Annotated in this window: 113 protein-coding genes, 1 tRNA gene, 1 other RNA gene and 2 pseudogenes (1 of these 117 running past the window's edge); 86 read left to right on the top strand and 31 right to left on the bottom strand. The window is 65.1% G+C overall.

What is annotated here, in order from left to right:
* The 8 genes from tolQ to nagE all read left to right on the top strand — a co-directional run.
* A protein-coding gene (gene tolQ, locus ACZ2IA_RS11615) for a protein TolQ (RefSeq protein WP_470292803.1) crosses the window boundary here: on the top strand, window positions 1-470 show its 3' portion. It extends 190 nt beyond the left edge of the window; only the last 470 of its 660 coding nucleotides appear in the window; its start codon lies off the left edge, out of view; its stop codon occupies window positions 468-470.
* A 293-nt stretch (window positions 471-763) separates the two neighbouring features.
* Window positions 764-1,093 carry a hypothetical protein gene (locus ACZ2IA_RS11610; protein ID WP_470292740.1) on the top strand — a complete coding sequence of 110 codons (330 nt, stop codon included), beginning with the start codon at window positions 764-766 and terminating at the stop codon, window positions 1,091-1,093.
* Window positions 1,094-1,438: 345 nt separating this feature from the next.
* Window positions 1,439-2,320, top strand: a complete 882-nt coding sequence (yedA, locus tag ACZ2IA_RS11605; RefSeq protein WP_470292739.1) for a drug/metabolite exporter YedA — start codon at window positions 1,439-1,441, stop codon at window positions 2,318-2,320.
* 285 nt (window positions 2,321-2,605) lie between these two features.
* Window positions 2,606-3,340, top strand: coding sequence for a GntR family transcriptional regulator (locus tag ACZ2IA_RS11600; protein WP_470292738.1), 735 nt, complete (start codon window positions 2,606-2,608; stop codon window positions 3,338-3,340).
* Window positions 3,337-4,461, top strand: a complete 1,125-nt coding sequence (nagA, locus tag ACZ2IA_RS11595) for an N-acetylglucosamine-6-phosphate deacetylase (RefSeq protein WP_470292737.1) — start codon at window positions 3,337-3,339, stop codon at window positions 4,459-4,461. The genes ACZ2IA_RS11600 and nagA overlap by 4 nt, the downstream gene beginning before the upstream one ends.
* Complete coding sequence (locus ACZ2IA_RS11590; protein WP_470292736.1) at window positions 4,442-5,464, top strand: SIS domain-containing protein; 1,023 nt, start codon at window positions 4,442-4,444, stop codon at window positions 5,462-5,464. The genes nagA and ACZ2IA_RS11590 overlap by 20 nt, the downstream gene beginning before the upstream one ends.
* Window positions 5,465-5,498: 34 nt before the next feature.
* Window positions 5,499-8,012, top strand: coding sequence for a phosphoenolpyruvate--protein phosphotransferase (gene ptsP / locus ACZ2IA_RS11585; protein WP_470292735.1), 2,514 nt, complete (start codon window positions 5,499-5,501; stop codon window positions 8,010-8,012).
* A 30-nt stretch (window positions 8,013-8,042) separates the two neighbouring features.
* Window positions 8,043-9,806 (top strand): N-acetylglucosamine-specific PTS transporter subunit IIBC, encoded by a 1,764-nt coding sequence (gene nagE / locus ACZ2IA_RS11580; protein ID WP_470292734.1) that lies wholly within the window; start codon window positions 8,043-8,045, stop codon window positions 9,804-9,806.
* Window positions 9,807-10,711: 905 nt separating this feature from the next.
* Here nagE and ACZ2IA_RS11575 read toward each other — a convergent pair.
* Complete coding sequence (locus ACZ2IA_RS11575; protein ID WP_470292733.1) at window positions 10,712-11,167, bottom strand: Lrp/AsnC family transcriptional regulator; 456 nt, start codon at window positions 11,165-11,167, stop codon at window positions 10,712-10,714.
* Between the two features lie 402 nt (window positions 11,168-11,569).
* On the opposite strand from ACZ2IA_RS11575, the gene phoB reads away from it, so the two are divergent.
* The 7 genes from phoB to ACZ2IA_RS11540 all read left to right on the top strand — a co-directional run bounded on the left by phoB (window position 11,570) and on the right by ACZ2IA_RS11540 (window position 16,302).
* Window positions 11,570-12,259 carry a phosphate regulon transcriptional regulator PhoB gene (gene phoB / locus ACZ2IA_RS11570; protein WP_470292732.1) on the top strand — a complete coding sequence of 230 codons (690 nt, stop codon included), beginning with the start codon at window positions 11,570-11,572 and terminating at the stop codon, window positions 12,257-12,259.
* A 6-nt stretch (window positions 12,260-12,265) separates the two neighbouring features.
* Window positions 12,266-13,564 carry a phosphate regulon sensor histidine kinase PhoR gene (gene phoR, locus ACZ2IA_RS11565; RefSeq protein ID WP_470292731.1) on the top strand — a complete coding sequence of 433 codons (1,299 nt, stop codon included), beginning with the start codon at window positions 12,266-12,268 and terminating at the stop codon, window positions 13,562-13,564.
* A gap of 126 nt (window positions 13,565-13,690) precedes the next feature.
* Window positions 13,691-14,749 carry a transaldolase gene (gene tal, locus ACZ2IA_RS11560; RefSeq protein ID WP_470292730.1) on the top strand — a complete coding sequence of 353 codons (1,059 nt, stop codon included), beginning with the start codon at window positions 13,691-13,693 and terminating at the stop codon, window positions 14,747-14,749.
* Window positions 14,750-14,898: 149 nt separating this feature from the next.
* On the top strand, window positions 14,899-15,288 hold the full coding sequence (gene crcB / locus ACZ2IA_RS11555; RefSeq protein ID WP_470292729.1) for a fluoride efflux transporter CrcB: 390 nt from the start codon (window positions 14,899-14,901) through the stop codon (window positions 15,286-15,288).
* 166 nt (window positions 15,289-15,454) lie between these two features.
* Entirely contained in the window at window positions 15,455-15,832 is a 378-nt protein-coding gene (locus tag ACZ2IA_RS11550) for an HIT family protein (RefSeq protein ID WP_470292728.1), read from the top strand.
* Window positions 15,833-15,841: 9 nt separating this feature from the next.
* Window positions 15,842-16,165 (top strand): DUF190 domain-containing protein, encoded by a 324-nt coding sequence (locus ACZ2IA_RS11545; RefSeq protein ID WP_470292727.1) that lies wholly within the window; start codon window positions 15,842-15,844, stop codon window positions 16,163-16,165.
* 62 nt (window positions 16,166-16,227) lie between these two features.
* Window positions 16,228-16,302, top strand: a non-coding RNA gene (locus tag ACZ2IA_RS11540) — sX9 sRNA.
* Between the two features lie 10 nt (window positions 16,303-16,312).
* On the opposite strand, the gene ACZ2IA_RS11535 is transcribed toward ACZ2IA_RS11540, so the two are convergent.
* Both ACZ2IA_RS11535 and ACZ2IA_RS11530 read right to left on the bottom strand, forming a co-directional pair.
* Entirely contained in the window at window positions 16,313-17,335 is a 1,023-nt protein-coding gene (locus ACZ2IA_RS11535) for a sodium:calcium antiporter (RefSeq protein ID WP_470292726.1), read from the bottom strand.
* A gap of 107 nt (window positions 17,336-17,442) precedes the next feature.
* Entirely contained in the window at window positions 17,443-17,967 is a 525-nt protein-coding gene (locus ACZ2IA_RS11530) for a hemerythrin domain-containing protein (protein WP_470292725.1), read from the bottom strand.
* Between the two features lie 131 nt (window positions 17,968-18,098).
* On the opposite strand from ACZ2IA_RS11530, the gene ACZ2IA_RS11525 reads away from it, so the two are divergent.
* The 3 genes and pseudogenes from ACZ2IA_RS11525 (at window position 18,099) to ampD (ending at window position 19,521) form a co-directional block, all read left to right on the top strand.
* Window positions 18,099-18,536: a group III truncated hemoglobin gene (locus ACZ2IA_RS11525; RefSeq protein WP_470292724.1), complete on the top strand. Its 438-nt coding sequence runs from the start codon at window positions 18,099-18,101 to the stop codon at window positions 18,534-18,536.
* A pseudogene (locus ACZ2IA_RS11520) lies at window positions 18,529-18,948 on the top strand (GNAT family N-acetyltransferase); the annotation flags it as partial. The gene ACZ2IA_RS11525 and the pseudogene ACZ2IA_RS11520, both read left to right, overlap by 8 nt.
* Window positions 18,949-18,975: 27 nt before the next feature.
* Window positions 18,976-19,521, top strand: a complete 546-nt coding sequence (ampD, locus tag ACZ2IA_RS11515; RefSeq protein ID WP_470292802.1) for a 1,6-anhydro-N-acetylmuramyl-L-alanine amidase AmpD — start codon at window positions 18,976-18,978, stop codon at window positions 19,519-19,521.
* A gap of 79 nt (window positions 19,522-19,600) precedes the next feature.
* Here ampD and kup read toward each other — a convergent pair whose 3' ends face one another.
* On the bottom strand, window positions 19,601-21,472 hold the full coding sequence (gene kup / locus ACZ2IA_RS11510; protein WP_470292723.1) for a low affinity potassium transporter Kup: 1,872 nt from the start codon (window positions 21,470-21,472) through the stop codon (window positions 19,601-19,603).
* A gap of 320 nt (window positions 21,473-21,792) precedes the next feature.
* Between kup and ACZ2IA_RS11505 the strand changes: the two genes are divergently transcribed.
* Both ACZ2IA_RS11505 and ACZ2IA_RS11500 read left to right on the top strand, forming a co-directional pair.
* Window positions 21,793-23,502, top strand: coding sequence for a proline--tRNA ligase (locus tag ACZ2IA_RS11505; protein ID WP_470292722.1), 1,710 nt, complete (start codon window positions 21,793-21,795; stop codon window positions 23,500-23,502).
* Complete coding sequence (locus tag ACZ2IA_RS11500; RefSeq protein WP_470292721.1) at window positions 23,502-24,128, top strand: lytic transglycosylase domain-containing protein; 627 nt, start codon at window positions 23,502-23,504, stop codon at window positions 24,126-24,128. Before ACZ2IA_RS11505 ends, ACZ2IA_RS11500 begins: the two co-directional genes overlap by 1 nt.
* Before the next feature lie 145 nt (window positions 24,129-24,273).
* Here the strand turns inward: ACZ2IA_RS11500 and ACZ2IA_RS11495 are convergent, their stop codons facing one another.
* From ACZ2IA_RS11495 to ACZ2IA_RS11485, 3 genes are all read right to left on the bottom strand, one after another.
* Window positions 24,274-25,260, bottom strand: coding sequence for a hypothetical protein (locus tag ACZ2IA_RS11495; RefSeq protein WP_470292720.1), 987 nt, complete (start codon window positions 25,258-25,260; stop codon window positions 24,274-24,276).
* An 89-nt stretch (window positions 25,261-25,349) separates the two neighbouring features.
* Window positions 25,350-25,889 carry a MarR family winged helix-turn-helix transcriptional regulator gene (locus ACZ2IA_RS11490; RefSeq protein WP_470292719.1) on the bottom strand — a complete coding sequence of 180 codons (540 nt, stop codon included), beginning with the start codon at window positions 25,887-25,889 and terminating at the stop codon, window positions 25,350-25,352.
* Between the two features lie 121 nt (window positions 25,890-26,010).
* On the bottom strand, window positions 26,011-26,508 hold the full coding sequence (locus ACZ2IA_RS11485; RefSeq protein WP_470292718.1) for a MarR family winged helix-turn-helix transcriptional regulator: 498 nt from the start codon (window positions 26,506-26,508) through the stop codon (window positions 26,011-26,013).
* 322 nt (window positions 26,509-26,830) lie between these two features.
* Between ACZ2IA_RS11485 and guaD the strand changes: the two genes are divergently transcribed.
* Window positions 26,831-28,135, top strand: a complete 1,305-nt coding sequence (gene guaD / locus ACZ2IA_RS11480) for a guanine deaminase (protein ID WP_470292717.1) — start codon at window positions 26,831-26,833, stop codon at window positions 28,133-28,135.
* Between the two features lie 103 nt (window positions 28,136-28,238).
* On the opposite strand, the gene ACZ2IA_RS11475 is transcribed toward guaD, so the two are convergent.
* From ACZ2IA_RS11475 to ACZ2IA_RS11455, 5 genes are all read right to left on the bottom strand, one after another.
* A complete protein-coding gene (locus tag ACZ2IA_RS11475; protein WP_470292716.1) occupies window positions 28,239-29,528 on the bottom strand; it encodes an NCS2 family permease in 1,290 nt (429 codons plus the stop codon).
* 170 nt (window positions 29,529-29,698) lie between these two features.
* Window positions 29,699-30,205: an RDD family protein gene (locus ACZ2IA_RS11470; protein ID WP_470292715.1), complete on the bottom strand. Its 507-nt coding sequence runs from the start codon at window positions 30,203-30,205 to the stop codon at window positions 29,699-29,701.
* Between the two features lie 8 nt (window positions 30,206-30,213).
* Window positions 30,214-30,612, bottom strand: coding sequence for a DUF3106 domain-containing protein (locus tag ACZ2IA_RS11465; RefSeq protein ID WP_470292714.1), 399 nt, complete (start codon window positions 30,610-30,612; stop codon window positions 30,214-30,216).
* Window positions 30,578-30,955, bottom strand: coding sequence for a DUF3619 family protein (locus tag ACZ2IA_RS11460; RefSeq protein WP_470292713.1), 378 nt, complete (start codon window positions 30,953-30,955; stop codon window positions 30,578-30,580). Before ACZ2IA_RS11460 ends, ACZ2IA_RS11465 begins: the two co-directional genes overlap by 35 nt.
* A complete protein-coding gene (locus ACZ2IA_RS11455) occupies window positions 30,952-31,518 on the bottom strand; it encodes an RNA polymerase sigma factor (RefSeq protein WP_470292712.1) in 567 nt (188 codons plus the stop codon). Before ACZ2IA_RS11455 ends, ACZ2IA_RS11460 begins: the two co-directional genes overlap by 4 nt.
* 198 nt (window positions 31,519-31,716) lie before the next feature.
* Between ACZ2IA_RS11455 and ilvB the strand changes: the two genes are divergently transcribed.
* The 3 genes from ilvB to ilvC all read left to right on the top strand — a co-directional run bounded on the left by ilvB (window position 31,717) and on the right by ilvC (window position 35,101).
* Complete coding sequence (gene ilvB / locus ACZ2IA_RS11450; RefSeq protein ID WP_470292711.1) at window positions 31,717-33,477, top strand: biosynthetic-type acetolactate synthase large subunit; 1,761 nt, start codon at window positions 31,717-31,719, stop codon at window positions 33,475-33,477.
* Window positions 33,478-33,494: 17 nt separating this feature from the next.
* Window positions 33,495-33,986: an acetolactate synthase small subunit gene (gene ilvN / locus ACZ2IA_RS11445; protein WP_289829260.1), complete on the top strand. Its 492-nt coding sequence runs from the start codon at window positions 33,495-33,497 to the stop codon at window positions 33,984-33,986.
* A gap of 98 nt (window positions 33,987-34,084) precedes the next feature.
* The gene (gene ilvC / locus ACZ2IA_RS11440) at window positions 34,085-35,101 is read left to right on the top strand and encodes a ketol-acid reductoisomerase (RefSeq protein ID WP_470292710.1); all 1,017 of its coding nucleotides are present in this window, start codon (window positions 34,085-34,087) and stop codon (window positions 35,099-35,101) included.
* A gap of 86 nt (window positions 35,102-35,187) precedes the next feature.
* Here the strand turns inward: ilvC and asd are convergent, their stop codons facing one another.
* The gene (gene asd, locus ACZ2IA_RS11435; protein WP_470292709.1) at window positions 35,188-36,027 is read right to left on the bottom strand and encodes an archaetidylserine decarboxylase; all 840 of its coding nucleotides are present in this window, start codon (window positions 36,025-36,027) and stop codon (window positions 35,188-35,190) included.
* A gap of 396 nt (window positions 36,028-36,423) precedes the next feature.
* Here asd and pssA point away from each other — a divergent pair, with 396 nt between their 5' ends.
* The 4 genes from pssA (at window position 36,424) to ACZ2IA_RS11415 (ending at window position 40,670) form a co-directional block, all read left to right on the top strand.
* A complete protein-coding gene (gene pssA, locus ACZ2IA_RS11430) occupies window positions 36,424-37,197 on the top strand; it encodes a CDP-diacylglycerol--serine O-phosphatidyltransferase (RefSeq protein WP_470292708.1) in 774 nt (257 codons plus the stop codon).
* 226 nt (window positions 37,198-37,423) lie between these two features.
* Complete coding sequence (locus tag ACZ2IA_RS11425) at window positions 37,424-39,214, top strand: 2-isopropylmalate synthase (protein ID WP_470292707.1); 1,791 nt, start codon at window positions 37,424-37,426, stop codon at window positions 39,212-39,214.
* A 169-nt stretch (window positions 39,215-39,383) separates the two neighbouring features.
* Window positions 39,384-40,028 carry a dethiobiotin synthase gene (gene bioD / locus ACZ2IA_RS11420; RefSeq protein ID WP_470292706.1) on the top strand — a complete coding sequence of 215 codons (645 nt, stop codon included), beginning with the start codon at window positions 39,384-39,386 and terminating at the stop codon, window positions 40,026-40,028.
* Window positions 40,029-40,097: 69 nt separating this feature from the next.
* Window positions 40,098-40,670 (top strand): xanthine phosphoribosyltransferase, encoded by a 573-nt coding sequence (locus ACZ2IA_RS11415; RefSeq protein ID WP_470292705.1) that lies wholly within the window; start codon window positions 40,098-40,100, stop codon window positions 40,668-40,670.
* Between the two features lie 69 nt (window positions 40,671-40,739).
* Here ACZ2IA_RS11415 and ACZ2IA_RS11410 read toward each other — a convergent pair whose 3' ends face one another.
* Complete coding sequence (locus ACZ2IA_RS11410; protein ID WP_470292704.1) at window positions 40,740-41,060, bottom strand: hypothetical protein; 321 nt, start codon at window positions 41,058-41,060, stop codon at window positions 40,740-40,742.
* A 254-nt stretch (window positions 41,061-41,314) separates the two neighbouring features.
* On the opposite strand from ACZ2IA_RS11410, the gene coxB reads away from it, so the two are divergent.
* The 6 genes from coxB to ACZ2IA_RS11380 all read left to right on the top strand — a co-directional run bounded on the left by coxB (window position 41,315) and on the right by ACZ2IA_RS11380 (window position 46,276).
* The gene (coxB, locus tag ACZ2IA_RS11405; RefSeq protein ID WP_470292703.1) at window positions 41,315-42,433 is read left to right on the top strand and encodes a cytochrome c oxidase subunit II; all 1,119 of its coding nucleotides are present in this window, start codon (window positions 41,315-41,317) and stop codon (window positions 42,431-42,433) included.
* A 17-nt stretch (window positions 42,434-42,450) separates the two neighbouring features.
* Window positions 42,451-44,079 carry a cytochrome c oxidase subunit I gene (gene ctaD / locus ACZ2IA_RS11400; RefSeq protein WP_470292702.1) on the top strand — a complete coding sequence of 543 codons (1,629 nt, stop codon included), beginning with the start codon at window positions 42,451-42,453 and terminating at the stop codon, window positions 44,077-44,079.
* Window positions 44,080-44,089: 10 nt separating this feature from the next.
* Entirely contained in the window at window positions 44,090-44,632 is a 543-nt protein-coding gene (locus tag ACZ2IA_RS11395) for a cytochrome c oxidase assembly protein (RefSeq protein ID WP_470292701.1), read from the top strand.
* Window positions 44,629-44,808, top strand: a complete 180-nt coding sequence (locus ACZ2IA_RS11390) for a DUF2970 domain-containing protein (protein ID WP_470292700.1) — start codon at window positions 44,629-44,631, stop codon at window positions 44,806-44,808. Before ACZ2IA_RS11395 ends, ACZ2IA_RS11390 begins: the two co-directional genes overlap by 4 nt.
* Window positions 44,809-44,863: 55 nt before the next feature.
* Window positions 44,864-45,280: a hemerythrin domain-containing protein gene (locus ACZ2IA_RS11385; protein WP_470292699.1), complete on the top strand. Its 417-nt coding sequence runs from the start codon at window positions 44,864-44,866 to the stop codon at window positions 45,278-45,280.
* 138 nt (window positions 45,281-45,418) lie between these two features.
* A complete protein-coding gene (locus ACZ2IA_RS11380; protein WP_470292698.1) occupies window positions 45,419-46,276 on the top strand; it encodes a cytochrome c oxidase subunit 3 in 858 nt (285 codons plus the stop codon).
* 9 nt (window positions 46,277-46,285) lie between these two features.
* Here ACZ2IA_RS11380 and ACZ2IA_RS11375 read toward each other — a convergent pair whose 3' ends face one another.
* Window positions 46,286-46,483 (bottom strand): DUF2909 family protein, encoded by a 198-nt coding sequence (locus ACZ2IA_RS11375; protein ID WP_470292697.1) that lies wholly within the window; start codon window positions 46,481-46,483, stop codon window positions 46,286-46,288.
* On the opposite strand from ACZ2IA_RS11375, the gene ACZ2IA_RS11370 reads away from it, so the two are divergent.
* From ACZ2IA_RS11370 to ACZ2IA_RS11270, 21 genes are all read left to right on the top strand, one after another.
* Window positions 46,482-47,180 (top strand): SURF1 family protein, encoded by a 699-nt coding sequence (locus ACZ2IA_RS11370; protein ID WP_470292696.1) that lies wholly within the window; start codon window positions 46,482-46,484, stop codon window positions 47,178-47,180. The two genes, ACZ2IA_RS11375 and ACZ2IA_RS11370, sit on opposite strands and share 2 nt — an antisense overlap.
* Window positions 47,173-47,685, top strand: coding sequence for a redox-active disulfide-containing membrane protein (locus ACZ2IA_RS11365; RefSeq protein WP_470292695.1), 513 nt, complete (start codon window positions 47,173-47,175; stop codon window positions 47,683-47,685). The genes ACZ2IA_RS11370 and ACZ2IA_RS11365 overlap by 8 nt, the downstream gene beginning before the upstream one ends.
* 45 nt (window positions 47,686-47,730) lie before the next feature.
* Entirely contained in the window at window positions 47,731-48,783 is a 1,053-nt protein-coding gene (locus ACZ2IA_RS11360; protein WP_470292694.1) for a COX15/CtaA family protein, read from the top strand.
* Window positions 48,783-49,682 (top strand): heme o synthase, encoded by a 900-nt coding sequence (gene cyoE / locus ACZ2IA_RS11355; protein ID WP_470292693.1) that lies wholly within the window; start codon window positions 48,783-48,785, stop codon window positions 49,680-49,682. Before ACZ2IA_RS11360 ends, cyoE begins: the two co-directional genes overlap by 1 nt.
* Window positions 49,683-50,273: an SCO family protein gene (locus tag ACZ2IA_RS11350; RefSeq protein WP_470292692.1), complete on the top strand. Its 591-nt coding sequence runs from the start codon at window positions 49,683-49,685 to the stop codon at window positions 50,271-50,273. It abuts the gene before it with no gap.
* Window positions 50,274-50,305: 32 nt separating this feature from the next.
* Window positions 50,306-51,082 carry a flagellar brake protein gene (locus ACZ2IA_RS11345; RefSeq protein ID WP_470292691.1) on the top strand — a complete coding sequence of 259 codons (777 nt, stop codon included), beginning with the start codon at window positions 50,306-50,308 and terminating at the stop codon, window positions 51,080-51,082.
* 24 nt (window positions 51,083-51,106) lie between these two features.
* Window positions 51,107-51,748 (top strand): ATP phosphoribosyltransferase, encoded by a 642-nt coding sequence (hisG, locus tag ACZ2IA_RS11340; protein ID WP_470292690.1) that lies wholly within the window; start codon window positions 51,107-51,109, stop codon window positions 51,746-51,748.
* Between the two features lie 10 nt (window positions 51,749-51,758).
* Window positions 51,759-53,051: a histidinol dehydrogenase gene (hisD, locus tag ACZ2IA_RS11335; protein ID WP_470292689.1), complete on the top strand. Its 1,293-nt coding sequence runs from the start codon at window positions 51,759-51,761 to the stop codon at window positions 53,049-53,051.
* A 114-nt stretch (window positions 53,052-53,165) separates the two neighbouring features.
* Window positions 53,166-54,239 carry a histidinol-phosphate transaminase gene (hisC, locus tag ACZ2IA_RS11330; protein WP_470292688.1) on the top strand — a complete coding sequence of 358 codons (1,074 nt, stop codon included), beginning with the start codon at window positions 53,166-53,168 and terminating at the stop codon, window positions 54,237-54,239.
* A gap of 1 nt (window position 54,240) precedes the next feature.
* Window positions 54,241-54,834, top strand: coding sequence for an imidazoleglycerol-phosphate dehydratase HisB (hisB, locus tag ACZ2IA_RS11325; protein WP_470292687.1), 594 nt, complete (start codon window positions 54,241-54,243; stop codon window positions 54,832-54,834).
* A gap of 21 nt (window positions 54,835-54,855) precedes the next feature.
* Entirely contained in the window at window positions 54,856-55,176 is a 321-nt protein-coding gene (locus ACZ2IA_RS11320) for a VOC family protein (protein WP_470292686.1), read from the top strand.
* A gap of 7 nt (window positions 55,177-55,183) precedes the next feature.
* Complete coding sequence (gene hisH, locus ACZ2IA_RS11315; protein ID WP_470292685.1) at window positions 55,184-55,825, top strand: imidazole glycerol phosphate synthase subunit HisH; 642 nt, start codon at window positions 55,184-55,186, stop codon at window positions 55,823-55,825.
* 24 nt (window positions 55,826-55,849) lie between these two features.
* Complete coding sequence (gene hisA / locus ACZ2IA_RS11310) at window positions 55,850-56,593, top strand: 1-(5-phosphoribosyl)-5-[(5-phosphoribosylamino)methylideneamino]imidazole-4-carboxamide isomerase (RefSeq protein ID WP_470292684.1); 744 nt, start codon at window positions 55,850-55,852, stop codon at window positions 56,591-56,593.
* A 78-nt stretch (window positions 56,594-56,671) separates the two neighbouring features.
* Window positions 56,672-57,439, top strand: a complete 768-nt coding sequence (gene hisF / locus ACZ2IA_RS11305) for an imidazole glycerol phosphate synthase subunit HisF (RefSeq protein ID WP_470292683.1) — start codon at window positions 56,672-56,674, stop codon at window positions 57,437-57,439.
* A gap of 114 nt (window positions 57,440-57,553) precedes the next feature.
* Window positions 57,554-57,949, top strand: coding sequence for a phosphoribosyl-AMP cyclohydrolase (gene hisI / locus ACZ2IA_RS11300; RefSeq protein WP_470292682.1), 396 nt, complete (start codon window positions 57,554-57,556; stop codon window positions 57,947-57,949).
* A gap of 110 nt (window positions 57,950-58,059) precedes the next feature.
* Window positions 58,060-58,386, top strand: a complete 327-nt coding sequence (locus ACZ2IA_RS11295; protein WP_470292681.1) for a phosphoribosyl-ATP diphosphatase — start codon at window positions 58,060-58,062, stop codon at window positions 58,384-58,386.
* Window positions 58,387-58,400: 14 nt separating this feature from the next.
* A complete protein-coding gene (locus ACZ2IA_RS11290; RefSeq protein WP_470292680.1) occupies window positions 58,401-58,724 on the top strand; it encodes a histidine triad nucleotide-binding protein in 324 nt (107 codons plus the stop codon).
* Between the two features lie 62 nt (window positions 58,725-58,786).
* Window positions 58,787-58,999, top strand: coding sequence for a Sec-independent protein translocase subunit TatA (tatA, locus tag ACZ2IA_RS11285; RefSeq protein ID WP_470292679.1), 213 nt, complete (start codon window positions 58,787-58,789; stop codon window positions 58,997-58,999).
* Window positions 59,000-59,008: 9 nt separating this feature from the next.
* Window positions 59,009-59,596, top strand: coding sequence for a Sec-independent protein translocase protein TatB (tatB, locus tag ACZ2IA_RS11280; protein ID WP_470292678.1), 588 nt, complete (start codon window positions 59,009-59,011; stop codon window positions 59,594-59,596).
* Window positions 59,593-60,336, top strand: coding sequence for a twin-arginine translocase subunit TatC (gene tatC, locus ACZ2IA_RS11275; RefSeq protein WP_470292677.1), 744 nt, complete (start codon window positions 59,593-59,595; stop codon window positions 60,334-60,336). The genes tatB and tatC overlap by 4 nt, the downstream gene beginning before the upstream one ends.
* Complete coding sequence (locus tag ACZ2IA_RS11270) at window positions 60,333-60,689, top strand: DUF2069 domain-containing protein (protein ID WP_470292676.1); 357 nt, start codon at window positions 60,333-60,335, stop codon at window positions 60,687-60,689. Before tatC ends, ACZ2IA_RS11270 begins: the two co-directional genes overlap by 4 nt.
* 77 nt (window positions 60,690-60,766) lie before the next feature.
* Here ACZ2IA_RS11270 and ACZ2IA_RS11265 read toward each other — a convergent pair whose 3' ends face one another.
* The 5 genes from ACZ2IA_RS11265 to rsmI all read right to left on the bottom strand — a co-directional run bounded on the left by ACZ2IA_RS11265 (window position 60,767) and on the right by rsmI (window position 64,926).
* Window positions 60,767-62,398, bottom strand: coding sequence for a methyl-accepting chemotaxis protein (locus ACZ2IA_RS11265; RefSeq protein ID WP_470292675.1), 1,632 nt, complete (start codon window positions 62,396-62,398; stop codon window positions 60,767-60,769).
* A gap of 92 nt (window positions 62,399-62,490) precedes the next feature.
* Complete coding sequence (locus tag ACZ2IA_RS11260) at window positions 62,491-63,309, bottom strand: TatD family hydrolase (protein ID WP_470292674.1); 819 nt, start codon at window positions 63,307-63,309, stop codon at window positions 62,491-62,493.
* A 40-nt stretch (window positions 63,310-63,349) separates the two neighbouring features.
* Complete coding sequence (locus ACZ2IA_RS11255) at window positions 63,350-63,769, bottom strand: ProQ/FINO family protein (RefSeq protein WP_470292673.1); 420 nt, start codon at window positions 63,767-63,769, stop codon at window positions 63,350-63,352.
* A 137-nt stretch (window positions 63,770-63,906) separates the two neighbouring features.
* Window positions 63,907-63,991: transfer RNA gene (locus ACZ2IA_RS11250), tRNA-Leu, on the bottom strand.
* A gap of 47 nt (window positions 63,992-64,038) precedes the next feature.
* Window positions 64,039-64,926: a 16S rRNA (cytidine(1402)-2'-O)-methyltransferase gene (gene rsmI / locus ACZ2IA_RS11245; RefSeq protein ID WP_470292672.1), complete on the bottom strand. Its 888-nt coding sequence runs from the start codon at window positions 64,924-64,926 to the stop codon at window positions 64,039-64,041.
* On the opposite strand from rsmI, the gene ACZ2IA_RS11240 reads away from it, so the two are divergent.
* The 4 genes from ACZ2IA_RS11240 to ACZ2IA_RS11225 are packed head-to-tail and all read left to right on the top strand — an operon-like array spanning window position 64,927 to window position 67,603.
* On the top strand, window positions 64,927-66,060 hold the full coding sequence (locus ACZ2IA_RS11240; protein WP_470292671.1) for a penicillin-binding protein activator: 1,134 nt from the start codon (window positions 64,927-64,929) through the stop codon (window positions 66,058-66,060). It abuts the gene before it with no gap.
* A complete protein-coding gene (locus tag ACZ2IA_RS11235; RefSeq protein ID WP_470292670.1) occupies window positions 66,057-66,392 on the top strand; it encodes a YraN family protein in 336 nt (111 codons plus the stop codon). Before ACZ2IA_RS11240 ends, ACZ2IA_RS11235 begins: the two co-directional genes overlap by 4 nt.
* A 21-nt stretch (window positions 66,393-66,413) precedes the next feature.
* Window positions 66,414-67,004 carry a phosphoheptose isomerase gene (locus ACZ2IA_RS11230; RefSeq protein WP_470292669.1) on the top strand — a complete coding sequence of 197 codons (591 nt, stop codon included), beginning with the start codon at window positions 66,414-66,416 and terminating at the stop codon, window positions 67,002-67,004.
* A 2-nt stretch (window positions 67,005-67,006) separates the two neighbouring features.
* Window positions 67,007-67,603 (top strand): BON domain-containing protein, encoded by a 597-nt coding sequence (locus ACZ2IA_RS11225; protein ID WP_470292668.1) that lies wholly within the window; start codon window positions 67,007-67,009, stop codon window positions 67,601-67,603.
* 78 nt (window positions 67,604-67,681) lie between these two features.
* Here the strand turns inward: ACZ2IA_RS11225 and ACZ2IA_RS11220 are convergent, their stop codons facing one another.
* The 4 genes from ACZ2IA_RS11220 to ACZ2IA_RS11205 form a co-directional block, all read right to left on the bottom strand.
* Window positions 67,682-68,827, bottom strand: coding sequence for an EAL domain-containing protein (locus tag ACZ2IA_RS11220; RefSeq protein ID WP_470292667.1), 1,146 nt, complete (start codon window positions 68,825-68,827; stop codon window positions 67,682-67,684).
* A 143-nt stretch (window positions 68,828-68,970) separates the two neighbouring features.
* On the bottom strand, window positions 68,971-69,915 hold the full coding sequence (locus tag ACZ2IA_RS11215) for a Tim44 domain-containing protein (protein ID WP_470292666.1): 945 nt from the start codon (window positions 69,913-69,915) through the stop codon (window positions 68,971-68,973).
* A 70-nt stretch (window positions 69,916-69,985) separates the two neighbouring features.
* Complete coding sequence (gene tsaA / locus ACZ2IA_RS11210; protein ID WP_470292665.1) at window positions 69,986-70,678, bottom strand: tRNA (N6-threonylcarbamoyladenosine(37)-N6)-methyltransferase TrmO; 693 nt, start codon at window positions 70,676-70,678, stop codon at window positions 69,986-69,988.
* 68 nt (window positions 70,679-70,746) lie between these two features.
* Entirely contained in the window at window positions 70,747-71,496 is a 750-nt protein-coding gene (locus tag ACZ2IA_RS11205; protein ID WP_470292664.1) for a GNAT family N-acetyltransferase, read from the bottom strand.
* Between the two features lie 197 nt (window positions 71,497-71,693).
* On the opposite strand from ACZ2IA_RS11205, the gene mnmG reads away from it, so the two are divergent.
* The 20 genes and pseudogenes from mnmG to ACZ2IA_RS11105 all read left to right on the top strand — a co-directional run.
* The gene (mnmG, locus tag ACZ2IA_RS11200; protein WP_470292663.1) at window positions 71,694-73,589 is read left to right on the top strand and encodes a tRNA uridine-5-carboxymethylaminomethyl(34) synthesis enzyme MnmG; all 1,896 of its coding nucleotides are present in this window, start codon (window positions 71,694-71,696) and stop codon (window positions 73,587-73,589) included.
* Entirely contained in the window at window positions 73,586-74,212 is a 627-nt protein-coding gene (gene rsmG / locus ACZ2IA_RS11195) for a 16S rRNA (guanine(527)-N(7))-methyltransferase RsmG (RefSeq protein ID WP_470292662.1), read from the top strand. The genes mnmG and rsmG overlap by 4 nt, the downstream gene beginning before the upstream one ends.
* Window positions 74,209-75,000, top strand: coding sequence for a ParA family protein (locus tag ACZ2IA_RS11190; RefSeq protein WP_470292661.1), 792 nt, complete (start codon window positions 74,209-74,211; stop codon window positions 74,998-75,000). The genes rsmG and ACZ2IA_RS11190 overlap by 4 nt, the downstream gene beginning before the upstream one ends.
* Before the next feature lie 3 nt (window positions 75,001-75,003).
* Complete coding sequence (locus tag ACZ2IA_RS11185) at window positions 75,004-75,855, top strand: ParB/RepB/Spo0J family partition protein (protein ID WP_470292660.1); 852 nt, start codon at window positions 75,004-75,006, stop codon at window positions 75,853-75,855.
* 93 nt (window positions 75,856-75,948) lie between these two features.
* Window positions 75,949-76,311 carry an ATP synthase subunit I gene (locus tag ACZ2IA_RS11180; protein ID WP_470292659.1) on the top strand — a complete coding sequence of 121 codons (363 nt, stop codon included), beginning with the start codon at window positions 75,949-75,951 and terminating at the stop codon, window positions 76,309-76,311.
* 11 nt (window positions 76,312-76,322) lie between these two features.
* Window positions 76,323-77,138, top strand: a complete 816-nt coding sequence (atpB, locus tag ACZ2IA_RS11175) for a F0F1 ATP synthase subunit A (RefSeq protein ID WP_470292658.1) — start codon at window positions 76,323-76,325, stop codon at window positions 77,136-77,138.
* A 71-nt stretch (window positions 77,139-77,209) separates the two neighbouring features.
* Window positions 77,210-77,503, top strand: a complete 294-nt coding sequence (atpE, locus tag ACZ2IA_RS11170) for a F0F1 ATP synthase subunit C (protein WP_470292657.1) — start codon at window positions 77,210-77,212, stop codon at window positions 77,501-77,503.
* Between the two features lie 52 nt (window positions 77,504-77,555).
* Complete coding sequence (locus ACZ2IA_RS11165; protein WP_470292656.1) at window positions 77,556-78,026, top strand: F0F1 ATP synthase subunit B; 471 nt, start codon at window positions 77,556-77,558, stop codon at window positions 78,024-78,026.
* 7 nt (window positions 78,027-78,033) lie between these two features.
* Window positions 78,034-78,573, top strand: coding sequence for a F0F1 ATP synthase subunit delta (locus tag ACZ2IA_RS11160; protein ID WP_470292655.1), 540 nt, complete (start codon window positions 78,034-78,036; stop codon window positions 78,571-78,573).
* Window positions 78,574-78,581: 8 nt separating this feature from the next.
* A complete protein-coding gene (atpA, locus tag ACZ2IA_RS11155) occupies window positions 78,582-80,126 on the top strand; it encodes a F0F1 ATP synthase subunit alpha (protein WP_470292654.1) in 1,545 nt (514 codons plus the stop codon).
* 53 nt (window positions 80,127-80,179) lie between these two features.
* Complete coding sequence (gene atpG / locus ACZ2IA_RS11150) at window positions 80,180-81,046, top strand: F0F1 ATP synthase subunit gamma (RefSeq protein ID WP_470292653.1); 867 nt, start codon at window positions 80,180-80,182, stop codon at window positions 81,044-81,046.
* A 45-nt stretch (window positions 81,047-81,091) separates the two neighbouring features.
* Entirely contained in the window at window positions 81,092-82,486 is a 1,395-nt protein-coding gene (gene atpD / locus ACZ2IA_RS11145; RefSeq protein WP_470292652.1) for a F0F1 ATP synthase subunit beta, read from the top strand.
* 15 nt (window positions 82,487-82,501) lie between these two features.
* Window positions 82,502-82,924 (top strand): F0F1 ATP synthase subunit epsilon, encoded by a 423-nt coding sequence (locus ACZ2IA_RS11140; protein ID WP_470292651.1) that lies wholly within the window; start codon window positions 82,502-82,504, stop codon window positions 82,922-82,924.
* A gap of 86 nt (window positions 82,925-83,010) precedes the next feature.
* Window positions 83,011-84,372: a bifunctional UDP-N-acetylglucosamine diphosphorylase/glucosamine-1-phosphate N-acetyltransferase GlmU gene (gene glmU, locus ACZ2IA_RS11135; protein ID WP_470292650.1), complete on the top strand. Its 1,362-nt coding sequence runs from the start codon at window positions 83,011-83,013 to the stop codon at window positions 84,370-84,372.
* Between the two features lie 108 nt (window positions 84,373-84,480).
* Window positions 84,481-86,310, top strand: a complete 1,830-nt coding sequence (glmS, locus tag ACZ2IA_RS11130; RefSeq protein WP_470292649.1) for a glutamine--fructose-6-phosphate transaminase (isomerizing) — start codon at window positions 84,481-84,483, stop codon at window positions 86,308-86,310.
* A gap of 145 nt (window positions 86,311-86,455) precedes the next feature.
* Window positions 86,456-87,316, top strand: a complete 861-nt coding sequence (locus ACZ2IA_RS11125; RefSeq protein WP_470292648.1) for a TnsA endonuclease N-terminal domain-containing protein — start codon at window positions 86,456-86,458, stop codon at window positions 87,314-87,316.
* 1 nt (window position 87,317) lies between these two features.
* Window positions 87,318-89,510 carry a TnsB C-terminal domain-containing protein gene (locus ACZ2IA_RS11120; protein WP_470292647.1) on the top strand — a complete coding sequence of 731 codons (2,193 nt, stop codon included), beginning with the start codon at window positions 87,318-87,320 and terminating at the stop codon, window positions 89,508-89,510.
* A gap of 11 nt (window positions 89,511-89,521) precedes the next feature.
* Window positions 89,522-90,994, top strand: a complete 1,473-nt coding sequence (locus tag ACZ2IA_RS11115) for an ATP-binding protein (protein WP_470292646.1) — start codon at window positions 89,522-89,524, stop codon at window positions 90,992-90,994.
* Window positions 90,940-92,880, top strand: coding sequence for a TnsD family Tn7-like transposition protein (locus ACZ2IA_RS11110; protein WP_470292645.1), 1,941 nt, complete (start codon window positions 90,940-90,942; stop codon window positions 92,878-92,880). Before ACZ2IA_RS11115 ends, ACZ2IA_RS11110 begins: the two co-directional genes overlap by 55 nt.
* A 435-nt stretch (window positions 92,881-93,315) precedes the next feature.
* Window positions 93,316-93,642 (top strand): annotated as a pseudogene (locus ACZ2IA_RS11105) (IS5/IS1182 family transposase); the annotation flags it as partial.
* Here ACZ2IA_RS11105 and ACZ2IA_RS11100 read toward each other — a convergent pair.
* From ACZ2IA_RS11100 to ACZ2IA_RS11075, 6 genes are all read right to left on the bottom strand, one after another.
* A complete protein-coding gene (locus tag ACZ2IA_RS11100; RefSeq protein ID WP_470292801.1) occupies window positions 93,612-93,842 on the bottom strand; it encodes a PrpF domain-containing protein in 231 nt (76 codons plus the stop codon). The pseudogene ACZ2IA_RS11105 and the gene ACZ2IA_RS11100 sit on opposite strands and share 31 nt — an antisense overlap.
* Before the next feature lie 202 nt (window positions 93,843-94,044).
* Entirely contained in the window at window positions 94,045-95,337 is a 1,293-nt protein-coding gene (locus ACZ2IA_RS11095; RefSeq protein ID WP_470292644.1) for an MFS transporter, read from the bottom strand.
* Window positions 95,334-96,683: a class-II fumarase/aspartase family protein gene (locus ACZ2IA_RS11090; protein ID WP_470292643.1), complete on the bottom strand. Its 1,350-nt coding sequence runs from the start codon at window positions 96,681-96,683 to the stop codon at window positions 95,334-95,336. Before ACZ2IA_RS11090 ends, ACZ2IA_RS11095 begins: the two co-directional genes overlap by 4 nt.
* Window positions 96,684-96,730: 47 nt before the next feature.
* Window positions 96,731-97,543 carry an HpcH/HpaI aldolase/citrate lyase family protein gene (locus ACZ2IA_RS11085; RefSeq protein ID WP_470292642.1) on the bottom strand — a complete coding sequence of 271 codons (813 nt, stop codon included), beginning with the start codon at window positions 97,541-97,543 and terminating at the stop codon, window positions 96,731-96,733.
* 2 nt (window positions 97,544-97,545) lie between these two features.
* On the bottom strand, window positions 97,546-98,727 hold the full coding sequence (locus tag ACZ2IA_RS11080) for a CaiB/BaiF CoA transferase family protein (RefSeq protein ID WP_470292641.1): 1,182 nt from the start codon (window positions 98,725-98,727) through the stop codon (window positions 97,546-97,548).
* 10 nt (window positions 98,728-98,737) lie between these two features.
* Window positions 98,738-99,586, bottom strand: a complete 849-nt coding sequence (locus tag ACZ2IA_RS11075) for an HTD2 family dehydratase (protein ID WP_470292640.1) — start codon at window positions 99,584-99,586, stop codon at window positions 98,738-98,740.
* Window positions 99,587-99,904: 318 nt separating this feature from the next.
* Here ACZ2IA_RS11075 and ACZ2IA_RS11070 point away from each other — a divergent pair, with 318 nt between their 5' ends.
* Complete coding sequence (locus ACZ2IA_RS11070) at window positions 99,905-100,657, top strand: LysR substrate-binding domain-containing protein (RefSeq protein ID WP_470292800.1); 753 nt, start codon at window positions 99,905-99,907, stop codon at window positions 100,655-100,657.
* 744 nt (window positions 100,658-101,401) lie between these two features.
* Here ACZ2IA_RS11070 and ACZ2IA_RS11065 read toward each other — a convergent pair.
* Window positions 101,402-102,418: a LysR family transcriptional regulator gene (locus ACZ2IA_RS11065; protein WP_470292639.1), complete on the bottom strand. Its 1,017-nt coding sequence runs from the start codon at window positions 102,416-102,418 to the stop codon at window positions 101,402-101,404.
* Here ACZ2IA_RS11065 and ACZ2IA_RS11060 point away from each other — a divergent pair.
* From ACZ2IA_RS11060 to ACZ2IA_RS11035, 6 genes are all read left to right on the top strand, one after another.
* On the top strand, window positions 102,405-103,502 hold the full coding sequence (locus ACZ2IA_RS11060; RefSeq protein WP_470292638.1) for a 4-oxalomesaconate tautomerase: 1,098 nt from the start codon (window positions 102,405-102,407) through the stop codon (window positions 103,500-103,502). The genes ACZ2IA_RS11065 and ACZ2IA_RS11060 overlap by 14 nt on opposite strands.
* A 33-nt stretch (window positions 103,503-103,535) precedes the next feature.
* Complete coding sequence (locus ACZ2IA_RS11055; protein ID WP_470292637.1) at window positions 103,536-104,873, top strand: dicarboxylate/amino acid:cation symporter; 1,338 nt, start codon at window positions 103,536-103,538, stop codon at window positions 104,871-104,873.
* A 184-nt stretch (window positions 104,874-105,057) separates the two neighbouring features.
* A complete protein-coding gene (locus tag ACZ2IA_RS11050; RefSeq protein WP_470292636.1) occupies window positions 105,058-106,197 on the top strand; it encodes a porin in 1,140 nt (379 codons plus the stop codon).
* An 82-nt stretch (window positions 106,198-106,279) separates the two neighbouring features.
* Window positions 106,280-107,908 (top strand): methyl-accepting chemotaxis protein, encoded by a 1,629-nt coding sequence (locus tag ACZ2IA_RS11045; RefSeq protein ID WP_470292635.1) that lies wholly within the window; start codon window positions 106,280-106,282, stop codon window positions 107,906-107,908.
* A gap of 60 nt (window positions 107,909-107,968) precedes the next feature.
* Window positions 107,969-108,811, top strand: a complete 843-nt coding sequence (locus ACZ2IA_RS11040; protein ID WP_470292634.1) for a LysR substrate-binding domain-containing protein — start codon at window positions 107,969-107,971, stop codon at window positions 108,809-108,811.
* Window positions 108,812-109,020: 209 nt separating this feature from the next.
* The coding region (locus ACZ2IA_RS11035) for a transposase (RefSeq protein WP_470292633.1) at window positions 109,021-109,829 on the top strand (809 nt) is incomplete at its 3' end.

Below are 109,829 nucleotides of genomic sequence, written 5' to 3'. Positions count from 1 at the left end.
AGGACGGCAGCCGCCGCCAGGACGGCTCGGCGATGGAGCGGATCTTCCAGTCCGGCTTCGGTGAATTCCTGAAGCTGCGCAGCAAGAGCAGCGGCGAGCTGTCCGACATCATGGACGGTAGCCGCCGCGCGATGCGCGCCGCGGCGCAGCGCGAGCTCGACGTGCTGGAAAACCACAACGCCTTCCTCGCCACGGTCGGTTCGGTCAGCCCCTACGTCGGCCTGTTCGGCACCGTGTGGGGCATCATGCACGCCTTCATCGGCCTGGGTAACGCCACCCAAGCGACGCTGCAGACGGTGGCGCCGGGCATCGCCGAGGCGCTGATCGCCACCGCGATTGGCCTGTTCGCGGCGATCCCGGCGGTGATCGGTTACAACCGCTTCGCCGCCGACGTCGACCGGCTGGCGACCCGTTTCGACACCTTCATGGAAGAGTTCTCGAACATCTTGCAGCGCCAGGCGTCGCGCTGAGAACCTGTTTGCCGCCGCGCCTCGCCGCCAAACCGCTTGGCGCGGCCCCGAGCGGCTCCCTCTCTAGGTCCTAGGGGGTAAACCGCTGCCCCCTTCCTGCGCCGCCCCTTACCCATTCCCAGATTGCTTAGAGCCGCTCACAACGAGGTGAAGCCTCGTTGTGAGCGGCTCTAAGGTGGGATGGATTATTTTCGCAGCTGTATCATGCTCCCCCGGACTGAACCTCCGAAGTGCGGACTTCCAACTGAGCTACCCCGTTCCACCCCCGAGCCAGCCATGCCCTGGTGATCGTGGTGAAAATCATGGTGAAAGTCATGATCGTGGTCGTGGCGAAAGTCATGGTGAAAGTCGTGATCGGGGCGAAAATCATGGCCGCGACCGTGATGGAACTCATGAACGAAGAAACCCGCCCCGTAGAATGGGAAGTCGCATCCGGGACCATAGTAGCCGGTGATCGCGGGGTTGCCGCACCCCAGCTCGCTGGAATAAGCCGGTGTCTCGTCAGGCACCGCACAGCCGCCCAGCACAACGGCCGCGATTACCCCTCCGATCAGGGAGAAAATTATGCGCCGCATAGTGACACCTCGTACAACAAAGCAAAACGCCTCTGCCCACTACTTTGACCGTCGCGCGGCGGGTGCGTCTTGGGGCGGGCACGGTGAATTGTGTTAAGAAAAATTACCGGTCGAAGGCCCCCTCTGAAGCCAAACCGCGACTCTCCCCCGAAAGACCCACTAATCACCGATCGCACACCACTACATCAGCGGCTCATGACCGCCCCTCGCTGACGCCCGCTCGTTACGCTTTGAGAACGGGTTCGCGGTGAGCAAGACAAGGTTGGCCGAACGGCGCCCCGCGGGGCGCCGTTTTCGTTGCTGACTGTACCGGCCGAAACGGCGTGCTTCTGCCCCTTGAGCATTGGCGGGCGCTCAGGCAAAGTCTCGCTTTGCCGATTGGATACTATCCCCATGTCTGCCGCCACCATCCCCGCCCGCACCGTGCTCACCCCGCTGATCCTCGCCGCGTTCTTCGCGGTGTACGTGATCTGGGGCTCGACCTATCTGGGCATCCGCATCGGCGTGGCCAGCTGGCCGCCGTTGATGATGGCCGGGCTGCGCTTCCTGATCGCCGGCGCGATCCTGTTTACCGTGCTGCGGCTGATCGGCTACCCGTGGCCGAGCCGGCGCGAGTGGGGCGGCGCGGCGATCCTCGGCGTGCTGATGCCGGCGCTCGGCAACGGCCTGGTGACGGTGGCCGAGCAGGACGTGTCGTCCGGCGTTGCCGCGCTGGTGATCGCCACCGTGCCGCTGTTCACCGTGCTGTTCTCGCGCGCCTTCGGCCACAGGGTGCGCGGCGTCGAGTGGTTGAGCATCGCGCTGGGCCTTGCCGGCATCGCACTGCTCAATCAGGGCACCAACCTGTCGGCCAGCCCGATCGGCGCGTTGCTGCTGCTGACCGCGGCGGCGAGCTGGGCGTTCGGCTCGGCGTGGAGTCGCCGCCTGCCGCTGCCGGCCGGGCCGATGGCGAGCGCCTGCGAGATGCTGGCCGGCGGCGCGGCCTTGCTGATCGGCAGCCGCGCGATGGGCGAGACCCTCACCGCCGCGCCGAGCCTGTCGGGCTGGCTGGCGCTCGGCTACCTGATCGTGTTCGGCTCGATCATCGCGTACAGCGCCTACCAGTACCTGCTCGACCATGTGCGTCCGGCGGCGGCGACCAGCTACGCCTACGTCAACCCGGCGATCGCGGTCGGCCTCGGCGTGCTGTTCGCCGGCGAGCACATCGGTCAGCCGGAGCTTGCGGCGATGGCGGTGATCATCGCCGCGGTCGCCTTGCTCGGCTTCAAGCGCTGAGCCGACGAACGGTAGCGCTTCGGCCGACCTTCCCGACGACTTGATACCAAGTCGTTCATTCTGCTGAATTTTCTGGCTTTCCCTGCAGACCACTTCCCGACCGGAAAGTGGTCTGTTGTGTTTTGTATTCAGAATGCGGCGCAGCAATGGGCGATTTTTTCTATGCGGAATCGAATTGCCGTCACAAAGCCGGCAAAATGGTCTTAAAGTGGTATTGACACGGCGGAAGCTCGCCCGCTAGTGTCGAGCCGACTGCCCGATCCCGGGCCGAGGAGACCGACGCGAATGGACAACCGCCTGTTAACGCTCAAACCCGATGAGTCGCTGGCCACGCCGCTCTATCTGCAGCTGGCACGCAGCCTGAGCCTCGCGATCAGCGCCGGCTGGTGGCGCCCGAACGAGGCGCTGCCGTCCGAGCGCAACCTGTCCGACGAGATCGGCGTGTCGCGCGTCACCGCGCGCAAGGCGCTCGACCTCTTGTTCGAGCAGGGGCTGATCCGCCGCCGCCAGGGCTCGGGCACCTTCATCTCGCAGCGGATGGAGCAGCCGCTGTCGCGGCTGACCGGCTTCACCGAGACGCTGACCGAGAAAGGCTACACCCCGTCGACCGTCTGGCTGAGCCGCGAGACCGGCGTCGCCAACCACGAGGAGGCGGTGCGGCTCGGCATCGAGCCACTCTCCCCGGTGGCGCGGCTGAAGCGCCAGCGTCTGGCCGACGGCGTGGTGATGGCGATCGAGCACAGCACGATGCCGCTGTCTTGCCTGCCCGAGCCGACCGCGCTCGGCGATTCGCTGTACGCGCACCTCGAGAGCCTCGGCCACCCGGTGGTGCGTGCCCGCCAGCATATCCGCGTGGTCAACGCGCCCGAACACATCGCCCGGCTCGCGCAGGTGCCGGTCGGCGACGCGATGATGCTGGTCACCCGGATCGGCTACACCGCCGACGACCGCGCGATCGAGCTGACCGTCACCTACTGCCGCAACGACTACTACGACTTCGTCGTGGAGCTGACCCGATGACTGATTCTGCAGTGCGCCTCACCGGCCGCATCCTGACCGAACAAGGCTGGCTCGACGGCGAGCTGGAAATCCGGAACGAGCGCATCGCCGCGATCCGCGGCACGCCGGTTGCCGACGACGGCGAAGCCTCCCGCTACATCCTGCCCGGCTTCATCGACACGCATGTGCACGGCGGCGGTGGCGCCGACGTGATGGAAGGCGGCGAGGCGGCGATCACGATCGCGCGCCAGCACGCCCGCTTCGGCACCACCTCGCTGCTCGCCACCACGATGACCGCGCCGCGCGCCGAGATCGAGGCGGCGCTCGCCGCGATCGGTCTTGCCTGCCGCGAGCGCGCCGCCGGCGGCCCACGCCTCCTCGGCGTGCACCTGGAGGGTCCGTACATCAACCCGGGCAAGCTCGGCGCGCAGCCGGACGAGGCGCGCGCCGGCGTGCTCGACGAGGTCGAGCACTTCATGAGCCTGGCACCGTTGAAGCTGATCACCGTCGCGCCGGAAGTGTCCGGTCACCTCGGCCTGATCCGGACCTTGGCCGAACGCGGCATCCGCATCCAGATCGGCCACACGCTCGGCCGCTACGAGGACGGCGTCGCCGCGCTCGAGCACGGCGCGAGCGGCTTCACCCATCTGTTCAACGCGATGACCGGCCTGCACCACCGCGAGCCGGGCATGGTCGGCGCGGCGCTGGCGCACGCCGACTACGCCGAGCTGATCCCCGACCTCTTGCACGTGCACCCCGGCGCGATCCGTACCGCCTTGCGCGCGATCCCGCACCTGTTCTGCGTCACCGACTCGACCGCCGCGGCCGGCATGCCCGACGGCGAGTACAAGCTCGGCTCGCAGCCGGTCACCAAGTGCCTCGGCGGGGTGCGCCTCGTCGACGGGACCTTGGCCGGCAGCACGCTGACGATGAACGTGGCGCTGAAGAACCTGGTGAGCCTGGGCCTCTCCGTCGCCGACGCCTCGAACCGGCTGTCGCGCTACCCGGCCGACTACCTCGGCATCACCGAGCGCGGCCGCCTCGCCGAGGGCGCTTGGGCCGACCTGGTGGTGCTGGATCACGAACTGAACCTGAACGAAGTCTTTGTCGAAGGAGAATGCCTTGGCCTCGCTGATGCTTGAGGAAGCGCTGTCGGCCCCGGAAGCGGTCGCCGCCCAGCACATGTATTCCGATGAACGGCTGTCGGTGCTGGCGCACCAGCTGGCGCAGCGCCCGCCGAAGCTCGCGCTGACCGTGGCGCGCGGCAGCTCCGACCATGCCGCCAGCTATTTCGCCTACCTGACCATGCAGCGCCTCGGCGTGCCGGTGGTGTCGCTGCCGATGTCGCTGATGACGCTGCACCAGGCGCCGCTGGCGGTCGACGGCGCGCTGGCGGTGGCGCTGTCGCAGTCGGGGCAGAGCCCGGACCTGGTCGACACGATGGCGGCGCTCGGCCGCGCCGGCGCGACCACGGTGGCGCTGGTCAACAAGCCGGACAGCCCGCTGTCCGCCGCCTGCGACTGGGCGGTGCCGCTCGCCGCCGGCGCCGAGAAGAGCGTCGCCGCGACCAAGAGCTATATCGCCACGCTGGCCGCGGTCGCGCGGCTGGTCGCGCACTGGGGCCGCGACCGCGAGCTGCTCGCCGCGCTGGAGACGCTGCCGGAACGGCTCGCCGACGCGGCAAGGCAGGACTGGAGCGCCGCGCTGCCGGTGCTGAAGGACGCCGAGCGGATCATGGTGGTCGGCCGCGGCCTCGGCTTCGCGGTGGCGCTCGAGGCGGCGCTCAAATTCAAGGAAACCTGCGCGATCCAGGCCGAGGCGTTTTCCAGCGCCGAGATCAAGCACGGCCCGATGGCGCTGATCGACGAGGGCTACCCCTTGCTGGTGTTCGCGCCGCGCGGCCCGGAGCAGGCCGGCATCCTGGCGCTGGCCGACGAGATGCGCGGCCGCGGCGCGCGGGTGCTGTTGGCGGCGCCGGCCGACGTGGACGGCCGCGACCTGACGCTGGCGACCGCCGACGATCCGGTGCTCGACCCGCTCACCGCGATCCAGAGCTTCTACCCGATGGCGGCCAAGTTGGCCGAAGCACGCGGCCTCAACCCAGACGCGCCGCGCCACCTGCAGAAAGTCACTTGCACCCGCTGATTGATAACGGCGGCCAAGAACATGGAGAGAGAGGATGTCGATGTCCACTGATGCACGCACACTCGTTGCCCCGCTGACCGGCTGGGTGGTTCCGTTGTCCGAGGTGCCCGATCCGGTGTTCGCCGGCGGCATGATGGGCGAGGGCGTCGCGATCGAGCCGGCCGACGGCCGGGTGATCGCGCCCTGTGCCGGCACGGTCAGCCAGCTGGCCAAGACCGGCCACGCGCTGACGCTGACCAGCGACGCCGGCGCCGACATTCTGATCCATGTCGGCATCGACACGGTGCTGCTGGGCGGCACCGGCTTCACCGCGCACGTCGCCGAAGGCCGGCGGGTCGCGGCCGGCGACTTGCTGATCGAGTTCGACGCCGACCGCGTCGCGCAGGGAGCCAAGAGCCTGCAGACCGTGGTGCTGGTGGTGAACGGCGATGCGTTCGCGCCGAGCGGCTTCGCCAGCGGTCGGGTCGAGGCCGGCGTGTCGGCGCTGTTTGCCGTGACCGCGCGCGGCGCTGATGCTGTCGTCAATACGACGTCTGACAACAGCGAGACGCTGCAGGCCCAAGCCACCGTGCGCCACGGCGGCGGCCTGCACGCCCGCCCGTCGGCGCTGGTGCAGGCGGCGGCCAAACGCCATGCCGCGCGGGTCGAGGTGCGCTTCGGCGAGCGTTCGGCCAAGGCGGCGAGCGTGGTCGGGCTGATGCGGCTCGGCACCGATCTGGGCGACACGGTCGAAGTCAGCGCCCGCGGTGCCGACGCGGCGGCGGCGCTGGCGGCGGTGGTCGCGGCGATCGAGACCGAGAGCGTGGCGGCGCACGCGCCGGCAGCGCCGGCCCCGGTCGCGCTCGGCCAGAGCGGCCCGCGCTACGCCGGCGTCTGCGCCGCGCCGGGGCTGGCGGTCGGCACCCTGGTGCGGCTCGACCACGGCCTGCCCGAGTTGGCCGAAACCCCGGCCGGCCCGGACAGCGAACTCACCCGTCTGACCGCCGCGCTCGCCAGCGTGCGCGAACAGATCGACGCGATGGTGCACGGCGCGCGCGCCAAGGGTCTCACCCAGGAAGCGGACATCTACAGCGCGCACCTGGCGCTCTTGGACGACCCGGAGCTGGCGCTGACCGCCGAGGGCAGCGTCGCCAACGGCATGGCCGCCGGTGCGGCGTTCCGCCAAGCGGTGCAGGTGCAGGCCGATGAATTGCGCGCGCTCGACAACCCCTTGCTGCGCGAGCGGGTCAGCGACCTGAACGACATCGCCCGCCAGGTGCTGACCCAGCTCGCCGGCGGCAAGCTGCCGGAGCCTGGGCTGGCCGAACAGAGCATCCTGCTCGCCGACGATCTTGCGCCGTCCGAGCTGACCCGGCTGCCGCGCGAGCGGGTGGCCGGTTTCGTCACCGCGCAGGGCGGCGCGACCAGCCACGTGGCGATCATCGCCCGCGCGATGGGCATCCCGGCGCTGGTCGCCGCAGGCAGCAGCGTTCTCGCGCTGCCGGCAGGCCGCGAGGTGGTGCTCGACGCCGGCGCCGGCCTGCTCGATAGCGCTCCAGACGACACAACGTTGGCCGAAGCGCGCCAACGTCTGGTGTTGTTGGAGGCCGAGCGAGCGCAACGCCAGGCCGAGGCGCACGGCCCGGCCTTGACCCGCGACGGCGTCTGCATCGAGGTGGCGGCCAATATCGGCAACCTCGCCGACGCGCAGGAAGCGCTGGCGCGTGGCGCCGACGGCGTCGGCCTGTTGCGCACCGAATTCCTGTTCCTCGAGCGCGACTCGCTGCCGAGCGCCGCCGAACAGCGCGACAGCTACCAGGCGATCGTCGACGCGCTGGCCGGCAAGACCGCGATCATCCGTACGCTCGACGTCGGCGGCGACAAGTCGCTGTCCTACCTGCCGCTGCCGCCGGAGCCGAACCCGGCGCTGGGCTTGCGCGGCATCCGTAGCGGCTTCGCCCGCCCCGAGGTGCTCGAGGCGCAGCTCGAAGGCCTGTTGGCGGTCAAGCCGCTGGCGCGCTGCCGCATCCTGCTGCCGATGATCACCGACGTGGCGGAGCTCGTGGCGGTGCGTGCGCTGATCGACAAGCTCGCCGCGCGGTTGGGGCTGACCGAACGGCCTGAGGTCGGCGTGATGATCGAGGTGCCGTCGGCCGCGGTGCTGGCCGACCAGTTGGCCGAACACGCCGACTTCCTGTCGATCGGCACCAACGACCTGACCCAGTACGTGCTGGCGATGGACCGCTGCCATCCGGGCCTGGCTGCGCAACTCGACGGCCTCCACCCGGCGCTGCTGCGCCTGGTGCGGCTGACGGTGGAAGGCGCGGCCAAGCACGGCCGCTGGGTCGGCGTGTGCGGGGCGCTCGCGTCCGAACCGGCGGCGGTACCGGTGCTGGTCGGCCTCGGCGTCGCGGAATTATCGGTCGGTGCGGCGCTGGTGCCGCAGATCAAGGCGCAGGTGCGCGAGCTCGACTTCGACCGGTGCCGGCAAGAAGCACTGGCGCTGCTCGGGCTGCCGTCGGCGCAGGCGGTGCGGGAACGCGTCGCGGCCGTCTGGCCGCAGGCGTAACCGCACCCATCTACACAGGAGAGGGAATCCATGAGCAACAATGATAAGTTCGCCAAGATCCAACAGCTCGGCCGCGCGCTGATGCTGCCGATCGCGGTGCTGCCGGTGGCCGGCCTGATGCTGCGGCTCGGCCAGCCGGATCTCTTGGACATCAAGCTGCTGGCGCAGGCCGGTGACGCGATCTTCGGCAATCTGGCGCTGATCTTCGCGATCGGCGTGGCGGTCGGCTTCGCCCGCGACAACAACGGCACGGCCGGCCTCGCCGGCGTGGTCGGCTATCTGGTGCTGACCGAGGTACTGAAGGTGATGCCGGACACCTTGCAGGCACATGCCGGTAACGGCTCGTTCTGGTCGCTGTTCGTGCACCTGGACGCCGCCGGCAAGCCGGTGGCGATCAATATGGGCGTGCTCGCCGGCATCATCAGTGGCATCGTCGCGGGCAATCTGTACAACCGCTACAAGGACATCCAGCTGCCGTCGTACCTGGCGTTCTTCGGCGGCAAGCGCTTCGTGCCCATCGTCACCGGCTTCGCCTGCCTGCTGCTGGCGCTGCTGTTCGGCCTGATCTGGCCGCCGATCCAGACAGCGATCGACGCGATCGGTCACTGGCTGATCAACGCCGGCGAGTTCGGCCTGTTCGTCTACGGCGTGCTCAACCGCGTGCTGATCGTCACCGGCCTGCACCACATCCTCAACTCCTTCGCCTGGTTCGTGTTCGGCGGCTTCACCGACGCGGCAGGCAAGCTGGTCACCGGCGATCTGAGCCGCTTCTTCGCCGGCGACCCGAGCGCCGGTTCGTTCATGGCCGGCTTCTTCCCGGTGATGATGTTCGGGCTGCCGGCGGCGTGCCTGGCGATGTACCGCAACGCCCGCCCGGAGAACAAGAAGGCGGTCGGCGGCGTGCTGCTGTCGATGGCGCTGACCGCGATGCTCACCGGCGTCACCGAACCGATCGAGTTCGCGTTCATGTTCCTGGCGCCGGCGCTGTACGCGGTGCACGCGGTGCTGACCGGCGTCTCGATGGCGCTGATGCACCTGTTGCATGTGCGGCTCGGCTTCACCTTCTCGGCCGGCCTGTTCGACTTCCTGGGTTCGGTAGGTAAGGGCCAGAACGGCTGGCTGATGCTGGCGGTCGGCGTGGTGTACTTCTTCGTCTACTACGGCCTGTTCAGCGTCTGCATCCGTCGCTTCAATCTGCCGACGCTCGGTCGTGAAGCGACCCCGCTGGCCGCCGTGGCGAGCGGCTGCGGCAGCGTGCGCGGCCTGGCTTATCTTACGGCGCTCGGCGGTTCGGCCAACCTGAAGCTGGTCGACGCCTGCACCACCCGGCTGCGCCTGCAGGTGGTCAGCAACGACGCGGTCGACGAGCCGGCGCTGAAGGCGCTCGGCGCGCGCGGCCTGATCAAGCCGTCCGCCGGCAGCGTGCAGGTGGTGATCGGCCCGGAGGCGGACCTGATCGCCGACGAGGTGCGGGCGGCGATCGCGGCCGGGCCGCAGGATGTTGTGGCCATGCCAGTTGCTGAAGCGGCGTCGAACGCCGCAGCGGCGGCAACGACTCCGGTCGTCGAGCGCGAACGCTGGCTCGCGGCGCTCGGCGGTTCGGCCAACCTGCGCGAGGTCAGTGCGGTGGCCGGCAACCGGCTGCGCCTGCTCCTGGTCGACGCGGCGCGGCTCGACGAGGCGGCGCTGATGTCGCTCGGCGCGCGCGGCGTGCAGCGTTTCTCGGAGGGGGTGGCGCACGTGGTGCTGAGTGGCTCGGCTGAGCCGCTGGCCGGGGCACTGGGTTCGCGCTGATCGAGGCGATTGCAGTAGCAAGAGCGGCACCGCAGGCGGTGCCGTTTTTTTTTAGGTTCTTTACCGAGTCAAGGTGGAAGCTATTTAGGAGGCGTTCGTTTGGGTTGTGGCTTTGTCGGTCTCGCCCGACCGGCGAGGTCCTTTCTTTTGTCTCGCCAAAAGAAAGGACCCAAAGAAAGACGACCCCGATGCGCTGGCCTTCGGCTTCCCTCGCGCCTGCCAAGCGGCCAGGCGCCGCCAAACTCGCGGGCGGCTAACGTCCGCCCACTCGAACAAGCGGCGGCTTAAAACCTGGCCGCTTGACGATCGCTCGGCAGCGCAAAGGGGACGGGCAGGATAATTGCGGCGGGGTTGGATGCGGAAGATTAGAAAAAGGCCGTCTTGCCGGCTAATTCGGCAACGTTGGCCGAAGCTACCTCATCCGGTTGATCAGGCATCAGGTGCTTTCGGCCAACCTTGCGGCTTATCCACAGCAGCCATCTATTCAGTGGTTTTATCCACAACCACCTCCTGCTTCAAACAACACGCTGATTTCCCAAACCAATTCACAACTGTCACCTACGGCCACCCATCCCCCATCGACGCCGCCGAGGACGGCGCGGGCAACGGGGGAAGTCGGCGAGCACTGTCCGAGTGCCGACGCAGTCGGCGCGAGTTGCGCAGCCGCCCGTTGGCCGTGGCGCCCGCAGGGCAGCCCGCGTAGCGGGCCGGCGTCGTCGGGGTCGCCTTTCTTTGCCTCCTTTCTTTGGCGAAGCAAAGAAAGGAGGTCGCCAGTCGGGCGAGACCGACAAGACCACAGCTAAAACAGGCGTCTCCTAATGGCATGAAGCTCTCCGCGTCTGTGGATTCTGTGGATAAGGCTGTGGATAGCCGGTGGGCGGGCAGGGGATCGCCTGGGGAAAGGCTCAGTCCTCGCCCGGCTCCCCGCTCGGCAGCGGTGGCAACCTGGGCGGCACCGGCGTGTCGATCACGATCGAGGTGCGGGTGTCGCCGTATTCCATCAGCCGCGCAATCAGCGCCTGCAGTTCGGCCATCGACTCCATCGCTACCTTGATCAGCAGCCCGCCGGTGCCGGTGATCGCGTAGCACTCGACCACCTCGGGCATGGCGCGCAGCTGTGTGACCGTCGCGTAGTACTCGAGGTGTTTCACCGTCAGCTCGATCAGGCAGACGATGGGCCGGCCGATCTTGGCCGGATCGATGCCGATCCGGTAGCCGGTGATCACCCCGGCGCGCTCGAGCTTATCGACCCGTTCGGCCACCGCCGGCGCCGACAGGTTCACCCGCCGCGCCAGCTCCGCATAGCTGATCCGGGCGTTTTCTCCGAGGCAGGCGAGGATCTTGCGATCGTATTTGTCCATGGCTTTTATTCTAAAGTAAATATTGTATACAAACTGTGAATCGAAGCTCGGCGACGCAAAAATCCCCGGTTTTGGCGGGCCTGTCGGCCGGAGACACCCGTACAATTCGCCCCGTTCCGGTCATCGGTGGTGCTTGATGCCTCTTGTCTCCACCGGCGCCGGCAGGATCAACGGGTGCCCCTCGGGGCGGCTCATGGTTCTGGTGATCTCTTTGTCCCTGGTCGACAGTCCGAATTTAGACAACGACCCTTGCAGGCCTGCCCAGTGTGCAGGCCTCTTTTTTTGTCTTGCGCTCGAGACGCTACCGTTTGTTACACATCAGTGCGTATCCGATCAAGACATGTCATATTTCTGTAATCGCCCGTTCTTATCCTTGCGTCAGTTTCTAAACGGGGAAAGACCATGCCTGCCAATATCCTGCTGGTGGAAGACGAGCCGGCGATCCAGGAGCTGATCGCGTTCAACCTGACCCAGGCCGGCCATCACGTGCTGCGCGCCAGCACCGCCGAGGCGGCGCTGACGCTGGTCAAGAACGCGCTGCCCGACCTGGTGCTGCTCGACTGGATGCTGCCGGGCATTTCCGGCGTCGAGGTCGCCAAGCGGCTGCGCGCCGACGAGCGCACCCGTCACGTGCCGATCATCATGCTCACCGCCCGTTCCGACGAGCAGGACAAGATCGTCGGCTTGGAAACCGGCGCCGACGACTACATCACCAAGCCGTTCTCACCGCGCGAGCTGCTCGCCCGCATCAAGGCGGTGCTGCGCCGCCGCGCGCCGCAGATGACCGACGACACCGTCGAGATCCGCGGCCTCAAGCTCGACCCGGTCACCCACCGCGTCAGCGGCGCCGAGGCGCCGATCGACCTGGGGCCGACCGAGTTCCGCTTGCTGCACTTCTTCATGACCCACCCGGAACGGGTGCACTCGCGCTCGCAGCTGCTCGACCAGGTGTGGGGCGACCATGTGTTCGTCGAGGAGCGCACCGTCGACGTGCACATCCGCCGGCTGCGCAGCGCGCTCGAGCCGTCCGGCCACGACGCGCTGATCCAGACGGTACGCGGCACCGGTTACCGTTTCTCTACCCAGGGCTGATTCATTTTGCGCGATTTCCTGCAACGTACCCTGATCTGGCTCGCCGTCATCGCCCTGTTGGGCCTGGTTCTCTGGCGGCTGAGCAGCCCGCAGGATGCGCTGATCGTGGTGGTAGTGCTGCTCGGCGCCTGGCTGAGCTTTCACCTGTTTCACGTCGCACTGCTGCTGCGCTGGCTGCGCTATCCGTCGCCCGAACGGGTGCCGGACGGCTTCGGCGCGTGGCGGGTGGTGTTCACCGCCTTGTACCGCCAGGCGCGTACCCAGCGCCAGAGCAAGCAGAAGCTCACCAATGTGCTCGAGCGCTTCATCAACGCCGGCGAGGCGATGCCGGACGGCGTGGTGGTGCTCGACGAGGGCGAGCGGATCGAGTGGATCAACCCGAGCGCCGAGGAGCATCTCGGCCTCGACCGCAAGACCGACGTCGGCAACCAGCTGCTCAACCTTGTGCGCCAGCCGAGCTTCCACGCCTATATGGCCGAGGACAGCCATAGCCAGCCGCTGATCCTGCGCACCGGCGCGCCGAACGAGAAGGTGCTGTCGATCCAGCTGGTGCCGTTCGACTCGACCCGCAAGCTCCTGTTGTCACGCGACATCACCCAGCTCGAGCGGGTGCAGACGGTGCACCGCGACTTCGTCGCCAACGTCTCGCACGAGCTGCGCACCCCGCTGACCGTGGTCGGCGGCTTCTTGGAGACCTTCGCCGACATGCCCGAGCCGGACCCGGCGATGCTCAAGCAGTTCATGCCGATGATGCTCGAGCAGACCCGGCGGATGCAGAGCCTGGTCGAGGACCTGTTGGCGCTGTCGCGGCTGGAGAACAGCCCGAAGCACGTGCCGATGGACCCGGTCGACATGGACGCGCTGCTCGACACGCTGGTGGTCGAGGCCGAGGGGCTGTCGCAGGGGCGCCATACCGTCGTGCTCGAGAAGACCAGCCGGCACGGCCTGTGGGGCAGCGAGAAGGAGCTGCACTCGGCGTTCGGCAACCTGGTGTCGAACGCGGTGCGCTACACGCCGGAGGGCGGCACCGTCACGCTGCAGTGGCGCGACGACGGCGAGCGCGCGGTGTTTTCGGTTTGCGACACCGGCATCGGCATCCCGCGCGAGCACATCCCGCGGCTGACCGAACGCTTCTACCGGGTCGACCGCGGCCGCTCGCGCAATAGCGGCGGCACCGGCCTGGGCCTCGCGATCGTCAAGCACGTGATCGCGCGGCATCACGCGCGGCTCGAGATCAGCAGCGAGCCGGACAAGGGCAGCTGCTTCAGCGTCAGCTTCGCCGGCGAGCAGCTCTCCGAGCGCTGAGCCGCCCCTCCGACCCGGCCGCCGCCGGGTCTTTGCCGTCCGTGCCGCCGCCAGCCTTGGCGCGGCGCGGCGCCGGCGCTAGGATAGTGTTCCAACAAGTCATCCAACCGAATCTGGAGTCCCGCCATGAACCGTCTGCAAGCCATCCGGCCGTTCGGCCAACGTGTCTGGCTCGACAACCTGTCGCGCGAGCTGATCGAAAGCGGCGAGCTCGCCCGCCTGGTCGCCGAGGACGGCATCGCCGGCGTCACCTCCAACCCGGCGATCTTCTACAAGGCGATCAGTGGCGACATGCGCTACCAGGGCGACCTGGCGCGCCTGAAGCAGCAGCCGCTGTCGGCCGAAGCGCGCTACGAGGCGCTGGTGATCCCCGACGTGCAGGCCGCCTGCGACCTGCTGGCCCCGGCCTACCAGGCCAGCGACCTGAACGACGGCTATGTCAGCCTGGAAGTGTCGCCGCAGCTCGCCAACGACACCGCAGGCACCTTGGCGGCGGCGCGCCGGCTGTGGAAGGCGGTGGCCCGCCCCAACCTGATGGTGAAGATCCCGGCGACCGCCGCCGGCATCGAGGCGTTCCGGCAGCTGACCAGCGAGGGCGTCAACGTCAACATCACGCTGCTGTTCTCGCTCAAACAGGTCGACGCGGTGTGGGACGCCTACATCGCCGGCCTCGCCGCCCGCCAGGCTGCAGGCCACAACGTCGCCGGCATCAAGGCGGTGGCGAGCTTCTTCCTGTCGCGCGTCGACAGCCTGCTCGATCCGCAGCTGCCGGACGGCCTGCAGGGCAAGGCGGCGATCGCGCTAGCGAAGACCGCGTACGCGCGTTACCAGCAGCGCTTCCACGGCGCCGAGTTCGCCGCGCTGAACGCGGTCGGCGCGCGGCCGCAGTACCTCTTGTGGGCGTCGACCGGCACCAAGAACAAGGCCTACTCGGACGTGCTCTACGTCGAGAGCCTGATCGGCGACGAGACGGTCAACACCGTGCCGGACGCGACGCTCGCCGCGTTCCTCGACCACGGCGTCGCCGCCGACACGCTCGCCCAGAATCCGCTGGCCGCACAGGAGCGGCTGCTCGAGGTGGCCGACGCCGGCGTCGACCTGGTCGCGGTCGGCGAGCAGCTGCAGCGCGACGGCCTGAAGCTGTTCGACGACGCGTTCACCGAGCTGTTGAAGCTGACCGCCTGAGCGACGCGCCGCACACGGCAACGGGACGGCCACGGCCGTCCCGTTTCGCGTCTATCTGGCGGCTGGCCTTGCGCTGTCTTGTCGCGCGCTGCCGCGCTGCCTATAGTCGCAGCGGGAAGGATCACCTCGACAATAATAAAGGACCTGCCATGGGGCCCACCCTTTCCCTCGCCGCCATCGCGGTCGGCGCCACGCTCGGCGCCTGGCTGCGCTGGGGCCTGAGCCTGTTGTTCAACCCGGCGTTCCCGACCGTGCCGCTGGGCACCCTGGCCGCCAACCTGCTGGGCGGCTACCTGGTCGGCGTCGCGGTGGCGTTCTTCGAGCACAATAGCGCGCTGCCGCCGGAGCTGCGGCTGCTTTTGATCACCGGTTTCCTGGGGGGGCTGACCACCTTCTCGACCTTTTCGGCCGAGGTGGTCGGCCTGCTGGGCCGCCAGCAGTACCTGTGGGCGCTCGGCGCCGCCGCGCTGCACCTGGGCGGCTCGCTGAGCATGACCGCGCTCGGCATGATTACCGTGCGCAAGCTGATCGGCAGCTGAGAACCCGTCCTCGACGTTACTGTGCGGACGTGATCTCGGCCTGGACGGGCGGCGTGCGTGTCGTCGGACACGCTCAGCGAGCGGGAGTCCTCATGTACGCGATGTACATTCCGGTTCCCGCCCCTCGCTGACGCCCGCCCGCGACACTTTGAGGAAGGGTTTTGAGATGAGCGACCCCGTCGCGCACTGCCCGTTCTGTCACCCGGACGGTGCGCTGCTGCACAACGACCTCGCGCACGCGCGCTACGACCGCCGCCCGGTGACGCCGGGCCACCTCTTGATCATCTTGAACCGTCACGTGGCCAGCTACTTCGAGACCAGCGACGCCGAGAAGCTGGCGCTGTTGAGCCTGCTCGACGAGGCGTACGCGCTGCTCGAGCGCGAGTACCGGCCGGACGGCTACAACGTCGGGATCAATATCGGCGCGGCGGCCGGGCAGACGATCCCGCACCTCCACCTGCACCTGATCCCGCGTTACGCCGGCGACGTCGCCGCGCCGCGCGGCGGGGTGCGCGGGGTGATCCCCACCCGGCAGTCGTATTGAGGAGGGGCGATGAGCAAGGCGACCTATCTGCGCTTCTTCGTGCAAGAAAACCGTCGCCACCACGGCAGGCTTGCCTACGAGTGGCTGCTCGACGAGGCGCGCCGCCTCGGCATCCCGGGCGGCTCGGCGTTCAGGGCGATCGCCGGTTACGGCCGGCACGGCGTGCTGCACGAGGCGCGCTTCATCGAACTGCAGGGCGATCTGCCGGTGAAGCTCGAGTTCGTGGTCAGCGAGGCGCAGGCCGACGCGCTGCTCGCCTGCCTGGCCGAAGCGCAGCTGGCGCTGTTCTACGTGCGCTTCGCGGTCGAGGCGGGGGTGAGCGGCGCTCCGTAAGAACCCGTCCTCAAAGCTACTGCGCGGGCGTGATCTCGGGTTGGGCGGTGCTCGGAATCCTCATGTACTCCAGTACATTCCGGTTCCTGTGCTCCGTCCGCCCCTCGCTGACGCCCGCTCGCTACACTTTGAGGACGGATTCTAAGCTCAGTGCGCCGCCAGGCCGATGTACAGATAGAGCGCGTACAGCGCGCCGTTGACCAGCAGTTGCCAGACCCGGATGCCGCCGTGGTGCTTGGCCGCCACGCGCAGCCAGATCGCGGCGGCGAGGGTGATCGCCAGGCCGGCCAGCACCTCGGTGCGCGGCATCCACGGCGTCAGCGCGATGCCGATCGCCGGCAGCAGTGTGCCCTGGAACACCATCGCGCCGGTGATGTTGCCGAACGCCAGCGTATCCTTGCCCTTGCGCACCCACAGGATCGAATTGACCTTTTCCGGCAGCTCGGTGGCGATCGGGATGATCATCAGCGACAAGAGCAGCGGCGAGACGTGCAGGATCGCCGACGCGTCCTGGACCCCGGCGATGAAGCCCTTGGCGCCGCCGACCAAGAGTGCCACGCCGAGCGTGAGCTGGGCGAGGATGCTCGTCCAGTTGACCGGCAGGCCGGCCTTCTCGAGCAGCATCGGCATGCCCGCCTCGGTGCCGTGGCCTAGCTCGACCAGGCCGCTCGACGCGCGCAGCGTCACCATCACGTAGACGAAATACAGCATCACCAGCGCCACGCTGGCGATGCCGCGCAGGAATTCGAACGGCCCGCTCTGCGGGAAGAACATCGCCAGCGCCGCCAGCGTGTAGCCGCCGAGGAAGTAGTGCAGATCGCGCTTCAGGCCGCCCGATTCCGGGCGGATCAGGCCGCGCGGACCGCGCCCCCGCCAGACCGACAGCCCCATCAGGCAGATCGACAGCGTCGACAGCATCAGCGGCGCGCCGAGGATGGCGCCGACGCCGATCTCCTGGTTGACCGCGTTGTTGCCGGTGCCACCCATGATCGCCAGCACCGGCACCAGCGTCTCCGGCATCGCGGTGCCGACCGCGGCGAACAGCGAGCCGGTGACGCCTTCGGAGATGCTGAGTTTCTGCCCGAGGTGCTCGAGCGCGTTGGTGAAGACTTCGGCGGCGATCAGGATCACCACCAGCATCAAGAGGAGCCCACCCAGGGTGACGAGCATAGTGGCCGAACCGGGAAACGGAAAAGCCGCAGTGTACTCCCGAGTGGCGGCCAAACGAATAGGGCGGCCGGATCGGCCGCCCTATTCGTCATGGCGGGAAACCGCGCCTAGCCCTGCCGCCGCGCCGCCATCCGTGCCCCGGCGGCGCGCTGCTCGTCGGCGCTGAGCGTGCGTTCCGCGGTCGGCAGCAACCAGGCTTCCTCGATCTCGGCGTGCTCGCGGTACAGCCGCACGAACTCGCCGATCTCGGTCGGGTTGACCGCCTCGAGGTCGCCGCTCTTCAGCGCGATCAGGTCGTCGCGGATCGCGTTCCAGCACGAGTGCAGGTAGCCGTGTTCGCCGGCCAGCTGCTCGAGCCGGGGCGCCGCCTCCGGCACCCGTTCGAGCAGGATCGGGAACAGTTCGTCCTCCTCGTCGCTGTGGTGCTGCGGTCCGGCCTGGTCGAAGTAGCGGATTACCCCGTCGATCGCGTTGCCGGCCGCGCTGTCGACGCCGTGTTGCTCGACGTGGCCGGGCAGCGCCTCGAGCTGGTCGCAGAAACGGCGGATCTTGTCGTGGCAGGCCAGCAGCATTTCCAGCGGCGCGTCGAACGACGGCCCCGGTGCGCTGCCCAGTGAGTCTAGGTTGATCATGATGAACTCCTGAAACAATGAAACCACGGCGCGAGTCTGCCGGTTTTGAGGCAGGGGACCCGATCGTGCGCTAGGCCGATCGGGCCGCGTTACAATCCCCTATATTATGTGATAGCTCTTGTGGAGAAACGATGACACCGATCGCCGACGAGATCGGCCGCGAACGGGTCACCGCGGTGGTGGCGCGCTTTTACCGACGGGTGCGCAAGCATCCGACCCTGGCTGCACCGTTCGCCCGCGTCACCGACTGGCCGGAGCACGAGGCCAAGCTTACGCACTTCTGGTGGACCACGCTCGGCGGCGCGCGCTACCGCGACGAGGAGCTGGCGGTCGGCCGCACCCATATGGAGGTCGGCGTCACCTCGGCCTTGCTGTCCGACTGGCTGAGCCTGTTCCGGGCCACGTTGGCCGAAGAGCCGCTGGCCGACGAGCTGCTGCTGGGGTGGCTTGCGCGCGCAGAACGGATCGGCCAGTCGCTGCTGTACCTGTCACAGTTCTCCGCCGAACAGCGCACGGCGCGCCAGGCCGAGGCGCGCGCCGCGCACGCGACGGAGCAGGCCGATGACTGAATCCATCCGGCCGCTGACCGCTCCCGCCGAGCTGCTGGCCGCGTTCGCGCTGGAGGAGGCTGCCACCGCCCAGGAAATCGGCTGGCTGAACTACCCGAATCTGCCGCGGCTGTGGCAGGCGGTCGACGATATCGGCGGGGACGCCGAGCAGCAACTGCTCGGTGCCTTCGATGGCGCGACGCTGACCGGCCTCGTGGTGTATAGCCGGCGCGCCGACGGCAGCGTGCACGTCGACCGGGTGGCGGTCGACCCGGCGGCGCAGCAACGCGGCTGGGGACGCCGGCTGCTCGCGCATCTCTTGGCGCGCGAGCCGCGACTCAGCGTCGATACCGCGCTGGCGAACCGCGCCGCCTGCGCGCTGTACCGTCGGATGGGCCTGGTCGAACAGCGCCGCGGGCACACCCCGGACGGGCTGGAGCTGGTGAGCTTCGGACACAGGCTGGCGCTCGGCGGCGACGGCCGGCTAGTCGGCGCGACCCAGCGGGTCTCGCCCAACTGCGACGCCCGCCCCGGCGGCGAGCTGCCCACACTCCTCGTGGTGCACAACATCAGCCTGCCGCCGTTCGAGTACGGCGGCGACGCGATCGAGCGGCTGTTCACCAACCGGATCGACCCGACCGCCAGCCCGTTCTTCGCGACGATCGCGCCGCTTCGGGTGTCGTCGCACTTCCTGATCCGCCGCGACGGCGAGCTTCTGCAGTTCGTCTCGGTGTTCGAGCGTGCCTGGCACGCCGGCGTGTCGCACTACGCCGGGCGCGAGCGCTGCAACGACTTCTCGGTCGGCGTCGAGCTGGAGGGCTGCGACTTCGAGCCGTTCACGCCGGCACAGTACCGCAGCCTGATCGGGCTGACCGCGGCGCTCTGCGACGCCTTGCCGTTGACCGCGCTGGTCGGTCATCAGGACATCGCGCCGGGGCGCAAGACCGACCCGGGCGCGTTCTTCGACTGGACGCTGGTGCGCGCCGCGACCGGCCTGCCGGGCTGAGCGTTCGGCCAACGTAGACTGCCTGGTGCATGCAAAAGGGCCGCCCCTTCGGGCGGCCCTTGTCGTAAGGCGAACGCGTTTACAGTTCGACCTGCGTGCCCAGCTCCACCGCGCGGTTGGTCGGGATCTGGAAGAAGTCGGTCGTGCGCAAGGCGTTCTTGCTCATCCACATGAACAGCTTCTCGCGCCAGCGCGCCATGCCCGGCCGCTCGGTCGAGATCAGCGTCTCGCGCGACAGGAAGAACGAGGTCTCCATCAGCTCGAGGCTGAGCCCGGCCTCTTCGCAGTGCTGGAGGATGTCCTGCTGGTCCGGCGTCTCCATGAAGCCGTAGCGGGCGATCACCCGCCAGAAGCTCGGCGACATCTGTTCGACCTGCACCCGCTCGGCGGCATCGACGTAGGACAGGTCCTCGGTGCGTACCGTCAGGAACACCACCCGCTCGTGCAGCACCTTATTGTGCTTGAGGTTGTGCAATAGCGCGTGCGGCACGCCGTGGGTGGTGCCGGTCAGGAACACCGCGGTGCCCTCGACCCGGGTCGGCGGGTACGCCTCGATGTTCTCGACGAAGCTGTCGATCGGTAGCGCGTGTTCCTGGAGGCGCTCGAACAACAGCTCGCGACCGCGTTTCCAGGTGGTCAGCAGGGTAAAGATCACCACGCCGATCACCAGTGGCATCCAGCCGCCGTGCGCGACCTTGAGCAGGTTGGCCGAAAAGAACGTCAGGTCGAAGGCGAGGAACAGGCCGGTCAGGCCCGCCGCCGCCGGCAGCGACCACTTCCAGTGATGGCGCGCCACGATATAGAACAGCACCGAGGTGATCGCCATCGTGCCGGTCACCGCGATGCCGTACGCCGCCGCCAGGTTGTCCGACGAGCGGAAGGTCAGCACCACCACCATCACCGCCACCAACAGCGCCCAGTTGACGAACGGCAGGTAGATCTGTCCGATTTCGCGCGCCGAGGTGTGGATGATCTTCATCCGCGGGCAGTAGCCGAGCTGGATCGCCTGGCGGGTCAGCGAGTAGGCGCCCGAGATCACCGCCTGCGAGGCGATCACGGTGGCGAGCGTCGCAAGGATGATCAGCGGCAATACCGCCCAGTCCGGCGCCATGTGGAAGAACGGGTTCACGATGGTCTTCGGATCGTGCAGCAGCAGCGCACCTTGGCCGAAGTAGTTGAGCACCAGCCCCGGCAGCACCACGCTGAACCAGGCGATATGGATAGGCCGGCGTCCGAAGTGGCCCATGTCGGCGTACAGCGCCTCGGCGCCGGTCAGCGCCAGCACCACCGCGCCGAGCACCAGGAACGAGCCCCAGCCGTGATGGAGCAGGAACGACAGCGCGTGCCACGGGTTGACCGCGGCGAGCACCAGCGGCGCCTTGGCGATGCTGATCGCGCCGAGCACGCCGAGCGTGAAGAACCAGATCAACATCACCGGGCCGAACAGCTTGCCGACCAGGTCGGTGCCGTGGCGCTGGATCAGGAACAGTCCGGCCAGCACCGCCACCGACATCGGCAGCACGTACGGTTGCAGATTGGGGTTGATCACCTCCAGGCCCTCGGCGGCGGACAAGACCGACATCGCCGGGGTGATGATCGCGTCGCCATAGAACAGCGCGGCGCCGAACAGGCCGAGCAGGACGATGCGCCAGCTCGCCGGCCCCTCCAGCAGGCGGCGCGCCAGCGCCATCAGCACCATGATGCCGCCTTCGCCCTTGTTGTCGGCCTTCAGGATGAAGGTGACATATTTCAGCGTGACCACCAGCATGATGGACCAGAAGATCAGCGACAGGATGCCGAGAATATTGCCTTCGGAGAGCGTCAGGTGCTCGGCGGCGAAGCATTCCTTCAGCGTGTAGAGCGGGCTGGTGCCGATATCGCCGTACACCACGCCGAGGGCGGCCAGCGTGATGCCCGCCAGCGCAGGCTTGCCGGATGAAGGATGGCTCATGAAAATCGATTCGGTTTCTTGGTTGGTTTCTGACGGCTCTGGGGCAGCGGATTGCTGCGGCGCGCAAGAGCCTTGGAGCGCGAAGCTTAACGCGCTTGGACATCGAGGCCAACCTCTGTCTGGGTTTCGCGCCGCGCCGGGTGTCGGTGGAATACGACAGAACGGCGCCGCGGCTTGACAGCCTGGGCAGGCGGCCATGCCGTTTAGTTTAATGGCCACTTGCCGCGCCAGGCGGCGGAGTCGCGGCGTTTTCGTTCGGCGCGGCTTGACGCTACAATCGACGCATTTACCGCTATTAATCCAGAGAAAGCCGTCCGAACATGCGCGCCTCGCAGTTTTTCATCTCCACCCTGAAAGAAGCCCCCGCCGACGCCGACATCATCAGCCAGAAACTGATGCTGCGCGCCGGCTTCATCCGCAAAGTGGCCGCCGGCGTCTATACCTGGATGCCGATGGGCCTGAAGTCGCTGCGCAAGGTGGAGAACATCGTCCGCGAAGAAATGAACCGCGCCGGCGCGATCGAGCTGTCGATGCCGGTGGTGCAGCCGGCCGGGCTGTGGCAAGAAACCGGCCGCTGGGACAAGATGGGCGAAGAGCTATTGCGCTTCAAGGACCGCCACGAGCGCGACTTCGTGATCCAGCCGACCTCGGAAGAAGTGGTCACCGACATCGTCCGTACCGAGTTGAAGAGCTACCGCGCGCTGCCGAAGAACTTCTACCAGATCCAGACCAAGTTCCGCGACGAGCGCCGCCCGCGCTTCGGCGTGATGCGCGGCCGCGAGTTCACCATGAAGGACGCCTACTCGTTCGATCGTGACGCCGAGGCGGCCGGCAAGAGCTACGACACCATGTACGCGGCCTACTGCCAGATCTTCGACCGCCTGGGCCTGACCTACCGCGCCGTCGCCGCCGACACCGGCGCGATCGGTGGCGACCGTTCGCATGAATTCCAGGTGATCGCCGACACCGGCGAAGACGCGATCGTCTACTGTCCGGATTCCGACTACGCCGCCAACATCGAGTTGGCCGAAGCGCTGGCGCCGCAGGGCGAGCGCCCGGCCGCGAGCGCGGCGCTGACCAAGGTGCACACCCCGAACGTCAAGACCATCGCCGAGCTGGTCGACTTCCTCAAGGTCGACATCACCGCCACCGTCAAGGCGATCGTGGTCGACGGCGAGCAGGGCGAGGCGGTGTTGATGCTGGTGCGCGGCGACCACGAGCTCAACGAGGTGAAGGCCGAGAAGGTCGCCGGCATCAAGAAGCCGCTGACCTTCGCCAGCCCGACCCTGATCCGCTCCGCGTTCGGCGCACAGCCGGGTTCGCTCGGCCCGGTCGGCTTCAAGGGCCGGATCATCGCGGATCGCACCGTCGCCAAGATGGCCGACTTCGTGATCGGCGCCAACGAGGACGACCAGCACTACACCGGCGCCAACTTCGGCCGTGACTGTGCCGAGCCGGAAGTCGCCGACATCCGCAACGTGCTGGTCGGCGACGCGTCGCCGGACGGCAAGGGCGTGCTGGCGATCCAGCGCGGCATCGAGGTCGGCCACGTGTTCTATCTCGGCACCAAGTATTCCGAGGCGATGGACGCGACCTTCCTGGACGAAGACGGCAAGCCGCGCTTCTTCGAGATGGGCTGCTACGGCATCGGCGTGACCCGCATCCTCGGCGCGGCGATCGAGCAGAACAACGACGAGCGCGGCATCATCTGGCCGGACAGCATCGCGCCGTACTCGGTGGTGCTGTGCCCGGTCGGCTACGACCGCAACGAGGGGGTGAAGGCCGCCGCCGACCAGCTGTACGGCGAGCTCGTCGCCGCCGGCATCGACGTGATCCTTGACGACCGCGGCGAGCGCCCGGGCGCGATGTTCGCCGACTGGGAGCTGATCGGCGTGCCGCACCGCGTCACCATCGGCGACCGCGGCCTGAAGGACGGCAAGGTCGAGTACCAGCACCGCCGCGACAGCGCCGCCACCCCGGTGGCGGTCGACGCGATCGTCGCCGAGCTGCTCAAGCGCCTGGCGAACTGATGCGGTGGGCGCCGGCGTGGCTGGCTGGCGTGCTCGTCGTGCTGAGCCTGCCGGTGTCCCTATCCGCATGGGCCGGCGCGCAGCGCGAGGAGGCGCTGTCGGCGACGGTGGCGTCGGCGATGCACCGCTCGGTCAGCGACGTCAACGCGCCGCGGCTGGTGTTCGCCCGGCCGCAGGACGGGCAGGCCTGGCTGGCCGAGATGTCGCGGCGGCTCGAGAAGCGCGTGCCGGACGCCTGGGTGCGCGAGCGGGTGCTGACCGCGGTGCAGTACGAGGCGAGCCGCGCCGGCCTCGACCCGCAGCTAGTGCTAGCGCTGATCCAGGTGGAGAGCGGTTTTCGCAAGTACGCGATCTCGTCGGTCGGCGCGCGCGGGCTGATGCAGGTGATGCCGTTCTGGCAGCGCAGCATCGGCTCACCGCAGCACGACCTGTTCGACCTGTCGACCAATCTGCGCTACGGCTGCGCGATCCTGCGCCACTATCTGGATATCGAACGCGGCAACCTCAGCCGCGCGCTCGGCCGCTACAACGGCAGCCTCGGTCAGCCGCAGTACCCGGATGCGGTGCTCGGCGTGCTGCGTGCCGGTTGGCAGTGGGCGCCGGCGACGACGCTGGCGATGGATTAGGACGTCGGCCGAACCCAAAGCAAAACACCCCGTCGCGACGGGGTGTTTTGCTTTGGGTGGGAGAGGGCGCTTCGGCCAACCTTGCGGGCTGTTCCACAAACACACCCTGCCACGGCGGGGTGTGTCATATCTGACGATGACGCGCTCAGAACTGGTAGCCGAGGCCGAGCAGGATGATGTCGCTGTCGCGGCTGTACTCGGTGACGATGCGGTGCCAGTGGACCCGGGCGCGCAGGTGGTCGGCCAGCTGATAGCTGGCGGTCAGCGTGACGATGCCCGAGACTTCTCGGCCGGTGCTGCCGCTGGCTTGATTGGCCTGGTAGCGGTCGATCGCGCCGTAGACGCCGCCGCCGACGCCGATGGTGAGCTTCTTGTCGTAGAACTCCGGCTCCAGCCACGCCTCCAGCGCCGCGCCGTCGCGCCGGGTCAGGCGGGTATCGCCCTCGCTGATCCAGGCGCCGGACAGCTTCACCAGCGGGTTCAGCGAGTAGCGGTACTCGACGCTCTTGGCGACGCCGGTTTCCGAGTGGAAGCTGTTGACGATGGTCTGGCCGGCCAGCAGCGTCACTTCGTTGTCGCTCTTGCCACCCTGCCATGATGCGCTGCCGCGGCCGTCCGGCGTCAGCGTATAGCCGAGGCCGAGCTGCACCGAGTTGGTGGTGATGCCGCCGCCGCCCTGCACCCGGTTCAGCCGCAGCTGGTACAGCCAGTTGCTGTCGGTGTAGTAGGTGGCGGCAGCGCTGTACAGCACCGCCCAGCCGTGGTCGTCGCTGTAGACGGAGCCATTGGCGGCCTTGGTGGTGTCGAAGTACTGGTAGGGACCAACGCCGGCCGACAGCACCAGCCGGTCCCACAGCGGCGAGGAACGCAGCCATAACTGTGCGCTGTAGCCGTCGCGGTGGTGGTTGGGCACGTGGCCCTCGTTGCTCCAGGTGAAACTGGCGTCGAGGTGCTCGGCCAACGGCGTCTGGTAGGACAGCATCCAGGCGTAGGAATGACCCTGCGGATGCGGGCTGTACATCGCACCGGCCGACACGGTGAAGTCGTCGGCGTGGACAGCGGTGGCGAGGATCAGCAGTGCCGCCGGCAATAGCGTGGTCGGGGAGTGACGGCGCGAGTATTTATTCGTCATTATTAAGGTCGCGTCAGAAATTACTAATAATTTGTTGTAATCCAGAACCGTTGTGATGGCAAAGCGGGCGGGGCCCGGCTCGGCGGCGCTCAGCGCCCGGCCACCGCCGGCTCGTGGATCAGCAACAGCCGTCTGAGCAGCTCGGCGAGTCGTGCCCGCTCGGCGGCGGACAGCGGCGCCAGCAGCGCGTGTTCGGTGGCGAGGTGGCGCTCGGCGGCGGCGTCGACCACCGCCAGGCCTTTCTCGGTCAGCTCGATCAACACGCCGCGCCTATCGTCCGGGTCGGGTCGGCGTGCCACCAGGGCGGCCGCCTCGAGTCGGGCGATTCGGTTGGACAGGCCGCCGGCGGTGATCAGTACCTGGGTACGCAGTTGCTGCGGGGTCTGCCGGTACGGTGCGCCGCTGCGGCGCAGCGCGGCGATCACGCCGAATTCGCCGACCGACAGGCCGAACTCGCTCAGCCGTTCGAGCAGCCGCCGGCTCATGAAGTACTCGAGCCTGACCAGTCGGCCGACCACTTCGGTGCTCGAGCAGTCGAGGCCGGGCAGCTCGCGTCGCCAGTGGGCGATCAGCGTGTCGACCATGTCGCTGTCGGCCGGCACCGAGTGGAAGGGGAATGCCTCGTTCATCGTGGAGTTCTCTGCTGCGGTCGCCTGACTGGGGCCGTTCCCGCGGCGGCCCGAGCACTATCGTCCAGGCGCGACAAAGCCGGGTCACCCGGCTGGGTCGACCCGGCTATCGGGTCGTGACTCAGCCCTCGTGGCTGATCAGCAGCTTGCGCAGCAGCGCGGCCAGCTGCACGCGTTCTTCCGCGTTCAGCGGAGTCAGCAGCTCGGCCTCGGCGGCCAAGTGATGCTCGGACGCGTCGTCGGCGACCGACAGGCCGCGCTCGGTCAGCCGCACGATCACGCCGCGACGGTCGTTCGGGTCCGGGTGGCGGGTGACCAGGCCGGCCGCTTCGAGGCGGTTGATCCGGTTGGTCAGGCCGCCGGACGAGATCAGCACCATGCCCTGCAGTTGGTTCGGCGACAGCTCGTACGGCTCGCCGGCGCGACGCAGAGCGGCGATCACGTCAAATTCGCCGACGTTCAGCTGGTGGCGGGCCAGATCGGTGAGCACACGACGGGTGATGAAATATTCGAGGCGGACAATGCGTCCGATGACTTCGGTACTGGAAGGGTCCAGGTCCGGGCGGACCTCACGCCAGCGGGTGACGATGTGGTCGACGCCATCTGTTCTGTTCGGCATGGCTCTCTGACTGCTTGGGGTTCTTGGGTGGGAAAGCGCTATTTAAAGCACATCGGAACGCTTTAGCAATAGATAAATTATTTAGCCTAAAGCATCTTCATAACGCACAATTAAATCTAAAGAATTTTGATGTGAAGTAATAACTCGTGGCATGCTTCGGGTGGAGACTGCTTCCACCGACGGCGCACACTCCTCGTCGAGAAATTCGCTGTGTTACCAAGGCGGTAGCGAGCAGCCGAGCCGGACTCGAACGCTACGTCGATCCAGCGGTGGAGGCGGGGCGACCCCGCCAACTATGACAAGACGCAACAAGGAGCAAAAAATGCAAACTGCGATTCGCGGCGCGATGCTGACCTTCAAGGACGATCCGTTCCAGCGCGACCTGAAAGACTGCATGGTCTACGAGTCCGACGCGCTGATCGTGATGGAGGACGGCAAGATCACCGCAGTGGGCAAGGCGAGCGACCTGATCGGCACCCTGCCGGCCGGGGTGAACGTCACCGAGTACAAGAACAGCATCATCGTGCCGGGCTTCATCGACAGCCACGTGCACTACCCGCAAACCCAGATCATCGGCGCCTACGGCGAGCAGCTGCTCGACTGGCTCAACAACTACACCTTCATCGCCGAACAGCAGTTCGCCCAGAAGGAGCACGCCACCGAGGTGGCCGAGGTGTTCCTGCGCGAGCAGCTGAAGAACGGCGTCACCAGCGCCACCGTCTACTGTACCGTCTACCCGCAGTCGGTCGACGCGTTCTTCGAGGTGGCCAGCCGCTACAATATGCGCGTGCAGGCCGGCAAGATCTGCATGGACCGCTTCGCGCCGGACGCGCTGCTCGACACCCCGCAGCGCGCCTACGACGAATCGGCGGCGCTCGCCAAGAAATGGCACGGCAACGGCCGTAACGAATACGTGATCACCCCGCGCTTCGCGCCGACCTCGACGCCGGAGCAGCTCGAGATGGTCGGCCAGCTGGCCCGCGACTTCCCGACCGCGCTGATCCAGTCGCACGTGTCCGAGAACGTCAGCGAAGTCGAATGGGTCAAGTCGCTGTACCCGGAATGCGGCAGCTACACCGGCGTCTACCACAAGTATGGCCTGATGCGCGAACGCGCCATCTACGGCCACGGCATCCACCTGACCGACGAAGAGCTGGAAATCTTCGCCGACACCAAGTCGGCCGTCGCGCACTGCCCGACGTCCAACTTCTTCCTCGGCTCCGGCGCGTTCAACGTCAAGAAGGCCAAGGACCCGAGCCGCCCGATCCGCGTCGGTCTGGCCACCGACCTCGGCGCCGGCACCAGCTTCTCGATGCTGCAGACGCTGAACGAGGCGTACAAGGCGGCGCAGCTGAACGGCAACCCGCTGTCGGCCGGCCACGCCTTCTACCTGGCCAGCCGCGGCACCGCCGAGGCGCTCGGCCTCGAGGACAAGATCGGCACAATCGCCCCGGGCTTCGAGGCCGACCTGGCGGTGATCGACCTGCACAGCACGCCGATCATCGACTACCGGATGAAGTACTGCAAAGACCTCGAGGAGGCGCTGTTCATCCAGATGACCATGGGCGACGACCGCGCGATCGCCGCCACCTACGTGGCCGGCAACAAGGTGTACGGTCGCGATTGAGCGGTGCGCCGGCCAGCATGGCGGCGTGGAGGCAAAGAAACGGGCACGCCACGGCGTGCCCGTTTTCATGGTTCGGTCAACCTTCCAGGTTGGCCGAACCGCTTTACAGGAACAGGTAGCGCATCAGGAACAGCGCCGCGACCACGACGATCGGCAGACTCAGGGCGCGGCGCTGGCCGGTCAGTAGCTTCACCAGCACGTAGCCGATCGCGCCGAAGGCTATGCCGTCCGAGATCGAGAAGGTGAACGCCATCACCACCACGCAGGTGACCGCGGGCGCCGCCTCGCTGATGTCGTCCCAGTCGAGGTCGGCGAGGCTCTTCAGCATCAGGATCGCGACGAACAGCAGCGCCGGCGCGGTGGCGTGCGCCGGGATCATCGCCGCCAGCGGCGCGAAGAACAGGCTGGCGAGAAACAGCGCAGCGATCACCACCGCGGTCAGCCCGGTGCGCCCGCCGGCGGCGATGCCGGTGGTGCTCTCGATGTACGAGGTGGTGCTCGAGGTGCCCAACAGCGCCCCGGCGCTGATCGCGGTCGAGTCGGCCAGCAGCGCGCGCTTCAGCCGCGGCAGCTTGCCGTCAGCATCGAGAAAGCCGCCGCGGCTGGCGATGGCGATCAGCGTGCCCGAGGTCTCGAACAGGCTCATCAGGAAGAACGACAGCACCACGCCAAGCACCGCACCGTCGAGCGCCCCGGCGATGTCGGCCTTGAACAGGGTCGGCGCGAGCGACGGCGGCGCCGACACCAGGCCCTGGTACGGCGTCAGGCCGAGCGCAATCGACGCCGCGGTCACCGCCAGGATGCCGATCAGGATGGGGCCCGGTACGCCGCGCTTGTCGAGCACCACCATCAGCAGGAAGCCGGCCATCGCCAGCAAGGCCGGCGCCGCCTTGATGTGGCCGATCGCGACCAGGGTGTCCGGGTTGGCGGTGACGATGCCGGCCTGGTGCAGCGCGACCAGCGCAACGAACAGGCCGACCCCGGCCGAGATCGAATGCTTCAGGCTCGCCGGGATCGCGTTGACGAACCACTCGCGCACTTTGAAGGTGCTGACCAGGATGAACAGCAGGCCGGACAGGAACACCGCGCCGAGCGCGACCTCCCAGGACAGGCCCATGCCCTTGACCAGGCCGAAGGCGAAGAAGGCGTTGATGCCCATGCCCGGTGCCTGGCCGATCGGGTAGTTGGCCACGAGGCCCATCAACAGGCTGCCGATCGCGGCGGCGAGGCAGGTGGCGACGAAGGCGGCACCGTGGTCGATGCCGGCGGCCGCCAGGATGTCGGGGTTGACGAACAGGATCGCCGACATGGTCAGGAAGGTGGTCAGACCGGCGAGCAACTCGGTGCGCACGGTGGTGCCGTTCGCCGACAGCGAAAACAGTTTTTCCAGCATGGGGGACTCGGAGACGGTGGATCTGACGGGCGGCCCGCGCCGGCGGCCGGAGGAGGCACGCCGTGGAGCCGGCCCGCGCTCAAGCGATGCAGGCCATTATAGCGAAGAGCCCCGCCATGCCGATCGGATGGGGAGGGGTGACCGGTCGGAGCTTGGCTTGGCCGATCGGCTCAGCTGGTTTTGACCCGCACCAGTCGGGTGCCGGCCAGGCGGTCGTGCAGGAACTGCTTTTCCGGGTCGAAGTAGGCGAAGCCGAGCGGTACGATCCACCACAAGAGCGCGGCGGTCATCGCCGTCTTGCCGGCGCCGAGCTCGGCAGCGAAGCCCTTGTACGCCAACAGCGGCGCGCCGACGAACAGTGCCAGCGCGACCACGAAGCGCAGCGCGGCGCGGCGCCAGTTAAGCGGCGCACCGTGCGCGCCGATCAGCTTCAGCTTCCAGGTCTTCATCGCCACCGTCTGGCCGGAGCGGGTCCAGGCGTAGCCGAAGTAGCCGAACAGCAGCAGCGCCTGCCAGAGCTGCTGGCCCAGATCGACCAGCGGCGAGTGGCCGAGCCAGGCGATCAGCGGGGTATAGACGGCGCTGGCGGCCAGCAGTACCGCGGCGACCAGCAGCAGCTCGTAGAGCAGACTGGCGAGGCGGCGCCACCCGCCGGGAAAGAGGTAGGTTTCGCTCATCGGACGAGTCAGTGGTGGGGGGAAGACAGGGTGCGCAGCCGGCTGAACGCGGCGGCCCGCTCGTCGGGCGACAATTCTTGCAGTCGGCGCCAGTTGGCACGCGCCTCGTCCTGCTGCTGCGGGGTGAGCTCGGACCAGCCCTTCAGCCGCGCCTGCAGACGCTGGCGCTGCACGGTGTCGAGGCCCTGATAATCGTCGACCAGATTGAGCATCTGCTGCTTCTTGGCCGGCGAGAACCGGTCCCAGTCGCGCGCCAGCGGTGCCAGCGCGGTCTGCTCTTCGGCCGACAGCTGCGCCCAGTCCGGCGGCGTCGACGGCGAGGCGAAGGCGATCAGCGGGGCGGCGATCAGGCCGGCCAGCAGCGGGCGGTACTTACTTGCCAATCGCACGGCTGAACGTCGGCTCAAGGAACGCCTCCAGCGGTAGTTCGTTCGACAACAGTGACGCTTCGGTCGGGCTCTCGTCGACGGTGAGCCGGCCTTCGGCCAACCACAGCGAGCTGGCCAGCGCCAGCAGGCCGACCAGGGCGGCGCTGCCGCGGCGCACCAGCCGGGCGTGGTGGCTCAGCCAGATGCCGGCGGTTTCGGTGAAGCGGGCCGGCTCGTCGGCGCGCGCATCGTAACGCGCCAGCGCCGCCTGGCGGGCACTTTTCAGCCTTTCCTGCTGACGCAGCGTCAGCGCGTCGGTCGGTGCGTCCAGCGCGCGGGTCAGTTGGTTAGGCAAATGGTCATCGTGAACGTCATGATTCATAACGAGACTCCCTTCTGCTGCAGGATGGCGGCCAGGGTATGGGTGGCGCGGGAACAATGGGTCTTCACGCTGCCTTGCGAGCAGCCCATCACCGCGGCCGTTTCCGCCACGTCCAGTCCCTCCCAATAACGCAGCAGGAACGCCTCGCGTTGACGGTTGGGTAACAGCGAGATCGCGCCCTCGATCAGCTGGGCGGTTTCCTTGCGCGCCAGCCATACTTCAGGGTTGGTCTGCGTCTCGTCCGAGGCGACATTCAATACTTCGAGCGGGTCGAGGCCGTCGTCTTCCTGGCGGGTCGGGATCAGCGAGGAGAACAGCGTGATGAAGAAGCGCCGCACTTTGCTGCGCCGGTAGAAGTCGCGGATGGTGTTCTGCAGGATGCGTTGAAACAGCAATGGCAATTCCGCCGCCGGCGCGTGTGCGTAACGGTCGGCCAGTTTCATCATCGAGTCCTGGACTATGTCGAGGGCATTACCCTCGTCCTGGACCGCGTAGAGCGCCTGTTTGAAGGCACGACGTTCCACCGACTGGAGAAAGTCGGCCATTTCCTTGCGGGATGCCATTTGACTAGCAATTTCAATGCCAACGGGCCATGGTAACAAACCCGTCGGCACACGGATAGGCCTGCGCAAGAACTTGGATTTTCAGGGGTTTGGCGGGGTTTTGCGCGTGCACAAAAGCGCTTGACCGAACTTTCACAGATACGCTAAGTTCAATCTCATAACATTGGGATGTAACACATATTAAATCAAGAGGCAAAGATGCAGATATCGGGCGCGGAAATCGTTGTCCGCAGTCTCCGGGAAGAGGGCGTTGAATTCGTCTTCGGCTACCCTGGCGGTGCGGTACTCGAAATATACGATGCCATCTTCAAGCAAGATGCGTTCAAACACGTGCTGGTGCGGCACGAGCAGGCCGCGGTGCACGCCGCCGACGCCTACTCGCGCTCCAGCGACAAGGTCGGCGTCGCGCTGGTGACCTCGGGTCCTGGCGCGACCAATGCTTTGACCGGCATTGCCACCGCCTACCTCGACTCGATCCCGCTGGTGGTGATCTCCGGCCAGGTCGGCACCCCGGCCATCGGCCTGGACGCCTTCCAGGAGGTCGACATGATCGGCATGTCGCGGCCGTGCGTGAAACACAACTTCCTGGTCAAGGACATCGCCGAGCTGGCGTCGACGATCAAGAAGGCGTTCTACATCGCCAAGACCGGCCGTCCCGGCCCGGTGGTGGTCGACATTCCGAAGGACGTGCAGCAGACCTTGTCCGAGTTCCACTACCCGGACAGCGTCAACATCCGCTCCTACACCCCGGTGACCCGCGGCCATCCCGGCCAGATCAAGAAGGCGGTCAGTCTGCTCGCCGAGGCGAAGCGGCCGTTCGTCTACGTCGGCGGTGGCGCGGTGCTCGGCAACGCGTCGGACGAAGTGCGCGAGCTGGTGCGGTCCCTGGGCCTGCCGTGTACCAACACCCTGATGGGCCTCGGCGCCTATCCGGGCACCGACCCGCAGTTCGTCGGCATGCTCGGCATGCACGGCACCTACGAAGCCAATATGGCGATGCAGAACTGCGACGTGCTGCTCGCGATCGGCGCGCGCTTCGACGACCGCGTGATCAGCGTGCCGGCCAAGTTCACCGCGGTGCCGAAGAAGATCATCCATATCGATGTCGACCCGTCGTCGATCGCCAAGCGCGTCAAGGTGGACATCCCGATCGTCGGCGACGTGAAGCTGGTGCTGCGCGAGATGCTCGAGGTGCTGAAGGCGACCGGCGCCAAGCCGGCCGCCGAGCCGCTGGCCGCCTGGTGGCGCCAGATCGACGCCTGGCGTGCGCCGAACTCGCTGCGCTACGAGCCGAGTGACGAGATCATCAAGCCGCAGTACGTGGTCGAAACGCTGTACGAGGTGACCGGCGGCAAGGCGATCATCACCTCCGACGTCGGCCAGCACCAGATGTGGGCGGCGCAGTACTACAAGTTCGACCGCCCCAAGCAGTGGCTCAACTCCGGCGGCCTCGGTACCATGGGCGTCGGCCTGCCGTACGCGATGGGCGCGCAGCTGGCCAACCCGAACGCGCAGGTGGCGTGCATCACCGGTGAAGCGTCGATCCAGATGAATATCCAGGAGCTGTCGACCTGTCACCAGTACCATATCCCGGTCAAGCTGGTGAACCTGAACAACCGTTACCTCGGCATGGTGCGGCAGTGGCAGGAGATCTTCTACGGCAACCGCTATTCCGAGTCGTACATGGACGCGCTGCCGGACTTCGTGAAGTTGGCCGAAGCGTACGGCCACGTCGGCTTCAAGGTGGAAAAACCGTCCGACGTCGAGCCGGTGCTGCGCGAAGCGTTCGGTCCCAAGCTGAAAGAACGACTGGTGTTCCTCGACTTCCTGACCGACCAGTCGGAAAACGTCTTCCCGATGGTGGGCAACGGCAAGGGTCTGGACGAAATGGACCTGCCGCCGCATATGCGCGAAGCGCAAGCGACCGAGTCCGACCGTGACTACGGCAACCTGTGCTGATCGAGGACGGCCTGAACATGCGACACATTCTTTCCATTTTGCTTGAAAACGAAGCGGGCGCCTTGTCCCGCGTCGTGGGCCTGTTTTCGGCCCGAGGTTACAACATCGATTCGCTGACCGTGTCCACCACCGAGGATGCGACACTGTCACGCATGACCATCGTCACCCATGGCTCCGACGATGTGATCGAACAGATCACCAAGCAGCTCAACAAGCTGATCGAGGTGGTCAAGGTGATCGACCTGAACGAGTCCGAGCATATCGAGCGCGAACTGATGCTGATCAAGGTGCGCGCCACCGGCAAGGACCGTGAAGAGATGAAGCGGATGGCCGATATTTTCCGCGGCCGCATCATCGACGTGACCGAGAAGACCTACACCCTCGAGCTCACCGGCACCAGCGACAAGCTCAACGCCTTTATCGAGGCGGTCGACCGTACAGTGATCCTGGAAACGGTCCGTACTGGTGCATCGGGGATCGGTCGCGGCGAGCGGATTCTGAAAATCTGAGTCGTCGGCGGCGGGCAGGGGCTCGCCGAACAGCCGTAACGCATTGCAAACTTGGGCGCCGCCCGGCGGTGGCGCCCCGAAATATATAGGGAAACATCATGAAGGTTTTTTACGACAAAGACGCTGACCTCTCGATCATCAAGGGCAAGAAGGTCGCCATCATCGGTTACGGCTCGCAAGGCCATGCTCACGCGCAGAACCTGAAAGAGTCCGGCGTCGACGTCGTAGTCGGTCTGCGCAAGGAAGGCGCCTCGTGGAAGAAGGCGGAAGGCGCCGGCCACCAGGTGAAGGAAGTCGCCGAGGCGGTGAAGAACGCCGACGTGGTGATGATCCTGCTGCCGGACGAGTCGCAGCCGGACGTGTACAAGGCCGAGATCGAGCCGAACATCAAGCAGGGCGCCGCGCTGGCGTTCGCGCACGGCTTCAACGTGCACTACAACCAGATCGTGCCGCGCGCCGACCTCGACGTGATCATGATCGCCCCGAAAGGCCCGGGCCACACCGTGCGCTCCGAGTACCTGAAGGGCGGCGGCGTGCCGACGCTGATCGCAGTCTACCAAGACCAGTCGGGCAAGGCGCGCGACGTGGCGCTGTCGTACGCGGCAGCCAACGGCGGCACCAAGGGCGGCGTGATCGAGACCAACTTCCGCGAAGAAACCGAGACCGACCTGTTCGGCGAACAGGCGGTACTGTGCGGTGGCGCGGTCGAGCTGGTGAAAGCCGGTTTCGAAACCCTGACCGAAGCCGGTTACGCTCCGGAAATGGCCTACTTCGAGTGTCTGCACGAGCTGAAGCTGATCGTCGACCTGATGTACGAAGGCGGCATCGCCAACATGAACTACTCGATCTCGAACAACGCCGAATACGGCGAGTACGTGACCGGCCCGGAAGTGGTGACCTCGGCCACCAAGGAAGCGATGAAGAAGGCGCTGTACCGCATCCAGTCGGGTGAGTACGCCAAGATGTTCATCCTGGAAGGCAAGACCAACTACCCGTCTATGACCGCACGCCGTCGTCTGAATGCCGAGCACCCGATCGAGAAGGTCGGTAACGAACTGCGCGCGATGATGCCGTGGATCGCCAAGAACAAGCTGGTCGACCAGTCGAAGAACTAAGCCCGCGCCGCGGGAATGCAAAAAGCCGGGAGGTTCTCCCGGCTTTTTTTACGGCGCGATGTCTCAGAGCATTGCCGCGCTGCGGCTCAGTTGGCCATCGCCTCGCCCATGCGCACCGCGCGTGCCGGCGCCCAGTCGGCATTGAACTGCAGCGGCCCCCGCGGGAACAGCAGTACCACGGTCGAGCCGAGCAGGAAGCGCCCCATCTCCTCGCCCTGTTTCAGCGAAATGTTCTGATCGCGATAGTCCCAATGACGCACGCTGGCGCTGCGCGGCGGGTTGATCACGCCGTGCCACACCGTCTCCATGCTGCCGACGATGGTGGCGCCGACCAGCACCAGGGCGAACGGCCCGTGCGGCGAGTCAAAGTGGCAGACCACGCGTTCGTTGCGTGCGAACAGGCCATCGACTCCGCGGGCGGTGGCCGGGTTGACCGAGTACAGTTCGCCCGGCACATAGCTCATCTGCAGCAGGCGCCCGTCGCACGGCATGTGGATGCGGTGATAGTCGCGCGGGCTGAGGTAGATGGTGGCGAACAGGCCGTCGTCGAATTGGTGCGCCAGCGCAGCGTCGCAGGCCAGCAATGCGCCGCTGCTGTAAGACTTGCCCTTGGCCTGGAAGATCTGGTTGCGCTCGATGCGGCCGAACTGACTGATCGCGCCGTCCACCGGGCAGACCAGCTGTGCCGCCGCCAGAGGGCGCACGCCGGGCTGCAGCGCGCGGGTAAAGAATTCATTGAAGCTGGCGTAGGCGCTGGGCTCGCGCGTCGCCGCCTCCGCCATGTCAACGCCGTAGCGGGCGATGAAGCGGCGTATCATCCACTGCGTCAGCGCGCCGGCGCGCCGGCGCGCGACAAAGCCGAACAGGCGAGTGATTAGGAGCTTGGGCAGCAGGTGCTGCAGCCGGACGAAGAGGCGCTCGGACAAGGGCGGTTCCCTAGGGTTCGGTCAAAACGGCAAATTATAGCCTATCCGCCTGCCGGCCGCGCTGGGCGCACTGGAGCGGCGGACGAGGTGTTGCACGCCCGACGCGCCGCTCGCGTTACAATAGTTGGCTAAGAACCTGTTCACGATCTTTTTGCGGCTGCGGCCGAGCACGATCGGATGCGGTGCGAGAAGAGAGTCCCGCCGCAGTGTCATTCACTGCAAGGGGCGAACGACGACGCAATGCGCCGGTCGTGCCCGGCCCCGAAGGGCCGGCCGGGCAAACGACCCAGATGGCCGTTTGGCGGGCCAGCGCAGTCCGTAAAAAGATCGTGAACAGGTTCATTGATACCAACCGCAACGGTGCCGTGGCGCCGTTGTCTTCTGCGGAAAGTGAAGATGCAGACTCCTGACTCCCTCAGACCGGAAAAGCCGACGCTCCGGCGCCAGGGCATTTACCTGCTCCCCAATCTGTTCACCCTGGCCGCGCTGTTTGCAGGCTTCTACGGTGTGGTGCAGGCGATGAACAACAAGTTCGAGGTGGCGGCGGTGGCGGTGTTCCTGGCGATGATCCTCGACGGTCTGGACGGCCGGGTGGCGCGCCTGACGCACAGCCAGAGCGCCTTCGGCGCCGAATTCGACAGCCTCTCCGACATGGTCAGCTTCGGCGTCGCGCCGGCACTGATCGCCTACGAGTGGATGCTGAAGGACATGGGCAAGCTCGGCTGGATGGTGGCGTTCCTCTATTGCGCCTGCGCGGCGCTGCGGCTGGCGCGCTTCAATACCATGCTCGGCACCGCCGACAAGCGCTGGTTCACCGGCCTGCCCAGCCCGGCCGCCGCGGCGCTGGTGGCGGGCCTGGTGTGGATCTGCCACGCCTATCAGTACACCGACCTGCCTTATCTCAACTGGATCACGCTGTGCTTCACCGCGTTTGCCGGCATCTCGATGGTGGTGAATGTGCGGTTCTGGAGCTTCAAGGAGATCCACGTGCGTCGCAAGGTGCCGTTCGTGGCGCTGTTGGTGGTGGTGGTCGGCATCCTGTTGATCGTCTCCGAGCCGCCCTTGGTGCTGTTCGGCTTCTTCGTCGGCTACGGCTTGTCCGGCTACGTGATGGCGCTGCTCGGCCGGGGGCGCAAGGACAAGCAGCCGCCCGAGCAGCCGGCGGCCTGAGCCATTCGGTTCACCCCATCCCCGAAAGGGCGGCGCAAGCCGCCCTTTTTTGCGTCCGACGCCGACTGCAGAGCGGCGTTTCTGGCAAAATATCGGACTAAATGTCTAATTTTTGCATATTGGACACGGTTTTTACATCGAAATATCGAAAATCACGCCAGGCGTGGTTGACGCGATGTCCGATTTTTCTCTATGCTCGATCCCACTGACTAGACAAGGGTGTGGCATGCAACTCGACATCGAACGGCTGATCGCGGATTTCGGCGGCCCGGGCAAACTGGCCGACGAGCTGAATCGCGTCTTTCCCGATGATCCGGTGTCCCGCGCCGCCATCTACAAGTGGCGCGAACGCGGCAGTCTGCCCTTGGCGCAATTGAATAAGTTGGCCCTGCTCGCTGCAGGCGCCGGCAGATCGTTTAATTTCAACGATTATTTGGTCGGCGCGACCCGATCGGGACAGGGAGAGAAATCAATCATGAGCGAACGCTTGTACATCTTCGACACCACCTTGCGCGACGGCGAACAGAGCCCGGGCGCGTCGATGACCAAGGAAGAAAAAATCCGCATCGCGCGCCAACTGGAGAAGCTCGGCGTCGACATCATCGAGGCGGGCTTCGCCGCGGCGAGCCCGGGCGATGCCGACGCGATCCGCGCGATTGCCGAAGTGATCAAGGAATCGACCGTCTGTAGCCTGGCGCGCGCCAACGAGCGCGACATCCGTGCCGCCGGCGAGGCGATTCGCCCGGCCGCGCGCGGCCGGATCCACACCTTCATCGCCACCAGCCCGATCCACATGGAGCACAAGCTGCGCATGAGCCCGGACGAGGTGGTCGACGCGGCGGTGAAGGCGGTGAAGCTGGCGCGCGAGTACACCGACGACGTCGAATTCTCGGCCGAAGACGCCTTGCGTTCCGACATCGACTTCCTCGCCCGGATCTTCGGTGAGGTGATCAAGGCCGGCGCCACCACCCTCAACGTGCCGGACACGGTCGGCTACGCGGTGCCGCAGAGGACCGAGGCGTTCTTCCGCGAGTTGATCGCCAAGACCCCGGGCGGCGACCAGGTGGTCTGGTCGGCGCACTGCCACAACGACCTGGGCATGGCGGTCGCCAACTCGCTCGCCGCGGTTTTGGGCGGCGCGCGCCAGGTCGAATGCACCATCAATGGCCTCGGCGAGCGCGCCGGCAACGCCGCGATGGAAGAGATCGTGATGGCGGTGAAGACCCGCCGTGACATCTTCAACGTTGACACCCGTATCGAAACCACCCAGATCGTGCCGGCGTCCAAGCTGGTGTCCACCGTCACCGGCTATCCGGTGCAGCCGAACAAGGCGATTGTCGGCGCCAACGCCTTCGCGCACGAGTCGGGCATCCACCAGGACGGCGTGCTCAAGCACCGCGAGACCTACGAGATCATGTCGGCCGAAAGCGTCGGCTGGAGCACCAACCGCCTGACCCTCGGCAAGCTGTCCGGCCGCAATGCCTTCCGCACCAAGCTGGGTGAGCTGGGCATTCATCTGGACAGCGAGGAAGCGCTGAACGCCGCGTTCGCCCGCTTCAAGGAACTGGCCGACAAGAAACGCGAGATCTTCGACGAAGACCTGCACGCGCTGGTGTCCGACGAAATGGTGTCGATCGGTCAGGAAGACTTCAACTTCGTGTCGCTGAAGATCAACACCGAGACCGGCGAACAGCCGCACGCCGAGATCGTGTTCGTCGAGCAGGGCGAGGAAAAGCGTGCGCAGTCGGTCGGCTCCGGCCCGGTCGACGCGACCTTCAAGGCGATCGAGAGCGTGGTGAACAGCGCCGCCGAACTCGAGCTGTACTCGGTCAACGCGGTGACCAAGGGCACCGAATCGCAGGGCGAGGTGACGGTACGGTTGTCGCGCGACGGCCGCATCGTGTCCGGCCAGGGCGCCGACACCGACGTGATCGTCGCCAGTGCCAAGGCTTACTTGTCGGCGCTCAACAAGCTGCACAGCCGCGCCGAGCGTCCCAATCCGCAAACCTCGGTGTAAGCGCGATCCGCGACACCCGAAAATTGCCGCCGCGGCGAGATCCGTCGCACCGGCTCCAGGCAGGCCCCACAAGGGCCTGCCTTTGTGCGTATCGGCGCCGGCTTGCCTCGCCGGGGGCTTTCGGCCAAGCTAGCCGACCCGTATCGCCGCATTCAGGAGCAAGCGCACCATGGCCCAGGGTTATTTCATCACCGGTACCGACACCGAAATCGGCAAGACCTACTCGGCGGTCCGGCTGATCGAGCGCTGGCGGCGCGACGGACAGCGGGTGGTGGCGATGAAGCCGGTCGCCTCCGGTTGCGAGATCCTGCCCGACGGGCGCTGGGTCAATGACGACGTCGAGCGGCTGGTCGCGGCCAGCGGTCAGACCGACCGCGACGCGATGAATCCGTATCGTTTCCTGCCGGCGATCTCACCGCACATCGCCGCGCGTCAGGCCGGCGTCACCATCTCGCTCGACACGGTCAAGGCGCACTATCAAACGTTGGCCGAACAGGCCGACCTGGTGCTGGTGGAGGGGGCGGGCGGCTGGTTCGCGCCGCTGTCGGACACGCTGTTCATGCAAGAGCTGGCGCAGGCGCTCGGCCTGCCGGTGATCCTGGTGGTCGGAATGCGGCTCGGCTGCATCAACCACGCGCTGTTGACCGTGCAGGCGATCGAGGCGTCCGGCCTGCCGCTGGCCGGCTGGATCGCCAACCGGGTGGTGCCCGACCAGCCGGCCTACGCCGACAATCTGGCGACGCTGAAGGCGCACATCCGCGCCCCGCTGCTGCTGGAAATTCCTTTTGAAAAAGAGGCTTTACATAAAGATTAGTCGTCCGGCAGCCGTGGAATGGTTGCGTTACAATCCCGTGATTCAACCTCGAATCACGCCGCGCCCAGCATGGAACAGCTCAAGCACAAGATCCTGACCGAAGGTCGGCTTCTGGACGGTTTCGTCCTGAAGGTCGACAACTTTCTCAACCATCAGCTCGACGTCGAACTGCTCGACGCGATGGGCGAGGAGTTCGCCAAGCGCTTCGCCGGCGTGAAGATCGACAAGATCCTGACCATCGAAGCGTCCGGCATCGCGGTGGCGGCGATGGCGGCCCGCCACTTCGGCTACCCGCCGGTGGTGTTCGCCAAGAAGACCCAGAGCCTCAATCTCGATGCCGACGCGTTCGAGACCGAGGTGTACTCGTTCACCAAGCAGCAGGTGTACAAGGTGCGCGTGTCGCGCCGCTACCTGAAGCCGGGCGAACGGGTGCTGATCATCGACGACTTCCTCGCGCACGGCCACGCCACCCGCGGCCTGATCGACATCGTCAAGCAGGCGGGCGCCGAGCCGGCCGGCGTCGGCATCGTCATCGAGAAGGGCTTCCAGGGCGGCGGCAAGCTGATCCGCGACGCCGGGGTGCGTCTCGAGTCGCTGGCGGTGCTCAAGTCGATCGCCGACGGCAAGATCGAGTTCGCCTGACGCTGAGCGAGCTCCCCCAGAAACAACAACGGCACCCTCGGGTGCCGTTTTTGTGTGCTCGTCCATTTCTCAGTGCTGCAGCATTTCCCGGAACACCTCGCGACCCCCGACGGTACCGACGAACGGCGCGCCACTGCCGGCCGGCTTGTTGACGTCGCCGGTCATCACCGCCTGCTCGCCGCGCTGGGTCACGCCGCTGCAGTTGACGCTGCCGGCCTTCGGCTCGACCACCGTACATTGCAACAGTCCATTGAGCGGATAGCCCGCCTGTTCGAACCACTTGGCGCCGTAAGCGCCGGCGTAGGTGGCGTTGGTGCCCGACATCATGCTGGCACAGCCGGCCAATAGTCCGACGCCGGTGCCGACGATCGTCAAAAGACGTGCATTCATCGTTTTCTCCCGAGAGGAACGGACGGCCAGTGTACGACCGACCTCAACCGACCGGCAAAAGCGCCGGATGGTCATCTGCTGCATGGCAACATCATCGCCGCTTGTTTTATCGAGCTTAAAGCCTAGTATCAGAAAAGCTCGTCGTCATTAATGGGCGGATTAAGAGCCGCATGCAACATCGTCTCACGGTGTGCCGGCGGCTCAGTACGGTGGTCGGATTGGGCCCGGTTGGGCCCGCAAAGCGGGGGAAGCCCATGTCTTTTCTGCGATATTTCACGGTAGTGCTGGGTGCACTGGCGACCACGGCCGGTGCGGCCGAGCTCAATCTGCAGCCACCGGTCACCTCGATCGCCCGCGACGTCTACGACCTGCACACCCTGCTGCTAATCATCACCGGCGCGATCGCGGTGGTGGTGTTCGGCGTGATGTTCTACGCCATCATCCGCCACCGCAAGGCGGCCGGGCGCAGCGCCAAGCTGTTCCACGAAAACACCGCGGTCGAGATCATCTGGACCATCGTCCCATTCCTGATCCTGGTCGGCATGGCCTGGCCGGCCACCCGGACCGTGCTGGCGCAAAAGAGCACCCGCGGCGAGGACATGACGATCAAGGTCACCGGCTACCAGTGGAAGTGGCGCTACGACTACCTCGACGACAACTTCGGCTTCGTTAGCCACCTTGCCACGCCGCAGGCCGCGATCCAGGGCGTCGCCGCCAAGCCGGTCAACTATCTGCTGGAGGTCGACGAACCGCTGGTGGTGCCGACCGGCAAGAAGGTGAGGCTGCTGTTGACCGCCAACGACGTGATCCACTCCTGGTGGATGCCGGCGTTCGGCGTCAAGCAGGACGCCATTCCCGGTTTCGTGCGCGACAGCTGGTTCAAGGTCGACGCCCCGGGTACCTACCGTGGCCAGTGCTCCGAGCTGTGCGGCAAGGACCACGGCTACATGCCGATCGTGGTGATCGCCAAGACCCCGGCCGAGTACGACAAATGGTTGGCCGAAAAGAAAAAGGTGGCGGCGTCCGCGGCAGACGACCCGAACAAGATCTGGAAGCTCGACGACCTGAAGGCGCGCGGCGAGAAGGTCTACCAGCAGAACTGCATCCCCTGTCATCAGGCCACCGGCAAGGGCATCCCAGGCTCCTTCCCGGCGCTCGACGGCTCCAAGATCGTCACCACCGACAAGGCGGCGCACATCCATATCGTGCTCAACGGCAGCCAGAAGAACCCGGCGATGGCAGCGTGGGGCAAGCAACTAACGGATACCGACATCGCCGCGGTGATTACCTACGAGCGTAATAGCTGGAGCAATCATACCGGCGAAGTGATCCAGCCCAGGGACGTCAAGGCTGCCCGTGGCGGCAAGGTTTAAGGCTTAGGAGCGACCAGATGGCAACCGTTACCGATACCCAGCACGCCCCACACTCGCACGGCAAGCCGTCAGGGCTGTCGCGCTGGCTGACCGCCACCAACCACAAGGACATCGGCACGCTCTACCTGTGGTTCAGCTTCACGATGTTCCTGTCGGGCGGGGTGATGGCGCTTTGCATCCGCGCCGAACTGTTTAGCCCTGGCCTGCAGTTCTTCCAGCCCGAGCTGTTCAACCAGTTCACCACGCTGCACGGCCTGGTCATGGTGTTTGGCGCGATCATGCCGGCGTTCACCGGGCTCGCCAACTGGATGCTGCCCTTGATGATCGGCGCGCCGGACATGGCGTTCGCGCGGATGAACAACTGGAGCTTCTGGCTGTTGCCGCCGGCGGCACTGCTGTTGTTGGTGTCGTTCGCGGTACCTGGTGGTGCCGCGGCGGCCGGCTGGACGCTGTACGCGCCCTTGTCGACGCAGATGGGCATGGGCATGGACATGACCATCTTCGCGATCCACATCATGGGGATTAGCTCGATCATGGGCTCGATCAACATCATCGTCACCATCCTCAACCTGCGCGCGCCGGGGATGACGCTGATGAAGATGCCGATGTTCGCCTGGGCGACGCTGATCACCGCCTACCTGATCATCGCGGTGATGCCGGTGCTGGCCGGTGCGGTGACCATGGTGCTGACCGACCGTCACTTCGGTACCCATTTCTTCAACGCGGCCGGTGGCGGCGACCCGATCCTCTACCAGCACGTGTTCTGGTTCTTCGGCCACCCCGAGGTGTACATCATGGCGCTGCCGGCGTTCGGCATCGTCAGCCACGTGATCCCGACCTTCGCGCGCAAGCCCCTGTTCGGCTACACCTCGATGGTGTACGCAACCAGCTCGATCGGCATCCTGTCGTTCATGGTCTGGGCGCACCACATGTTCGCCACCGGCATGCCGGCCACCGCGCAGCTGTTCTTCATGTACGCGACGATGCTGATCGCCGTGCCGACCGGGGTGAAGGTGTTCAACTGGATCGCCACGATGTGGGGAGGCGCTATGACCTTCGAGACACCGATGCTGTTCGCGATCGGTTTCATCATGCTGTTCACCATCGGTGGTCTGTCCGGGGTGACGCTGTCGGTGGCCGCTGTCGATATCGCGCTGCACGCCAGCTACTACGTGGTGGCGCACTTCCACTACGTGCTGGTGGCCGGCGCGCTGTTCAGCCTGTTCGCGGCGATCTATTACTGGTTCCCGAAGATGACCGGCAAGATGTACAACGAACGGCTCGGCAAGCTGCACTTCTGGTGGTCGATGATCTGGTTCAACGTCACCTTCTTCCCGATGCACTTCCTGGGCCTTGCCGGCATGCCGCGCCGGATTCCCGACTACGCGCTGCAGTTCACCACCTTCAACGAGATTGCCAGCATCGGCGCCTTCTGTTTCGGCCTCGGCCAGCTGATCTTCCTCTACAACATGCTGGTGTCGATCAAGAATGGCGATCCGGCGCCGCAAAAGCCCTGGGAAGGTGCCGACACGCTGGAATGGCAGATCCCGACCCCGGCGCCGTACCACAGCTTTGCCGAGGCGCCGGAGCTGGAGGTGGCCGAGAACGGCGCGATCCGCGCCATGAAGGGTGGCAAGCACCACTGAGGTCACGGTCATGGACGGCAGCCAGCATTCGGCCAACCTGCTTTTGCTAAGGAAACTCGCGGTCATTGCGCTGTTGATGTTCGGTTTCGCCTGGGCGCTGGTGCCGATGTACCGGGTGATCTGCGAGGTGACCGGGCTCAACCAGGTGGCGGTGGCCGACACCGTACCGGCCCGGGCCGGCGAAGTGGCCGGCGGCGCCGAGGTGGCGATGACCTTCGACTCGATGGTGCAGGCAGGCCTGCCCTGGCAGGTGCGGCCGCTGACGCAACACCTTAAGGCGAAAACCGGCGAGTTCATCCGGGTTGATTACGAGATTACCAACGCGTCGAACCGGCGCGTGGTCGGCCAGGCGATCCCGCGTTACCTGCCGGCCGCAGCCGGCGAGTACGTGAAGAAGCTCGACTGCTTCTGCTTTCGCCAGCAGAGCTTCGAGCCGGGGCAGACCAAGCGCTTCCCGGTGGTGTTCGTGATCGACCCGAAGATGCCGCGCGACATCGGCACGATCACGCTGGCGTACACGATCTTCGACGTGCCGGGGCAGGGAGGGTCATGAAGCTCTTGGCCGGGGTGAAGGCAGTATTGGCGGCATTTTTCGGTGTGCGCCGCAAGACAGAGGCAGAACGTGACAGCAGCTTGTCGGTGCCGCAGCTGATCGTGACCACAATCGTGATCGCGGTCTGTCTGCTTGGGGTGTTGTACTGGTTGGCCAGTAGCTTGGCCGAACCGTAGTGACAGAGTTAGTCGTGGCCGTTAGGTGACTTTCCAACCAGCTAAGGAGATCTTCATGGACATGAGCTCGTTTTATCAAGAACACGCAGACTTGGCGGCAATTGTCACCAAGCTGCGTGGGCACTTAACTACGATCAATATGGGCAGCAGTGAATCCGCCTCGGCAATAGCCGCCGATCTGATGCAATTGAGCACCAAACTCACCATTCATCTCGGCAAGGAAGACCTGTTCCTTTACCCGAAGCTGATCAAGTCAGCCGGGCCAGCAAAAGCCTTGGCCGAATCGTTCCAACGAGAAATGGGGAGCCTGACAGAGACGTATACGGCCTTCAAGTTACGCTGGGGAACGGCACAGAGAATCGCCGCAGAACCTGACGTGTTCCTACGAGAAGCCAAAGCGGTGATTCAAGCGCTAGAAGTCAGGATCAAACGCGAGAACACCGAGTTATATAAGGCGGCAGAGAAAGTCTAACTCGGCGTGTTTGACATCTCCGGTCGTCTACTTCGGCGAAAGTCGCTCCAGCAGACCGCCAAAAGCCGCCTGTCGTCCGCTGAATTTCGATGTTAGCTACCACGGCACGGGGCAGCGATCCTCAATAAGGACCAAGCGATGATGGAATCCACCGAACAAAACCACTACTTCGTGCCTTCGCCGTCGCGCTGGCCGCTGGTCGGCTCGGTCGCGCTGTTCTGCCTGGGGCTGGGCGCGGCGTTGACCGTCAACAGCCTGCCGGCCGGCAAGCTCCTGCTGGCGCTCGGTTTCGCGATCCTGCTCTGGATGCTGTTCGGCTGGTTCGGCGACGTGATCCGCGAAAGCCTCAACGGCGTCTATCACGGCAAGGAGGACATGTCGTTCCGCTGGGGGATGGGCTGGTTCATTTTTTCCGAGGTGATGTTCTTCGCCGCCTTCTTCGGTGCGCTGTTCTACGTGCGAACCATCTCGGTGCCGGAGCTGGGCGACATGACGCACAAGTTGCTCTATCCGGACTTTGCCGCGGTCTGGCCGCTGTCCACCGGGCCGGGCATCACCCAGCACTACGAAGCGGTCGCCGCCTGGGGGCTGCCGGCGATCAACACACTGCTGCTGCTCACGTCCGGCGCCACGGTGACCTGGGCGCACTGGGGGCTGATCCGTGGCCGCCGCAGCCAGCTGGCGATCGGACTACTGATGACCGTGCTGCTCGGAGCGAGCTTCCTGACGCTGCAGTTCGTCGAGTATCACCACGCGCTGACCGAACTCAACCTGACGCTCGCCGCCGGCGCCTACGGCATGACCTTCTACATGCTGACCGGTTTTCACGGCCTGCACGTGCTGCTCGGCACCATCATCCTGTTCGTAGTGTTGCTGCGGGTGTTGCGCGGCCACTTCGACGAGCACAACCACTTCGCCTTCGAGGCGGCCGCCTGGTACTGGCACTTCGTCGACGTGGTCTGGCTGTTGCTGTTCGTGTTCGTGTACTGGTTGTGACGTGCTCGCCTACAGGGCGTGGGGATGCCACCAGCCGAGCCAGCCGCCGATGAGCAGCAGCAGGAACAAGCCGAGCGACAAGCCGATGCGCAGCGTCAGCGACCGGACCGCGCGGGTCGAACCCGGGCCGCCCTTGAGTACGCCGGTCAACCCCCAGAACAACGCCAGCACGATGGCAAACAGCATGACCATGACGAACAATTTCATGACTTCTCCCGATGAGGTCTTGTCCCAGTCTAGACCGGCGCGCTCCGCGTGGCTTATCTGGCTGTTGCTGCTGATCGCCCTCTTGCCGTTTGTGCTGGCGGTGTGGCAGTGGCAGCGCGGTCAAGAGCGCGCCGCGGCGCTGGCGGCGTTCGATCAGGTAGCCCGTCACGGCGCTCTGACTTTAGCCGAGTTGCCGTTGGACGCCGAGCCGGGCTGGCAGCCGGTCTGGCTGCGTGGCCAAGCGGTGGGGCCGGCCATCCTACTCAACAACGTCTACCGTGACGATCAACCCGGCGTGCGGGTGATCCAGGCGATGCGGTTGCCCGACAACAGTGCCGTGCTGGTCGAGCGCGGCTGGTTGCCGACCGGACAGGTTACCGAGCCTCTGCCGCCGCTGGCTGGCGAGCTGACCGGTCGCTGGCTGCCGCTGCCGCAGCATTTCACCCTGCCGGGCGCGGTGCGTGGCGTGGCAGGGCGGGTCGACGTGCTCGACACCGTCGAGCTCGCGACCCGGCTCGGCGTGCCGCTGCGGCAGGGCCTGGTGGCCTTGCCCCAGGCCGAACCGCCTCTCTTGGCCCTGCCTAGCCGGCCGCCGTTCAGTCCGCAGCGCCACTACGCGTACGCCCTGCAGTGGCTATTGCTCGGCGCTTGCCTGTGCGCGGCCGCCATCGTCTTGTGGAGACGTCGCCATGACTAAGCAACGACGCACCCGCTTCAAGCTCGCGCTGATGGCGCTGTTATGCGTCAGCCCGGTGCTGGCATCCTGGGGACTCTATCGCAGTGGCTGGGTCGAAGGCGGCCGCAGCTACGGCCAGCTGCTGCCGACCGAGCCGTTCGCTGCCAGCCAGGCGCCCGGCTGGCCACGGCAGCGCTGGGCGCTGGTCAGCGTCGAACCGGCCGCGTGCGACGCCGCTTGTCGGCAGCGCCGGTTTGTCTTGAAACAGATCCAGACCGCGCAGGGCGAGGCGGCCGACCGGCTGGTGCGGGTGAGACTGCAGTCCGCCGTACTGGTGGACAAGGATAAGGAGGATGGCGTGGTGACGCTGGTGAGTGGCGGCTTGGATCGCTTGGCCGAACGCCCCGGCTACTACCTGGTCGACCCGCTCGGCAATCAGGTGATGTTCTACCCGGATTCGGCCGACCCGACCCGGGTGATACGCGAGCTGACGCGGGTGCTGAAAACCAATAACGGGCTGGGTTGACTCACCGATCGGCGCAAGGTCGTGGTCTTGGGCAAAGGGGGGGATATGAAACGCTGGATCGGCTTGGCTTTTCTGCTGGCACTGCTGGTGGTGCCTCTCGGTGCTTACGTTCGGCTGTCGCACGCCGGGCTCGGCTGCCCTGACTGGCCGGGCTGTTACGGCCAGCTTTCACCGGCGCACGCCGCGACCCCGATCAGCGCGGCGATGAGCGCCGATCCGGGGGGGGCGGTCAGTTTCGCCAAGGCGTGGAAGGAAATGATCCACCGTTACGCGGCCAGCACGCTGGGATTGTTGATCGTGGTGATCGCACTGCTCGCGTTCCGCCGCCGGCAGCAGCGGCTGGCGGCCGGTTTCCTGCTCGGCGCGGTGGTGCTGCAGGGGCTGCTCGGCATGTGGACGGTGACGCTGCTGCTCAAGCCGGCGATCGTCACGGCCCACCTGCTCGGCGGCATGACCATCGTCGCGACGCTCGGCTGGCTGGCCCTGTCCGACCGACTGGCCCGTATCGAGGTGCCCCGCACGGTGCAACGCACCGGCTGGGTGCTGCTGGCCCTGGTGGTCGGCCAGATACTGCTCGGCGGCTGGACTTCGGCGAATTATGCGGCGCTGGCCTGCCAGGGATTCCCGAGCTGCAACGGCGAAATGGTGCCGACGCTGCGCTTCGATCACGCCTTTCATCTCTTCCGCGAATTGGGCGAGACCCCGGATGGCGCGCCGCTCGATCCTGCCAACCTGATCACCATCCACTGGCTGCACCGGCTCGGCGCGCTGATGGTGTCGCTGGCGCTGCTCCGCTATCTGTGGCTAGGCTGGCGAGTGGTGTCGTTGCGCCCGCGGCTGGTGCTACTGGGGCTGGTGTGGGTCGTACAGATCGCGCTGGGGGTCACCAATGTGCTCGCCTACCTGCCGTTGCCGATCGCGGTGGCGCATAACGCCGGCGCGATGCTGTTGCTGACGGTCAGTCTGCTGCTTGTCGGCCGCACGGTAAAGCAGCCGGGCGCGGCCAGGGCGCCGCGCTGGCAGGGCGGGGGGCTGGGTAACCATCGGGGGCGATCCGCGGGATGGGGGCTGGGCCGTTGGCCGAAAGGAGAGGCGTGATGAGCAGCCTGACGACACAACTGACGCAACAGCATGTCCGTGCGCTGTGGCAACTGGCCAAGCCGCGGGTGGTGAGCCTGATCGTGTTCTGTGCGGTGATCGGCATGTTCCTGGCATCGCCGGGTCTGCCCGACTGGCGCGTGGTGGTGCCGGCGACGCTCGGCATCGCGCTGGTGGCCGGCTCGGCGGCGATGATCAATTGCCTGGTCGAACGCACCATCGACGCCCGGATGCGCCGTACCGCCTGGCGCGCCAGCGCGCGCGGCGAGCTGGACGCCGCCGAGATCCTGATCGTCGCGCTGACCGCCGGCGGGCTCGGCATGGCGCTCTTGGTGGCACTGGTGAACGTGCTGACCGCCTGGCTGACGCTAGGCACCTTCGTCGGTTACGCCATCGTCTATACCCTGCTGCTCAAGCCGAACACCCCGCAGAATATCGTCATCGGCGGCGCCAGCGGCGCGATGCCGCCGGTGCTCGGCTGGGCGGCGGTCAGCGGCGAGATCGGCGCGACCGCGCTGGTGCTGTTCCTGATCATCTATACCTGGACGCCACCGCACTTCTGGGCGCTGGCGCTGTACCGGCGCGACGATTACCGCGCCGCCGGCTTGCCGATGTTGCCGGTGACGCACGGCGAGCGTTTCACCACCCTGTCGGTACTGCTCTACACCTGGCTGCTGGCGGCGGTGACGCTGCTGCCGGTCGCGCTGGGCGAGGCCGGCTGGGTGTATCTCACGCTGGGGCTTGGGCTGAATGCCCGGTTCCTTTACCTTGCTGGCCGTCTGCATCGCCAGTATGCTGATGCTTTGGCACGGCGCACCTTCCTTTGGTCGATTTGGTACCTGACCTGGCTGTTCACCGCCCTGCTGCTCGATCACTACCTCTATTTTTCCGTCAGCTGAATGTTCGCTTTTTTCCGCTTGCTGGTGGCTGGCCTCGTGCTGGCCGGCCTGGTCGCTTGTGCGCCGTCAAAACCGGAGCCGTTGCCGTTCAAGGGCACGGACATCACCGGCGTGGACTTCGGCGGCAACTTTACCCTGACCGATCAGGGTGGCAAACCGCGTTCGCTGGCCGACTTCAAGGGGCGCGCGGTAGCGCTGTTCTTCGGCTACACCCACTGCCCCGACGTCTGCCCGACCACGATGCTGGAGTTCGCCAATGCGATGAAGTTGCTCGGCGGCAAGGCGGGCCAAGTGCAGGTGCTGTTTGTGACCGTCGACCCCGAACGCGACACGCCGACAGTGTTGGCCGGCTACGTGCCGCACTTCGACCCGCGCTTTGTCGGGCTGACCGGTTCGCCTGCCGAAGTGGACAAAGTGACGGCGCAATTCAAGGTGGTGGCGAAGAAGCAGGCGGGCGCAGCGGGGAGCTACACCGTCGACCACAGCGCCGGCAGCTACCTGTTCGACCGAGAGGGGCAACTCAGGGCGTACGAGCCCTACGGCGCCACCGCCGGGCAACTTGCCAATGATCTTCAACTGCTGTTGCGCTAAACTGTCCGCCGCCGATTGTCTGACGAGCCTGGATGACTCAAGTGACCGAAGAAACCGTTTCACCCCTGTTGGCTGCCGAAAACGACGAGCAGCTCGATCTTGCCCGCTTTACGCTGAGCACGCCGGTCAGCGTGGCCCATCATCTGAAGAGCATCGTCAACGCTGGCCAGATGCTGACCGTGTTCTCGAACCACGGCAAGACGTTCATCCTGACCCGACTTCTGGAAGTCGACCAGCGCAACGGCACGCTGATCTTCGACTGGGGTGGCGACACCGACGCCAACCAGCAGCTGCTGGCGAGCGAGCGTCATGTGTTCGTCTGCGCCCCCGAAGGGGTGAAGACCCAGTTTTCCACCGGCCGGGCGCATCAGGTCAACTTCGACGGCAAGCCGGCGTTTGAAGTAGAGCTGCCGGTTGAAGTGATCAAGCTGCAGCGTCGCGAATTCTTCCGGGTGCCGACCCGCGTGACCACCCCGATCGAATGCCAGATCCCCGAGCATGCTGCGGGGCCGGTACAGCTGCCCTTGTTTGACATCAGTCTGGGCGGCGTCGGGCTTTGGTTGCCCGATACCAGCGACGCCGGTTATGAGATCGGTACGATTTTTTCCGGCTGCCTGATCGACCTGAAGCCGCTCGGCGTGCTGCGCGTCGATCTGGAAGTCCGCCACCACCAGCCGGTGCTGCAACGCAACGGCAAGCAGGTGCTGCGTCTCGGCTGCGCCTTCATCGGCCTCTCCAATGCAATGGAGTCGCTGGTTCAGCGTTTCGTCGCCCAGCTCGACCGCGAGCGGCGCAGCCTGGTGGGTTAATTACTGAATTTGGCTGAACGCATCATGAATTTGACTATTGCCCTCTCGAAAGGGCGGATCTTTGACGAAACGCTGCCGCTGTTGGCCGCGGCCGGCATCGTGCCGGCGGAAAACCCGGAATCCTCGCGCAAGCTGATCATCGGTACCAACCGTCCCGACGTGCAGCTGGTGATCGTGCGCGCCTCGGACGTGCCGACCTATGTGCAGTACGGCGCGGCCGACCTCGGCATCGCCGGTCGCGACGTGCTGATCGAGCACGGCGGCGCCGGCCTCTACCAGCCGATCGATCTGAATATCGCCAAGTGCCGGATGATGGTCGCGGTGAAGAAGGGCTTCGACTACCACGCGGCGGTGACCCAGGGGGCACGGCTGAAGGTGGCGACCAAGTACCCGCAGATCGCCCGCGAGCACTTCGCCGCCAAGGGCGTGCACGTCGACATCATCAAGCTGTACGGCTCGATGGAGCTGGCGCCGCTGGTGGGCCTGGCCGACGCGATCGTCGACCTGGTGTCGACCGGCGGCACGCTGAAGGCGAACAATCTGGAGGCGGTGGAGCACATCGCCGACATCAGCTCGCGGCTGGTGGTGAACCAGGCCGCGCTGAAACTGAAATACGACACGATCCAGCCGGTGCTCGACGCCTTCGCGTCGGCGGTGCCGGCCTGAAGGTAATACCATGCTGCGTCTTGCTTCTTCCCAGTCCGACTTTGCCGACCGCCTGAAGGCGCTGTTGGCGTTCGAAACCGCGCAGGACCCGGCAGTCGACGCGGCCGTGGCCGCGATCTGCGACAACGTGAAGGCCCGCGGCGACGCCGCGGTGGTCGAGTACACCAACCGCTTCGACCGCATGCACGCCGCCGGCATTGCCGAGCTGACGCTGAGCCGCGCCGAACTGAAGGCCGCCTACGAGCGCCTGTCGGCCGAGTTGCGCGAGGCGCTCGAGGCCGCCGCGGCGCGCGTCACCCGCTATCACGAAAAGCAGCGGATGGCTTCGTGGAGCTATGAGGACGAGGACGGCACGCTGCTCGGTCAGCAGGTGACCGCGCTCGACCGCGTCGGAATCTACGTGCCGGGCGGGAAGGCCGCTTATCCGTCGTCGGTGCTGATGAACGCGCTGCCGGCCAAGGTGGCCGGTGTCGGCGAGATCATCATGGTGGTGCCGACGCCGAACGGCGAGAAGAACGACCTGGTGCTGGCGGCGGCTTACATCGCCGGCGTCGACAAGGTGTTCACCGCCGGCGGCGCGCAGGCGGTGGCCGCGCTCGCCTACGGCACCGAAACCATCCCGCAGGTCGACAAGATTACCGGTCCGGGCAACGCCTACGTCGCCGCCGCCAAGCGCCGCGTGTTCGGCGTGGTCGGCATCGACATGGTCGCCGGCCCGTCGGAAATCCTGGTGGTGTGCGACGGCGAGACCGATCCGGACTGGATCGCGATGGACCTGTTTTCGCAGGCCGAGCACGACGAGATCGCCCAGGCGATCCTGCTGGCGCCGTCGGCCGAGTTCCTCGACAGGGTCGAGGCGAGCATCGCCAGGCTGCTGCCGACCATGCCGCGCCGCGCGATCATTGAGGCGTCGCTCGGCAACCGCGGCGCGCTGATCCAGGTCGCCGATCTGGCCGAGGCCTGCGAGATCGCCAACTACATCGCGCCGGAACACCTGGAATTGTCGGTGGCCGAGCCGGAGGCCTGGCTGCCGAAGCTGAAGCACGCCGGGGCGATCTTCATGGGCCGCTTTACCTCGGAGAGCCTCGGCGACTACTGCGCCGGGCCGAACCATGTGCTGCCGACCAGCCGCACCGCCCGCTTCGCCAGCCCCTTGGGCGTGTACGACTTCCAGAAGCGCACCAGCCTGATCCGCGTCTCCGAAGCCGGTGCGCAGCCGCTCGGCCGGATTGCCAGCCTGCTCGCGCACGGCGAAGGGCTGACCGCGCACGCCCGCGCCGCCGAGCTGCGCCTGAAGGACTGAGCTTGGCCGAAAGGCCGGCATGGCAACGCGGCCGCGAACGCGGTACGATGAAAAGCTAGACAAGTCAACGATGTAACCAATAGCGGCCCGCTTGCGCGGGCCGCGGACATGGAAATGAAACAGTCTGCAGCCGCCTGGGTCCGCCCGGAAATCCTCGCCATCGGCGCCTATCACGTCGCCGATGCGGCCGGCTATCTCAAGCTTGACGCGATGGAAAACCCCTATAGCCTGCCCGATGTGCTGGCGGCCGAGCTCGGCCAGCGGCTCGCCGAGGTGGCGATCAACCGCTACCCGGACCCGAGCGGCGCTGGCCTGAAGGACGAGCTCAAGCGCGCCTTCGGCATCCCCGCGGCGGCCCAGGTGCTGCTCGGCAACGGCTCGGACGAGATCATCACGCTGATCAGCCAGGCGCTGGCGCGCCCCGGCGCGAGCGTGGTGGCTCCTGAGCCGTCGTTCGTGATGTACAAGATGAACGCGCTGTTCTCCGGCCTCGACTACGTCGGCGTACCGCTCAAGGCCGACTTCAGCCTCGATATGCCGGCGATGCTCGCCGCGATCGCCGAGCACCAGCCGGCGGTGGTCTACCTTGCCTATCCGAACAACCCGACCGGCAACCGCTTCTCGCGCCGCGACGTCGAGGGGATTATCGACGCGGCGCCGGGGCTGGTGGTGGTCGACGAGGCCTATCAGGCGTTCGCCGACGACAGCTTCATCGGCCTCGCCGGTACGGTCGATAACCTGCTGGTGATGCGCACGCTGTCCAAGCTCGGCCTCGCCGGTATCCGGCTCGGCTACGCGGCCGGCAGTGCGGCGTGGATCGCCGAACTCGACAAGGTGCGTCCGCCGTACAACGTCAACGTGCTGACGCTGGCGACCGCACGCTTCGCGCTGGAGCACCAGGCGGTGTTCGACGCGCAGGCCGCCACGCTGCGCGCCGAGCGCGCCAGCTTGGCCGAAGCGCTGGCCGGTTTTGCCGGCGTGACGGTGTTCCCGTCCGAGGCCAACTTCGTCACCGCCCGCGTGCCGGATGCGCCGGCGCTGTTCGCCGCGTTGAAACAGCGCAATATTCTGATCAAGACCCTGCACGGCGCCCACCCGCTGCTCGACCACTGCCTGCGATTCACCGTCGGCAGCCCGGACGAGAACGGCGCGGTGCTTGCCGTACTGAACGACTACTTTGGCCACTGAGATGCGTATCGCCACCGTTACCCGCAACACGCTGGAAACCCAGATCACCGTTTCGATCAACCTCGATGGCACCGGCGTCGGCCGTTTCGACACCGGCGTGCCCTTTCTCGACCACATGATCGACCAGATCGCCCGTCACGGCCTGATCGACCTCGAAATTACTGCCCGTGGCGACCTGCACATCGACGCGCACCATACCGTCGAGGACATCGGCATCACCTTCGGCCAGGCGTTTGCCCGCGCGATCGGCGACAAGAAGGGCATCCGCCGCTACGGTCACGCCTACGTGCCGCTTGACGAGGCGCTCTCGCGCGTGGTGATCGACCTGTCCGGTCGGCCGGGGCTGCAGTACCACATCGATTTCACCCGTGCGGCGATCGGCGGCTTCGACGTCGACCTGTTCAGCGAGTTCTTCCACGGCTTCGTCAACCACAGCATGGTGACGCTGCACATCGACAATCTGCGCGGCGTGAACAGCCACCACCAGGCCGAGACCGCGTTCAAGGCCTTCGGCCGGGCGCTGCGGATGGCCTGTGAGTTCGACGACCGGATGGCCGGCATCATGCCGTCGACCAAGGGCACGCTGACCGCATGAGCGCGGTCGCGTCGGGGCTGAATGACCAGTGCCTGGGTGTGCGACCCGGCGGCAAGCCTGGCATTCTACGACCGGGTGAGGCCGCTTGTGTGCTGGTCGCCGCGCCGTTCGACCGACTCGATCGCTTACGCCGCTGGTGGCGTCGAGCTTTACCTGCAGCCGAGTCGGGAGCAGGATGCAGTATTCCGGCGCTATGGTGTGCAGTACCTGGCGTTCAACGCGGCGAGCCGCGCCGCCGGCCGAGTACCCGCAGTACAGCGAAAGCTACTACGCGATGTTTTTTTTACCGACCCCAGCGGAATTGCGCTGGAGTTTTGCTTCACCCCGAACCTGACACATTAAGATACCGATGAAAGTCGCCGTTATTGACTATGGCATGGGCAACCTGCACTCGGTGCTCAAGTCGATCGAAGCCGTCAACGAAGCCGGTGCCGAGGTCGTGCTGACCAGCGACCCGGACGTGGTGATCCGTGCCGACAAGGTGGTGTTCCCCGGCCAGGGTGCGATGCCCGACTGCATGCGTGAACTGAACGCGCACGGCCTGGCCGAGGCGGTGAGCGAGAGCGCCGCCACCAAGCCGTTCTTTGGCATCTGCGTCGGCGCCCAGCTCTTGCTCGAGCACAGCGAGGAAGGCGACACGCCCGGCCTCGGCCTGTTCCGCGGCGAGGTGCGCCGCTTCGCCAGCGGCCTGCTTGATGCCAACGGCGAACGGCTAAAGGTGCCGCACATGGGCTGGAACCGGGTGTTCCAGCGTCGGCCGCACCCGCTGTTCGCCGGTGTCGACGACGGCGAGCGCTTCTACTTCGTGCACAGCTACTACTTCGCGCCGGCCGAAGCGGACCTGAGTCTCGCCGACAGCGAGTACCCCGAGCGCTTCTCATGCATCATCGGTTGTGACAATGTGTTCGCCACCCAGTTTCACACCGAAAAGAGCCACCGGGCGGGTCTTCAGATGATGAAGAACTTCCTCGCCTGGGACGGCACTGTTTAACTTCCTAGAACGACGCAACGCATCATGCTGCTCATCCCCGCTATCGACCTGAAAGACGGTCAGTGTGTCCGCCTCAAACAAGGCGTGATGGACGACGCCACCGTATTCTCCGACGACCCGGTCAAGGTCGCGCTGCACTGGCGCGATCAGGGCGCGCGCCGGCTGCATCTGGTGGACCTGAACGGCGCGTTCGCCGGCAAGCCGAAGAACCTCGGCGTGATCCGCGAGATACTCGCCGAAGTCGGCAACGACATGCCGGTGCAGCTCGGTGGCGGTATCCGCGACCTCGACACCATCGAGAAGTACCTCGATCTCGGTCTCGAGTACGTGATCATCGGCACCGCCGCGGTGAAGACCCCGGGCTTCCTGCACGATGCCTGCGACGCTTTCCCGGACCAGGTGATCGTCGGCCTCGACGCCAAGGACGGCAAGGTGGCGATCGACGGCTGGGCCAAGGTCACCAACCACGACGTGATCGAGATGGCCAAGCGCTTCCAGGACTACGGCGTGGCCTCGGTGATCTACACCGACATCGGCCGCGACGGCATGATGAACGGCGTCAACATCGACGCGACGGTGAAGCTCGCGCAGGCGCTGCGCGTGCCGGTAATCGCCTCGGGCGGCCTGACCAACCTCGACGACGTGCGCGGCCTGTGCGCGGTCGAGGGCGAGGGCATCGAGGGCGCGATCACCGGTCGCGCCATCTACGAGGGCAGCATCGACTTCGCCCAGGCGCAGGCGCTGGCCGACGAGCTGTCGGAAGCCTGAGCACCGCGTCACCCGATCGGGCGCAGGGTGGGCCGGTTTTCGGCCCACCCTGCGCCTCTGCACTGTGAGTATCCCGCCATGGCTCTAGCCAAACGCATCATCCCCTGCCTCGACGTCACCGCCGGCCGTGTGGTCAAGGGCGTCAACTTCGAAGGCTTGCGCGACGCCGGCGACCCGGTCGACATCGCGCGCCGCTACAACGACGAAGGCGCCGACGAGCTGACCTTCCTCGACATCACCGCTAGCTCCGACGACCGCGACCTGATCCTGCACGTGATCGAGTCGGTCGCCTCGCAGGTGTTCATCCCGCTGACCGTCGGCGGCGGCGTCCGTCGCGTCGACGACATCCGGCGACTGTTGAACGCCGGCGCCGACAAGGTCAGCATCAACACCTCGGCGGTGACCAACCCGGACCTGGTGCGCGAGGCGTCTGACCGCTTCGGCAGTCAGTGCATCGTGGTGGCGATCGACGCCAAGGCGGTGACGCCGGAAAACGACCGCTGGGAAGTTTTCACTCACGGCGGACGAAACCGTACCGGCCTCGACGCAGTCGAATGGGCAAGGAAGATGCAGGCGTACGGCGCCGGCGAGATCCTGTTGACCAGCATGGACCGCGACGGCACCAAGATCGGCTTCAACCTGCCGCTGACCCGCGCGGTGTCCGACGCGGTCGACATCCCGGTGATCGCCTCGGGCGGCGTCGGCAACCTGCAGCATCTGATCGACGGGGTGAAGGACGGTCACGCCGACGCGGTGCTGGCGGCGAGCATCTTCCACTTCGGCGAGTACACGGTGCGCGAGGCGAAGCTGGCGATGCAGGCGGCCGGCATCGAGGTCCGGCTGTAATAAAGAATTTTTGCCACAGAATCTACAGAAACCACGGAGAGCAAACTCCGCGCCTGTGGCCTCCCGAAGGGTTGGCTTTTTTCTGTGGATTCTGTGGCTAAAAAGGTTTTTCAGATGAATTGGCTTGATGAAGTGAAATGGGACCAGGACGGCCTGGTGCCGGCGATCGCGCAGGACGCCGAAACCGGGCGGGTGCTGATGGTGGCGTGGATGAACCGCGAGTCGCTGGCGTTGACCGCCGACACCCAGATCGCCCATTACTGGAGCCGCTCGCGCCAGCGCTTGTGGAAGAAGGGCGAGGAATCCGGCCACCTGCAACAGGTCAAGGAACTGCGCCTCGACTGCGACGGCGACGTGGTGATCATGCGGGTCGAGCAGCAGGGCGGCATCGCCTGTCACACCGGCCGCGAGAGCTGTTTCTACCGCCGCTTTGAAAACGGCGAGTGGGTGGTGGTCGACGCGGTGCTGAAAGACCCGCAAGCGATCTACGCGCACGGCCACGGTCACTGAGACCGGACAGCACCGGTATTGCCGGGTAAAATTGCTTTAGATAGTCAGATATTTGTAACCGAACAGACAGACACTCGCCGGCATACGGCTGGTGCAAGGAAAGGATGAGCATGGTCGCCGCCGAGGTTCTCGCATCGATCGCGGACACGCTGGAAGCGCGCCGCGAAGCCAGCCCGCAAAGTTCGTACGTCGCCTCGTTGTTCCACAAGGGCGAGGACGCGATCCTGAAGAAAGTGGCCGAAGAGGCCGCCGAGGTGCTGATGGCATCCAAAGATGGCGAAAAGCTGCCGCTGGTGCGCGAAGTGGCCGACCTGTGGTTCCACACCATGGTGCTGCTGGCCTATCACGGCCTGCGCCCGGACGACGTGTTGGCCGAACTGAAGCGCCGCGAAGGCATTTCCGGTCACGACGAAAAAGCATCGCGCACCAACGACTGAGCAGGGGGAACACGATGAGCGACTGTCTGTTTTGCAGGATCGCGGCGGGCGAACTGCCGGCCAACAAAGTGTACGAAGACGAGGACGTGTTCGCCTTCCACGACATCCGGCCGATTGCGCCGGTGCACTTCATGATCATCCCGAAGCGCCACATCGCGTCGCTGGCGACGACCGAGTCGGCCGACGAGCCGCTGCTCGGCAAGATGCTGGCGCTGGCGCCCCGGCTTGCGAGCGAGCAGGGCCTCGGCCACGGCTTCAAGACCGGCATCAACACCGGGCACGGCGGCGGTCAGGAAGTGTTCCACCTGCACATCCATGTCTTCGGCCACAAGGGCTGAGGCGCTAATTCAACGGGTCCGGCGCGGGTGCCGGGTCCGGCAACATTCAGGAAGGAAAGATCATGGGTTCGTTTAGCATTTGGCATTGGCTGATCGTGCTGCTGGTGGTGGTGATGGTGTTCGGCACCAAGAAGCTGCGCAACGTCGGCGAAGACCTGGGTAACGCGGTGCGCGGCTTCAAGGAAGGCATGAAGGGCGAGAACGACAAGGCCGACGCCGCCGCCGAGCCGCCGACCAGTGGCCGCGTGATCGACGGCGAAGCCGAGAAGAAGTAAGCCGCTACCGTGTTCGAGATCAGTTTTGGCGAACTGCTGCTGATTGGCGTGGTGGCGCTGGTCGTGCTCGGCCCCGAGCGCCTGCCGACCGTGGCGCGCACCCTCGGCGCGCTGGTGGCACGGCTGCAGCGCTTTGTCACCAGCGTCAAGGCCGACATCCAGCGCGAGACCAACCTGTCCGGTCTGACGGCGCTGCAGAGCGACATTCAGGACGCGGCGCAGACCTTCCAGCGGCGCATCGAGTCCGAGCTGGCCGAGGTCAAGTCGGGCGCCGAGAGCGTGCGCGGCGAGATCGCCGCGGCGGCCCAGTCGGCCGAGCAGGCGCTCGGCGAGGTGAAGGCCAGCGTCATCGGCGAAGCGCAGGCGGCTAGCGCCGAATTGCACGAGCTGGCCGGCGAGGCCAAGGCCGCCGTCACCGAAGCGCCGGATACACCGGCCACTCCGCCGGCCCTCGCGCCGTCGGTCGCCATGGTCGCACCGCTCGTTGAGCCCTCCGCCTACGTCATGCCGACGTCGGCCGAAGCGTCGCCGCAGCCGGCCGTCGCTCCGTCCACCCCGCCGTCGGCCACGCCGCCGGCCCCACCGTCGCATCCATGAACGAACAACCGCTCCTTGCCCACCTGATCGAGCTGCGCACCCGTCTGGTACGGGCGCTGCTCGGCCTGTTGATCGTGTTCCTCGGCCTGTTCCACTGGTCGGGCGACATCTACCACCTGCTCGCCAAGCCGCTGATGGACGTGCTGCCAACCGGCAGTAAGATGATCGCCACCGACGTGACCGCGCCGTTCTTCGTGCCGCTGAAGGTCACCATGCTGGTGGCGTTCTTGATCTCGCTGCCGAACACGCTGTACCAGATCTGGGCCTTCGTCGCGCCGGCGCTCTACACCCACGAGAAGAAGCTGGTGCTGCCGCTGGTGGTGTCGAGCGTGCTGCTGTTCTTCGTCGGCATGGCGTTCGCCTACTTCCTGGTGTTCCCGGTGGTGTTCCACTTTATGAGTTCGGTCACCCCGTCCGGCGTGTCGATGATGACCGACATCGACAAATACCTGTCGTTCGTACTCGGCATGTTCATCGCCTTCGGCGTCACCTTCGAGGTGCCGGTGATCGTGATCCTGCTGACCAAGATGGGGGTGGTGTCGGTCGCGTCGCTGCGTCAGGGCCGGCCGTACGTGATCGTCGGCGCCTTCGTGGTGGCGGCGATCGTCACCCCGCCGGACGTGCTGTCGCAGACGATGCTGGCGGTGCCGCTGTGGCTGCTCTACGAGGCCGGCATCGTGATGGCGGTGTTCCTCGGCAAGCCGATCAAACGCGACGACAGCGAGGCGGAGCAGGCGTGAATTCCCGACTGTTTCACTGGATCGCGGTGCTGAGCCTGGTCGCGCTGATTCTGCTGTCGCTGGCCTGGGAGCTGTGGCTGGCGCCGTTGCGCCCGGGCGGCTCGTTCCTGGCGATCAAGGCGGTGCTGCTGCTGTTGCCGTTGATGGGCATCCTGAAGGAACGGGTCTACACCTACCAGTGGTCGAGCATGTTCATCCTGGCGTTCTTCACCGAGGGGGTGATGCGCGGTTGGGCCGACCGCGGCCTCGCACAGCAGCTGGCGCTCGGCGAGGTGACGCTGACCGTGCTGTTTTTCGTCGGCGTGGTCGGCTACGTGCGCGAGAAACGTCGCGAGTTGAGCGCCGCCGGCTGACGTTGGCCGAAATCAAGTTGGCATGAAAAACGCCGCCCGATCGGGCGGCGTTGTCGTTTCCGGACGGGCTGAGTCGTTTACACCTTGAAGCGGTTCAGGCCGCTGTCGAGCGCGTTGGCGAGCGCGGTCAGTTCCTGCACGAGCTGGTGCGCTTGCTGCGCCGAACGGCTGCTGCCGTCGTTCATCTGCGCGATCTGCTCGACGTTGCGGGCGATGTCGTGGCTGGCCTGGCTCTGCTCCTGGATCGCGCTGGCGATGTCGGCGATGCTGTCGACCGACTCGCCGCACAGTGTGCGGATCGTCGTCAGCGCCTGCTGTACCTGTTCGGTACCGTCGACGCCGCTGTCGATGCGACGGCGCGCCTCGTGCATGCTGGCGGCGGCCGAGCGGGTGTCGTCCTGCACGCCGTCGATCCGCGCGGCGATCTCGCTGGTTGCCTGGCTGGTACGTTCGGCCAACTTGCGCACCTCGTCCGCCACCACCGCGAAGCCGCGGCCGGTCTCACCGGCACGCGCCGCCTCGATCGCCGCGTTCAGCGCCAGCAGATTGGTCTGCTCGGCGATGTCGCGGATCACCTGGACGATGTTGCCGATCTCGCCGGAGCGCTTCTCCAGCTGGTCGATCCGCTCGGTGGTGTCGCCGATGCTCTGCGCGATCTGGCGGATCTGGCCGGTGGCGCGTTCGGCCAGCTCGCTGCCACGGGTCGCCATCTCGCTGGCTTCGCGCGCCTTGCCCTCGACGCCGTGGGTGCTGCCGGCGACGTGGTTGATGCTGACGGTCATCTCTTCGACCGCCGCGGCGCTGGCCGACGCGGCCTGCGCCTGCGACTCGACCGAGCCGGCCAACTGGCTGCCGACGCCGTCGAGCTGCTGGGCGGCGCCGACCAGGTGCGCCGAGTGCTGGTGCGACTCGTGGATCAGCGCGCGCATCGTCTCCAGCACCCCGTTGAACGCCTCGGCGGTGCGGCCGACTTCGTTGCGGCCGAGCGCCGGCAGCACGGTGTTCAGGTCGCGGCGCTCGGCCAGTTCCTGGCTGACGCTGGCGATCCGGTCGAGTGGGGTGCGGATCGAACGCACGATGACGAAGGCGAGCAGGGTGCCGCCGACGATACCGGCGGCGACCAGCGTCAGCAGCAGTGCGCGGACCTGGTTGGCGCTGTCGATGATGTGCGCGTCGAGCTGGTCGGCGCTGTTGCGGGCGCGCTCGGCCAACTGGTTGAGCGTGTCCTCCATCGCGTGCACCTGACCTTTGTACTGATTGATCGCCGCGTTGGCATCGGCGGTGCTGCTGATCGTGCCGCTGTCGAGTCGCGCAAACACGCTGTTGGCGCCGGCGGCGTAGGCGGCCAGCTGGCCGCGCAAGCTATCGACCTGCTGCGCCAGCTCACCCGGCAGCGGCAGCGCGGCGGCCTGGTCGATCGCCGCGTTGGCGCTCTTCAGGCTGGCCTGCCACTTCTGCTGGTAGTCGCGGCGTTTGGCCGGGTCGGCCAGGTTGATGAAGCTGTCTTTCTCGAAGCGGCGCAGATTGCCCATGTGGTAGCGGGCGTCGACCAGCGCGTTGTAGAAGCGCAGGTCTTGCGACACTACCTCGTTGACCCGCTGTTCGACGCGGTTGAGGCCGAGGTGGCTGATCAGGCCGGCGCTGGCCAGCAGGATGAGTAGCAGGAAAAAGCCGAGGCTGATGCGGCTGGCGATGGAGAGATTGCGCATGATGTCGGGTGAAATACCGGGACGATTTGTAAGCAAGCGCCGATATTTAACCAGAATTTTAAGATGATGTATTAATATGTAAAGATAGTTTTTCAGTCCGATGGCGTGAGCGCAGCGCGAACATTGGCGCTGCTCAGCCGGGCGATCGCCTCGGGGGTGCTGCCGCGCAGTTCGGCCAGCACTGCGGCGAAGCGCGCCACGTTGGCCGGCTGGTTCGGCACCTCCTGCGCCCACTCCGGGCGGATGTCCGGCGCGTCGGTCTCCAGCACCAGCGCGCTGTCCGGCACACTGGCCGCCAGCCGGCGGATCCGCTGCGAACCGCGGAAGGTCATCGCGCCGCCGAAGCCGAGCTTGAAACCGAGTTGGAGGAACGCCTGCGCCTGCTCGGCGCTGCCGTTGAAGGCGTGCGCGATGCCGCCGACTACCGGGTACTGGCGCAGGTATTTCAGCAGGCGGTCCTGCGAGCGGCGCACGTGCAGCAGCACCGGTAGTTCGTGGCGGCGGGCGAGCTTGAGTTGTTCGACAAATAGCCATTCCTGGCGCGCCGGGTCGAGCTCGGGCAGGTAGAAATCGAGGCCGATCTCGCCGACCGCCACCGGGCGGTGCCGGGTCAGCCAGTCATCGAGCACGGCGAGGTGGGCGTCCAGATGCCGGTCGACATAGATCGGGTGAAGGCCGAACGCGATCCAGCAGCCGTAGCGCTCGCGCATCGCCAGGGTGCTGGCGAAGTTGGCTACATGCACCGCCGGCACCACGATCTGGCCGACGCCGGCTGCCTGCGCGGCGGCGACCACCGCGTCGCGATCGGCGTCGAATTCGGGGGCGTCGAGGTGGCAATGGCTGTCGATTAGCCGGGCGGGATCAGGGTTGGCCGAAAACATGGCGGGCGGAAATGGCAACGGGCCGGTCATGCTTCAGCATAACCGACCCGTGGCGTGGCAGCGCGAACGCTTATTCGGCGTCGTTGGCTGGAGTCGCATCCGCCACCGGTGCCTCGGCGGCCGTATCGGCCGCGGCGGCCTTGGCCTGCGGCTGTAGCGCCGGGTTCTGGCGGGCGATTTCCTGTTCTTCGGCGGTCACCTGGCCGACCGGCTTGCCGTCCAGGCCGAAGCGCTTGCCGCCTTGCGCCAACGCCTTGATGTAGCGCGGACGACGGCAGTGGTTGGCGAGTACCCGCGCCACCAGCGCCGGGTCGAATTGCGGCAGCGCGGCGACCAGCGTCTGGTCGATGCCGATCGCCAGCGGACGGAAGCGGCGGAAGACTTCGTATTTGCCGTAGACGTGATCGGCAATCATGTCGGTCTGCTTCTTCTTGCTCATGGTCTGGACCGCCGCTTTCAGCGCCGCGCCCAGGGCCGTTTCCTTGCTCATGAATCGAGTTCCTTCCTAACGATGGGCGCAGAGTAGCAAGCAGAGCGCCGAAATACCAGCACCGCCGCCGCATTTGCGGCACGGCAGCAACAAAAAACCCGCGCAAGCCGTAGCTTGGCGGGTTTTCTGGCGAATTCTGGTGCCCAGGGCCGGACTCGAACCGGCACACCTTGCGGCGGGGGATTTTGAGTCCCCTGCGTCTACCAATTTCGCCACCTGGGCAAGAGCGGGGCATTCTACCCAAAGGGGGTGCGCTTGTAAACGAGTGCTTAGCGCTTCAGCGTCAGCGCAAAGTCGTACAGCTGTTTCTTAGGCGCGCCGGTGATCTGCGCGGCCAGCTGCGCCGCCTGCTTGGTCGGCAGCTCGGCGGCGAGCAGCGCGATCACCCGTTGCGCCTCGGCGTCGAGGCCGGCCTCGTGCTCGATCGGCGGGGCGGCGTCGATCACCAGCACGATTTCGCCGCGCTGCTGGTTGCTGTCGGCCTCGACCCAGGCCAACAGTTCGGCGGCCGGCAGCCGCTTCAGCGTCTCGAAGGTCTTGGTCAGCTCGCGGCCGAGCAGCAGCACGCGCGCGTCGCCCAGTTCGGCGGCGATGTCGCGGAGGGTGTCGACGATGCGGTGCGGCGCCTCGTAGAGCACCACCGCGTAGTCGGCGTCGCGCCATACGCCCAGCTGGCGGCGGCGCTCGCCCGATTTGGCCGACAGGAAGCCGGCGAACAGGAAGTGCGGCGTGGTCAGGCCGCTGGCCGACAGGGTGGCGACCACCGCGCTGGCGCCCGGTACCGGGCTGACCCGGTAGCCGGCCTGCCAGACCGCTTCGGCCAGGCGTGCGCCCGGGTCGGATACCGCCGGGGTGCCTGCGTCGGACACCTGCACCACGATCTTGTCGTCGGCGAGCCAGCGGATCACCTGCTCGGCCATGCCGCGTTCGTTGTGCTCGCGCACGCTGACCAGCTTGGCCGTCACGCCGTAGGCGGACAACAGCTGGCCGGTGACCCTGGTATCCTCGGCGCACACCACGTCGGCGACCTGGAACGCGGCGATGGCGCGGGCGCTGATATCGGCCAGATTTCCAATGGGGGTGGCCACCACATATAATGTGCCGCGAGAGAAACTGTCCCGGGTCGAATCAATCAAGTGAGCAAACGAAGTATGCAAATGCTGGCTCCACTGCTGGTTGGGGTGATGATGACGTGGCTGACCGCCGCCGTGGCGCAAACGCCCGACTATATCACCCAACAGAACCAGCTGCCGCTGCAGACGTTCGGCCAACCGGCTCCGCGGCCGGCGGACGCCTTGCCCAAGCGCATCGATCCCGGTTTCGCACCCGGCAGCCAGCCGCTGCCGCCGGTCGCACCGGTGCGACCGGCCAGGCTGCCGAAGATCGTGCTGATGCTGCCGACCGAATCGAAGCTGCTCGGCGACGCCGCGATGGTGGTGAAGAACGGCTTCGACGCCGCGGCGGCAGCGGACCAGGCCGCCAACGTGGTGTTCCTCGCCAGCGAGGACGGAGCGGCCGTGACGCAGTACCGCGAGGCGCTGGCGCAGGGCGCCAACGTGATCGTCGGGCCGCTGACCCGGCCGGCGATCGCCGCGGTGGCGCCGCTGGTGAGCGTGCCGACGCTGGCGCTGAACAGCCTGGACGCCGGTATCAAGGCCAACCCGAAGCTCTACAGCCTGTCGCTGACGGTGGAGGGCGAGGCGCAGCAGATCGCCGAACAGCTGCGCGACGACGGCCGGGCCAGTCCGCTGGTGATCGGCAACGACGACCCGCTGTCGCAGCGGCTGGCACAGGCGTTCGGCGCCGAGTGGCGCCGGCTGACCGGCACGCCTGCGGCGCAGTTCGACGTCGGCCGCGCCGCGCCGGAGCAGCTGACCGCGTTGGCGGCGCAGCACGACGCGCTGTTCTTCACGATGGGCGCGGCCGAGACCGTGCAGGCGCGCGCGCTGACCAGCCCGGTGCTGCCGGCCTACGCCGGTTCGCAGATCAATGTGCGCAGCCCCGACCCGGTGCTGCGCGGCATGCGGGTGATCGACATGCCGTGGTTCCTGATGCCGCAGCACCCGGCGGTGCAGCGCTACGCCCGGCCGGCGCTGCCGCTGACCCGACAGACCGAGCGCTTGTACGCCCTGGGCATCGACGCCTACCGGCTGGCGGTGCAACTGGCTGGCAAGACGTCGCCTGCCGCGCTGCGTCTCGACGGTGTCACCGGCGACCTGCGCCTGGGCCGCGACCGCCAGTTCATCCGCCACCAGCCGCTGGCGGTGATCGGCACCGAGGCGTTGCAGTGAACAAGACCGGTCAGGCCGCCGAGCAGCGTGCGCTGGAGTTCCTGACCGGACACGGCTTGAAGCTGGTCGAGCGCAACTGGCACTGCGCCGGCGGCGAACTCGACCTGGTGATGCGCGAGGGCGCCGCCTGGGTGTTCGTCGAGGTGCGTCACCGGGCTTCGGCCAACTTCGGCGGGGCGGCGGCCAGCATCACGCCGGCCAAGTGCCGGAAACTCGTGCACGCCGCCCAAGTCTACCTAACCAGCAAGGGCATCGATGCGCCGTGTCGCTTCGATGCCGTCCTGAGCGAAGGGCAGGGGCAACCCGTCTGGCTCAAGAACATCATCGCGTAGGAATACGCGCAAGGGATACGCATGGACCTGATCGAACGCGTCAACGGACATTTTCTGGAAAGCATCGCCGCCAAGCAGGAGTCGATGGAACTGCTGTCGCCGGCGGTGGCCGTCGCCGCCGAGCGGATGGTGGCCTGCCTGATGAACGAGGGCAAGATCCTCGCCTGCGGCAACGGCGGCTCGGCCGCCGACGCGCAGCACTTCGCCGCCGAGATGGTCGGCCGCTTCGAGAAGGAGCGCCCGGGCCTGGCGGCGATCTCGCTCGCCACCGACAGCTCGGCGCTGACCGCGATCGGCAACGACTACGACTTCGACATGGTGTTCTCCAAGCAGGTGCGCGCGCTCGGCCATCAGGGCGACATCCTGTTGGCGATCTCCACCTCGGGCAATTCGGCCAACGTGATCGAGGCGATCTACGCTGCGCATGAGCGCGGCATGAGCGTGATCGCGCTGACCGGCAAGGACGGCGGCAAGATCGCCGAACTGTTGTCGCCGGAGGATCTGCCGCTGAATGTGCCGGTCGACCGCACCGCGCGGATCCAGGAGGTGCACATCCTGCTGATCCACGCGCTGTGCGACGCGATCGACTGCATGTTGCTCGGGGGGGAATGAGGATGAGACAACGTAGCTATGCCATGCTGCTCGGCGCGCTGCTCGCCACCACGCTGAGCGGTTGCCTGCCGCTGATCGCCGGCGGGGCCGCCGGCGGTGCGATGGTCGCCACCGACCGCCGCACCAGCGGTGCCTACGTCGACGACCAGTCGATCGAACTGAAGGCGGAAAGCCAGATCAGCGACCGGCTGCCGTCGGCGCACGTCAACGTCACCAGCTTCAACCGCGCCGCGCTGATGACCGGCGAGGTGCCGTCCGAGGCGGCCAAGCAGCAGGCCGAACTGTTGGTGCGCGCGCAGCCGAACGTGCGCAAACTGTACAACTACACCGTGGTCGCGCCGGCTTCCAGCCTCTCCGAGCGCAACAACGACACCTGGATCACCACCAAGGTGCGCACCAATCTGCTCAACGGCAAGGGCTTCCCGTCCAGCCAGGTGAAGGTGGTGACCGAGCGCGGCGTGGTCTACGTGCTGGGCCTGTTGACCCAAGCCGAAGGCGAGGCGGCGGCGCAAGTGGTCAGCCAGACCGCCGGGGTGCAGAAGGTGGTGACGCTGTTCGAGCCGATCAGCGAGATCCAGCCGGCCGCCGGCGCGCAGTAAACGCTTCGGCCGAGGTTGGCCGAACGGCAGACAAAACGGGCAGCCCGCGGGCTGCCCGTTGTCGTTGCTGCGACGGGATCAGTGTCTGACCAACAGGTCGGTACACAACACGTGTAGCGTCTCGTCGATCTCGATCGCCATCGACAGCGTTATGCAGCGGCGGGTGTCGGTCATCGACAGATACGGCTCGCTCATATACAGCACGCCCGGCTGGTCGATCGCGTGCTGGAAGTAGGCGCGGCGCGACCAGATTGCGCCGGTAGTATCGGCCAGCGGCGAGAACTTGTCGTCGCGGTTGCCGTTGCCATTGCCGTTGCGCTGGCGGTTCAGGTTGCCGCCGAGCTGGCGGCCCTCCTGGTCGAGCAGGAAGGCACGGGTGACATCGGGCAGCGCCAGCATCGGCGTGGCGGCCTGGGTGAACGGCGTGCCCTGCATCAGCGCGATCGCCGATTGCACGAAGGCCTGGCGTGCCAGTTCGAGGTGGCGGCGGGTCAGCTTGCGGGTCAACAGCTCGCGGTTCATCAGCTGGTCCCAGCGCGCGTCGATGCGCGGCGTGATCGCGGCGTCGTCCTCGGGCGTGGCGACCGGTGCGGCCACGTAATCGCCCTGGACCAGATCGCAGCCGGATTCGAGTGCGATCAGCAGATCGTCCTCGCTATGGACCCCGGTCAGCACGACCAGTGCCCCCATTTCGTGCATCAGGTGCACCAGCCTGGTGAGCAGGTTGCGGTTGCGGCCGGGTTCGGCGGCGCTTTTCAGCAGCGACTGGTCGAACTTCACCATGTCCGGTTCGAGCTGGCTGAGCCGCTCCAGCCGGGTCGAACCGACGCCGAAGTCGTCGATCGCCAACAGATAGCCGGCCTGCTTCAGCGTCGCCAGTTGCTTGATCAGCCCGGCGTCGCGTTCCAGTGCCGCGTCGCTGACTTCGACCACCACCCGGTGTGGTGGTAGCTGGCTGGCGTCGAGCGTGGCGAGCAGCGTCGTCAACGCTTCCGGGCCGACCAGCGTGGCGGGGGCGGGCTTGATGATCAGCCAACGGGGGATGTTGTCGAGCTCGGCAAATTCGCGGCACAGGCTGGAAATCAGGCAACTGCTAGGGTCCTGGTTGGGGCCGCTGCTTAGCGCCTCTAGCCCGACGCTGCGCCGGTGCGACAGGCTGTAAATCGGCTGGAAGCGGCAGTTCACCGGGGCGGGCGAGCCGTGCTCGGGGGGCGGGGTGCTCATGTCTTCAGTCCTCACATCCTGAGTTTTATAGTTATATCCAGCAAAATGCATTCCAGTGTAGACCAGTTAAGTGACAATTTAACTGTCCAACAAAAAACGGACGCCGTGGAGCGTCCGTTGACAAGGGGAGGGCTGGGCGTGGCTCAGTCCTGCTGGATGCCGGCGACCAGCCACTTGCCCTGGGTGCCGGCGTCCTTGATGTAGTGCCAGGTCTCGGCAAACGGCTCGGCCGGGGCGTTGACGCTTTCGCTGACCGTGCCGGAGAAGCGCACGCTGGCGATGTAGCGACCGGCTTCCTCGACCGCCTCGATGATCTGGCAGTCGAGCGACGGGAAGTCGGCTAGGTCGTTGTTGCCGGCGATGTCGTCGCGCAGCGCGGTGAACAGCTCCGGCGTCATGTACTTGCGCACCTCCTCGACCGCTTCCGGCGAGTTCAGGCTCTGCAGGTGCAGGAAGGTGGCCTTGGCCTGGCGCAGGAAGTTCGGCACCTCGGTGCCGTCCGGCAAACGGGTCAGGTTGGCCGAAGCGTAGCCGGCGACCCCGCCGCCGATGCCGCTGCCGGCGCCCAGGCCGGAGCCGATCTTCGGGATGGTGCCGAAGCTGGTCGGCTGCTGTTGCGGGGCCTCGTAGTTGAGCGGGCCGCCGGCCGGTTGCGGCTGGCCGTAGCTGCCGGCACGGGCCATCGCCTGCGCGTTACGGCGACGCAGGAACATCACGCCGCCGACGATCAGCAGACCGAACAGCGCGATGGTGCCCCACGGCAGGCCTTGCTCGGCCGGCTGGCCGGCGGCGTTGCCCGAGGCGTTGCCGCTCATCGCCTTGCCGAGCATATAACCGCCCACCGCACCGGCGGCGCCGGCGGCGATCGCGGTGCCGACGCCCGGGCCCTTGCGCTGCGGTGCAGCCTGAGCTGGCGCCTGGGCCGGCTGGGCCGGGGCGGCGTACGGTTGTTGGTAACTTTGGGTCGGCGCGGCACGGCGCATCCCCGAGCTCTTACCTTTGCCCATGCGGGCCGCGTCGGCAATCGGCGCAGCCAGCAGTGACACCAGGGACAAGGCCAGAATGGTGGTCTTGGCGCGAGTTGTCATGACGGAGTTCTTTCTATGAATTATGGATAGGCTCCGCATAGACAGCCGGAACAGGACTAAGTTCGGGGCGTCAGCGACAGATTTCAAGCACTTGCACGCGGTTTCCGGCGACGCGAAAGCGCACGTCGAAGCGGTCGAGTCGCACCCCGTAGACCCGTTCCGGGTCGTCCTGATAGGCGGGGCGCGGGTCCTGCGCCAGCACCTGCTCGATCAGCTCGACGAAACCGGCCGGCGCGTCAAAGGCGGCGGCGAGGTCGGCGCGTGCCTGCTCGCTCCATTCCACCGCCAGTGCCGGCGGCGGGCCGTCGACGAAGCCGCCCAGTGCGGCCGGGCGGGCCTCGACGAACGGGATATACGGCTTGATGTCGAGCACCGGCGTGCCGTCGAGCAGGTCGGCGCCGCCGAGCAGCAGCCGCACGCCGTCCACGGTGTCGATGCCGAGCAGCTCGACCAGCGACAGCCCGAGCGGGTTGGGGCGGTGCGTCGAGCGGCTGGCGAACACGCCGACCCGGGCGTTGCCGCCGAGTCGCGGCGGGCGCACCAGCGGCGTCCAGCCGCGCGCGGCGGTTTCATGGAACACGAAGCTGATCCACACATGCGAAAACGCCTCGAGGCCGCGCACCGCGTCCGGCTGATCGAACGGCGGAACGAGTTCCAGCGTGATCCGCGCCGCCGGCACCAGCGACGGTTGGCGCGGGATGCCGAACTTTTCCTTGTACGGCGAATGGATGACGCCGATCGGCGTGAAGGTGACGGGCTGCATGAGCGGCATTGTAGCAGCCCAAGGTTGGCCGAACGGCGTTCGGCCAACCTTGGGGCGGGGGAGGGGGCTTAAGCGACGAAGTGCTGGTTGTAGCGCTGCGTCAGCTTGGCCATCGGCAGCAGCATGAAGAAGTCGGCGCAGTTGAAGTCCGGGTCCCAGGCCGGCTCGCCGCCGACGAAGGCGCCGGCGCGCAGATAGCCCTTGATCAGCGGCGGCATCGGCGCCGGCGCGGCGTCGTCCTGCACCCGCTCCAGCGGCAGCGGCAGGTGCGGGAACACCCTCCACTCGGCCGGTGCCAGGTGCTGTGCCTCGATCTGCCGGTACAGGCTGACCGCCTGGTGGCCGCCGTCGGCGAGGCTGACGCTGGCACAGCCGGCGAGATACGCGCCGCCGCGCTGCTGCACATAGTCGGCGAGGCCGGCCCACAGCAGGGTGATCACCGCGCCGGAGCGGAAGTCCTTGTGCACGCAGGAGCGACCGCACTCGATCAGCTGCTCGCGAATGTTGGCCAGGCGCGACAGCTCGAATTCGTGTTCCGAATACAGGCTCGGCGCCTGGCGCGCCGCGTCCGGCGGCAGCATCCGGTAGGTGCCGACCACCATGCCGCTGGCCGGGTCTTCGACGATCAGGTGGTCGCACAGCGCGTCGTAGTCGTCGACGTCGAGGCCCAGGTGCGCCGAGGCGAGCTTGGCGCCCATTTCTTCACCGAACACGTTGTAGCGCAGCTTCTGCGCGCGGCGCACGTCGTCGGCGCCGTCGGCGAGGCGCACCGTCAGCCGGGCACGTTTGCGCGGGGAAAGTTGTTCGTCCAGCAGCATGGCTAAGCCCTCCTCGTGGTATAGGGCTCATGCTAGGCAGTGCGTTTGACGCCACCGTGTCGCTTCGGTGACGCGATCATGACGCGCCGGTGACCGGTCTATGACAGGAAGCGCCGTCAAATCAGCCACTTACCCGGTTCGGTCGATTTGGCGTACAATGACGGGTTACTTCAATTCCCGCTCTTTGCTGATCAGCCATGATTTACCCGACGACATACGACGTGATAGTGGTGGGCGGCGGCCACGCCGGCACCGAAGCGGCCCTCGCCAGCGCGCGGATGGGTCGCAAGACCCTGCTGCTGACGCACAACATCGAGACCCTCGGCCAGATGTCGTGCAACCCGTCGATCGGCGGCATCGGCAAGGGGCATCTGGTCAAGGAAGTGGATGCCTTGGGCGGCGCGATGGCGCTCGCCACCGATATCGGCGGCATCCAGTTCCGCACGCTGAATGCCAGCAAGGGCCCGGCGGTGCGGGCCACCCGCGCGCAGGCCGACCGGGTGCGCTACAAGGCGGCGATCCGCCATATGCTGGAAAACCAGCCGAATCTCGACCTGTTCCAGCAGCAGGTCGACGACCTGATCGTCGAGGGCGACCGCGTCACCGGCGCGATCACCACCATCGGCATCCGCTTCATCGCGCGCGCGGTGGTGCTGACCGCAGGTACCTTCCTGTCCGGCAAGATCCACGTCGGCCTGGAAAACTACACCGGCGGCCGCGCCGGCGATCCGGCGGCGCTGACGCTCGGCGCCCGGCTGCGCGAGCTGGCCCTGCCGGTCGGTCGCCTCAAGACCGGCACGCCGCCGCGCATCGACGGGCGCAGCGTCGACTTCTCGGTGATGGAAGAACAGCCGGGCGACACGCCGGAGCCGGTGTTCTCGTACCGCGGCAATGTGGCGATGCACCCGAAGCAGCTGCCGTGCTGGATCACCCACACCAACGAACGCACCCACGAGATCATCCGCTCCGGTTTCGACCGCAGCCCGATGTTCACCGGGGTGATCGAGGGCGTCGGCCCGCGCTACTGCCCGTCGATCGAGGACAAGATCAACCGCTTCGCCGACAAGGACAGCCACCAGGTGTTCCTGGAACCGGAAGGCCTCGATACCCACGAGTTCTATCCGAACGGGATCTCGACCAGCCTGCCGTTCGACATCCAGCTCGCCGCGGTGCGCTCGATCCGCGGCATGGAGAACGCCCATATCCTGCGCCCCGGCTACGCGATCGAGTACGACTACTTCGACCCGCGCGCGCTGAAGAGCACGCTGGAGAGCAAGGCGATCGCCGGGCTGTTCTTCGCCGGCCAGATCAATGGCACCACCGGCTACGAAGAAGCGGCCGCGCAGGGCCTGCTCGCCGGCCTGAACGCCGCCCGCCATGCCTTCGAGGAAGAGGGTTGGGCGCCGCGCCGCGACGAGGCGTACCTGGGCGTGCTGGTCGACGACCTGACCACCCGTGGCGTGTCCGAGCCGTACCGGATGTTCACCAGCCGCGCCGAATACCGGCTGCAGTTGCGCGAAGACAACGCCGACCTGCGCCTGACCGAGGTTGGCCGAGCCCTTGGTTTAATTGGTGATACACAGTGGGACAGCTACTGCCGCAAGCGCGACGCGGTCGAGGCCGAGAAGGTGCGGCTGAAGGCCACCTGGCTGCACCCGTCGAAAGTCGCCGACATGACGGCGCTGGAAAGCCTGCTCGGCAAGGCGATCGAGCGTGAATACACACTGGCCGACCTGCTGAAGCGTCCGGATGTGCGCTATGAACAGCTGATGGCGCTGCCGGAAGCCGGCGGCGCGGTCGACGATCCGGCGGTTGCCGAGCAGGTGGAAATTCAGGTCAAATATCAAGGCTATATCGACCGCCAGAACGAAGAGCTGGCGCGCCGCGACCGGCTCGATGACGTCGCGCTGCCGGCCGATATCGACTACAGCCTGGTCAAGGGCCTCTCCAAGGAGGTCCAGCAGAAACTCAATCAGCACCGCCCGGAAAACCTCGGGCAGGCGTCGCGCATCTCCGGCATCACGCCGGCCGCGGTGGCGCTGTTGGTGGTGCACCTGAAACGCGGCTTCGCCGACGCAAAAAAAACAGCATGACAACGACACAAGAATTGCAACAAGGGATCGCGGCGCTCGGCCTGGAGCTGGACGCCGCGCAGATCGACCAGCTGCAGGGCTATCTGGCGCTGCTCGGCAAGTGGAACCAGACCTACAACCTGACCGCGGTGCGCGAAGCGGATCGCATGGTCAGCTACCACCTGTTCGACAGCCTGAGCCTGGTGCCGAAACTCGCCGGCGGCACGCGCCTGCTCGACGTCGGTTCCGGCGGCGGCATGCCGGGCATCCCGGCGGCAATCGCCCGCCCGGACCTGACCGTGGTGGTGCTCGACGCCAACCACAAGAAGACCACCTTCCTGCGCCAGGCGGTGATCGAGCTCGGCCTGACCAACGTTACCGTGGTGACCGAGCGGGTCGAGCTGTACCAGCCGGAGCAGAAGTTCGACCGTATCACCTCGCGCGCCTTCTCGGAGTTGGCCGAATTCGTCAAACTGACCCGGCACCTGTTGGCCGACGGCGGTCAGTGGCTGGCGATGAAGGGCGTGTATCCTTACGAAGAAATCGCCCAGCTGCCGGCGGACTTGCGCGTGGCCGAAGTGCTGCCGCTGACCGTGCCAGGGCTGGACGCCGAACGACATCTGGTGAGAGTGGAGAACGCATGAGTGCACGCGTGATCGCGGTAGCGAATCAGAAGGGTGGGGTCGGCAAGACCACCACCGTGGTCAACCTGGCAGCCGGGTTGGCCGAACGCGGACGCCGCGTGCTGATCGTTGACCTCGACCCGCAGGCCAACGCTACCACCGGCAGCGGCATCGACAAAGGCCGGTTGCAGGCCGGCATCTACCAGGTGCTGCTCGGCGACGCCAGCGTCGCCGAGGCGCGCCACGAGGCGAAGGAGGGCGGCTATCACGTGCTGCCCGCCAACCGCGACCTCGGCGGCGCCGAAGTCGAGCTGGTCAACGAGCTGGCGCGCGAGGCGCGGCTGAAGAATGCGCTCTCCGAGGTGCTCGACGACTACGACTACGTGCTGATCGACTGTCCGCCGTCGCTGACCCTGCTGACGCTGAATGGCCTGGTTGCCGCCGACAGCGTGCTGGTGCCGGTGATCTGCGAGTACTACGCGCTCGAAGGCATTTCCGACCTGATGGCGACGCTGCGCAAGGTGCGCATCGCGGTCAATCCGAAGATCGACATCGTCGGCGTGCTGCGCACCATGTTCGGCGCCCGCAACAACCTGTCGCACGAGGTGTCGGCGCAGCTGTTCAGCCATTTCAAGGACAAGGTGTTCGACACGGTGATCCCGCGCAATGTGCGCGTCGCCGAGGCGCCCAGTCACGGCCTGCCGGCCATCATCTACGACCGCGCCGCGCGCGGCTCGCAAGCCTACCTCGCGCTGGCCGACGAACTGATCGCCCGCGTCGAACCCGCAACCCTCTCTGCAGCACACTGACCCATGGCCAAATCCAAAGGACTCGGTCGCGGCCTGGACGCGCTGTTCGGCTCGGCCGACGCGGCCGACGACCGCCTGACCTCGCTGCCGCTCACGGCGATTCGCCCCGGCAAATACCAGCCTCGCTCCCGGATCGGTGACGACGCGTTGGCCGAGTTGGCCGAATCGATCCGCGCCCAGGGCGTGATCCAGCCGGTGGTGGTGCGCGACCTCGGTCTCGGCGACTACGAACTGATCGCCGGCGAGCGGCGCTGGCGCGCCAGCCAGCTCGCCGGCCTGACCGACATCCCTGCCGTGATCAAGGCGGTCAGCGACCATGCCGCGCTGGCGATGGCGCTGATCGAGAACATCCAGCGCCAGGATCTCGACCCGATCGAGGAGGCGCGCGGCCTGCAGCGGCTGATCGACGAGTTCGGTCTGACCCACGATGCCGTGGCACAGGCGGTCGGCCGTTCGCGCAGTGCGGTGTCCAACCTGCTGCGCCTATTGCAATTGCCGGAACCGGTGCAGGCACTGCTTCATGACAAACGGCTGGAAATGGGGCATGCGCGGGCGCTGGTGACGCTGCCGGTGCTGCAGCAAGTTGCATTGGCGCAACAAGCGGCCGAACACGGTTGGTCGGTGCGCGAAATGGAGCGGCGGGTGCAGGCGCTGACCGAGCCCGGCATCGCCACCCCCTTGCGCAAGCTCGATCCGGACATCGCCCGGCTGGCCGAAAGCCTGTCGGAGCGGCTCGGCACCCGGGTACTGATCCGGCATGGAAATCGCGGCCAAGGCAAAGTGACGATCGAATACGGATCGCTCGATCAGTTCGAGATGCTGCTGGAAAAACTCCAATTGAAATCAATGGAGTGACTATTTCATTTGGTATTAAAAGTGCGATGGCAGCGATTTGACGCTAATCAATCTGTCTGTCTATAATCGCGTGATTTTTCTGGCTGGTAGCGCATGCGCAATCCTGAAATCAGACGCTTAGTGCGTCTGCAAGTCATGCTGACGGCGTGCGCCGTCCTCGCCAGTGCAGTGTTGAGCCATGGCAAATTGAGCGCAGTGCTTTCCGCCCTGATCGGCGGGGCCAGCGTAATAATCCCGGCTCTGATCTACGCAAGAATTGCTTACAAGCGCCGCCACGCCGCACCGGCGGAACTGCTGAAGGCCCACTTCGCCGCCGAGGCGGTGAAGTTTCTGCTCACAATCGTAATGTTTGGTGCGGCCTTCGCGTTTTTCAAGGATTTATCGGTAGCAGCACTGTTCGGCGGCTATATCGCCGCCGTGTCGGCCTACTGGTTCAAGCTTTTAGTCAAAAATTGAGAATATAAGCAATGGCAAGCAACGCGACTGACTATATCAAGCACCACTTGACGTTCTGGAACTCCAGCCATGAAGCCGGCGGCTTCTGGAGCCTCCATGTCGACACCTTCTCCATCTCGCTGCTGCTCGGCTTCATCTTCCTGGCGGTGTTCGCCGGCGTAGCCCGTCGCGCCAGCCTGGAAAACCCGGGCCGCCTGCAGCTGTTTGTCGAGATGGTCATCGACATGGTCAACACCCAGGTCAAGGAAGTGTTCCACCCCAAGAGCAAAGTGGTCGGCCCGCTGGCGCTGACCATCTTCTGCTGGGTGTTCATGATGAACTTCATGGACTTGTTCCCGGTTGATCTGTTCCCGATGGCGGCCCAGTGGATCGGCCACACCTTCTTCGGCATGGAGCCGCATCACGTCTACCTGCGCGTCGTGCCGTCCGCCGACGTGAACGCCACCTTCGCGATGTCGCTGTCGGTGATGATCCTGATCGTCGCCTTCTCGATCAAGGCCAAGGGCGCGGGCGGCTACACCAAGGAGCTGCTGACCGCACCGTTCCATGCCAGCAACCCGATCGGCGCGATCATCCTGGCCCCGGTGAACTTCATCTTCCAGCTGGTCGAACTGGTCGCCAAGCCGCTTTCGCTGTCGCTTCGTCTGTTCGGCAACATGTACTCGGGCGAACTGATCTTCATCCTGATCGCGCTGTTGCCGGTCTGGGGGCAGTGGGCGCTGGGCGCGCCGTGGGCGATCTTCCATATCCTGATCATTACCCTGCAGGCCTTCATATTCATGATGTTGACCATCGTGTACCTGAGCCTGGCGGTCGAAGCGCACTAAGCTGTCCCGATTTTGTTTAACGTTTCACCTTTTTACCAACCATCCTTGCTTTAAAGTCTTAGGAGATTTAAATGGAAGCACTCGTTTCTCAGATCCAGTCGATGACCGTACTGGCCGCAGCCCTGATCATTGGCTTTGGCGCTGTTGGTACCGCTCTGGGCTTCGCCATCCTCGGTGGCAAGTTCCTCGAGAGCTCGGTGCGTCAGCCTGAAATGGTTCCGGTTCTGCAAACCAAGCTGTTCATTATCGCTGGTCTGCTGGACGCGATCTCCATGATCGGTGTGGGTGTTGCGATGCTGTTCACCTTCAACAACCCGTTCCTGACCGCTGCTCTGGCCGCTGTTAAGGCAGGCGCTGGCGCCTAATTCCCCAGAAGTGGGACGGTTGTTGTAATCACACTCCTGGAGGAAAACAAGCGTGGAATTCAACGCAACACTAGTGGGTCAGGCGATCACCTTCGCCATCCTGGTGTGGTTCACCATGAAGTTTGTTTGGCCTCCGCTTACCAACATGATGGACGAGCGTGCCAAGCGCATCGCCGATGGCTTGGCCGCCGCGGAACGAGGCAAACAGGATCTCCTGGTTGCCGAGAAACGCGTGGCCGACGAGCTGAGCAAAGCCCGTCAGCAGTCGACCGAGATCATGCTGGGCGCTGAAAAGCGTGCCAACCAGATCGTGGAAGAAGCTCGCGAGACCGCACGCCAGGAAGGCGCGCGTCTGGTGGCTGACGCCAAGGCCGAAATCGATCAGGAAGTCCTGCGCGCTAAGGAAACACTGCGCGAACAGGTGGCTGTCCTGGCAGTGACCGGCGCGGAGAAGATCCTGCGCAAAGAAGTCGACGCTGCCAAGCACGCTGATCTGTTGGCCTCCATCAAAGCGGAGTTGTAATCAATTCATGGCAGAACTTACTACCGTAGCAAGGCCCTACGCCGAAGCGGTATTTAGCCTGGCCAACGAGCAACAACGCCTCGGCGCCTGGTCCGAGGCGCTCGCGTGGCTCGCTGCCATGGTGCAAAACCCGGCGGTGATCGAGTTTGTCACTGAGCCGAAACATACCGCTCAAGAGATTGAGGCGCTGGTGCTTAACGTGCTGGGTGGCGAGCGTGACACCGCCGAGGTGAAGAACCTAGTGGCCACGCTCATCGCCAATGGCCGCCTGTTGCTGCTGCCGGAAATTGCCACACAGTTTGAGCTGCTCAAGGCTAAAGCGGAGGGTGTGCTGGATGCTCTGGCAGAAACCGCCTTCCCGATGACCGGCGAACAGCAAGCCGACCTCACCGACACGCTTTCCAAGAAGTACGGCAAGACCGTACGTCTTGACGTGCGCGTCAGCCCCGAGTTGATTGGCGGGGTACGGGTGCTGGTCGGCGACGACGTGATCGATGCGTCGGTTCGCGGCAAACTGCACGACATGGCGGCTAGCCTCAAGAAATAGGAGAGATCATGCAGTTGAACCCCTCTGAAATCAGCGATCTGATCAAGGCCAAGATTCAGAACTTGGCCGAAGGCGCCGAAGTCCGTACCAAGGGTACGGTTATTTCGGTGACCGACGGTATCGTTCGTATCCACGGCCTCGCAGACGTGATGCAGGGTGAAATGCTCGAATTCCCGGGCAACACCTTTGGCCTGGCCATGAACCTGGAGCGCGACTCCGTAGGTGCCGTGGTGCTGGGCGAATACGAGCACATTTCCGAAGGTGACGAAGTCACCTGCACCGGCCGCATTCTGGAAGTGCCGGTCGGCCCGGAACTGATTGGCCGCGTGGTGAACGCGCTGGGTGAGCCGATCGACGGCAAGGGCCCGATCGAAGCCAAACACAGCTCGCCGATCGAAAAGATCGCCCCGGGCGTGATTGCGCGTCAGTCGGTAGACCAGCCGATGCAGACCGGCCTGAAGTCGATCGACTCGATGGTGCCGATCGGCCGTGGCCAGCGTGAGCTGATCATTGGCGACCGCCAGACCGGCAAGACCGCCGTGGCACTGGACGCGATCGTCAACCAGAAAGGCACCGGCGTCATTTGTATCTACGTTGTGATCGGCCAGAAGGCCTCGTCGGTCGCTAACGTGGTACGCAAGCTGGAAGAGCACGGCGCGATGGGTCACACCATCATCGTCGCGGCGACCGCTTCCGAAGCGGCCGCGTTGCAGTTCATCGCCCCGTACTCCGGCTGCGCGATGGGCGAATACTTCCGCGACCGTGGCGAAGACGCGCTGATCGTGTACGACGACCTGTCCAAGCAGGCCGTGGCTTACCGTCAGATCTCGCTGCTGCTGCGCCGTCCGCCGGGCCGTGAAGCCTACCCGGGTGACGTGTTCTACCTGCACTCCCGTCTGCTCGAGCGCGCTTCCCGGATCAACGCCGACGAAGTCGAAAAGCTGACCGGCGGCGCCGTGAAGGGCAAGACCGGTTCGCTGACCGCGCTGCCGATCATCGAAACCCAGGCCGGCGACGTGTCCGCGTTCGTACCGACCAACGTGATTTCGATTACCGACGGCCAGATCTTCCTGGAAACCGACCTGTTCAACTCGGGTATCCGTCCGGCGATCAACGCCGGTATCTCGGTATCCCGCGTGGGCGGTGCGGCGCAGACCAAGGTGATCAAGAAGCTCGGCGGTGGTATCCGTCTGGCGCTGGCTCAGTACCGTGAACTGGCGGCGTTCGCGCAGTTTGCTTCGGACCTGGACGAGACCACCCGCAAGCAGCTGTCGCACGGTCAGGTCGTGACCGAGCTGATGAAGCAGAAGCAGTACTCCACGCTGTCGACCGCCGAAATGGCGCTGACGCTGTGGGCGGTGAACAAGGGCTTCTACGAAGACGTGCCGGTGAAAAAGGCGCTGGACTTCGAAGCCGCCTTCCTGGCTTTCGTTCGCGCCAACAACGCCGATGTGCTCAAGGCCGTCAACGAGAAGGGCGACCTCTCGGGCGACAACGAGCAGGTGCTGGTCAAGGCGATGGAATCGTTCAAAGCCGGCTTCAGCTACAACTGAGTCTTTCGGCCAACGTAGACACTACTAGTTAGCCAAAGTGAAAGGTTCAGGACATGGCAGTCGGTAAAGAGATTCTCACCAAGATCCGAAGCGTGCAGAACACGCAGAAGATCACCCGCGCAATGCAGATGGTGTCGACCTCGAAGATGCGCAAGACGCAAGAGCGTATGCGCACTGCCCGTCCTTACGCCGAGAAGGTGCGCACGGTTATGGCGCACCTTGCTCAGGCCAATACGGACGTGGAACACCCTCTGCTGGCAACGCCTGAGACCATCAAACGTGCTGGCATCATCCTGATCACCACCGACAAGGGTTTGTGCGGCGGCCTCAACGCCAACTCGCTCAAGCGCTTCTTCGGCAAGGTGCAGGAACTCAGGGACGCCAACGTCGAAGTCGACGTGTGCTGCCTGGGTTCGAAGGGCCTGTCGGCCTGCCAGCGCGCCAAGATGAATATCGTGGCCAGCGCGATCCAGCTCGGCGATGTGCCGAAGATGGAAAAACTGATTGGCCCGCTTACGGTGCTGTTCAAGAAGTTTGCCGACGGCGAACTGGACGTGATTTACATCGTGTACTCCGGCTTCATCAATACGATGAGGCAGGAGCCGGTTATCGAGCAGCTGCTGCCGTTGACCCCGCAACACATGGTGGTCGAGCACACCCACTCCTGGGACTATCTGTACGAGCCGAATCCGCTCGCGGTCCTGGAGTTCCTGGTGCGTCGCTACCTGGAATCGGTGGTCTACCAGTCGATGGCCGAAAACATGGCCTCGGAACAGGCAGCGCGGATGGTGGCGATGAAAGCCGCCACCGACAACGCGGGTAGCGCCATCAAGCAGCTGCGACTTGTGTACAACAAGTCGCGCCAGGCGGCGATTACTACCGAGTTGTCCGAAATCGTTTCCGGCGCCGCCGCGGTGTAACCGTAGCGACAGCCTGTACAAGTTTATTGAGTTTAGGAACCGATAATGAGCCAAGGCAAAATCGTACAAATCATTGGCCCGGTCGTCGACGTGGAGTTTCCGCGCGACGCCATGCCAAAGATTTATGATGCCCTGAAGCTGGTCGACGGCGACCTGACGTTCGAAGTCCAGCAGCAGCTGGGCGACGGCGTGGTCCGCACGATCGCCATGGGCAGCTCGGACGGTCTGAAGCGCGGCATGAGCGTGACCAACACCAAGGCACCGATTACGGTGCCGGTCGGCAAGGGCACGCTGGGCCGCATCATGGACGTGCTGGGCAACCCGGTGGACGAAGCCGGTCCGGTCGTGACCGAACAGCGTCGCGCCATTCACCAGATCGCCCCGAAGTTCGACGAACTGTCACCGGCTTCCTCGCTGCTGGAAACCGGCATCAAGGTGATCGACCTGCTGTGCCCGTTCGCCAAGGGCGGTAAGGTGGGCCTGTTCGGTGGCGCCGGTGTGGGCAAGACCGTGAACATGATGGAGCTCATCAACAACATCGCCAAGGCGCACTCGGGTCTGTCCGTGTTCGCCGGCGTCGGTGAGCGTACCCGTGAAGGCAACGACTTCTACCACGAAATGAAGGACTCCAACGTCCTTGATAAAGTGGCAATGGTCTACGGCCAGATGAACGAGCCGCCGGGTAACCGTCTGCGCGTGGCACTGACCGGCCTGACCATGGCGGAACACTTCCGCGATGAGAAGGACGAGTCGGGCAAGGGTCGTGACGTGCTGTTCTTCGTCGACAACATCTACCGTTACACCCTGGCCGGCACCGAAGTATCGGCGCTGCTGGGTCGTATGCCGTCCGCGGTGGGTTACCAGCCGACGCTGGCCGAAGAAATGGGCCGTCTGCAGGAACGCATTACCTCGACCAAGACCGGTTCGATCACCTCGATCCAGGCCGTTTACGTGCCTGCGGATGACTTGACCGACCCGTCGCCGGCCACTACCTTCGCCCACCTGGATGCGACCGTGGTACTGTCCCGTGACATCGCAAGCTTGGGTATCTACCCGGCCGTTGACCCGCTCGACTCGACCTCGCGTCAGCTCGACCCGCTGGTCGTCGGTGACGAGCACTACTCGATAGCGCGCGGCGTGCAGGCCACCTTGCAGAAATACAAGGAGCTGCGCGACATCATCGCGATTCTGGGCATGGACGAACTGTCGCCGGAAGACAAGCTGACCGTGGCGCGCGCTCGTAAGATCCAGCGTTTCCTGTCGCAGCCGTTCCACGTGGCCGAAGTGTTTACCGGTTCGCCGGGCAAATACGTGCCGCTGCGCGAAACGATCAAGGGCTTCAAGGCCATTCTCAGCGGTGAATACGACCATCTGCCGGAACAAGCGTTCTACATGGTGGGTGGCATCGAAGAAGCTGCCGAGAAAGCCAAGAGTCTTTAACTAAGGAGACGGCTCATGGCCAAGATGCAGGTGGAAGTGGTTAGCTCCGAAGAGCAGATCTATTCGGGCGAAGCCGAGTTTCTGGTGGCTCCGGCCGAAGAAGGCGAAATCGGTGTCTACCCGCGTCACGTGCCGCTCCTGACCCGCATCAAACCGGGCGTGCTGCGCCTGACGGTGCCGGGTCAGGACAAGGAAGTCCTGGTCGCCGTATCCGGCGGCATGATGGAAGTGCAGCCTAGCCTGGTGACAGTGCTGGCCGACACGGCCATCCGCGGGACGGATCTTGACGAAGCGAAGGCCAACGAGGCCAAGCGGGCTGCCGAAGATGCCTTGCTGAAGGCGGCTGACGATCAGTCCACCGCCGCGGCTCACGCCGCGCTGGCGGTGGCGATCGCCGAACTGAAGACGCTCGACTACCTCCGTCGTCGTCCGCGTTAAAAGCACGGATTCGATTCGTGGTTATAATGGGCTACCCCTGCGGGTAGCCCATTTCTTTATTCTTCCTGGCTGTTCGATCTCAATCCATGGACCAACTCAGTATCGTCATTCTCGCTGCCGGCAAAGGCAAGCGCATGTATTCCTCCCTCCCCAAGGTGCTGCACCCGATCGGTGGCGAACCGATGCTGGCGCGGGTGATCGGCACCGCGCGCGCGTTGAAACCGGCGCGCATCGTGGTGGTGTATGGCCACGGCGGCGAGCAGGTGCGCGCGACGATCCGCGACGAGGACGTGCTGTGGGCCGAACAGACCGAACAGCTGGGCACCGGTCACGCGCTGAAGATGGCGCTGCCACACCTGCCCGAGACCGGCAAGACCTTGGTGCTGTACGGCGACGTGCCGCTGACCACCGCGACGACGCTGGTCGACCTGGTCGCCGCCGCCGGTGACGAAGCGAGCTTGTTGACCGACGTGCTCGCCAACCCGGCCGGCTACGGCCGCGTCGTGCGCGGCGCCGCCGGCATCGAGGCGATCGTCGAGGACAAGGACTGCAGCCCGGAGCAGCGGGCGATCACCGAGATCAACACCGGCATGCTGGTGCTGCCGACCGCGCGGGTGGCCGGCTGGCTCGGCGAGCTGAACAACGGCAACGCGCAGGGCGAGTACTACCTGACCGACGTGATCGCGCTGTCGGTGCGCGACGGCGTCACCGTGCACGGGGTGCGCGTCGCCGACAGCTGGCAGGCGGCCGGCGTCAACAACAAGCTGCAGTTGGCCGAACTGGAACGCATCCTGCAGCACAACCAGGCACGCGAGCTGCTGCTCGCCGGCGTGACGCTGGCCGACCCGGCGCGGATCGACGTGCGCGGCACACTGACCCATGGCCAGGACGTGAGCATCGACGTGAACTGCGTGTTCGAGGGCAAGGTCGAATTGGGCGACCGAGTGAGCATCGGCGCGCACTGCGTGCTGAAGAACGTCACCATCGCCGCCGGCACGCAGATCGCGCCGTTCTCGCATCTGGAAGACGCGGTGGTCGGCGCCGGCTGCAGGATCGGCCCATACGCCCGACTGCGTCCGGGCGCAACGTTGGCTGAACGGGTGCACATCGGCAACTTCGTCGAGGTGAAGAAGAGCAGCATCGGCGTCGGCAGCAAGGTCAATCACCTGAGCTATATCGGTGACGCGGCGATCGGCTCGGGCAGCAATATCGGCGCCGGCACCATCACCTGCAACTACGACGGGGTGAACAAGTTCAAGACCGTGATCGGCGACCAGGCCTTCGTCGGCTCCGGTACGATGCTGGTCGCGCCGGTGACGGTGGAAGACGGCGCCACCATCGGCGCCGGCTCGGTGATCAGCAAGACCGCGCCAGCCGAGGCGCTGACCGTGGCGCGCGCCCGTCAGGTGACCCTGGCCGGTTGGCAGCGCCCGCAGAAGAAGCAGTAAGGCTCTGGCATAATGGCGGTTTCGGCCAAGGGCGGGGTTCGCCGCCTGGCCGGCGCAGAATAATTTGATGATTTTTGCCGGGGCGTTGCCCCGAACGAGGATATTTCCATGTGTGGCATTGTCGGTGCGATTGCAGCGCGTGATGTGGTGCCGGTACTGGTCGAAGGCCTGAAGCGCCTCGAGTACCGCGGTTACGATTCGGCCGGTGTGGCCGTCCTGGATGGCGACCAGATCCGCCGCGTGCGCCGGGTCGGCCGCGTCGTCGAGATGGAGAACGCCGCCGCCGCTGAAAACCTGCATGGCCAGCTCGGCATCGGTCACACCCGCTGGGCGACGCACGGCGGCGTCACCGAGCCGAACGCGCACCCGCACGTCTCGCACGACCGGATCGCGGTGGTGCACAACGGCATCATCGAGAACCACGAAGAGCAGCGCGAGCGGCTGAAGCAGCTCGGCTACAGCTTCACCTCGCAGACCGACACCGAAGTGATCGCCCATCTGGTGCATCACTACTATAAGACGTCGGCCAACCTGTTCGAGGCGGTGCGCCGTGCGGTGCGCGAGCTGACCGGCGCCTACGCGATCGGCGTGATCGCGCTCGACCGTCCGGACGAGCTGATCTGCGCACGGATGGGCTGCCCGCTGCTGGTGGGCCTCGGCGAAGGCGAAAACTTCATCGCCTCGGACGTGTCGGCGATCCTGTCGGCCACCCGCAAGGTGATCTTCCTGGAAGAGGGCGACATCGGTCACCTGACCCGCGACGGCGTCAAGCTGGTCGACCTGCACGACCAGCCGGTCGAGCGTGCCGTACACCTGTCCGACGTGTCGCTCGCCTCGCTGGAGCTCGGCCCGTACAGCCACTTCATGCAGAAGGAAATCCACGAGCAGCCGAAGGCGCTGTCCGACACCATCGAAGCGGTGCTCGACGCCGGTTTCTCGGCCAATCTGTTCGGCCAACGTGCCGCCGAGATCCTGCCGCAGCTCTCCGGCGTGAAGATACTCGCCTGCGGCACCAGCTACTACGCCGGGCTGACCGCCAAGTACTGGATCGAGAGCATCGCCGGCGTGCCGTGCGACGTCGAGATCGCCAGCGAATACCGCTACCGCGACGCCTGGGCCGACCCGCAGCACCTGGTGGTGACCATCTCGCAGTCGGGCGAAACGCTCGACACCATGGAGGCGCTCAAGTACGCAAAGCAGCTGGGCCACCGCAACGCGCTGTCGATCTGCAATGTGCGCGAGAGCGCGATCCCGCGGGCGTCGGAACTGGTGTTCTACACTCGTGCCGGCGCCGAGATCGGCGTCGCCTCGACCAAGGCGTTCACCACCCAGCTGGTGGCGCTGTTCACGCTGGCGGTGACGCTCGGCAAGCAGCGTGGCCGAGTGACGGTCGAGCAGGAAGCGGGCTTCCTCGACGACCTGCGCCACCTGCCGGGCAGCGTACAGCACGCGCTGAATCTGGAGCCGCAGATCAAGGCCTGGGCCGAGAAATTCGCCGCCAAGGATCACGCGCTGTTCCTCGGCCGCGGCCTGCACTACCCGATCGCGCTGGAAGGCGCGCTGAAGCTGAAGGAAATCTCCTACATCCACGCCGAAGCCTACCCGGCCGGCGAGCTGAAGCACGGTCCGCTGGCGCTGGTCGACAACACCATGCCGGTGGTGGTGATCGCGCCGAACGACAGCCTGCTGGAAAAGGTGAAGTCGAACATGCAGGAAGTGCGTGCGCGCGGCGGCGAGCTGTTCGTGTTCGCCGATCTCGACAGCCACTTCAGCGAGTCGGAAGGCGTGCACGTGATCCGCACCCCGCGCCATGTCGGCGTGCTCAGCCCGGTGGTGCACGCGATTCCGGTGCAGATGCTCGCCTACCACGCGGCGCTGGCGCGCGGCACCGACGTCGACAAGCCGCGCAACCTGGCCAAGTCGGTCACGGTCGAATAAGCGCAAGGTTGGCCGAAAGATATTGTTGTGAACAAACAATAGAATTTGACACAACACAATATAATTTGACACAAAACAATAGAACTTGACACAAATCGCCCCCGACCTATAGTCCCGGTAAGCTGTTGATCTACCGGAGGTTATGGTGAGGGGGCGTCGTTTTCTCACCCAAGCGGACATCGATCGCTACATCGCGCAGGGCTACGGCCAGGGTGAAGGAGAACGCTACAAGCCTTGGGTGCGTGTCCAAGACGTGCCTTCCCACGGTCGGTCGCGCCAGGTGCCTGGGATCAAGGTCGACCGTGTCTATCACACCCTCTCTGACCTGGAATACGCCTACCTGCTGGTGCTGGAGTTTTCCGAGCAAGTCGTCGATATCCGGGAGCAATACCCGTTGCTGCCGGTGGAGTCAGCCCAGCGCATCGCGGCTGAGCGCGGCATCGACTATCCCCGTTACGTTTCGACCCGCGTTCCCTTTGTCCTGAGCACAGACTTCCTGGTGACCTACCTCGACGACCAGGGGTTAAGGCGTTTGGCTGCTAGAGCAGTGAAGTATCAGGCCGACATTTCCCCTGGGAATCCCGATGTGCAGCGCACGCTGGAGAAGCTCGAGATCGAACGGGAGTTTTGGGGGGCGAATGATTGGCAGTTGGTGACCGAGGCCTGTATCGGTAAGGAAACGCTCCACAATCTCGCGTGGCTCAGCGAAGGCGCCTTGACTCCCGCCGACCTCGGCGGGGCGGAGCTCCGCCTGCCGTTCCTCGAGGTGCTCGAAGACCTGTCCGGAAGCGAGCGCATGCTGTCCTCCCTGTTGCGGACGGCGGGGAACGCGGTTCACCTCACCTACCCCCAGGCGATCGCCTTGTTCAAGCACTTGGTCTGGATCAAGACCATCCGATTCGACCTGCGTACCCAGCCGCTCAAACTGACGCAGCCAACTCCCTTGCTGACGTTCCACCGCGATGATGGGGCGGCATCCGCTTCGGCATCTCCTCGAGTGGCTTGAGATGAGCTTTCAACCGGTCGTCAACGAGGTGTTCGAATCGGTGAGCGGCGAGGCGCCCTTCGATATTCCCGCTCGTATTCTGTGGCTGGACCGCGAAGCCGGATTCGTCACCTTCATCTCCATCGAAACCCCGCCGAGGAAACCTTGGGTACTCGCGTTAGAGAGTGTGAAGGCACGGTTCGAGTCGGGAGATCTACGTCCTGTCCAAGTGGCGTCGCCGCCATTCATGTTGGCGGTCGAGGAATCATTGCCCGAGCATGCTAAAGAGACCCGGGACCGTAACTGGAGACGGATCCAGCCGCTGTTGCAGGCCAAGGTGCAGGGTCTGATTTTCTATCCAAGGATGCTGGGACAGATGGTCTCCTCCTGTGCCAAGGAGCAAGGTGTCCCTCGTAAAACCCTCTACCGCCTGCTGTATCGCTACTGGCTCTATGGCTCGCTCCAGAATGCCTTGCTGCCCGATCGATTCCGCAGTGGGGCACCGGGGAAGGAAAGGACATTCCAGGATGGAAAGCAGCCAGGGCGACCAACGCGCTACCTTGGCGAAATCTTGGCGCTCAAGAAGGGGATCCTGACCGAGTTCGATAAGCAGGCGATCAAAATCGGTTTTGCCCTTTACGCACATGGCAAGACTGCAACGATCGCGGACGCGTATCGAAAACTGCTTCAGCATTTTTATCGGGCTGAGAAGCCGCTCAGTGGTGGCGAGAGCGGTGAAGTTGAATTGCGCCCCCTGTCGGAATTGCCTTCGAAACGACAGTTCGAGTATTGGGGCAAGAAGGCCTTTGACGATATCGCGGTGCTGCGGGGGCGACGCGGCGAACGGAACTGGGAACGGGAGAACCGCGGGCTGAGAGGTCGTGCCCGTGAGGGGGTGACAGGTCCCGGCCAGCGTTTTGAGATCGACGCCACGGTGGCGGATGTCTACCTGGTCAGCCGCTATCGTCGTGACTGGATCATCGGACGGCCGGTGGTCTATGTCGTGGTCGACGTATTTTCCGGCATGATCGTCGGGGTGTTCATCGGGCTGGAGGGGCCGAGTTGGGACGGGGCGCGGCATGCGCTCTTCAACGCCTTCACCGACAAAGTGGCCTTCTGCCAGGCGCACGCTATCACGATCACCCCCGAGGATTGGCCTTGCCATTACTTTCCAAGGGAACTGGTTGGGGATCGAGGAGAAATGCTGGGGGCAGATGCACAAGCTGCGCTGGTCAAAGGGTTACGGGTGACCCTGATCAGCACGCCGCCTTACCGACCGGACTGGAAAGCCATCGTGGAGAGTCGCTTCCGGCTCCTGAACCAGACGGCCCATATTCACTGGATCCCGGGCGCGGTGCGCGATCGTATCAAGGTATGCGGGGAGCGCGATGTTCGCCTGGATGCGACGCTGGATCTGGAGCAGTTCACACAAATCATCATCCGCAGCATCCTCCATTACAACCAGCATCATTGGCTGCCCGACTATCTGGATGAGGACATGATCCGGGATGGGGTGGAGCCAGTGCCGATCAAGATGTGGAACTGGGGTCTCCAGCAAGGTCTGGCCCAGCCGAATCTTCTACCGGCCGAGTCGATCTACCTGCATCTTTTGCCCCATACCAAGGGCTCGATCCAGGCCGGCGGGATTGCGGTGCGGGGCATGCTCTATACCTCCGCAGAGGCGGTCGCGGCCAACTGGTTCGCGCGGGCCAGGAACAAAGGGCGTACGTCGATTGAAGTCTGGTACGACCCCTGGTCGACCGAATACATCTGGCTACAGGGCCAGGACAAGTCTTTCATGCGCTGCCAGCTTCGGGCCTCCGAGACGCGGTATCGAAATTTCCGCTTGGAGGAAGTGGTCGACATGCTGGCGATCATCGAGCAGGTTCCTCCTGCGGAACGGCACTCGACGCTCGAAAGCGCCTCGAGCTTGGACAAGCACATCAATACGATCGTCAAAGCGGCCCGGAAGCAGAAGGCGGCGGACAAGACCTCCGTTTCTGCGGCGAAACGCGTTGCAGGAATCCGCATTCACAGGCTCATCGAACGGTGGATCGAACGTGGGCATCTGAATGCGCTGCTGCACCCGGCCAAACCCGTGCCGCCGGTTGAGCCTTCAACACCGCCATCCGGTTCAGGGCTGGCGAGTTCCTATGCGGGCGAACGCAGTGCCAAAGTGGTCGATCTGCTCGCGCATTTGCGACGGAAGAAATAGGAGGGCTCATCATGGATGACGCCTTGGTGGTGCGAGCGAATTATTGCGAGTCGCAGGTGCCCGATTATCGGGGGAACCCGCTGATCGAAGCCTTGCCTCCAATCCTCTCCGAGGAGGCCGCCGGCGCGGCCATCGCCCGTTTCCCCGAAGTGCCTGGCGACGATGAGCGGCGCCTGCCCAATGCGGAACGTCTCCATTGCATCGACCGGCTCAGAGGTTTGGTGCAGCCCTTGCCGATCCATCTGGAACTCGAGAGCATCGTATCCGTGCTGCTGCGGAGCGGTTATGTGGGGCGCAATCCCATGCATGCCGAAACCTGGCGGCATCTTTATTCGCTGTCGACCGACTACCAACCCGCTCCCGGCTTCAAGTCGACCGCGTCCACGTTCAGTCTTGTGGGCCACAGCGGCATCGGCAAGTCGACAGCGCTGGAGTCGATCTTGCGGCTGTATCCACAAACCATCCGGCATCAGCGCTACCGCGATCAGGCCTTTGTTCACACTCAGATCACGTGGTTGAAATTGGACTGCCCGCACGATGGTTCGTTGTCAGGACTCTGTCGTACTTTTTTCCGTGCGGTGGACAAGGCCATCGGGCAGGAACGCTATAGCCGCCATGGCGGGCTCCGAGGGATCCCGGACATGATCCAGCGCATGGAGCAGGTGGCGAGTACCTATTTCGTCGGCGGCTTGTTCATCGACGAACTGCAGCATCTCAAGGCCGCCAAGACCGGTGGCAAGGAGAACATGCTCAATTTCTTTGTTAGCCTGCTCAATCAGATCGGCATTCCCGTGGCGTTCATTGGCACCTATTCCATGCTCGGGCTCTTTGCGGACGTCATGCGTAACGCCCGTCGAGCCTGTGGCATGGGCAATTACCCGTTCGTTGAGCCGGCGGCGGATGATCCGTTTTGGGGGATTCTGTTGGAGGCGTTGTGGCCGTATCAATGGATAAAACAGCCCGGCCCGTTGACGCCCGAAATCTCCGCCGAATTGTACGACCTGACCCAAGGTATCACCGATTTTCTGGTGAAGCTGATGATCCTGGGGCAGCGCCACGCGATTCAAACGGGTCGGGAGGTGCTCTCCGCCCCGGGTTTTCGCGAGGTCTTTGATACGAGAATGCAGTTGCTCAAACCTGCGATCGACGCGTTGCGCAGCAAGGATCCCGAACGCATGGCGCAGTTCGAGGATCTGCTCCCGACCAAGGAGCAAATGGAGGCGATGATGGCCTGGAATTTGCCGTCGAGCACCTTGGGCCGGAGACTGGCCCTCTTGTCGCATTTGGCTCCTGCCACCCAACCCGCTTCGACATCTGTCGCCGAGCCTTCACCGGCCCCGGCTCGGGAAAGCTCAACACACCGGTTACATTCCGAGTCCTATGCGTACTTGCAGGCCGAAGATCCGGTCGCGGCACTCCAACAGGCGGGATGGCTGGTGCAAGATGCATTCGAATTTTCGGGCGCCTACCGTACGGCGGGTTAGGGGGCTGCGACATGCCGTTGCGGCCGGATTTCTGCCCAGCACCTTGCCCCGACGAGTCGTTGTATAGCCTAGTCAGCCGCTATCACCGCCTCACGGGCCACACCGACTGCCGCGAAACGCTTCACGAGTTGTTCGGCACGCACACTCATGTGATGGCCAGTGTACTGCCGACGGGGCTGGGGGCAGTGCAGCAAGCCTTGTTACCCGCCTGGTCGCAAAGGGCCATCGTCGATGCCCTGACGGTCTTTCCCTATTTCCGCCCCTTCCTGGCTCCGGAACAAGCTGGTCGCGCCTATGACTATCTCGTGGGACAAGGGCAGGGAGCCATCAAGACCTTGCTGGGGCTCGTGGCCAGCCTGATCGGCGCGGCGAATTTGTTTCGTTTCTGCCCGGTCTGCGTTGCCGAAGATCGTCGCGACTACGGCCAAGCGTACTGGCACCGAAGCCACCAATTGCCGGGCGTATGGCTCTGCCCCCGCCACGACGTGCCGCTATTCGACCTGTCCGCCGCGTGGGTTGTGAGCCAGCGCCATCAGCTGTTCCTACCTGACGATCAAACCGTCGTGACGCAAGCTTCCCCTTTACTTGTCACGACACAGCAGTTGGCCATCTTGTATCGCCTGGCCGTGCTGTGCGCCGGCGTGCTACAGGCCAATATTGCAACCTCGACAGAGGGGGGCGCTTGGCCGAGCTATCACCGACAGGTCGAGCAGCTTGGCTTGACCCTCCGCGGGGGCCGGCTCAATCGGTCTGAGATTCTGGCCCGCCTGCGCAGTCAGATCGCCACCTTGCCCTGTTCCCACGAATTTGCCTTTTTCCATCGAGCGCCAGCCGGGGAGGGGGGCTGGGCTTTGGTGCTGCTACATAAGCCGCGCCGGGCGCTGCATCCGCTCAAGCATCTGGTGCTGGCCGATTGCTTGGGGTTGGACTGCGCGGGTTTACTGAAAGGGCTTGACGGGCCAACGTACCGCCCCCCGAGGGTCTTGCTGTCCGAGATACCTTCACCGTCGATCTCGGCGCGAGATGCCCTGTTGATGGAGCTTCTGGGGACTAGGCGGTTGTCGTTGCGCCGTGTCGCTGCGGACATGGGGCTCAGCGTGACGACCCTGCGCCTTGAGGCGGCCCGGATCGGCTTGGTCATCGCGGTTCGCCCCAAGATACTCCACCCAGATCGAGTGGCAGCCCTGGTGCAGGATCTGGTCGGGGGCATGCCGTTGGCCAAGGCCGCGGCAGCGCATCGGGTGTCGCTGGCGAGCGTTTATCGCGTGTTACGACTGCAGCCGGATGCCGCCGCACAACGCGAGCGGCTCCTGCGGACACGTGAATGTGAAGCCCGCCGCCTGCGTTTGCTTCAGGACATCCGCTCGATGCCACTCAGACAGAGCCCTGAGTACGTATGGCTGTATCGCAACGATCGAGCGTGGCTTGGGGAACAGGTGGCTAGGGCAGGGCCGCGGCCGCGTGTCGCTGCGCCGCGCGTGGACTGGTGCACGCGAGATCGGGCGCTGGCTGCACGGGTACTGGAGTGGGCGCGGGTACAGTCCGATGAAGGCGGTCCGCCGCGCTGGATAACGCGAGCGCGCGTCGGCCGGGAGTTGCATATCTCGGCCTGGCTGGAGCATACGCTGGAACGGCTGCCGATGACGGGAAGGACTGTCCTGCGCGTGATTGAGACACGGGCACAGTTCCAGTGCCGTAAGTTGTGCTGGGCACGTGATCGGCTACGTGAGCTGGGGTTGCCCGTTGTTCGCTGGCGGTTGCTTCGTCTGGCGGGGATCCGTGTCTTCGCAGATTCCAGTGTCTGGCAGTTTGTTCAAGAGCTGAGTGCAGATTCCGGCGAATCTGGCCAGCTGTGCCGGTGGTATCTGTCCAGTTACGCCTTCTAGGGCTGGCCCTGGCCAGAAGTTTGCTTAGGTCCGTGAACGCCCCCGCCACTCGCGTGCAGGCGGCATAGCAGACTCCTCCAAGTGACCGTTCCTCGGCCATAGCGGTCCTCCACACGATCGGCCTTGAGCGTCTGCTCAAGGTTGCTCACCAGTCATTACCCTTCCCATGATGATGGATGCCTGCTTCTACGAGTACTTCCGCCCCAAAGCAGAAACAGCCAGCTTAGAAAAGCAGACATACAAGAACGTGAGAACTCAGACCGCGGGGCCGTCGCGCCCGCAGCGGCGGTGCAGGCCGCAATGCCATATTGGTGCTAAATGGCGCGGACGTTCGAGCGTCAGGTTGCCGAACCGCAGGTGCGTGCGGCAGTGCTGAACCACTTCACGTAGCTCGGCACGCCGCAAACGGTACGGATGGGATAAGTACGTCTGGGGTTGGCGGCGATGGACACCGCCGATCGTACCCAGCCTGAGGTGGCTGAAGCCAAGACAGTTCGGCTCAAGGACAAGATCGAAATCCTGAAGCAGCAGATGCAGGCGCTCAAGGAGAGGGAGACGCGGCTGCGCGACGCGCCGGATGGCCAAATCTCCCTGACCGATCCGGATGCACGTTCCATGGCCACCAGTGGCCGTGGCACCGGTACCGTCGGGTACAACGTGCAGACGGCAGTCGACCACAAGCACCATCTGATCGTCGCGCACGAGGTAACCAATGTTGGCAATGATCGGGGTCAGCTATTCACGATGGCGCAGCAAGCGCGTACTCCACGTCGATGCCGGGCCGGTTCGATGGACCGACGATGACCAGCCTTACTGGTCAGACTGTCGCCGCCGCCGATGCCATCGACCTGGCGGATGTGCGGCGAGCCCATTGCCGCGAGCAGCAGGCGATCGCGCGCGGCGGGGTCCGCGGGCAGGTCGCTGGCCAGGAAGTACGGTCCTTTCGAGGTGCCGCCCCGCATTAGCAGGCAGGGGATTCGGGTGGTCATGGCTGGGCTCCGGTAAGCGTTCTCTGGAATATCCAGGACATTGTCCACTGCCGGCACGGCTTGTTGAAATGAAACAATGGGCCCAATTAGTGCCGAATTGGCATTACCAAAATCGCACCACTCGCCAGTTGCGGCGCGATAGCGCGACGCGACGCCGCCAACCCGCCCCTGCCGCTTAGCGGGCCACCGGGCGATCCCGCTGGGGAACGCCCAATTCGTTGTACAGGGCCCGGGTATGGCACTTCAGTTCGTCGAGGCGCCGGCCGAAGCTGATTGCGCTCAGCAGCAGCAATATGGCCATGCCGAGCAGCGTGGCTTCCGTCCCCAAGTGATCGGCGATCAGGCCGGCGACCAGCCCGCCGAGGGCAGCCATGCCCAGCACCGACGACGAAAACAGGGCCAGCACCCGGCCGCGCAGCTGTTCGGGAATGATGGTCTGCAGGACGCTGTTGGTGGCCGCGTTGCAGACGATCAGTCCGAAACCGACCGGAAACAGCAGGACGATGCCTAGCCAGAGCTGGCGGGTGCTGGCGAAGCCGACCAGGGCCAGGGCGGTGAGAAAGTTGCCGGCGGCGATGCTGCGGCTCAGGCCGCGCACCGAGGGCCGCGCAGCGAGGTGCATCGAGGCCGCCAAGGCGCCGCAGCCAGCGCTGCCGAGCAGCAGGCCGAGGGTATCGGCGCTGCCATGGAAGACGTTTCGGGCGAACACCGGCATCAGTGCGACATAGGGCGCGGCGAGGAAATTGAGCAGCGCAACCTGGACCAGCAGGGTGCGCACCGTGAAGGTGTTTCGGGCATAGCGGAATCCCTCGGCCAGCGCCGAAGCGAGGGGCGTGCTGACAGGCGCGATGGCGGCGACGCGAATCTGCGTGAGCGCCACGAGCACGGCGACGAAGGACAGGCCGTTGATGGCGAAGCAGGTGGTTTCCGACGTCAGGCCGACCAGCAGGCCGGCCACCGGCGGGCCGATGAAGCGGGTGGCGTTGAAGCTGAAGGTATTGAGGGCGATGGCGTTGGGCAGGTCGCCGCGCTGGTCCACCAACTGGTCAACCATCGAGTGACGCAGCGGCGCGTCGATGCTGTTCAGCAGGCCGAGGGCCGCGGCGGCAGCGACGATGTGCCAGAAGGCGATCCAGTGGCCCCAGGCCAGCACGGCGAGGATCGCCGCCTGGGCGAGCATCAGCGACTGCACGACGAACATCAGGCGGCGCCGGTCGGCGCGGTCGATCCAGACACCGGCGAAGGGGCCCACGAGCAGCTGCGGCGCCTGGCCGAGGAAGGCCACGGTGCCGAGCATCAGCGTCGAACCGGTGAGGCGATAGACCAGCCAGCTGAGCGCCACCTGCTGGATCCAGGTACCCATCAGCGAGACGCACTGGCCGGCGAAATAGAGCCGGAAATTGCGATGACGCAACGCCCGCCAGGGCGAGGCGGCGGACGCGCCGGCGGAGCGCGGTGCGTCGTTCATCGCGCCAGCCGGCCGAGCACCTTGTCCACCATCACGCCAGCCTGGCCCAGGTAATTGGCCGGGTCGCACAGTCGGGCCAGGGCCGCCCGGTCGAGATGGCTGTTGATTTCAGGATGTTCGCAAAGGATGTCGAGCAGCGGCCGGCGCGTCGCGATGGCCTGCCGGCACAGATCGTAGACCAGGTCATGGGCGTATTCGCGGCCGATGAAGGGGCCGAGGCCCATCATCACCGCCTCGGACATGACCAGGCCGTTGGTGAGGTCGATATTGGCGCGCATTTGTCCGGCGTCCACCTCGAGGCCCTCGAGCACAAAGCGGGTCTGCTTCAGCGCGCCGGCCAGCAGGCAGAAGGCTTCGGGCAGCGCGATCCACTCGATCTCCCAGGGGCCGGTGGAGCGCTCGTGGTCGGCGATCATCGCGTCCATCAGGGCCGCGGCGTGCTGGCGCACCACCGAGACGGCGGCGTGGATGTAGCAGCTGGAGATCGGATTGCGCTTCTGCGGCATGGTGCTGCTGGAACCGCGGCCCGGCGCGAAGGGTTCGTACACCTCGGCTACCTCGTGCTGCATCATCAGCTTGACGTCCATGGCGATCTTGCCCAAGGAGCCACCGACGATGCCGAGGAAGGCGCCGACCTCGGCGATGGTGTCGCGCACCGTATGCCAGGCGATGTCGGGCTGGGCCAGCCCCAGTTCCGCCATCAGGCCGGCCTGGGTCTCCATGGGGCCCTTTTCGATCGAGGCTAGGGTGCCGCAGGCGCCGCCGAATTCGCCCATCAGGACCCGTGGCCGCAGTTGCGCCAGCCTTTCGCGGTGGCGCTCGATACCGGCCAGGATGGCCGCGGCCTTGAAGCCGAAGGTGACCGGAATCGCCTGCTGCAGATTGCTGCGGCCGATCACCGGGGTGTCGCGGTAGCGGCGCGACAAATCGGCCAGGGCGGCGGAGATGGCGGTCAGTTCGGCATCGACGATGTCGAGGCCTTCACGAATTTGCAGCACCGTGGCGGTGTCAGTGATGTCCTGGGTGGTGGCGCCCCAGTGGCAGTATTCGCCGAGATTGTCGCGACACAGGGTGTTGAGCTGGGACACGACACCGAGCACCGGGTAGCCGATGCGCTCGGTCTGTTCGCGCAGCTTGTCCATGTCGATCTTGCCGATGTCGCAGTTGCGCACGATCTCCTCGGCGGCATCCTTGGGGATGATGCCGAGGTGGCCCTGGACGACGGCAAGGGCGCGTTCAATATCGAGGTACTTGGCGGTGCGATTCTCATCCGACCACACTTGACGCATCGCCTCGCTGCTAAAAATGTTGCGGAAGATGCTTGAGTCAATAATGCTGGCGGCCATGGTTGGTCTCCTGATGGGCTGGGGTTCGGGGATGTCGTCGGCGCTGTTCAATGCGGCGACCGTTCGAGGATGTGGCGGGCCTTCAGCAAAACCGGGCGATCAATCATCTTGCCGTCGAGTTGAGCGGCTCCCTGGCTCGCGTTCGCTGCCGCAATGACGCGGTGGGCCCATTCGATGTCGGCAGCCGACGGCTGCAGGGCAGCACGCACGGCGGCGACCTGCTTCGGGTGAATGCACAGCTTGGCGCCGAAGCCGAAGGCGCGGGCGAAGGCGAGATCGGCGAGCACCCTTGCCTCGTCGTCGAGGCTCGGCGTAACGCCGGCGATCGGCGACGCCAGATCGGCGCAGCGGGAGGCGATGGCGATGCGCGCGGCGGGATAGGCGAGGCCCCGCTCATCGCCGGATAGATCGAGATCGACGCCGTAGTCCAGCGTGCCGAAAGCCAGCCGCTGTACGCTGGCGGCCCCGGCAATCGCCTCGACGTGAGCGACGCCGCGGGCCGTCTCGATCAGCGGCAGCACCCGCCCCTCCGCCAACAGGGCGGCGGCAACCGCGGCAATTTGGCTCGCCGACTCCGTCTTTGGCAACATGGCGAGACCAACGCCGCAACTGGACAGCATCGCCAGGTCTGCTGCGAACCAGGGCGTGGCGGCATCGTTGATGCGCACCACGATGCGATCGCGGTCGATCTCCTGGCGATTCAGCCAGTGACTGATCTCGTCGCGGGCCCAGTCCTTGTCGGCCGGCGCCACCGCGTCCTCGAGGTCGAGGATCACGGCGTCGGCACCGGAGGCCAGGGCCTTCTCGAATCTCTCCGGGCGGTTGCCAGGGACGAACAGATAGGTGATCGGCAGGGCCATGATCAGATCACCTGCTCGCTACGCAACTCGGCGATGCGTTCGGCGGAATAACCGAGGCCGGAGAGGATCGCGTCGGTGTGTTCACCGAGGGCTGGGACCGGGTCCATCCGCGGCAGCCCCTGGGTCCAGGAGCCCGGCGGCAACAGCGAGGGTACCGGGCCGGCGGCGGTATCCACCTCCTGCCAGCGGCCGCGGGCACGCAGCTGCGGGTGTTCCCAGACATCGTGCATGTTGTTCACTCGGGCATTAGCGATCTGCGCCTCGTCGAGACGGGCTACCACCTGCTCAGCGGTCAGCGGCGCGAAGGCCTCGACGATGATGGCGCGCAACTCGTCGCGGGCGGTGCTGCGCTTGGAGTTGGAGGAAAAACGTTCTTCCTTGGCGAGCCCCGGCTGGCGCAGCACTTTGTCGCAGAACAGCGACCATTCGCGTTCGTTCTGCAGGCCCAGCATCACCACCTTACCGTCGCCGGCCGGGAACGGGCCGTAAGGGTAGATGGTGGCGTGGCTGGCACCGGTGCGCCGCGGCGGCGCGGCGCCGTCGATAGCGTAGTAAAGTGGATAGTTCATCCACTCGACGAGGGACTCCAGCATCGAGATATCGAGGTGCTGGCCGCGGCCGGTCTGCTGCCGCTGCAGCAGGGCCGCCAGAATGTTGCTGTAGGCGTACATGCCGGCCGAGATGTCGGCGATCGACGGGCCAGCCTTCGACGGCTCCTGCTCGGTGCCGGTCACCGAGAGGAAACCCGACTCGCTCTGAATAAGCAGGTCGTAGGCCTTCTTGTCGCGGTAGGGGCCGTCGTTGCCGTAACCGGAAATATCGCAGACGATGATTTCCGGCTTCAGCGCCGAGAGCGCCTCGTAGGAGAGGCCGAGGCGGGCCGCGGCGCCGGGCGCCAGGTTCTGCACGACGATGTCGGCCTGTTCGGTGATCAGGCGCTTGAGGATGGTCTGCGCTTCCGGGTGTTTGACGTCAAGGGTCAGACTTTCCTTGGAGCGGTTGGTCCACACGAAGTGGGAGGCCAGGCCGCGCACCCGCTCGTCGTAGCCGCGGGCGAAGTCGCCGACGCCGGGGCGTTCGACCTTGATGACGCGGGCGCCGAGGTCGGCCAGCTGGCGGGTGGCGAAGGGCGCAGCGATGGCGTGTTCGAGGGTGACGACGGTGATGCCTTGTAGGGGTCTCATGATCTCGTTCTCACTTGAGGACGGCGGTGGCGTCCATGGTCAGCCAACCCTCGTGGTCCTTGGCCCAGAGGTGGAAGGACTTGCCATCGGGCAGCGGCTCACAGCAGACAAAGAAGTGGTTGATGTCGAAAGTCGAGCGCACGGCGCGGAATTCGTAGCGGGCCACCTCGGCATCGGGACGGTGATGGCGAAGCAGGTCGAGCAGCAGCGTGGCGATCAGCGGGCCGTGCACGATCAGGCCCGGATAGCCCTCCACTTCGGTGACGTAGCGGCGGTCGTAGTGGATGCGGTGGCCGTTGAAGGTCAACGCCGAGTAGCGGAACAGCAGCACGTCGTCGGGCACCCACTTCTTCTCCCATTCGGCGCGCTCGGGGGCTGCCTTGGGCGGTGGGGCAACATCGTCGGGCCTGGCGGCTTCGCGGTACACGATGTCGTGGAATTCGGTGAGGGCGACATCGCGCTCACCGGCGCGGCGGATTTCGTGGCGGACCTTGACGAACACCAGGGGCCCGGTGCGGCCCGATTTCTCGGTGACGTCTTGGATCGTCGAAGTGCGGGCCAGGGCATCGCCGATGCGCAGCGGCTTGTGGAATTCGAACTGGCTGCCGGCCCACATGCGCCGCGGCAGCGGCACCGGCGGCAGGAAGCCTCCACGCTTGGCGTGGCCGTCGGCGCCGATCTCGGATTGGCGGTAGAGCGGCAGGAAATAGAGCCAGTGCCAGAGTGCCGGCAGGGACGCGCCGGCGGCGGGGCGCTCGGCCGGGCGGTCGAGGGTGGCGGAGAGGGCGGCATAGGGGGTGGCGGTGGCGGTGTCGGAAACGGTCTCGGACTTGCCGATCCAGTCGCTGAGGTTGCTCATGGGGGCTCTTGGTTAGTAATGAGTTCGCAGTGTGGGCAAGCCGCGGCCATTTGTGAAATGCAATAAATGATGTTATTGATTCCAAAAATGCATCAATTGAATCTGCCGGCGGGACTCCAGAGCAAGCAGCGGCAGGGATCGTAGGGCGGGAATGAAGTTCGATTTCGACGGCATCCAGGCGTTTGTGCTGATTGCCGAGATGGGCGGCTTCGGCCGGGCTGCGGACCAGTTCATGTCACACAGACCGCATTGACCCGGCGCTTACAGAAGCTGGAGACCTACCTCGGGGTCCGCCTGCTGGACCGGACCACGCGATCCGTGGAGCTGACAGTGGTGGGACGGGAGTTCCTGCCCCAGGCGCAGCGCATGGTGAGCGAGATGACGCTGGCGGTCAGCCACCTGAAGGACATCTCCCAGCTGACCAAGGGCAACATTACGATCGCCAGCATCCCGACCATGGCCAACTACAAGCTGCCGGTGGTCATTCGAAAGTATGCGGAGCGTTATCCGGGTAACCGCATTCTCGTCATCGATGCGTCGGCGCAGGAGGTGCGCGATGCCGTTTTGCGTGGGCAGGCGGAATTCGGCATCAACATCCAGCTCGACCGGCATCCCGACCTCGTCGAGCAACCGCTGCTGCAGGAACCCTTCGTGTTCTTCTGCCGTCAGGATCATCCTTTCTGCCAACGCCAGTCGGTGACCTGGAGCGATCTGCGGGAAGCCGAGCTGATCGTCATCAGCGGGCTGAGCGGCAACCGATTGCTGCTCGACTACCAATTGGCCAAGCGGCGAATCAATGTCTCGGGCGTCTATGAGGTGCAGCATCTGTCCACGGCGATCGGACTTGTCGCCGCCGGCGTTGGTACAGCGATTCTGCCATTCTCGACGATCGAGGAAGGGGGCAGCCCCGGGGTGGTCCGGATTCCCCTGGTCAGCCCGGTAGTCAAACGCGGCATTGCTCTCATCAAGCGTAAGGGGGCGACGCTCTCTCCTGCCGCCGATGTCTTTTACGGCATGCTGGCCGCTGAGCTAGAAGGAAAAGCCAGGCGATCGAAAGAACCCTTGGCATAGAGCATCTGGCTCAACGAGATCCGGCAATATTGCTAACGTCACCAAAAGTCCAGGATGACACGATGAAGCTAACGCCTATCGATGCGTTCTCCCTGCGCCTTGATGGGTTGCTTTCGGTCGCGGTAGGTCCAGGGCATTGCGTGACAGCGGACATCCGAATTTGCTGAGGCTACAGACTTTGTAGACAGCGGCCGAATGGCGGCCTAGGCCGGCGACTGGACCGACTGCCAACGCAGGCGAGCGACCGGTTCGGGATAAGTTACCCGGCGTTCGCGCCCAACGATTTTTCATGGCCGCTACGTCTCTTCATGGCCGAGAGCGCCAGTTCAACTATGGTGCCGTAAAGCGGTCACTGGCCCGGCAGGACTCCCAATGGCCGGTTTCGGATTCAATTGTCGAATACGTGCTCTCGGCCAGAAGCAGCCACTCAGCACTTGTCTCCCGACTGGCCGTAGCTCGGCCTTTGCAGACGGTCGCAGCGAATCCCGGTTGTTCATCAGTGAATGTCCGCTGTCAGCTTTCTCGAACGCGTACAACCGACCCGTTGCGTCCTTCGCGTCTCGTCGAAGCGGCCGTTCGCGAACCTCCCCCAACGGCCAAAAGCTGACGGTACCTGCCATAGGCAGCCAGTCACGCTTGTCTAGCAAACCCGGGGCGATTCACATACCTAAATCCGTCTGGGGTCTGTGCCTTCTCTGTCCCAAAGCTTTTAATGCGACAGAGCTTCGTCGGCTGTAGGAAGTTTCAATGTTTGTTCAGGTTTGAGAATTCATCAGCCAACATACTGTAGAAGGCCTCGCCGGCCGGGGATAGCGTGGTGTTGCGCCTGCGAATCAGGCCGATCGGGCGGTGAATCACCGGCTCCACCAGGGGGATGCGCCGCACGTGCGGATGCGCCTCCTCCTGAAAAATCGAGTTCGGCAGAATAGCGGTGCCCACGCCGTTGGTGACCAGGCCGTAAGCGGTGGCGATGTGCTGCACCTCGTAAAAGCCCTGAATCTTGAAACGCCAATTGGCGAGGTAGTAGTCCAGCAGCATGCGGTTGCCGCTCAGGCTGCTCACGGTGATCAGGTCGTGCTGCTTCAGATCCTGCCAGGCAATCTCCTTGCGCTCGGCCAGCGGGTGATCGTCGCGGCAGAACAGCATGAACGGATCTTCCATGATCAGTTGCTGCTCCAGGTCCGGGTGCTCGCCGATCAGGATGGTGATGCCGAATTCGGCGCGCATATTGAGCACAGCCTCACTGACCTCGCTGGCCGGCCAGTCCAGAATCCGCACCTTGTTGTTGGGGTACTCGGCGGCGTATTTGCGGATGATGGGCGGCAGGCTGTAGTAGGCCATGGTCGGGATGCAGCCGATGGTGACGTCGCCCTTGGCACGTAGCGACACGTCTTTGAGGTCGCTGACCGCGGCGGTCAGTTCGGCCACCAGCTTCTGCGCTTGCGGCAGAAAACCGCGCCCGATCACGGTGAGCCCCACGGTGCGCGTGGTGCGGTCCAGCAACCGCACGCCCAGTAGCGACTCCAGTTTTTGGATGCGCCGCGTCAGTGCGGTTTGGGTCAGATGTAGGAAATCCGCCGCTTTTTGGAAGCTGCCCAGCTCCGCCACCATCACGAACGCTTGAATCCCATCGAAATCTATTTTCATGATTAATTCGCAATAATAACGCCGATAGTTGCATTTAACTTTACTCCTAGCGTCCACCACAATCCAGCCCACAGATTCAACGAATGATGTGGAGCTGAAAATGTTGACCCCCATCCCCTGTCTTTTAATGCGCGGCGGCACCTCCAAGGGGCCGTTCTTTCTCGCCGACGATCTGCCGGCTGAACCAGCCCTGCGCAATGCGGTGTTGCTGTCGGTCATGGGTTCGCCGGACCTACGCCAGATCGACGGCATTGGCGGTGGCGATTCGCTCACCAGCAAAGTGGCGATCGTCAGCCGCTCGCAGCGCCCCGGCATCGATGTCGAGTATTTGTTTGCCCAGGTATCGGTCAGCCAGCGCTCGGTCGATACCAACCCCAACTGCGGCAACATGTTGTCCGGCGTCGGCCCGTTCGCGATCGAGCAAGGTCTGGTGCCGGCCTCCGACCCTGCCACTACCGTGCGCATTTTCAACGTCAACACCGGCAAGGTAATCGAGGCCTTGGTGCCGACACCGGATGGCGAGGTTACCTACGAAGGCGAAGTGCAGATCGACGGTGTTCCCGGTGGCGCGGCCGGCATTGTGCTCAATTTTCTGGATGCGGCCGGCGCTAAAACCGGCAAGCTGCTGCCCACTGGCAACGCACTGGATATGGTGCATGGCATCCCGGTTTCCTGTGTGGATTTCTCCACCCCGATCGTGCTGGTCGCAGCGGAAGACCTGGGTAAAACCGGCCATGAAAGCAAAGAAGAGCTGGATGCAGACCATGAACTGCTGTCAAGGCTGGAGCTGCTGCGCTTAGCCTCTGGGCAGCGCATGGGCCTAGGCGATGTCAGCCAGAGCGTCTTGCCGAAAATCGCACTGCTGGCTGCGCCGGCCAAAGGCGGCAGTATCAGCTCGCGTTATTTCGTGCCATGGAACTGCCACGCCGCGCATGCGGTTACCGGCGCCCTGTGTGTGGCCGCCGCCTGTCTGATTCCCGGCACGGTGGCGGCGCGTTTGGTGGTGCGTCACCCGGCTCAGCCTGACCGCATCTCGATTGAACACCCTTCCGGCAAGCTGGAAGCCCAGGTCGATTTGGAGCCCGGCCTGAATGGCGCGCCGCCCACTATCCATCGCGTTGGCATTGTGCGTACCGCACGGCCGTTGTTTTCCGGACAGGTGCTGATTCCTGGCGTCGTCTGGAAAAAACCTAATTAAATCAATAATAATTCATGTGCTGAGGAGAAAGTCATGAGATCCAAGCTGTTCAAATCCCTGTATGTGCAGGTTATCTGCGCAATCCTGCTCGGGATTGCTTTTGGCCACTATTTCCCCAGTGAAGGTGCCGCGCTGAAACCTTTGGGCGACGCCTTTATCAAGCTGGTCAAAATGATGATCACCCCGGTGGTGTTCTGCACCATCGTGCTCGGCATCACCAGCATGCCGAATTCCCGAGAAATCGGTAAAACGCTGCTCAAAGCAATGCTGCTGTTCTATGCGCTTACCCTGATTGCGCTGGCCACCGGCCTGGTCGCGGTGTACGTCATGCAGCCGGGCGTCGGTATGAACATCAACCCTGCACATCTGGACACCTCGGTGGCCGCTAAATTCCTGAAATCGGGTACCTCGAAGAGCTTTGTGGATTTCCTGCTGCACATCATCCCGAACTCCTTCTTCAGCGCGTTTACCGAGGGTGAAGTGTTGCCGGTGCTGCTGGTGGCGATTCTGACGGGTTTTGGTTTGAACCGTGTCGGCGTGTCCGGCGAGCCGGTGCTGAAGGCTATTGATTCGTTCTCGCATGTGATCTTCGCCGCCTTCGGCATGATGATGAAGCTAGCCCCGCTCGGTGCTTTCGGCGCGATGGCGTTCACGGTGGGCAAATACGGGGTGCAGTCGCTCAGCTCCTTGGGAATGCTGATCGCCACCTTCTATGTCGCATGTCTGTTCTTTGTATTCGTGGTGTTGGGCATCCTGGCGCGCGCCCATGGCTTTAGCCTGCTGAAGCTGATGCGTTATATCCGTGAAGAACTGCTGATCGTACTGGCCACCTCGTCCAGTGAACCAGCGCTGCCGCGCATGCTGCAAAAGCTAGAAAAACTCGGCTGCAAGAAGGGCGTAGTGGGGCTGGTGCTGCCTACCGGCTATTCGTTCAACCTGGATGGCACCGCCATCTACCTGACGCTGGCCTCGGTGTTCATTGCGCAGGCTTGCAACATCCATCTGTCGCTGGGCCAGGTTCTCACCTTGCTGTTCGTGATGTTGCTGACTTCCAAAGGTGCAGCCGGCGTCACTGGCAGCGGCTTCGTCGCCCTCGTGGCCACGCTGACCATCATGCCGGAGATCCCGGTGGCCGGTGTCGCATTGATCGTAGGTATCGACCGCTTCATGTCCGAAGCGCGCGCCCTGACCAGCCTGGTCAGCAACTCCGTCGCCACCGTGCTGGTCTCCAAGTGGGAAAACGCCTGCGATAACACCGTGCTGCAGGCCGAACTTAACCGCCAGTATGTGCCGGGTGAAGACATCCTGAAGGCGGAAGACGGGCAAGACGTGGTTGGCACCGTTCCAGTCAATAAGGCCAATGCAGGCTAGGCCATCTTGAGCACCCACCGACGGCTTGCGATGTGACCGCGGCCTAGTTGGGCAGACTCCCCAGTTTCAATTCCGAACGTTAAGCCAGAGAGCCCTTCACGCAGATCTTGCGTGCAGGGAAGCTGTACCCTGGATTTTTCCCGCTCATGCGGGCCGGGCTTTTTACAAACAAAGGAGAGAAGCCGTGCATAACTACAAAAAACTGACCATCGCAACCGCACTGGCCCTGTCGGCCACAGCACATGCCGATGTGACGATTTACGGCTTTGTGAGCGGAGGCATCGAATCGGCCAAGGCCACCGGCAACGGTAGCGCCGCCAAGGAATACAAGCGTACCACCCGTGTCGTGGACGATAGCTCCCGGATTGGCTTCAAAGGCAGCGAAGACCTGGGAAATGGCTTGAAAGCGCTCTGGCAGGTGGAAACCAGCCTGCGCAGTTTTGAGCAAGGTGGCGTGAATGACAAGGCGCAGAGCGCCAGCCTGGCCAGCCGCAATACGTTCGTCGGCCTGCAAGGCGTCAACTGGGGCACCGTGCAGCTCGGCTTCTACGACACCGCCTACAAGCGGTTGACCGAGGCTGGCATGAACATTCTGCCTAGCACCGTGGGCGATATGAACATCGGTGGCGCGGTGGTGTTCAATCGCCGCGCCACCCGCCTGGCCAATAGCGTGCACTACACCTCGCCGGTATGGAGCGGCATCCAGCTTGGCGCCTCCTACGGCGTGGACGAAGCGCGCCCCACCGCCAGCAATGGCACACGCCAGAACAATGACCGCCTCTCCGCCGCCGCCAACTACACCAACGGCGGGCTGCAACTGGGGCTGGGCTACGATCGGGAAGGCAACAAGCTCAACAGCGCCGCCAGCGCCGAAGGCCAGCAGAACATCAACGCTTACAAGCTGGCCGCTGCTTACACCATAGCCCGCACCGGCACCTATCTCGGCGCCGGTATCGAGCGGACGAACAGCCACACCAACGGCAGCGCCGACACCCATCAAAACGACTACCTGCTGGCCATGTCGCAGCCGCTTGGCCGCGCCTGGGCCTTAAAAGCGGCTTACGCGCAGCTGGGCAAGCTGGAAGGAGGGGCGGGCAACCCGGATGACTACAAAGCAAAGCAGTGGTTGCTGGCCGCGACTTACGATCTTTCCAAGCGCACCCAGCTGTTTGCTTACGGCAGCAAGATCAGCAATGGCAAAGCGCAAAACGCCAATTTCGGCGTTAACCCAATCTTCAGCACCGGCCTTGGCACCAGCGCTGCAGCGCTCGACAAGGGCAATGATCCGCAAGCATTCGGCTTGGGTATAAAAACTGCGTTCTAAGCTGACACTCCCAGTCAGTTTCTTCTTGGGGCGCCGGTGGCGCCCGTTTTTTTGCCTGGATTAAAGATCGGGATTGTGTGGTATGAAATTCTTTTCACAGTTGAAAATCGGGCAGCGGCTTGGCACCGGCTTTGCTGTCACCCTGATGCTGTCTCTGCTGATCACCGGCATCAGCCTGTGGCGCCTGCAAGTGATTGCGGCGGCAACCCAGAACATGATGCAGATCGCCTTGGTGAAGGAGCGGTTAGCGTCCGACTGGTACCGCAACATCAACGCCAGCATGCAGCGGGTGAGCGCCATTGCAAGAAGCACGGACCCCACACTCGGTGCGTTCTTCGCTGCTGATGCGACTGAAGCTTCACGGCAGGTCAATGCCATCGAACGAAAGCTGGCCGCCATGCCGCAAAACGCGGAAGAGCGGGCGCTGATCCAAGAAATCGGCGCGATGCGGCGAATTTACCTGGCGGACCGTGATGCGATTGCCGCCGCCAAGAAAGCCGGGCAGTGGCAGCTGGCCTCTCAGCGTTTCGAGCGCGATTTCATTCCGCATGCCAAGACGTTTACCGCGAAAACTCTCGCCTTGCAGGCTTATCAACGCGCCCGGATCGATGCAACGGCGCAAAGGATCGATGCTTTGTGCCGCGACAGCCAGAAACTGATGCTGCTGCTCGGCGGCCTGTCGCTGATCTTCGGCGTGCTGTGCGCCTGGCTGATTACGGTCGGTATTACCGGGCCCATGGGCGAGGCGGTCAGCGTGGCCCGCAGGGTGGCTAAGGGGGATCTCGCCGTGCCCGTCCAGGTGCGTGGAGGGGGAGAAACCGGCTGGCTCCTGCAGGCGCTCGAGGACATGCGGGACGATTTGGCCGCCGCCGTGCGCGCTGTCCGTGAAAAGTCCGATGAGACCACCCAGCTAGCGCAAGGCTTGGCTGTTACTGCCGGGCAGATGGCGGCAAGCTCCCGCGATCAAAGCCATAAGGCGGATTCCACGGCCGAAGCTGTCAGCCAGATATCCAGCAGCATCGATGCGATCGCTCTTCACGCCGCCGATGTTGAGCGCTTGTCGGTAGCCAGCGAGCAGCAATTGGATCAGGCCAATGCCAGCCTCAGAGGCTTGATGGAGGAGGTAAGTAATACCGAAACGGCGGTCAGTGACATCGCCCGTGTTGTGGAGGCGTTCGTCATTAGTGTGCGTGAAATTACCGCCATGACCAGCCAAGTGCGAGAGGTGGCCGAGCAGACCAACCTGCTCGCGCTCAATGCCGCCATCGAGGCGGCACGGGCAGGTGAGCAGGGGCGCGGTTTTGCGGTGGTGGCGGATGAAGTGCGCAAGCTGGCCGAGACCTCGGCCCAGTCGGCCAGCCGGATTGATCAGATCACCGCCACGCTGGCCCAGCAATCCTGGCAGGTGGAGGGTGCTATCGGTAGCGGGCAACAATCGCTGGTGTTCAGTCAGCGCCACTTAACCGAGGTTGCCGCCGGCATGGCGGCATCTAGCTGGGCTGCCGTCGAGGCGAAGGCAGGGATCGCGCAAGTCGTCGCTTTTATTGACGAGCAGACGCGTTGCAGCGCCAAAATCGCCCAAAGCGTCGAGCACTTTGCGCACACTGCCGACGAAAACCATGCAGCCATGGAGACGAGCTCGCAGTCGGTGCTGCAGATGCGTGCCATTGCCGACGGGCTGCGGGTAGCGGTGAACCGGTTCCACACTTGAGCTATCCAGAAGCGCCTGGCTGGGACGTAGCTTCACGCTACGCGTGTTAGGGGGCGTCAGATGGAACTCAGACAGTTGCGCTATTTCGTGAGCGTGGTCGAGCAGGGCAGCATGGGACGGGCCGCGCTCGAGCTCGGGGTGGGGACTTCTGCGCTGAGCCAGCAGATCAGCCGGCTCGAAGGGGAGCTCGCTACGCGTCTGCTGCAACGGACGTCGAGCGGGGTGGTGCCGATCGACGCCGGTCTGGCGTTCTGGCACCAGGCGCAAATGGCGATCCGCCATGCCGACGACGCGATGCGCGCCGCGCGCCTGGCACGGCTGAGCGCCTCAACCACGCTAGTCGATTTCGAGCGCGATGCGATCGACCTGGCGATCCGCTATTTCGATGGTAATGACCCGGAGCTTGAGTCAACGCTATTGTGCCGGGACGAAGCGCGACTGTACTGCAGCCCCGACTATGCCGCACGACTCTCGCTGGCGCATCCAGCCGATCTGGTTCGTGCCACATTGCTGCACTCCACGCTGCATCCACACTGGCCGGCGTGGTTGGGACGTTTCGGTGGACTCAGCGCCACGCAAGTCGCCGCGATTCCCGGCCTGCATTTTAACCAGACGCTACTGGCAATCGAGGCGGCCAAGTTGGGCCAGGGCGTCGTGCTGAGCAGCGCGCTGCTGATCGAGGAAGAGCTTAAACAAGGCCAGTTGATCGAGCCGTTCGCCTGTCGCCTTGCGCTTTCGCAGGCCTATTACCTTGTCCACCACCGCAAATCGGTGCTGCGTCCGGCGGCGCAAGCCCTCAAGACATGGTTGATCGAGAAGGAACGAGTCTGCTCGGCTGGCGGGGGGCACCTGCTTGATGAGTCGCTGGTTCCACTTTTCCGGACGGGTAAAGCCGTCGCCTGAGTGCATTCGGTTTACGGCTGCTCGACTGACGTTCGTCGTCACCGCGCGACAAGCCGCTCAGGGTCGTTAGCGGTAGTCCTTTAAGATCGAATGCAGACGCTCACCACCAGTAGCTCCGACACTGCACCGAGAGTCTGCTATGGCCGGAGGCTGTGTGAAAACGCTCCCCACCACTATGATGTCCGTAATGCCACGCCGGGGACTGGGCAATGACACGGTTTGTTCAGGGGGATAACCGGTCGCAGGCTGCATTGCTGCCTGCGCTGCTTGATGACTATGTCGGCGAAGACAACCCGGTTCGGATTGTTGATGCTTTTGTCGATCAGCTCGATCTGCGCGGGCTTGGCTTCACTGGGGTTGACCCTCAAGCCACCGGTCGTCCGGGGTATCACCCAGCTGTTCTGCTCAAGCTGTACATCTACGGTTACCTCAACCGGATTCAATCCAGTCGCCGCCTCGAACGAGAAACACAGCGAAACATCGAGCTGATGTGGCTGCTTGGGCGGCTCTCTCCCGACTTCAAGACGATTGCCGACTTTCGGCGCGACAACGGCCCGGGCATCCGCAATGTCTGCCGGCAGTTTGTCGTGCTGTGTCGGGAGCTGAATCTGTTCACTCAGGCTGTCGTCGCCATTGATGGCAGCAAGTTCAAGGCGGTGAATGCCCATGACCGCAACTTCACGCGTGGCAAACTGGAGAAGCGGATGCAGGAAATCGATCACTGCATCGAGCGCTATTTCTCTGAGATGGAAACAGCTGATCGCCAGCCGGCTGAAATCGCTGAAGCCAGGACAACTCGACTTAAGCAGAAAATAGCCACACTGAAAGCTCGACTCGAAAAGCTCAAGCACATCCAGCTGCAGTTGGAGCAGGAGCCTACAGGACAAATTTCGCTAACCGATCCGGATGCCCGAGCCATGGCCACCAGCACCAGCCGCGGGCTGGTCGGGTACAACGTTCAGACTGCCGTCGATACTCGACATCACCTCATCGTCGCCCACGAAGTGACCAACCATGG

Source organism: Crenobacter sp. CS_VA4, from assembly GCF_055597485.1.
Note: the sequence above shows the minus strand (reverse complement) of the source record. Positions and strands in the feature narration are given on the sequence as shown.

Excerpts from the sequence above, each read along its gene's own strand:
- yedA (WP_470292739.1), top strand. The coding sequence starts at position 1,439 with ATGTCTGCCGCCACCATCCCCGCCCGCACCGTGCTCACCCCGCTGATC.
- ACZ2IA_RS11600 (WP_470292738.1), top strand. The coding sequence starts at position 2,606 with ATGGACAACCGCCTGTTAACGCTCAAACCCGATGAGTCGCTGGCCACG.
- nagA (WP_470292737.1), top strand. The coding sequence starts at position 3,337 with ATGACTGATTCTGCAGTGCGCCTCACCGGCCGCATCCTGACCGAACAA.
- ptsP (WP_470292735.1), top strand. The coding sequence starts at position 5,499 with ATGTCGATGTCCACTGATGCACGCACACTCGTTGCCCCGCTGACCGGC.
- nagE (WP_470292734.1), top strand. The coding sequence starts at position 8,043 with ATGAGCAACAATGATAAGTTCGCCAAGATCCAACAGCTCGGCCGCGCG.
- ACZ2IA_RS11575 (WP_470292733.1), bottom strand. The coding sequence starts at position 11,167 with ATGGACAAATACGATCGCAAGATCCTCGCCTGCCTCGGAGAAAACGCC.
- phoB (WP_470292732.1), top strand. The coding sequence starts at position 11,570 with ATGCCTGCCAATATCCTGCTGGTGGAAGACGAGCCGGCGATCCAGGAG.
- tal (WP_470292730.1), top strand. The coding sequence starts at position 13,691 with ATGAACCGTCTGCAAGCCATCCGGCCGTTCGGCCAACGTGTCTGGCTC.
- crcB (WP_470292729.1), top strand. The coding sequence starts at position 14,899 with ATGGGGCCCACCCTTTCCCTCGCCGCCATCGCGGTCGGCGCCACGCTC.
- ACZ2IA_RS11550 (WP_470292728.1), top strand. The coding sequence starts at position 15,455 with ATGAGCGACCCCGTCGCGCACTGCCCGTTCTGTCACCCGGACGGTGCG.
- ACZ2IA_RS11545 (WP_470292727.1), top strand. The coding sequence starts at position 15,842 with ATGAGCAAGGCGACCTATCTGCGCTTCTTCGTGCAAGAAAACCGTCGC.
- ACZ2IA_RS11535 (WP_470292726.1), bottom strand. The coding sequence starts at position 17,335 with ATGCTCGTCACCCTGGGTGGGCTCCTCTTGATGCTGGTGGTGATCCTG.
- ACZ2IA_RS11530 (WP_470292725.1), bottom strand. The coding sequence starts at position 17,967 with ATGATCAACCTAGACTCACTGGGCAGCGCACCGGGGCCGTCGTTCGAC.
- ACZ2IA_RS11525 (WP_470292724.1), top strand. The coding sequence starts at position 18,099 with ATGACACCGATCGCCGACGAGATCGGCCGCGAACGGGTCACCGCGGTG.
- kup (WP_470292723.1), bottom strand. The coding sequence starts at position 21,472 with ATGAGCCATCCTTCATCCGGCAAGCCTGCGCTGGCGGGCATCACGCTG.
- ACZ2IA_RS11505 (WP_470292722.1), top strand. The coding sequence starts at position 21,793 with ATGCGCGCCTCGCAGTTTTTCATCTCCACCCTGAAAGAAGCCCCCGCC.
- ACZ2IA_RS11500 (WP_470292721.1), top strand. The coding sequence starts at position 23,502 with ATGCGGTGGGCGCCGGCGTGGCTGGCTGGCGTGCTCGTCGTGCTGAGC.
- ACZ2IA_RS11495 (WP_470292720.1), bottom strand. The coding sequence starts at position 25,260 with ATGACGAATAAATACTCGCGCCGTCACTCCCCGACCACGCTATTGCCG.
- ACZ2IA_RS11490 (WP_470292719.1), bottom strand. The coding sequence starts at position 25,889 with ATGAACGAGGCATTCCCCTTCCACTCGGTGCCGGCCGACAGCGACATG.
- ACZ2IA_RS11485 (WP_470292718.1), bottom strand. The coding sequence starts at position 26,508 with ATGCCGAACAGAACAGATGGCGTCGACCACATCGTCACCCGCTGGCGT.
- guaD (WP_470292717.1), top strand. The coding sequence starts at position 26,831 with ATGCAAACTGCGATTCGCGGCGCGATGCTGACCTTCAAGGACGATCCG.
- ACZ2IA_RS11475 (WP_470292716.1), bottom strand. The coding sequence starts at position 29,528 with ATGCTGGAAAAACTGTTTTCGCTGTCGGCGAACGGCACCACCGTGCGC.
- ACZ2IA_RS11470 (WP_470292715.1), bottom strand. The coding sequence starts at position 30,205 with ATGAGCGAAACCTACCTCTTTCCCGGCGGGTGGCGCCGCCTCGCCAGT.
- ACZ2IA_RS11460 (WP_470292713.1), bottom strand. The coding sequence starts at position 30,955 with ATGAATCATGACGTTCACGATGACCATTTGCCTAACCAACTGACCCGC.
- ACZ2IA_RS11455 (WP_470292712.1), bottom strand. The coding sequence starts at position 31,518 with ATGGCATCCCGCAAGGAAATGGCCGACTTTCTCCAGTCGGTGGAACGT.
- ilvB (WP_470292711.1), top strand. The coding sequence starts at position 31,717 with ATGCAGATATCGGGCGCGGAAATCGTTGTCCGCAGTCTCCGGGAAGAG.
- ilvN (WP_289829260.1), top strand. The coding sequence starts at position 33,495 with ATGCGACACATTCTTTCCATTTTGCTTGAAAACGAAGCGGGCGCCTTG.
- ilvC (WP_470292710.1), top strand. The coding sequence starts at position 34,085 with ATGAAGGTTTTTTACGACAAAGACGCTGACCTCTCGATCATCAAGGGC.
- pssA (WP_470292708.1), top strand. The coding sequence starts at position 36,424 with ATGCAGACTCCTGACTCCCTCAGACCGGAAAAGCCGACGCTCCGGCGC.
- ACZ2IA_RS11425 (WP_470292707.1), top strand. The coding sequence starts at position 37,424 with ATGCAACTCGACATCGAACGGCTGATCGCGGATTTCGGCGGCCCGGGC.
- bioD (WP_470292706.1), top strand. The coding sequence starts at position 39,384 with ATGGCCCAGGGTTATTTCATCACCGGTACCGACACCGAAATCGGCAAG.
- ACZ2IA_RS11415 (WP_470292705.1), top strand. The coding sequence starts at position 40,098 with ATGGAACAGCTCAAGCACAAGATCCTGACCGAAGGTCGGCTTCTGGAC.
- ACZ2IA_RS11410 (WP_470292704.1), bottom strand. The coding sequence starts at position 41,060 with ATGAATGCACGTCTTTTGACGATCGTCGGCACCGGCGTCGGACTATTG.
- coxB (WP_470292703.1), top strand. The coding sequence starts at position 41,315 with ATGTCTTTTCTGCGATATTTCACGGTAGTGCTGGGTGCACTGGCGACC.
- ctaD (WP_470292702.1), top strand. The coding sequence starts at position 42,451 with ATGGCAACCGTTACCGATACCCAGCACGCCCCACACTCGCACGGCAAG.
- ACZ2IA_RS11395 (WP_470292701.1), top strand. The coding sequence starts at position 44,090 with ATGGACGGCAGCCAGCATTCGGCCAACCTGCTTTTGCTAAGGAAACTC.
- ACZ2IA_RS11390 (WP_470292700.1), top strand. The coding sequence starts at position 44,629 with ATGAAGCTCTTGGCCGGGGTGAAGGCAGTATTGGCGGCATTTTTCGGT.
- ACZ2IA_RS11385 (WP_470292699.1), top strand. The coding sequence starts at position 44,864 with ATGGACATGAGCTCGTTTTATCAAGAACACGCAGACTTGGCGGCAATT.
- ACZ2IA_RS11380 (WP_470292698.1), top strand. The coding sequence starts at position 45,419 with ATGATGGAATCCACCGAACAAAACCACTACTTCGTGCCTTCGCCGTCG.
- ACZ2IA_RS11370 (WP_470292696.1), top strand. The coding sequence starts at position 46,482 with ATGACTTCTCCCGATGAGGTCTTGTCCCAGTCTAGACCGGCGCGCTCC.
- ACZ2IA_RS11375 (WP_470292697.1), bottom strand. The coding sequence starts at position 46,483 with ATGAAATTGTTCGTCATGGTCATGCTGTTTGCCATCGTGCTGGCGTTG.
- ACZ2IA_RS11365 (WP_470292695.1), top strand. The coding sequence starts at position 47,173 with ATGACTAAGCAACGACGCACCCGCTTCAAGCTCGCGCTGATGGCGCTG.
- ACZ2IA_RS11360 (WP_470292694.1), top strand. The coding sequence starts at position 47,731 with ATGAAACGCTGGATCGGCTTGGCTTTTCTGCTGGCACTGCTGGTGGTG.
- cyoE (WP_470292693.1), top strand. The coding sequence starts at position 48,783 with ATGAGCAGCCTGACGACACAACTGACGCAACAGCATGTCCGTGCGCTG.
- ACZ2IA_RS11350 (WP_470292692.1), top strand. The coding sequence starts at position 49,683 with ATGTTCGCTTTTTTCCGCTTGCTGGTGGCTGGCCTCGTGCTGGCCGGC.
- ACZ2IA_RS11345 (WP_470292691.1), top strand. The coding sequence starts at position 50,306 with ATGACTCAAGTGACCGAAGAAACCGTTTCACCCCTGTTGGCTGCCGAA.
- hisG (WP_470292690.1), top strand. The coding sequence starts at position 51,107 with ATGAATTTGACTATTGCCCTCTCGAAAGGGCGGATCTTTGACGAAACG.
- hisD (WP_470292689.1), top strand. The coding sequence starts at position 51,759 with ATGCTGCGTCTTGCTTCTTCCCAGTCCGACTTTGCCGACCGCCTGAAG.
- hisC (WP_470292688.1), top strand. The coding sequence starts at position 53,166 with ATGAAACAGTCTGCAGCCGCCTGGGTCCGCCCGGAAATCCTCGCCATC.
- hisB (WP_470292687.1), top strand. The coding sequence starts at position 54,241 with ATGCGTATCGCCACCGTTACCCGCAACACGCTGGAAACCCAGATCACC.
- ACZ2IA_RS11320 (WP_470292686.1), top strand. The coding sequence starts at position 54,856 with ATGACCAGTGCCTGGGTGTGCGACCCGGCGGCAAGCCTGGCATTCTAC.
- hisH (WP_470292685.1), top strand. The coding sequence starts at position 55,184 with ATGAAAGTCGCCGTTATTGACTATGGCATGGGCAACCTGCACTCGGTG.
- hisA (WP_470292684.1), top strand. The coding sequence starts at position 55,850 with ATGCTGCTCATCCCCGCTATCGACCTGAAAGACGGTCAGTGTGTCCGC.
- hisF (WP_470292683.1), top strand. The coding sequence starts at position 56,672 with ATGGCTCTAGCCAAACGCATCATCCCCTGCCTCGACGTCACCGCCGGC.
- hisI (WP_470292682.1), top strand. The coding sequence starts at position 57,554 with ATGAATTGGCTTGATGAAGTGAAATGGGACCAGGACGGCCTGGTGCCG.
- ACZ2IA_RS11295 (WP_470292681.1), top strand. The coding sequence starts at position 58,060 with ATGGTCGCCGCCGAGGTTCTCGCATCGATCGCGGACACGCTGGAAGCG.
- ACZ2IA_RS11290 (WP_470292680.1), top strand. The coding sequence starts at position 58,401 with ATGAGCGACTGTCTGTTTTGCAGGATCGCGGCGGGCGAACTGCCGGCC.
- tatA (WP_470292679.1), top strand. The coding sequence starts at position 58,787 with ATGGGTTCGTTTAGCATTTGGCATTGGCTGATCGTGCTGCTGGTGGTG.
- tatC (WP_470292677.1), top strand. The coding sequence starts at position 59,593 with ATGAACGAACAACCGCTCCTTGCCCACCTGATCGAGCTGCGCACCCGT.
- ACZ2IA_RS11265 (WP_470292675.1), bottom strand. The coding sequence starts at position 62,398 with ATGCGCAATCTCTCCATCGCCAGCCGCATCAGCCTCGGCTTTTTCCTG.
- ACZ2IA_RS11260 (WP_470292674.1), bottom strand. The coding sequence starts at position 63,309 with ATGACCGGCCCGTTGCCATTTCCGCCCGCCATGTTTTCGGCCAACCCT.
- ACZ2IA_RS11255 (WP_470292673.1), bottom strand. The coding sequence starts at position 63,769 with ATGAGCAAGGAAACGGCCCTGGGCGCGGCGCTGAAAGCGGCGGTCCAG.
- ACZ2IA_RS11240 (WP_470292671.1), top strand. The coding sequence starts at position 64,927 with ATGCTGGCTCCACTGCTGGTTGGGGTGATGATGACGTGGCTGACCGCC.
- ACZ2IA_RS11230 (WP_470292669.1), top strand. The coding sequence starts at position 66,414 with ATGGACCTGATCGAACGCGTCAACGGACATTTTCTGGAAAGCATCGCC.
- ACZ2IA_RS11225 (WP_470292668.1), top strand. The coding sequence starts at position 67,007 with ATGAGACAACGTAGCTATGCCATGCTGCTCGGCGCGCTGCTCGCCACC.
- ACZ2IA_RS11220 (WP_470292667.1), bottom strand. The coding sequence starts at position 68,827 with ATGAGCACCCCGCCCCCCGAGCACGGCTCGCCCGCCCCGGTGAACTGC.
- ACZ2IA_RS11215 (WP_470292666.1), bottom strand. The coding sequence starts at position 69,915 with ATGACAACTCGCGCCAAGACCACCATTCTGGCCTTGTCCCTGGTGTCA.
- tsaA (WP_470292665.1), bottom strand. The coding sequence starts at position 70,678 with ATGCAGCCCGTCACCTTCACGCCGATCGGCGTCATCCATTCGCCGTAC.
- ACZ2IA_RS11205 (WP_470292664.1), bottom strand. The coding sequence starts at position 71,496 with ATGCTGCTGGACGAACAACTTTCCCCGCGCAAACGTGCCCGGCTGACG.
- mnmG (WP_470292663.1), top strand. The coding sequence starts at position 71,694 with ATGATTTACCCGACGACATACGACGTGATAGTGGTGGGCGGCGGCCAC.
- rsmG (WP_470292662.1), top strand. The coding sequence starts at position 73,586 with ATGACAACGACACAAGAATTGCAACAAGGGATCGCGGCGCTCGGCCTG.
- ACZ2IA_RS11190 (WP_470292661.1), top strand. The coding sequence starts at position 74,209 with ATGAGTGCACGCGTGATCGCGGTAGCGAATCAGAAGGGTGGGGTCGGC.
- ACZ2IA_RS11185 (WP_470292660.1), top strand. The coding sequence starts at position 75,004 with ATGGCCAAATCCAAAGGACTCGGTCGCGGCCTGGACGCGCTGTTCGGC.
- ACZ2IA_RS11180 (WP_470292659.1), top strand. The coding sequence starts at position 75,949 with ATGCGCAATCCTGAAATCAGACGCTTAGTGCGTCTGCAAGTCATGCTG.
- atpB (WP_470292658.1), top strand. The coding sequence starts at position 76,323 with ATGGCAAGCAACGCGACTGACTATATCAAGCACCACTTGACGTTCTGG.
- atpE (WP_470292657.1), top strand. The coding sequence starts at position 77,210 with ATGGAAGCACTCGTTTCTCAGATCCAGTCGATGACCGTACTGGCCGCA.
- ACZ2IA_RS11160 (WP_470292655.1), top strand. The coding sequence starts at position 78,034 with ATGGCAGAACTTACTACCGTAGCAAGGCCCTACGCCGAAGCGGTATTT.
- atpA (WP_470292654.1), top strand. The coding sequence starts at position 78,582 with ATGCAGTTGAACCCCTCTGAAATCAGCGATCTGATCAAGGCCAAGATT.
- atpG (WP_470292653.1), top strand. The coding sequence starts at position 80,180 with ATGGCAGTCGGTAAAGAGATTCTCACCAAGATCCGAAGCGTGCAGAAC.
- atpD (WP_470292652.1), top strand. The coding sequence starts at position 81,092 with ATGAGCCAAGGCAAAATCGTACAAATCATTGGCCCGGTCGTCGACGTG.
- ACZ2IA_RS11140 (WP_470292651.1), top strand. The coding sequence starts at position 82,502 with ATGGCCAAGATGCAGGTGGAAGTGGTTAGCTCCGAAGAGCAGATCTAT.
- glmU (WP_470292650.1), top strand. The coding sequence starts at position 83,011 with ATGGACCAACTCAGTATCGTCATTCTCGCTGCCGGCAAAGGCAAGCGC.
- glmS (WP_470292649.1), top strand. The coding sequence starts at position 84,481 with ATGTGTGGCATTGTCGGTGCGATTGCAGCGCGTGATGTGGTGCCGGTA.
- ACZ2IA_RS11120 (WP_470292647.1), top strand. The coding sequence starts at position 87,318 with ATGAGCTTTCAACCGGTCGTCAACGAGGTGTTCGAATCGGTGAGCGGC.
- ACZ2IA_RS11115 (WP_470292646.1), top strand. The coding sequence starts at position 89,522 with ATGGATGACGCCTTGGTGGTGCGAGCGAATTATTGCGAGTCGCAGGTG.
- ACZ2IA_RS11110 (WP_470292645.1), top strand. The coding sequence starts at position 90,940 with ATGGCTGGTGCAAGATGCATTCGAATTTTCGGGCGCCTACCGTACGGC.
- ACZ2IA_RS11100 (WP_470292801.1), bottom strand. The coding sequence starts at position 93,842 with ATGCGGGGCGGCACCTCGAAAGGACCGTACTTCCTGGCCAGCGACCTG.
- ACZ2IA_RS11095 (WP_470292644.1), bottom strand. The coding sequence starts at position 95,337 with ATGAACGACGCACCGCGCTCCGCCGGCGCGTCCGCCGCCTCGCCCTGG.
- ACZ2IA_RS11090 (WP_470292643.1), bottom strand. The coding sequence starts at position 96,683 with ATGGCCGCCAGCATTATTGACTCAAGCATCTTCCGCAACATTTTTAGC.
- ACZ2IA_RS11085 (WP_470292642.1), bottom strand. The coding sequence starts at position 97,543 with ATGGCCCTGCCGATCACCTATCTGTTCGTCCCTGGCAACCGCCCGGAG.
- ACZ2IA_RS11080 (WP_470292641.1), bottom strand. The coding sequence starts at position 98,727 with ATGAGACCCCTACAAGGCATCACCGTCGTCACCCTCGAACACGCCATC.
- ACZ2IA_RS11075 (WP_470292640.1), bottom strand. The coding sequence starts at position 99,586 with ATGAGCAACCTCAGCGACTGGATCGGCAAGTCCGAGACCGTTTCCGAC.
- ACZ2IA_RS11060 (WP_470292638.1), top strand. The coding sequence starts at position 102,405 with ATGTTGACCCCCATCCCCTGTCTTTTAATGCGCGGCGGCACCTCCAAG.
- ACZ2IA_RS11065 (WP_470292639.1), bottom strand. The coding sequence starts at position 102,418 with ATGGGGGTCAACATTTTCAGCTCCACATCATTCGTTGAATCTGTGGGC.
- ACZ2IA_RS11055 (WP_470292637.1), top strand. The coding sequence starts at position 103,536 with ATGAGATCCAAGCTGTTCAAATCCCTGTATGTGCAGGTTATCTGCGCA.
- ACZ2IA_RS11045 (WP_470292635.1), top strand. The coding sequence starts at position 106,280 with ATGAAATTCTTTTCACAGTTGAAAATCGGGCAGCGGCTTGGCACCGGC.
- ACZ2IA_RS11040 (WP_470292634.1), top strand. The coding sequence starts at position 107,969 with ATGGAACTCAGACAGTTGCGCTATTTCGTGAGCGTGGTCGAGCAGGGC.